The organism is Aminobacter aganoensis, from assembly GCF_014206975.1.
GTDB classification, from domain to species: Bacteria; Pseudomonadota; Alphaproteobacteria; order Rhizobiales; family Rhizobiaceae; genus Aminobacter; species Aminobacter aganoensis.
On sequence record NZ_JACHOU010000001.1, the window covers coordinates 1 to 111,769 of the forward strand.

108 protein-coding genes, 4 tRNA genes and 2 pseudogenes (1 of these 114 cut by a window edge) are annotated in these 111,769 nt (G+C 63.1%); 90 read left to right on the forward strand and 24 right to left on the reverse strand.

Annotated features, from left to right (window positions below):
* Nucleotides 1-122: pseudogene (locus tag GGR00_RS00005) on the reverse strand (S-(hydroxymethyl)glutathione dehydrogenase); the annotation flags it as partial.
* Between the two features lie 221 nt (nt 123-343).
* Between GGR00_RS00005 and dnaE the strand changes: the two are divergent.
* Nucleotides 344-3,874 carry a DNA polymerase III subunit alpha gene (gene dnaE / locus GGR00_RS00010; RefSeq protein ID WP_055973982.1) on the forward strand — a complete coding sequence of 1,177 codons (3,531 nt, stop codon included), beginning with the start codon at nt 344-346 and terminating at the stop codon, nt 3,872-3,874.
* 167 nt (nt 3,875-4,041) lie between these two features.
* Nucleotides 4,042-5,052 carry a methyltransferase gene (locus tag GGR00_RS00015; RefSeq protein ID WP_055973956.1) on the forward strand — a complete coding sequence of 337 codons (1,011 nt, stop codon included), beginning with the start codon at nt 4,042-4,044 and terminating at the stop codon, nt 5,050-5,052.
* 8 nt (nt 5,053-5,060) lie between these two features.
* Here GGR00_RS00015 and GGR00_RS00020 read toward each other — a convergent pair whose 3' ends face one another.
* A complete protein-coding gene (locus tag GGR00_RS00020) occupies nt 5,061-6,389 on the reverse strand; it encodes a DNA polymerase IV (RefSeq protein WP_184697016.1) in 1,329 nt (442 codons plus the stop codon).
* A 66-nt stretch (nt 6,390-6,455) separates the two neighbouring features.
* Here GGR00_RS00020 and GGR00_RS00025 point away from each other — a divergent pair, with 66 nt between their 5' ends.
* Nucleotides 6,456-7,031, forward strand: coding sequence for a GNAT family N-acetyltransferase (locus GGR00_RS00025; RefSeq protein WP_055973950.1), 576 nt, complete (start codon nt 6,456-6,458; stop codon nt 7,029-7,031).
* 5 nt (nt 7,032-7,036) lie between these two features.
* On the opposite strand, the gene GGR00_RS00030 is transcribed toward GGR00_RS00025, so the two are convergent.
* Nucleotides 7,037-7,579: a DUF924 family protein gene (locus tag GGR00_RS00030; RefSeq protein ID WP_082496503.1), complete on the reverse strand. Its 543-nt coding sequence runs from the start codon at nt 7,577-7,579 to the stop codon at nt 7,037-7,039.
* A gap of 5 nt (nt 7,580-7,584) precedes the next feature.
* The gene (locus GGR00_RS00035; RefSeq protein ID WP_055973945.1) at nt 7,585-9,441 is read right to left on the reverse strand and encodes a monovalent cation:proton antiporter-2 (CPA2) family protein; all 1,857 of its coding nucleotides are present in this window, start codon (nt 9,439-9,441) and stop codon (nt 7,585-7,587) included.
* 244 nt (nt 9,442-9,685) lie between these two features.
* On the opposite strand from GGR00_RS00035, the gene GGR00_RS00040 reads away from it, so the two are divergent.
* Nucleotides 9,686-9,958, forward strand: a complete 273-nt coding sequence (locus tag GGR00_RS00040) for a hypothetical protein (RefSeq protein WP_156381184.1) — start codon at nt 9,686-9,688, stop codon at nt 9,956-9,958.
* 66 nt (nt 9,959-10,024) lie between these two features.
* Here the strand turns inward: GGR00_RS00040 and GGR00_RS00045 are convergent, their stop codons facing one another.
* From GGR00_RS00045 to GGR00_RS00060, 4 genes are all read right to left on the reverse strand, one after another.
* Complete coding sequence (locus GGR00_RS00045) at nt 10,025-10,576, reverse strand: hypothetical protein (RefSeq protein ID WP_055973942.1); 552 nt, start codon at nt 10,574-10,576, stop codon at nt 10,025-10,027.
* Nucleotides 10,577-10,648: 72 nt separating this feature from the next.
* Nucleotides 10,649-11,728, reverse strand: a complete 1,080-nt coding sequence (locus tag GGR00_RS00050; RefSeq protein ID WP_055973939.1) for a YcjF family protein — start codon at nt 11,726-11,728, stop codon at nt 10,649-10,651.
* Nucleotides 11,725-13,197, reverse strand: coding sequence for a YcjX family GTP-binding protein (locus tag GGR00_RS00055; protein ID WP_055973936.1), 1,473 nt, complete (start codon nt 13,195-13,197; stop codon nt 11,725-11,727). The genes GGR00_RS00050 and GGR00_RS00055 overlap by 4 nt, the downstream gene beginning before the upstream one ends.
* Before the next feature lie 67 nt (nt 13,198-13,264).
* A complete protein-coding gene (locus GGR00_RS00060; protein ID WP_055973931.1) occupies nt 13,265-13,768 on the reverse strand; it encodes a SixA phosphatase family protein in 504 nt (167 codons plus the stop codon).
* 242 nt (nt 13,769-14,010) lie between these two features.
* Between GGR00_RS00060 and dksA the strand changes: the two genes are divergently transcribed.
* The gene (gene dksA, locus GGR00_RS00065; protein WP_055973928.1) at nt 14,011-14,427 is read left to right on the forward strand and encodes an RNA polymerase-binding protein DksA; all 417 of its coding nucleotides are present in this window, start codon (nt 14,011-14,013) and stop codon (nt 14,425-14,427) included.
* 67 nt (nt 14,428-14,494) lie between these two features.
* Here the strand turns inward: dksA and GGR00_RS00070 are convergent, their stop codons facing one another.
* The gene (locus tag GGR00_RS00070) at nt 14,495-15,223 is read right to left on the reverse strand and encodes a flagellar biosynthetic protein FliO (RefSeq protein WP_055973926.1); all 729 of its coding nucleotides are present in this window, start codon (nt 15,221-15,223) and stop codon (nt 14,495-14,497) included.
* Nucleotides 15,224-15,431: 208 nt separating this feature from the next.
* Between GGR00_RS00070 and cckA the strand changes: the two genes are divergently transcribed.
* From cckA to GGR00_RS00095, 5 genes are all read left to right on the forward strand, one after another.
* Nucleotides 15,432-18,026 (forward strand): cell cycle histidine kinase CckA, encoded by a 2,595-nt coding sequence (gene cckA / locus GGR00_RS00075; protein WP_055973923.1) that lies wholly within the window; start codon nt 15,432-15,434, stop codon nt 18,024-18,026.
* A 94-nt stretch (nt 18,027-18,120) separates the two neighbouring features.
* On the forward strand, nt 18,121-18,858 hold the full coding sequence (deoD, locus tag GGR00_RS00080) for a purine-nucleoside phosphorylase (RefSeq protein WP_055973919.1): 738 nt from the start codon (nt 18,121-18,123) through the stop codon (nt 18,856-18,858).
* A gap of 186 nt (nt 18,859-19,044) precedes the next feature.
* Nucleotides 19,045-19,221 (forward strand): hypothetical protein, encoded by a 177-nt coding sequence (locus tag GGR00_RS00085; RefSeq protein ID WP_184117330.1) that lies wholly within the window; start codon nt 19,045-19,047, stop codon nt 19,219-19,221.
* Between the two features lie 336 nt (nt 19,222-19,557).
* Nucleotides 19,558-20,916, forward strand: a complete 1,359-nt coding sequence (locus GGR00_RS00090) for a DEAD/DEAH box helicase (protein ID WP_055973916.1) — start codon at nt 19,558-19,560, stop codon at nt 20,914-20,916.
* A gap of 105 nt (nt 20,917-21,021) precedes the next feature.
* Entirely contained in the window at nt 21,022-22,251 is a 1,230-nt protein-coding gene (locus tag GGR00_RS00095) for an MFS transporter (RefSeq protein WP_055973914.1), read from the forward strand.
* On the opposite strand, the gene GGR00_RS00100 is transcribed toward GGR00_RS00095, so the two are convergent.
* Complete coding sequence (locus GGR00_RS00100) at nt 22,229-23,050, reverse strand: SDR family NAD(P)-dependent oxidoreductase (protein WP_055973911.1); 822 nt, start codon at nt 23,048-23,050, stop codon at nt 22,229-22,231. The genes GGR00_RS00095 and GGR00_RS00100 overlap by 23 nt on opposite strands.
* Before the next feature lie 217 nt (nt 23,051-23,267).
* Between GGR00_RS00100 and GGR00_RS00105 the strand changes: the two genes are divergently transcribed.
* From GGR00_RS00105 to GGR00_RS00130, 6 genes are all read left to right on the forward strand, one after another.
* Nucleotides 23,268-24,296, forward strand: a complete 1,029-nt coding sequence (locus GGR00_RS00105) for a cysteine synthase A (RefSeq protein ID WP_184697019.1) — start codon at nt 23,268-23,270, stop codon at nt 24,294-24,296.
* Nucleotides 24,296-25,039, forward strand: a complete 744-nt coding sequence (locus GGR00_RS00110) for an alanyl-tRNA editing protein (RefSeq protein ID WP_055973978.1) — start codon at nt 24,296-24,298, stop codon at nt 25,037-25,039. The genes GGR00_RS00105 and GGR00_RS00110 overlap by 1 nt, the downstream gene beginning before the upstream one ends.
* Before the next feature lie 15 nt (nt 25,040-25,054).
* Entirely contained in the window at nt 25,055-25,906 is an 852-nt protein-coding gene (sseA, locus tag GGR00_RS00115) for a 3-mercaptopyruvate sulfurtransferase (RefSeq protein ID WP_055973905.1), read from the forward strand.
* A gap of 2 nt (nt 25,907-25,908) precedes the next feature.
* Nucleotides 25,909-26,472 (forward strand): GNAT family N-acetyltransferase, encoded by a 564-nt coding sequence (locus GGR00_RS00120; protein WP_184698011.1) that lies wholly within the window; start codon nt 25,909-25,911, stop codon nt 26,470-26,472.
* A 108-nt stretch (nt 26,473-26,580) separates the two neighbouring features.
* Nucleotides 26,581-27,138, forward strand: coding sequence for an OmpA family protein (locus GGR00_RS00125; RefSeq protein ID WP_055973974.1), 558 nt, complete (start codon nt 26,581-26,583; stop codon nt 27,136-27,138).
* Nucleotides 27,139-27,284: 146 nt separating this feature from the next.
* Nucleotides 27,285-27,776 (forward strand): DUF1203 domain-containing protein, encoded by a 492-nt coding sequence (locus tag GGR00_RS00130; RefSeq protein WP_184697021.1) that lies wholly within the window; start codon nt 27,285-27,287, stop codon nt 27,774-27,776.
* Nucleotides 27,777-27,845: 69 nt separating this feature from the next.
* Here the strand turns inward: GGR00_RS00130 and GGR00_RS00135 are convergent, their stop codons facing one another.
* Together GGR00_RS00135 and ald are read right to left on the reverse strand one after the other, a co-directional pair.
* Nucleotides 27,846-29,117 (reverse strand): outer membrane protein, encoded by a 1,272-nt coding sequence (locus GGR00_RS00135; protein WP_343065497.1) that lies wholly within the window; start codon nt 29,115-29,117, stop codon nt 27,846-27,848.
* Nucleotides 29,118-29,320: 203 nt separating this feature from the next.
* Complete coding sequence (gene ald / locus GGR00_RS00140) at nt 29,321-30,436, reverse strand: alanine dehydrogenase (protein WP_184697024.1); 1,116 nt, start codon at nt 30,434-30,436, stop codon at nt 29,321-29,323.
* Between the two features lie 154 nt (nt 30,437-30,590).
* Between ald and GGR00_RS00145 the strand changes: the two genes are divergently transcribed.
* Nucleotides 30,591-31,064 (forward strand): Lrp/AsnC family transcriptional regulator, encoded by a 474-nt coding sequence (locus GGR00_RS00145; RefSeq protein ID WP_055973894.1) that lies wholly within the window; start codon nt 30,591-30,593, stop codon nt 31,062-31,064.
* A gap of 169 nt (nt 31,065-31,233) precedes the next feature.
* Entirely contained in the window at nt 31,234-33,210 is a 1,977-nt protein-coding gene (locus GGR00_RS00150) for a bifunctional 2',3'-cyclic-nucleotide 2'-phosphodiesterase/3'-nucleotidase (RefSeq protein WP_184697027.1), read from the forward strand.
* 109 nt (nt 33,211-33,319) lie between these two features.
* On the opposite strand, the gene GGR00_RS00155 is transcribed toward GGR00_RS00150, so the two are convergent.
* Nucleotides 33,320-34,576 (reverse strand): SAM-dependent methyltransferase, encoded by a 1,257-nt coding sequence (locus tag GGR00_RS00155; protein WP_184697029.1) that lies wholly within the window; start codon nt 34,574-34,576, stop codon nt 33,320-33,322.
* Between the two features lie 367 nt (nt 34,577-34,943).
* On the opposite strand from GGR00_RS00155, the gene GGR00_RS28485 reads away from it, so the two are divergent.
* Nucleotides 34,944-35,072, forward strand: coding sequence for a hypothetical protein (locus tag GGR00_RS28485; protein ID WP_280137945.1), 129 nt, complete (start codon nt 34,944-34,946; stop codon nt 35,070-35,072).
* Between the two features lie 133 nt (nt 35,073-35,205).
* Nucleotides 35,206-35,496: a Dabb family protein gene (locus tag GGR00_RS00160; protein WP_184697031.1), complete on the forward strand. Its 291-nt coding sequence runs from the start codon at nt 35,206-35,208 to the stop codon at nt 35,494-35,496.
* Nucleotides 35,497-35,545: 49 nt separating this feature from the next.
* Here GGR00_RS00160 and GGR00_RS00165 read toward each other — a convergent pair whose 3' ends face one another.
* Both GGR00_RS00165 and GGR00_RS00170 read right to left on the reverse strand, forming a co-directional pair.
* A complete protein-coding gene (locus tag GGR00_RS00165) occupies nt 35,546-35,986 on the reverse strand; it encodes a Ros/MucR family transcriptional regulator (RefSeq protein WP_055973879.1) in 441 nt (146 codons plus the stop codon).
* Between the two features lie 156 nt (nt 35,987-36,142).
* Nucleotides 36,143-39,118, reverse strand: a complete 2,976-nt coding sequence (locus tag GGR00_RS00170; protein WP_184697033.1) for a ribonuclease E/G — start codon at nt 39,116-39,118, stop codon at nt 36,143-36,145.
* A gap of 653 nt (nt 39,119-39,771) precedes the next feature.
* On the opposite strand from GGR00_RS00170, the gene GGR00_RS00175 reads away from it, so the two are divergent.
* The 6 genes from GGR00_RS00175 (at nt 39,772) to GGR00_RS00200 (ending at nt 47,126) form a co-directional block, all read left to right on the forward strand.
* Nucleotides 39,772-41,046: an N-acetylmuramoyl-L-alanine amidase gene (locus GGR00_RS00175; RefSeq protein WP_082496502.1), complete on the forward strand. Its 1,275-nt coding sequence runs from the start codon at nt 39,772-39,774 to the stop codon at nt 41,044-41,046.
* A 207-nt stretch (nt 41,047-41,253) separates the two neighbouring features.
* Complete coding sequence (locus GGR00_RS00180) at nt 41,254-43,707, forward strand: penicillin-binding protein 1A (protein WP_184697035.1); 2,454 nt, start codon at nt 41,254-41,256, stop codon at nt 43,705-43,707.
* Nucleotides 43,708-43,971: 264 nt separating this feature from the next.
* On the forward strand, nt 43,972-44,442 hold the full coding sequence (locus GGR00_RS00185) for a VOC family protein (RefSeq protein WP_055973969.1): 471 nt from the start codon (nt 43,972-43,974) through the stop codon (nt 44,440-44,442).
* 145 nt (nt 44,443-44,587) lie between these two features.
* Nucleotides 44,588-45,719 (forward strand): peptide chain release factor 2 gene (gene prfB / locus GGR00_RS00190; protein WP_156381182.1). Its coding sequence is split into 2 segments (ribosomal slippage): nt 44,588-44,653 and nt 44,655-45,719, totalling 1,131 coding nucleotides; the frame shifts between segments, so codons are not numbered across the junction.
* A 123-nt stretch (nt 45,720-45,842) separates the two neighbouring features.
* A complete protein-coding gene (locus tag GGR00_RS00195) occupies nt 45,843-46,181 on the forward strand; it encodes a cupin domain-containing protein (RefSeq protein WP_156381181.1) in 339 nt (112 codons plus the stop codon).
* A gap of 297 nt (nt 46,182-46,478) precedes the next feature.
* The gene (locus GGR00_RS00200) at nt 46,479-47,126 is read left to right on the forward strand and encodes a YiaD family glycine zipper/OmpA-like lipoprotein (RefSeq protein ID WP_055973856.1); all 648 of its coding nucleotides are present in this window, start codon (nt 46,479-46,481) and stop codon (nt 47,124-47,126) included.
* Nucleotides 47,127-47,208: 82 nt separating this feature from the next.
* Here GGR00_RS00200 and GGR00_RS00205 read toward each other — a convergent pair whose 3' ends face one another.
* From GGR00_RS00205 to GGR00_RS00215, 3 genes are all read right to left on the reverse strand, one after another.
* On the reverse strand, nt 47,209-48,747 hold the full coding sequence (locus GGR00_RS00205; protein ID WP_055973853.1) for a DEAD/DEAH box helicase: 1,539 nt from the start codon (nt 48,745-48,747) through the stop codon (nt 47,209-47,211).
* A 167-nt stretch (nt 48,748-48,914) separates the two neighbouring features.
* A complete protein-coding gene (locus GGR00_RS00210; protein WP_055973850.1) occupies nt 48,915-49,688 on the reverse strand; it encodes an NAD kinase in 774 nt (257 codons plus the stop codon).
* 109 nt (nt 49,689-49,797) lie between these two features.
* Entirely contained in the window at nt 49,798-49,965 is a 168-nt protein-coding gene (locus tag GGR00_RS00215; protein ID WP_184117331.1) for a hypothetical protein, read from the reverse strand.
* Nucleotides 49,966-50,125: 160 nt separating this feature from the next.
* On the opposite strand from GGR00_RS00215, the gene GGR00_RS00220 reads away from it, so the two are divergent.
* Nucleotides 50,126-50,201, forward strand: a tRNA-Thr gene (locus GGR00_RS00220).
* Between the two features lie 7 nt (nt 50,202-50,208).
* Here GGR00_RS00220 and GGR00_RS00225 read toward each other — a convergent pair.
* Complete coding sequence (locus tag GGR00_RS00225) at nt 50,209-50,703, reverse strand: YbaK/EbsC family protein (RefSeq protein WP_055973966.1); 495 nt, start codon at nt 50,701-50,703, stop codon at nt 50,209-50,211.
* Nucleotides 50,704-50,894: 191 nt separating this feature from the next.
* Here GGR00_RS00225 and GGR00_RS00230 point away from each other — a divergent pair, with 191 nt between their 5' ends.
* Nucleotides 50,895-51,218 carry a BA14K family protein gene (locus GGR00_RS00230; protein ID WP_055973962.1) on the forward strand — a complete coding sequence of 108 codons (324 nt, stop codon included), beginning with the start codon at nt 50,895-50,897 and terminating at the stop codon, nt 51,216-51,218.
* A gap of 59 nt (nt 51,219-51,277) precedes the next feature.
* Here the strand turns inward: GGR00_RS00230 and bhcR are convergent, their stop codons facing one another.
* Nucleotides 51,278-52,114, reverse strand: coding sequence for an HTH-type transcriptional regulator BhcR (gene bhcR, locus GGR00_RS00235; RefSeq protein WP_055973847.1), 837 nt, complete (start codon nt 52,112-52,114; stop codon nt 51,278-51,280).
* 198 nt (nt 52,115-52,312) lie between these two features.
* Here bhcR and gcl point away from each other — a divergent pair, with 198 nt between their 5' ends.
* From gcl to GGR00_RS00250, 3 genes are read left to right on the forward strand one after another with little or no spacing between them, the layout of a single operon-like run.
* Nucleotides 52,313-54,094, forward strand: coding sequence for a glyoxylate carboligase (gene gcl / locus GGR00_RS00240; RefSeq protein WP_184697038.1), 1,782 nt, complete (start codon nt 52,313-52,315; stop codon nt 54,092-54,094).
* Nucleotides 54,095-54,111: 17 nt separating this feature from the next.
* Nucleotides 54,112-54,909 carry a 2-oxo-tetronate isomerase gene (gene otnI / locus GGR00_RS00245; RefSeq protein WP_184697040.1) on the forward strand — a complete coding sequence of 266 codons (798 nt, stop codon included), beginning with the start codon at nt 54,112-54,114 and terminating at the stop codon, nt 54,907-54,909.
* A 31-nt stretch (nt 54,910-54,940) separates the two neighbouring features.
* Nucleotides 54,941-55,855: a 2-hydroxy-3-oxopropionate reductase gene (locus GGR00_RS00250; protein ID WP_184697043.1), complete on the forward strand. Its 915-nt coding sequence runs from the start codon at nt 54,941-54,943 to the stop codon at nt 55,853-55,855.
* Nucleotides 55,856-55,957: 102 nt separating this feature from the next.
* Here GGR00_RS00250 and GGR00_RS00255 read toward each other — a convergent pair whose 3' ends face one another.
* Both GGR00_RS00255 and rlmB read right to left on the reverse strand, forming a co-directional pair.
* A complete protein-coding gene (locus GGR00_RS00255) occupies nt 55,958-56,743 on the reverse strand; it encodes a F510_1955 family glycosylhydrolase (RefSeq protein WP_156381180.1) in 786 nt (261 codons plus the stop codon).
* 181 nt (nt 56,744-56,924) lie between these two features.
* On the reverse strand, nt 56,925-57,773 hold the full coding sequence (gene rlmB / locus GGR00_RS00260; protein WP_055973835.1) for a 23S rRNA (guanosine(2251)-2'-O)-methyltransferase RlmB: 849 nt from the start codon (nt 57,771-57,773) through the stop codon (nt 56,925-56,927).
* A gap of 198 nt (nt 57,774-57,971) precedes the next feature.
* Between rlmB and GGR00_RS00265 the strand changes: the two genes are divergently transcribed.
* From GGR00_RS00265 to GGR00_RS00325, 13 genes are all read left to right on the forward strand, one after another.
* A tRNA-Tyr gene (locus GGR00_RS00265) sits at nt 57,972-58,056 on the forward strand.
* 125 nt (nt 58,057-58,181) lie between these two features.
* Nucleotides 58,182-58,255, forward strand: a tRNA-Gly gene (locus tag GGR00_RS00270).
* 196 nt (nt 58,256-58,451) lie between these two features.
* Nucleotides 58,452-59,627: an elongation factor Tu gene (gene tuf, locus GGR00_RS00275; protein WP_184117332.1), complete on the forward strand. Its 1,176-nt coding sequence runs from the start codon at nt 58,452-58,454 to the stop codon at nt 59,625-59,627.
* 791 nt (nt 59,628-60,418) lie between these two features.
* Nucleotides 60,419-60,494 (forward strand) — tRNA-Trp (locus tag GGR00_RS00280).
* A 304-nt stretch (nt 60,495-60,798) separates the two neighbouring features.
* Nucleotides 60,799-60,999 carry a preprotein translocase subunit SecE gene (secE, locus tag GGR00_RS00285; protein WP_055973830.1) on the forward strand — a complete coding sequence of 67 codons (201 nt, stop codon included), beginning with the start codon at nt 60,799-60,801 and terminating at the stop codon, nt 60,997-60,999.
* Nucleotides 61,000-61,026: 27 nt separating this feature from the next.
* Nucleotides 61,027-61,554, forward strand: a complete 528-nt coding sequence (nusG, locus tag GGR00_RS00290) for a transcription termination/antitermination protein NusG (RefSeq protein WP_055973827.1) — start codon at nt 61,027-61,029, stop codon at nt 61,552-61,554.
* A 155-nt stretch (nt 61,555-61,709) separates the two neighbouring features.
* Entirely contained in the window at nt 61,710-62,138 is a 429-nt protein-coding gene (rplK, locus tag GGR00_RS00295; protein ID WP_055973823.1) for a 50S ribosomal protein L11, read from the forward strand.
* Nucleotides 62,139-62,142: 4 nt separating this feature from the next.
* On the forward strand, nt 62,143-62,841 hold the full coding sequence (rplA, locus tag GGR00_RS00300) for a 50S ribosomal protein L1 (RefSeq protein ID WP_184697046.1): 699 nt from the start codon (nt 62,143-62,145) through the stop codon (nt 62,839-62,841).
* A gap of 389 nt (nt 62,842-63,230) precedes the next feature.
* On the forward strand, nt 63,231-63,749 hold the full coding sequence (gene rplJ / locus GGR00_RS00305; protein WP_055973817.1) for a 50S ribosomal protein L10: 519 nt from the start codon (nt 63,231-63,233) through the stop codon (nt 63,747-63,749).
* 54 nt (nt 63,750-63,803) lie between these two features.
* On the forward strand, nt 63,804-64,175 hold the full coding sequence (gene rplL, locus GGR00_RS00310) for a 50S ribosomal protein L7/L12 (RefSeq protein WP_055973815.1): 372 nt from the start codon (nt 63,804-63,806) through the stop codon (nt 64,173-64,175).
* Nucleotides 64,176-64,378: 203 nt separating this feature from the next.
* A complete protein-coding gene (gene rpoB / locus GGR00_RS00315; RefSeq protein ID WP_055973812.1) occupies nt 64,379-68,515 on the forward strand; it encodes a DNA-directed RNA polymerase subunit beta in 4,137 nt (1,378 codons plus the stop codon).
* Between the two features lie 194 nt (nt 68,516-68,709).
* Nucleotides 68,710-72,906 (forward strand): DNA-directed RNA polymerase subunit beta', encoded by a 4,197-nt coding sequence (gene rpoC / locus GGR00_RS00320; protein ID WP_055973809.1) that lies wholly within the window; start codon nt 68,710-68,712, stop codon nt 72,904-72,906.
* Between the two features lie 163 nt (nt 72,907-73,069).
* The gene (locus GGR00_RS00325) at nt 73,070-74,491 is read left to right on the forward strand and encodes an APC family permease (protein WP_184697048.1); all 1,422 of its coding nucleotides are present in this window, start codon (nt 73,070-73,072) and stop codon (nt 74,489-74,491) included.
* A gap of 30 nt (nt 74,492-74,521) precedes the next feature.
* Here GGR00_RS00325 and GGR00_RS00330 read toward each other — a convergent pair whose 3' ends face one another.
* Nucleotides 74,522-74,803 (reverse strand): hypothetical protein, encoded by a 282-nt coding sequence (locus GGR00_RS00330; RefSeq protein ID WP_055973804.1) that lies wholly within the window; start codon nt 74,801-74,803, stop codon nt 74,522-74,524.
* A gap of 475 nt (nt 74,804-75,278) precedes the next feature.
* Here GGR00_RS00330 and rpsL point away from each other — a divergent pair, with 475 nt between their 5' ends.
* The 37 genes and pseudogenes from rpsL (at nt 75,279) to GGR00_RS00520 (ending at nt 99,813) form a co-directional block, all read left to right on the forward strand.
* Nucleotides 75,279-75,650 (forward strand): 30S ribosomal protein S12, encoded by a 372-nt coding sequence (rpsL, locus tag GGR00_RS00335; RefSeq protein ID WP_008837709.1) that lies wholly within the window; start codon nt 75,279-75,281, stop codon nt 75,648-75,650.
* A 62-nt stretch (nt 75,651-75,712) separates the two neighbouring features.
* Nucleotides 75,713-76,183 carry a 30S ribosomal protein S7 gene (rpsG, locus tag GGR00_RS00340; RefSeq protein ID WP_055973800.1) on the forward strand — a complete coding sequence of 157 codons (471 nt, stop codon included), beginning with the start codon at nt 75,713-75,715 and terminating at the stop codon, nt 76,181-76,183.
* Between the two features lie 32 nt (nt 76,184-76,215).
* Nucleotides 76,216-78,306 carry an elongation factor G gene (gene fusA / locus GGR00_RS00345; protein ID WP_055973795.1) on the forward strand — a complete coding sequence of 697 codons (2,091 nt, stop codon included), beginning with the start codon at nt 76,216-76,218 and terminating at the stop codon, nt 78,304-78,306.
* Nucleotides 78,307-78,373: 67 nt separating this feature from the next.
* Complete coding sequence (gene tuf / locus GGR00_RS00350) at nt 78,374-79,549, forward strand: elongation factor Tu (RefSeq protein WP_184117332.1); 1,176 nt, start codon at nt 78,374-78,376, stop codon at nt 79,547-79,549.
* A gap of 63 nt (nt 79,550-79,612) precedes the next feature.
* On the forward strand, nt 79,613-79,921 hold the full coding sequence (rpsJ, locus tag GGR00_RS00355) for a 30S ribosomal protein S10 (RefSeq protein ID WP_006205468.1): 309 nt from the start codon (nt 79,613-79,615) through the stop codon (nt 79,919-79,921).
* Between the two features lie 58 nt (nt 79,922-79,979).
* Nucleotides 79,980-80,690 carry a 50S ribosomal protein L3 gene (gene rplC / locus GGR00_RS00360; RefSeq protein ID WP_055976404.1) on the forward strand — a complete coding sequence of 237 codons (711 nt, stop codon included), beginning with the start codon at nt 79,980-79,982 and terminating at the stop codon, nt 80,688-80,690.
* Nucleotides 80,690-81,310 carry a 50S ribosomal protein L4 gene (rplD, locus tag GGR00_RS00365; RefSeq protein WP_055976408.1) on the forward strand — a complete coding sequence of 207 codons (621 nt, stop codon included), beginning with the start codon at nt 80,690-80,692 and terminating at the stop codon, nt 81,308-81,310. Before rplC ends, rplD begins: the two co-directional genes overlap by 1 nt.
* On the forward strand, nt 81,307-81,600 hold the full coding sequence (locus GGR00_RS00370; protein ID WP_184697051.1) for a 50S ribosomal protein L23: 294 nt from the start codon (nt 81,307-81,309) through the stop codon (nt 81,598-81,600). Before rplD ends, GGR00_RS00370 begins: the two co-directional genes overlap by 4 nt.
* Before the next feature lie 22 nt (nt 81,601-81,622).
* Nucleotides 81,623-82,456 (forward strand): 50S ribosomal protein L2, encoded by an 834-nt coding sequence (rplB, locus tag GGR00_RS00375; RefSeq protein ID WP_055976411.1) that lies wholly within the window; start codon nt 81,623-81,625, stop codon nt 82,454-82,456.
* Nucleotides 82,457-82,471: 15 nt separating this feature from the next.
* Nucleotides 82,472-82,750 (forward strand): 30S ribosomal protein S19, encoded by a 279-nt coding sequence (gene rpsS / locus GGR00_RS00380; RefSeq protein WP_055976414.1) that lies wholly within the window; start codon nt 82,472-82,474, stop codon nt 82,748-82,750.
* A 1-nt stretch (nt 82,751) separates the two neighbouring features.
* Nucleotides 82,752-83,141: a 50S ribosomal protein L22 gene (gene rplV / locus GGR00_RS00385; protein ID WP_055976417.1), complete on the forward strand. Its 390-nt coding sequence runs from the start codon at nt 82,752-82,754 to the stop codon at nt 83,139-83,141.
* Nucleotides 83,141-83,860, forward strand: coding sequence for a 30S ribosomal protein S3 (gene rpsC / locus GGR00_RS00390; protein WP_055976420.1), 720 nt, complete (start codon nt 83,141-83,143; stop codon nt 83,858-83,860). The genes rplV and rpsC overlap by 1 nt, the downstream gene beginning before the upstream one ends.
* Nucleotides 83,861-83,887: 27 nt before the next feature.
* Nucleotides 83,888-84,301 carry a 50S ribosomal protein L16 gene (gene rplP, locus GGR00_RS00395; protein ID WP_055976423.1) on the forward strand — a complete coding sequence of 138 codons (414 nt, stop codon included), beginning with the start codon at nt 83,888-83,890 and terminating at the stop codon, nt 84,299-84,301.
* Between the two features lie 14 nt (nt 84,302-84,315).
* Nucleotides 84,316-84,516, forward strand: a complete 201-nt coding sequence (gene rpmC, locus GGR00_RS00400) for a 50S ribosomal protein L29 (protein ID WP_018427849.1) — start codon at nt 84,316-84,318, stop codon at nt 84,514-84,516.
* Nucleotides 84,517-84,527: 11 nt separating this feature from the next.
* Nucleotides 84,528-84,767, forward strand: a complete 240-nt coding sequence (gene rpsQ, locus GGR00_RS00405) for a 30S ribosomal protein S17 (RefSeq protein WP_055976426.1) — start codon at nt 84,528-84,530, stop codon at nt 84,765-84,767.
* Nucleotides 84,768-84,835: 68 nt separating this feature from the next.
* A complete protein-coding gene (gene rplN / locus GGR00_RS00410; RefSeq protein WP_006205457.1) occupies nt 84,836-85,204 on the forward strand; it encodes a 50S ribosomal protein L14 in 369 nt (122 codons plus the stop codon).
* A gap of 12 nt (nt 85,205-85,216) precedes the next feature.
* Nucleotides 85,217-85,531, forward strand: coding sequence for a 50S ribosomal protein L24 (rplX, locus tag GGR00_RS00415; protein WP_055976430.1), 315 nt, complete (start codon nt 85,217-85,219; stop codon nt 85,529-85,531).
* Complete coding sequence (gene rplE / locus GGR00_RS00420; protein WP_055976433.1) at nt 85,524-86,081, forward strand: 50S ribosomal protein L5; 558 nt, start codon at nt 85,524-85,526, stop codon at nt 86,079-86,081. Before rplX ends, rplE begins: the two co-directional genes overlap by 8 nt.
* Nucleotides 86,082-86,108: 27 nt before the next feature.
* On the forward strand, nt 86,109-86,414 hold the full coding sequence (gene rpsN / locus GGR00_RS00425) for a 30S ribosomal protein S14 (RefSeq protein WP_055976436.1): 306 nt from the start codon (nt 86,109-86,111) through the stop codon (nt 86,412-86,414).
* A gap of 12 nt (nt 86,415-86,426) precedes the next feature.
* A complete protein-coding gene (gene rpsH, locus GGR00_RS00430; RefSeq protein WP_055976439.1) occupies nt 86,427-86,825 on the forward strand; it encodes a 30S ribosomal protein S8 in 399 nt (132 codons plus the stop codon).
* A gap of 38 nt (nt 86,826-86,863) precedes the next feature.
* Nucleotides 86,864-87,397, forward strand: a complete 534-nt coding sequence (gene rplF / locus GGR00_RS00435) for a 50S ribosomal protein L6 (RefSeq protein WP_055976442.1) — start codon at nt 86,864-86,866, stop codon at nt 87,395-87,397.
* A gap of 87 nt (nt 87,398-87,484) precedes the next feature.
* Entirely contained in the window at nt 87,485-87,844 is a 360-nt protein-coding gene (gene rplR, locus GGR00_RS00440; protein WP_055976445.1) for a 50S ribosomal protein L18, read from the forward strand.
* A 128-nt stretch (nt 87,845-87,972) separates the two neighbouring features.
* Complete coding sequence (gene rpsE, locus GGR00_RS00445; protein WP_055976448.1) at nt 87,973-88,542, forward strand: 30S ribosomal protein S5; 570 nt, start codon at nt 87,973-87,975, stop codon at nt 88,540-88,542.
* A 28-nt stretch (nt 88,543-88,570) separates the two neighbouring features.
* Nucleotides 88,571-88,768: a 50S ribosomal protein L30 gene (rpmD, locus tag GGR00_RS00450; protein ID WP_055977631.1), complete on the forward strand. Its 198-nt coding sequence runs from the start codon at nt 88,571-88,573 to the stop codon at nt 88,766-88,768.
* Nucleotides 88,769-88,789: 21 nt separating this feature from the next.
* Entirely contained in the window at nt 88,790-89,263 is a 474-nt protein-coding gene (gene rplO, locus GGR00_RS00455; protein ID WP_055976451.1) for a 50S ribosomal protein L15, read from the forward strand.
* A 134-nt stretch (nt 89,264-89,397) separates the two neighbouring features.
* Nucleotides 89,398-90,738: a preprotein translocase subunit SecY gene (gene secY, locus GGR00_RS00460; RefSeq protein WP_055976453.1), complete on the forward strand. Its 1,341-nt coding sequence runs from the start codon at nt 89,398-89,400 to the stop codon at nt 90,736-90,738.
* The gene (locus tag GGR00_RS00465; protein ID WP_055976456.1) at nt 90,735-91,325 is read left to right on the forward strand and encodes an adenylate kinase; all 591 of its coding nucleotides are present in this window, start codon (nt 90,735-90,737) and stop codon (nt 91,323-91,325) included. The genes secY and GGR00_RS00465 overlap by 4 nt, the downstream gene beginning before the upstream one ends.
* A gap of 188 nt (nt 91,326-91,513) precedes the next feature.
* Nucleotides 91,514-91,882, forward strand: coding sequence for a 30S ribosomal protein S13 (gene rpsM, locus GGR00_RS00470; RefSeq protein ID WP_055976458.1), 369 nt, complete (start codon nt 91,514-91,516; stop codon nt 91,880-91,882).
* A 130-nt stretch (nt 91,883-92,012) separates the two neighbouring features.
* The gene (gene rpsK / locus GGR00_RS00475) at nt 92,013-92,402 is read left to right on the forward strand and encodes a 30S ribosomal protein S11 (RefSeq protein WP_055976460.1); all 390 of its coding nucleotides are present in this window, start codon (nt 92,013-92,015) and stop codon (nt 92,400-92,402) included.
* A gap of 95 nt (nt 92,403-92,497) precedes the next feature.
* On the forward strand, nt 92,498-93,508 hold the full coding sequence (locus GGR00_RS00480) for a DNA-directed RNA polymerase subunit alpha (protein ID WP_055976463.1): 1,011 nt from the start codon (nt 92,498-92,500) through the stop codon (nt 93,506-93,508).
* 109 nt (nt 93,509-93,617) lie between these two features.
* A complete protein-coding gene (gene rplQ, locus GGR00_RS00485; RefSeq protein ID WP_184697054.1) occupies nt 93,618-94,046 on the forward strand; it encodes a 50S ribosomal protein L17 in 429 nt (142 codons plus the stop codon).
* Nucleotides 94,047-94,262: 216 nt separating this feature from the next.
* Nucleotides 94,263-95,744 carry a DegQ family serine endoprotease gene (locus GGR00_RS00490; RefSeq protein ID WP_055976470.1) on the forward strand — a complete coding sequence of 494 codons (1,482 nt, stop codon included), beginning with the start codon at nt 94,263-94,265 and terminating at the stop codon, nt 95,742-95,744.
* A 74-nt stretch (nt 95,745-95,818) separates the two neighbouring features.
* On the forward strand, nt 95,819-97,120 hold the full coding sequence (locus GGR00_RS00495; protein ID WP_055976473.1) for a replication-associated recombination protein A: 1,302 nt from the start codon (nt 95,819-95,821) through the stop codon (nt 97,118-97,120).
* A 134-nt stretch (nt 97,121-97,254) separates the two neighbouring features.
* A pseudogene (blh, locus tag GGR00_RS00505) lies at nt 97,255-98,586 on the forward strand (bifunctional sulfur transferase/dioxygenase Blh).
* A 4-nt stretch (nt 98,587-98,590) separates the two neighbouring features.
* On the forward strand, nt 98,591-98,941 hold the full coding sequence (locus GGR00_RS00510; RefSeq protein WP_184697063.1) for an ArsR/SmtB family transcription factor: 351 nt from the start codon (nt 98,591-98,593) through the stop codon (nt 98,939-98,941).
* A gap of 12 nt (nt 98,942-98,953) precedes the next feature.
* Nucleotides 98,954-99,382, forward strand: a complete 429-nt coding sequence (locus GGR00_RS00515) for a YeeE/YedE family protein (RefSeq protein WP_184697066.1) — start codon at nt 98,954-98,956, stop codon at nt 99,380-99,382.
* 2 nt (nt 99,383-99,384) lie between these two features.
* Nucleotides 99,385-99,813 (forward strand): DUF6691 family protein, encoded by a 429-nt coding sequence (locus GGR00_RS00520; protein ID WP_184697069.1) that lies wholly within the window; start codon nt 99,385-99,387, stop codon nt 99,811-99,813.
* A gap of 22 nt (nt 99,814-99,835) precedes the next feature.
* On the opposite strand, the gene GGR00_RS00525 is transcribed toward GGR00_RS00520, so the two are convergent.
* Nucleotides 99,836-100,456 (reverse strand): class I SAM-dependent methyltransferase, encoded by a 621-nt coding sequence (locus tag GGR00_RS00525; RefSeq protein WP_184697071.1) that lies wholly within the window; start codon nt 100,454-100,456, stop codon nt 99,836-99,838.
* Between the two features lie 270 nt (nt 100,457-100,726).
* Here GGR00_RS00525 and GGR00_RS00530 point away from each other — a divergent pair, with 270 nt between their 5' ends.
* The 9 genes from GGR00_RS00530 to GGR00_RS00570 all read left to right on the forward strand — a co-directional run.
* Entirely contained in the window at nt 100,727-101,755 is a 1,029-nt protein-coding gene (locus tag GGR00_RS00530) for a substrate-binding domain-containing protein (RefSeq protein WP_055977634.1), read from the forward strand.
* Nucleotides 101,756-101,835: 80 nt separating this feature from the next.
* Nucleotides 101,836-103,374 (forward strand): sugar ABC transporter ATP-binding protein, encoded by a 1,539-nt coding sequence (locus tag GGR00_RS00535; RefSeq protein ID WP_184697074.1) that lies wholly within the window; start codon nt 101,836-101,838, stop codon nt 103,372-103,374.
* 19 nt (nt 103,375-103,393) lie between these two features.
* Nucleotides 103,394-104,380 (forward strand): ABC transporter permease, encoded by a 987-nt coding sequence (locus GGR00_RS00540; RefSeq protein WP_055976500.1) that lies wholly within the window; start codon nt 103,394-103,396, stop codon nt 104,378-104,380.
* Between the two features lie 14 nt (nt 104,381-104,394).
* Entirely contained in the window at nt 104,395-105,375 is a 981-nt protein-coding gene (locus GGR00_RS00545; RefSeq protein ID WP_184697076.1) for a sugar-binding transcriptional regulator, read from the forward strand.
* On the forward strand, nt 105,372-106,361 hold the full coding sequence (locus GGR00_RS00550; protein WP_055976507.1) for an aldo/keto reductase: 990 nt from the start codon (nt 105,372-105,374) through the stop codon (nt 106,359-106,361). Before GGR00_RS00545 ends, GGR00_RS00550 begins: the two co-directional genes overlap by 4 nt.
* Nucleotides 106,362-106,382: 21 nt before the next feature.
* Nucleotides 106,383-108,110 carry a glycerol-3-phosphate dehydrogenase/oxidase gene (locus GGR00_RS00555; RefSeq protein ID WP_055976510.1) on the forward strand — a complete coding sequence of 576 codons (1,728 nt, stop codon included), beginning with the start codon at nt 106,383-106,385 and terminating at the stop codon, nt 108,108-108,110.
* Nucleotides 108,083-108,928, forward strand: a complete 846-nt coding sequence (locus GGR00_RS00560; RefSeq protein ID WP_055977636.1) for a class I fructose-bisphosphate aldolase — start codon at nt 108,083-108,085, stop codon at nt 108,926-108,928. Before GGR00_RS00555 ends, GGR00_RS00560 begins: the two co-directional genes overlap by 28 nt.
* A gap of 107 nt (nt 108,929-109,035) precedes the next feature.
* Entirely contained in the window at nt 109,036-110,550 is a 1,515-nt protein-coding gene (locus tag GGR00_RS00565; RefSeq protein WP_184697079.1) for an FGGY-family carbohydrate kinase, read from the forward strand.
* A protein-coding gene (locus GGR00_RS00570; RefSeq protein WP_055976514.1) for a GMC family oxidoreductase crosses the window boundary here: on the forward strand, nt 110,547-111,769 show its 5' portion. Its footprint extends 385 nt past the window's final position; the window shows 1,223 of its 1,608 coding nt (coding positions 1-1,223); it begins with the start codon at nt 110,547-110,549; its stop codon lies beyond the right edge, outside the window. Before GGR00_RS00565 ends, GGR00_RS00570 begins: the two co-directional genes overlap by 4 nt.

Below are 111,769 nucleotides of genomic sequence, written 5' to 3' on the forward strand. Positions count from 1 at the left end.
TGGCAGATGCCGGTCGCCTTGATCTCGACGAGCACCTCGCCCTCGCGCGGACCCTCCAGGTCCACCTCCATGATCTCGAGCGGCTTTCCGGCTCCGACGGCAACTGCGGCGCGGGTTTTCATGGCGATGTTCCTTCATGTATTTCGGGGGCAAAAATTCGGCGGCAGGGTTTCAGGTTTTGGCCGGGCGATCAACCGGGAAGGCGACATCGCAAGGTGCTAAAGCGGCTTCCCCGCATCGTCCTCCACAAGGCGTTTCCGGCGTGACCCCATGCGGGATGGACACGATGGCGCCCCTGGCCGAACATGCCGGCCGAAATCCTCCCTGCAAGGCAAACGATTCGATGTCGAGTGAACGGCCCCCGCGCGATCCACTGAAGCGTGAAGCGCTAAAAGCAGAAGCAAAGCCAGAGGCTTCGGCAAGGACGTTCATTCACCTGCGTGTTCATTCCGCCTATTCGTTGCTCGAAGGTGCGTTGCCGCTCGGCAAGGTCGTTGCACATGCCGTGAAGGACGCTGCGCCGGCGATTGCGGTTGCCGACAGCAACAATCTGTTCGGCGCGCTGGAATTCGCCCAGAAGGCGACCAAGGACGGCGTGCAGCCGCTGGTCGGCTGCCAGGTCGATGTCGACTTCGCCGAAAACATGGATGCCAGCCAGCGAGGGCCTGTTTTCAAGCAGGCGCTCGACCTGTTTCCCATCGTGCTGATCGCCGCCACCGAGGCGGGTTATGCCAACCTCGTGCGCATCGTCAGCCGCATGTATCTGGAAACGCCCAATGGCGAACCGGTGCATGCCAAGCTCGACTGGATCGAGGCACTTGCGGACGGCATCATCTGCCTGACCGGCGGGCCGCGCGGACCGGTAGGCAGCGCGATCAAGAGCGATCACCACGCCCTGGCCGAAGCCCGGCTTGTCGGAATGCAGGCGACGTTCGGCGACCGGCTTTATGTCGAGCTGGAACGCCTGGCCGGCTATGATCGCGGCATCGAGGCCGCAACAATCGACCTTGCCTACCGGCATCGCCTGCCGCTGGTTGCGACCAATGAGGCGTTTTTCCCGACCCGTGCCGACTATGAGGCCCACGACGCGCTGATCGCCATCGCCGAGGGTTCGGTGGTTGCCGAAGACAACAGGCGTCGACTGACCGCGGACAATTTCCTCAAATCCCAGAAGGAGATGTCGGAGCTTTTTGCCGATCTGCCTGAAGCGATTGACAACACGGTCGAGATCGCCCGGCGCTGTTCGTATTATCCCAAGAACCGCAATCCGATCCTGCCGCGCTTCACCGGCGGCGACATCGCCGATGCGGATGCGGCGGTGGCGGCCGAGGCTGCGGAGCTGACCCGGCAGGCCCATGATGGCCTTGCCATGCGGCTTGAATCCCGCGGCTTGGCAGAGGGTTACACGCCGGAGCAATACAAGGAGCGTCTCGAATACGAGCTCGGCATCATCGAGCGCATGAAATTCCCCGGCTACTTCCTGATCGTTGCCGACTTCATCAAATGGGCGAAGGTGCAGGGCATTCCGGTCGGCCCGGGCCGCGGTTCGGGCGCGGGTTCGCTCGTCGCCTATGCGCTCACCATCACCGACGTCGACCCGCTGCGGTTCTCGCTGCTGTTCGAGCGCTTCCTCAATCCCGACCGCGTCTCGATGCCCGACTTCGACATCGACTTCTGCCAGGATCGGCGCGAAGAGGTCATCCGCTACGTCCAGGCCAAATACGGCCGCGACCAGGTTGGCCAGATCATCACCTTCGGAACGCTGCAGGCGCGCGCCGTGCTGCGCGACGTCGGCCGCGTGCTGCAGATGCCCTACGGCCAGGTCGACAAGCTCTGCAAGATGGTGCCGCAGAACCCGGCCAACCCGGTGACGCTCGGCCAGGCCATCGAGGGCGAGCCCCGCTTTGCCGAGGAAGCCGAGCGCGAACCGATCGTCCAGACGCTGCTCGACATGGCGCAGAAGCTCGAAGGCCTCTACCGCCACGCCTCGACCCATGCCGCCGGCATCGTCATCGGCGACCGGCCGTTGTCCGAACTCGTGCCGATGTACCGCGACCCGCGCTCAGACATGCCGGTCACCCAGTTCAACATGAAATATGTCGAGCAGGCCGGGCTGGTGAAGTTCGACTTCCTTGGCCTGAAGACCCTGACGGTGCTGCAGAAGGCGCTGCAGTTCATCAGCCGCCGCGGCGTTGACATCGATCTCGCGCTCATCCCGCTGGATGATCCGCTGACCTATGCCATGCTGTCGCGCGGCGAAACCGTCGGCATCTTCCAGGTTGAAAGTGCCGGCATGCGCAAGGCGCTGATCGGCATGAAGCCCGACCGCGTCGAGGACATCATCGCGCTTGTGGCGCTCTATCGCCCGGGCCCGATGGAGAACATTCCGACCTACAACAACCGCAAGCACGGCGAGGAGGAAATCGCCTCGATCCATCCGATGATCGACCATCTGGTGAAGGAGACCCAAGGCGTCATCGTCTACCAGGAACAGGTCATGCAGATCGCGCAGGAATTGTCGGGCTACTCGCTCGGCGAAGCCGACCTTCTGCGCCGCGCCATGGGCAAGAAGATCCGCGCCGAGATGGACAAGCAGCGCGAGCGTTTCGTCACCGGTTCCATGGAAAAAGGGGTGTCCAAGCCCCAATCCAATGCCATCTTCGATCTGCTTGCCAAGTTCGCCGACTACGGCTTCAACAAGTCGCACGCCGCAGCCTACGCCATCGTTTCCTACCAGACGGCCTATCTGAAGGCGCATTATCCAGTCGAGTTCCTCGCGGCCTCGATGACCTACGATATGTCCAACACGGACAAGCTCAACGACTTCCGCCAGGACGCCATGCGTCTCGGCATCGACGTCGTGCCGCCATCGGTCATGACCAGCTTCCGCGATTTCGAGGTTGGCGAAAAGAAGATCTTCTATTCGCTCGCCGCCATCAAGGGCGTCGGCGAGGCGGCGGTCCAGCACATCGTCGCCAAGCGTACCGAGAAGCCGTTCGCCAGCCTCGCCGACTTCTGCGAGCGCATCGATCCCAAGATCGTCGGCAAGCGTGTTTTCGAAAGCCTGATCATGGCCGGTGCGTTCGATTGCTTCGGCTACGATCGCGCAGCCCTGATGGCCGGCATCGAGCGCATGATGGGCCTGGCCTCGCTGGCGCATGAAAACGCCACGCTTGGCCAATCCGACATCTTCGGCAGCGCCTTTTCGGGGCAGGCGCCGGTGCTGCACCTGCCGCAGGCCGAGCCGTGGCTGCCAGCCGACCGTTTGCATCGCGAATTCCAGGTCGTCGGCTTCTATCTGTCGGCGCATCCGCTCGACGAATACAAGGCGGCGCTCGAAAAGATGCGTGTCCAGAACTGGACCGACTTCGCCGCGGCCGTGAAGCGCGGCGCAACCGCCGGCCGCCTTGCAGGCACGGTGACAACCAAGCAGGAACGCAAGACCAAGACCGGCAACAAGATGGGCGTTGTCCAGTTCTCCGACGTCTCCGGCCAATACGAATCCGTGCTGTTTTCTGAAGCGCTGGCGCAATACCGGGACCTGCTCGAGCCTGGCAAGTCGGTGGTCATCACGGTCGCTGCCGAAGACCGCCCGGAGGGTGTCAGCCTGCGCATCCAGACCGTGCAGTCGCTGGAAGACGAGGCCAGTCGGGTGCAGAAGACGCTGCGCATCTTCGTGCGCGATGCAACGCCGCTCAACACCCTGTCCAACCACCTGACGGTGCGAGGCGAGGGCGAGGTCAGCTTCATCGTGCTCAAGGGCGAGGCGCAGGGCGAGATCGAGATCGAGTTGCGCGAGCGCTATCGCATCACGCCGTCCATCGCCTCCGCCATGCGGGCGGTGCCTGGCGTGGTCGAAGTCGAATTGGTCTAGGTGTCGCGCTTGGTACCGGCACGCCGAATTGCGGCGTGTTGCGGCGGACAATCCCAGCTGGTAATTTAGGTGGCGCTCACATGTAGTGCGTGCCGCTTCTGGGCATGCGCAATCCAGCTTCAATCGCTTTGATTTCAGGATCGCACCAGGCACTTGAAGGCTTCGTCATGGACGAGAAGGCCGCCGCATCAGAGCTCATGCAGATGGTGAATGGGTACCAGGTATCCCAGGCGATCTGCGTTGCGGCAACGCTTGGCGTTGCCGACCACCTGGCCAACGGGCCGCGCACAAGCGACGATCTCGCGGCAGCCACATCGTCACACCCGCAGTCGTTCTACCGGCTTCTGCGTGCGCTGGCGTCGGTTGGCGTGCTGCACGAAGGCGACGCGCGCCAGTTTTCACTCACCAGCCTTGGCGCAGGTCTGCGTTCCGATGCCGAGCACTCCGTCGGAGCGTGGGCGCGCATGGTCGGGCGAGCCTATTATCGCGATGCGTGGAGCGAACTGCTGCACAGCGTGCGCACCGGCGAGAATGCCTTCGCCCACGTCCATGGGACAGGCGTCTGGCAGTATCGCATCGAGCATCCAGAGGAATCCCTGATCTTCGACCGGGCGATGTCGTCCTTCGTGCCTGCCGTCGCCGCGGCCGTCCTGGCTGCATACGATTTCAGCAGGTTCGAGATCTTGATGGACGTCGGCGGCGGGCAGGGCGCGCTGCTGGCCGCCATATTGGCTCGCAACCCGTCGCAGCGGGGCATCCTGTTCGACCAGCCGCAGGTGGTGGAGGGCGCGGGGCCGGTGCTGCAGGCAGCGTCGGTGGCCGAACGCTGCCAGGTGATCGGCGGCGACTTCTTCCGCGCCGTGCCCGAGGGGGCCGACGCGCATGTGTTGAAATGGATCCTGCATGACTGGGACGACGAACGCTCGATAGCCATCCTGAAAAGCTGCCGCAGGGCGATCAGGCCTGGCGGCAGGCTGGTCGTGCTGGACGCGGTGCTGGCACCGCCCAACGAAGGCGCGCGCGCCAAGTTCGCCGACCTCAACATGCTGGCAGTGCCCGGCGGGCAGGAGCGGACCGAAGACGAGTTCGCAGGTCTCTTCGCTGCCTCCGGCTTCCGTTTGACGAACATCGTCGACGCCGGGCCGCGCATCAGCCTCATCGAGGGCAAGCCAATCTGAAGGGCAGCTCAGTCGTCCAGCGGTTCCGGCGGGCGGGTGTTGCGGCCCTTGCCGAATGTGTAGCCGGTCTCGACGGCTTGCCTGCCGAACTTGCCGCGCAGCACGTCGATGGCACCTTCCGCAAGTGCGCGCTTGCGTGACTGGACATCGACCAGGTCGGGCGGATCGGCGCGTCCGTCGTCCGACAGGTCGCTGACGCCGATGCCGAGCAGGCGGTATTTGGTGCCATCGGTTTCCCTGGCCAGCAATTGCATGCCGGTCTGGAAGATGCGGTCGGCGAGCCTTGTCGGATCTGCAAGCTGCCGGTTGCGGGTCTTGGTCTTGAAATCCTGCGTCTTGAGCTTCAGCACGACGGTCCGGCCCGCGATTCCCGCTTTCTTCAGCCGCGCCGACACCTTCTCCGACAAGGCGCGCAGGACCGGCACGAGGTCGGCCGACGTCCCGAGATCGGTGTCGAAAGTCGTCTCCGCCGAGACGCTCTTTGCCTCGTGCTCCGGCGACACCTGGCGGTCGTCCTGGCCGCGTGACAGGTGGTAGAGCCGGCTGCCCATGGTGCCGTAGCGCCGCATCAGGTCGCCGCGATCCATCCGCTGGAGCTGGCCGATGCTGCGGATGCCATCGTGTTCGAGCGTTGCCGCAAAGGCCTTGCCGACGCCCCAGATCATCGTCACGGGCTGTTGCGCCAGGAAACCCACTGCCTCTGCCTCGCCGATGACGGCAAAGCCGCGCGGCTTGCGGAAGTCGGAGGCGATCTTTGCCAGGAACTTGCAGTAGGACAGTCCTGCCGAGACTGTGATGCCGATCTCCTTTTCAACGGCGGCTGCGAATCGGGCCAGCACCAGGGCCGGCGGCAGTCCGTGCAAGCGCTCGGTGCCGTCGAGATCGAGAAACGCCTCGTCGATGGAGATCGGCTCGACCAGCGGCGTCAGCGCCTGCATCATCGCACGCACCTCGCGGCCGACACGGACGTATTTCTCCATGTCGGGCTTGACGACCACCGCTTCCGGACAGGCTTCGAGCGCCTTGAACATCGGCATCGCCGAGCGCACGCCATGGATGCGGGCGATGTAGCAGGCTGTCGAAACCACGCCGCGCTTGCCGCCGCCGATGATGACGGGTTTGTCCTTCAGGTCGGGGTTGTCGCGCTTTTCCACGGCGGCATAGAAGGCGTCGCAGTCGATGTGGGCGAGATGCAGCTTGTAGAGTTCGGCATGGCGCAACAGCCGAGGGCTGCCGCAGGCATGGCAACGCGGGCCCGTGCCGCGCTGAAGGCCAAGGCAGTCGCGGCAGAAACCGTGGCTGGGATCGTTGACAGGCATCGCCTTCACTGCGAACATAAAGAGAACGAAGGCGATTTTATGCCAGCCGCTGTGCCGCGACAAGGCTGCGCGACGGAGCTATCCATGACTGATGCCATCTTGCCGCTGACGCCTGATCTGTGGCCGCATTTCGAAGATCTGTTCGGCAAGCAGGGCGCTTGCTACGGCTGCTGGTGTACCTATTTCCGGTTGCCGCCGGCGGCCCGCCGCGCAAGCAATCGCGAGCGCAACAAGGACCACATCAGGGCGCGCATCGAGGTAGGGCCGCCGCCGGGCTTGCTTGCCTTGGAGGCCGGGCAGGCGACAGGCTGGATGCAGATCGGCCCGCGCGCCGACGTGCCCGAGTTCAACAATGCGGGCAGGGGTTCCGCTCCTCTCGATCCCGGTGATGCCGCTGACCCCGGCGTTTGGGCGATCTCGTGCTTTTTCATCCGCAACAAGGCGCGCGGCCGGGGGCTGACCCACCAAATGGTCGGTGCCGGCATCGACTTCGCGCGCCGGTGCGGTGCCCGGCGGCTGGAGGCATGCCCGATGGACCAGTCGAAGGATTCGCGCTCGGTCGGCCTTTTCGTCGGCTCGACAAGGGTGTTCGAGCAGGCAGGCTTTCGGCGGGCGGCCGAGCGCAAGCCCGGCCGACCGCTGATGCAACTGGAGCTCTGAGGCGCTCAGCCGGAAAAGCCGCCGCTTTCGAGGAACGCCAGTTCCTGCTCGCTCGACTCGCGCCCGAGGATGAAGTTGCGGTGCGGGAATCGGCCGAAACGCGCGACGATGTCGCGATGGCCAATGGCGTGCTTCAGGTAGTCGCCACCAAGGGCGGTCGAGCGTTCGAGCGGGATGTCGTGGTCGGCCAGCGTTTCCGAGTGCGAGAACGGCAGGTAGAAAAACACGCGGATCGGTCCTTCGGTGGCCATGTCATGGCCGTCGTCGATGACCTTGCGGGCGAAATATCGGGCAAGCGGATCGGTGGCATACATGTGGCCGCTGCCGCGGAAACAATTGCGCGGAAACTGGTCGAGCAGGATCATCAGCGCCAGCGCCCCTTCGGGGTCGCTGGCCCAATGGTCGCACTGGCGCTTGGCGGCAGCCATGTGCAGGTCGCCGAAACGGCTGCGGAACCGGTCGTCGAACATATCGTCCTTGCGAAACCAGCCTTCGGGGCCGGCTTCGCGCCAATAGGCGACGACTTCGGTTGCGCGCTGCCTGTCCATCATGATCAATTCCTTTCCGTCTGTTCGGCCGTCTTCCTGGCGATGACGCTTGCCGCTTCCTCGTTGAGTGCCTTGGCGGCACGGCGCGGTGGCGTCAGCGGCGTCGGCACCGGGCCCGGTATGTTGCCCTGCAGATAGTTTCCGCCGGACCGGATGTCACCGGCGAACTGCATCTCCAGTCGCGCCGCATCTCGATTGCGCACTTCTTCGATCACTTCGGCGACTTCGTCGGGATCCTCGCCGAGCTTTTCAAGCGTGGAGCCGCCGAACAGCAGCGCCGATTCGAATGTCTCGCGCAGCTGGAAATCGACGCCGGCGCGAATGAGCTCGATCGCCGTGCCGCGGTCGTAGGCTCGCGCCAGCACGGGTATCAGCGGGAATTCGGCCCTGAGGTGCCCGGCGATGCGGACAGCCACATCTGCCTTGTCGACGCAGATCAGCACCGCTCGGGCGCGTCCAGCACCAGCGGCATGCAGGATGTCGAGCCTGGTACCGTCCCCGTAATAGACCTTGAAGCCGAAATCGGCCGCCGCCTGGATCATTTCGACATCGTTGTCGATGATCGAGACATCGACGCCGCGCAGCAGGAGCGGCTGGCTGGCGATCTGGCCGAATCGCCCGAAGCCGATGACCAGTACCGTGCCGCTCAGTTCCGCCGCCACGTCGACGTCTTCGAGCGACTGCTCGTCCTTTGGCGTGAAGCGGCGCAGCACCATGATCGCCAGCGGCGTCAGCACCATGGAGATGATGATGATCGCTGTGAGGATGGCGTTGGATTCGCCGTCGATGATGCCGACGGCGAGGGCAGACGAATAGAGCACGAAGGCGAATTCGCCGCCTTGCGCCATGACCACCGCGCGCTCCAGGGCCTCGCGATGTCCGGAGCGCAGGCAGCGCGCCACGACGTAGATGCCGATGCCCTTCGCCAGCATGTAGACGACGACGTAGAAGGCGATCATCTGCCAGTTGGCCGCCACCACCAGCAGGTCGAGCGACATGCCGACTGCGATGAAGAACATGCCGAGCAGGATACCGCGGAAGGGCTCGACGTCGGCTTCGAGCTGGTGCCGGAAGGTCGATTCGGAAAGCAGCACGCCTGCGAGGAACGCGCCCATCGCCATGGAGAGGCCGCCAAGTTGCATCGCGAGTGCCGATCCAAGCACGACCAGCAGTGCGGCGGCGGTCATCACCTCGCGGGCACGCGAATCGGCAAGGACACGAAACAGCGGGTTGAGCAGGTAGCGGCCGGCCAGCACCAGGCCGGTGATGGAGGCGATGCCGATGCCGATGTCAGTCAGCCGGCTCGCCCAGCCGGCATCGGCCTCGCCGGCCGAAACCGGGGCGAGGAACGCGACGAGCGCCAGCAGCGGGACGATGGCGAGATCCTCCAACAGCAGGATCGACACCATGCGCTGGCCTTTGGGCGTCGACATCTCGCCGCGCTCTTCGAGCAGTTGCATGACGATCGCCGTGGAGGTCAGGACGAAGCCGGCACCGGCGACGAAGGATTGCGCAACGGAAAACCCTGTCGCCAGCCCGATCGATGTCAGCAGCAGGGCGCAAAGGCCGACCTGGAATGCGCCAAGGCCGAAGATCTCTCGGCGCAGGCCCCACAGCCGCGACGGCTGCATCTCGAGACCGATGATGAACAGGAACATCACCACGCCGAGCTCGGCGACATGCAGGATGGTCTCCGCCTCGGAGAACACGCCGATGCCGAACGGGCCGATGATGACGCCGGCAGTGAGGTAGCCTAGGATCGAGCCGAGGCCGATGCGCTTGAATATGGGGACTGCGACGACGCCCGCGGCCAGCAACGCCACAACCGGTATCAGATCGACGCCCGTAGTCTCTGCCGCCATGCGCTATGTCGATCCTTTGTTTGCGGAGCAAGCCGCTTGAGGGGAAGTTCAAGATAGGTGGTTCGTGCGCCGCCGAACAGCCCGGCTGATCGATCGAAATTTCCATGCGGGCGAGACGCACGCGCTGGCCCTACAACCTGCCATTGCGTGTGACATGTCATGACGTTAAGGGCGATGTCGTTTCGACCTGCGGGGGGTTGAACTGCCGCCGGCATTTCCTGCCGGCTACGAGGAGAGGACTGACATGAACAAAAAGATGCTGTTTGCCGTGCTCGGCGTTGCTGCGCTTGGCCTTTCGGCTTGCTCGAAGGCCGCGCCGGAGTGCACCGCCGAAGTCATGACCAAGAAGGCCCAGGAAGTGGGAACGGCGCTTCAGGAAGCGGTGACCAAGGATCCGGCCAAGGCTGCCGAACTTTCCGCCAAGGTGCAGGAAGTTGCGTCCAAGTACACCGGCGCCACCACCTCGGAAGAGGCCTGCAAGGCCTATGACGAGCTGCTGACCGTCATCAAGGGCTGATTCGCGGCGAGAATCAGAAAGGGCGGCGCCGGTGGCGCCGCCCTTTCTTCATTGAGGCAAGGGCTATCAGTTCTTGGCGATGGCGCCGACCGCGGTGTCATCGACACGCGACAGCTTCATGCCGATCACCGGCACCAGCTGCTTGTCGACACGCACCGAAACGGTGACATGCATCGAATTCTCGTCCGGCACGCGGGCCTGCATCACGCCGTTGAGCTGGTTGCGGTTCAGCGAAAGCACGACCTTCCTGCCGTCGACGACGTTGCCGGACACGATGTCGAGACCCTTGCCCGCGGAGCCGTCGAGGAAGGTCCCGCGATAAGTGCGTCCCTTCTGCTCGATGGTTGCCGACATTTTCTGGGTAAACACGCCGACGCGGCAGCCGCCATCGAGCGACATGCCGACCTTGCCGTCCGGCGTCGAGCCGGTGAAGCTGCAGGTGAACTTGGTACCCTTGTACTTGCCGGCGACGATTTCGCCGGGCCCGACCCATTCGCCCTGGACCGACTTGAAGAACTTCTTGTCGCGCTCGGGTGCCTTGGCGGGCTCGGCATGCGCCAAGCTTGAAAGCGACACCGCCATGACGGGCAGAACGGCGGACAAGAACAAGCGCTTCATGGGCACACCCGACAACAGGAAACTGGAACGACTGATTGCAGGGACCATGGCGAAAAATGGTTAATGCTTCGTCTATTTGGCCTTGTCGGCACCCTTGTCCCTGGTGGCGAATGAGGTCAATGCGGCGAGGAAATCGCCCATGCCGGGCCGCTTGACCGCGGCGAAGGGCAGGGGGCGCGCCGTCTCCATCGCAGCGATTCCGATACGCGCAGTCATCATGCCGTTGACCACGCCTTCGCCGAGCTTTGCCGACAGTTTTGCCGCAAGTCCGTGGCCCACGAGCTGCTGGACGAAACTGTCGCCGACGGCGATCGAGCCGGTGACGGCGAGGTGGGCGAGCGCACTGCGGGCCAGCCTGAAGAAGCCGAGCGTACCCGGGCGGCCGCCATAGAGCTCCGCCAGCCGGCGGATCAGCCGGCCGGCCTCGAACACGACATAGGCAATGTCGACCAGCGCGCGCGGGCTGACTGCCGTGACGAGCGACACGCGCTTGGCGGCATCCAGTATGAGGATCTTCGCCTGGGCATCGAGCGGCGTCAGGATTTCGGTCTCGGCCAGGCGTACCAGATCGGTGCCGTCGATGACTTCGCCGCGCAGATCCGCCAGCGCGCGCCTGCCCGCCGCCGTTTCGGGTTTCGACGCCAGCAGGCTCGACAGTTCGTCGACGACGCCGCGCGCGGCCTTTGGGTCGTTGCGCTCGATCGCATCCGTCGCCCGGTTGCGCAGCCGCTCGACCGAAGCGAGCCGGAAGACCGCGAGCACTTCGCGCACCAGAATGACGACAAGCGCAAACGCAGCGATGGTCGCGGCACCCACCGCCAGCCAGCCAAGCCAATCGGCGCGAGCGAACAGGTCGCGGATCAGCCGGTCCGTCCACAATCCGATGCCGAGCGATATCAGGATGCCCGCCGCCGTGAGGAAGATTGCGCCTAGTCGTGACCTGCGCCTGGGAGGCGTAGCTGGCGGCGGTTCGGCCGTGACAAGGTCCGCCTCGTCAAACACGTCGAATTCGGCTGGGGTGACGATGACCGACCCTGTGGCCAGCGCACGCGGTTTGCGCTCGGTCGCCTGAGGTGTCTTGGCCGCAGCGGTGTCCCGTACATCGGCTTCCGGCTCGATGCGGAACGCGGCAGGCTTGCGCGGCGTGCTCATGCGAGGTGGTCTCCGATCAGGAACTGCAAGGCGCGGTCGAGCCGGATATGGGGCAGCGACAGCGTCACGCCTTCGGTGGTCCGTTCCAGCCTGGGCGGACGGAAGCGTACGAAGCGGATCGTCGGGTCGTTGGCATCCTGGCGATGATTGGTGCCAAAATCCTGAAACACGACATCGGCTTTTTCCGGTAAGTCTCCGGGAAATATGGCTGTTTCGGAGTTTCCGTCGAATCGCTCTTTGCCAATCGCCTCGCCATCGATGGGCGTTCCGATGATGACGGGCAGGGTGTCGCGGCCTTGCTTGACCGTGCCTTCACGCGTGGCGCGCACCGCAGCCAATGCTAGGACGTCGACTTCGGCACCTGACAGGTTCGCCCGCGCCACGGCGCGATCGGTCAGCCGCCGCACGATCGATTGCAGCCGGTCGTGGCTCTCGTGGTGCAGGTGGTCGGCCTTGGTCGCGGCCACCAGGATGCGGTCGATGCGCCGTGAAAACAGGTCGGTCAGGAGGTTGCCCCGGCCTGGGCGAAAGCAGGCCAGGATTTCGGTCACCGCGCGCTCCAGGTCGGCAATGGCGCCAGGGCCGGCATTGAGCGCCTGCATGGCGTCGATCAGCACGATCTGCCGGTCGAGCCTTGCGATGTGTTCACGGAAAAACGGCTTCACCACATGTGTCTTGTAGGCCTCGTAGCGCCGTTCCATCATCGCATGCAGCGAGCCGGGACGGGCGCGCTGGCCAAGGCCTGGCAGCGGTGCAAAGGTCAGCGCCGGCGAGCCCTCGAGGTCGCCCGGCATCAGGAAACGCCCGGGCGGCAAGGTCGACAGCGCGCGCTCGTCGTCTTTGCATGCCTTGAGATAGGCGGAAAACGTCTCGGCAAGCTTCCGGGCAGTCATCTCGTCGGCGTCGGCTTCCGGCTTCACCGTGGCCGCAAGCTCGCGCCAGGCCTCGGACAGATCGGCCCTGACCGGCAGGCGTGCAAGCTCAAGGGCTTCCCGCGAAAAGTCGTCGTAACTCTTGCCGAGCAGTGGCAGGTCGAGCAGCCATTCGCCGGGATAGTCGACGAGGTCGATGGACAGTTTTCCGGCTGAAAACATGCGGTTCCAGCCGGAGGCTGACTCGAATTCTATGGTCAGCCGGAGTTCCGAGATGGCGCGCGTCGAGTCTGGCCAGATACGCTGATCGACAAGCGCCGCAACATGATCTTCGTACTGGAACCGCGGCACGGCGTCGTCGGGCTGCTCTTCGAGGAAGGCGCGCGCGATGCGGCCGGATTTCTGGGCCTCGAACAGTGGCAGCCGGCCGCCATGGATCAGGTTGTGCACGAAGGCCGTGATGAAGACCGTCTTGCCGGCGCGGGAAAGTCCGGTGACGCCGAGGCGCAGGGATGGCGAAAACAGCCCCGTCGCGCGTCCGGACAGCGTGTCCAGCGCGATGCGCGCCTCGTCGGTAAAGGTGGTCAGTGACGCCAATCGTCATCCCCCATGCGGTCGCGCCGGATATAGGTGCCACCCCCGGGATTTGAAATGGCGCCCGGCTTCAAAGATCGGCAGGCGTCAGGAATGCCTCAAGATAGCCACGGCCCAGTTCGGCGCCGGTCAACGCGCCTTCGAGCCGGATCACGGCGAGGCCGGAGGTCGGAAATCCGGTGTGCAGCGTATGCAGCGCGGCCTCCTCGCCGTCGCCCGATACGGCGATGGCGAGATCCTCCATCATCGGATTGTGCCCGATGACGAGGATCGAGCCGTGCCGGCCGTTTTCGCGGATCTTGTCGAGATAGCCGGAAGCATCGGCGCTGTAGAGCGCGTCGGTGAAGACCACGCGTCCGGTATCGGCATGGCCGGCCAGGCCCTCCAGCGTTTCCCGGGCGCGCCGGGCGTTGGAGCAGAGCGTGAGTTCGGGAACGTAGCCGCAGGCGCGCATCGCCGTTCCCGTCGCCTCGGCGTCGGCGACACCTGTGGCGTCGAGTGGTCGGTCGAAATCCCTGACGCCGGGCAGTGCCCAGCCCGCTTTGGCATGTCTGAGAAGGTAGAGCTTGCTCAAATGTTGCTCCCGGAGCCTCAAGCTCCTGACGAGCCTGCGCCAATTATCTCTTCAGGATGTAGCCAAGCGCCGGGCGCCTTGCAACCGGACGATGCCAGTCTGCGTTTCTTGGGGAGAGAGTTGCGCCGTTGCCACGCCGAATCGTCAGTTGTGTCTCGGCTTCAACTTTTCGCGGATTACGCTTGTGCGACCGTTTGCCCGCGAATATATAGGCGCCAAAACGGGGTTGTCGGGTGAGTCGAATGAACGATACCGTTACACTTGGCTATGTGCCCTCCGAAGAGGAGCCGTTCATGAACGAACGGCAGAAGTCTTACTTCAGGGCTAAGTTGGTTGCCTGGAAGAACGACATCCTCCGCGAAGCTCGCGAAACCCTCGAAATACTCCAGCAGGAAAACGCCAACCATCCGGATCTTGCCGATCGTGCATCGTCCGAGACGGATCGTGCCATTGAACTCAGGGCGCGTGACCGTCAACGCAAGTTGATCTCCAAGATCGACTCGGCGCTGCAGAGGATTGACGAGGGCACTTACGGCTATTGCGAGGAGACTGGCGAGCCGATCTCGCTGAAGCGACTGGACGCACGTCCGATCGCCACGCTGTCGATCGAAGCGCAGGAGCGCCACGAGCGCCGCGAAAAGGTCTATCGCGACGACTGATCGCGGGATGACAGGACAAGAAAAAGGCGGCTTCGGCCGCCTTTTTCTTGTTTTCATGACGGCAGGTTCATCGCTTCTGGCTGGTCAGTTCGCCGAGCAGCTTCGCCATCTCGTCGTCAAGCGACGGGTCGATGGCCTTGGCCGATTTGACCTGCGGCTTGTCGTCCAGCGAGACTTCCAACTCCTTCATCAGTGTCTCGTCGATTTCTTCACGGCGTATCGGGGCAACTGTCGGAGCAGGTGACGGCCGAACAGGAGTGGCGTAGGTCGCTGCCGATACGGCCGGCTTCGGCGCCGGAGTGGGCGCAGCCGGTGCAACCGGCGACAGCGGCAGCCTGGGCGGCGCTTGTTTGACGGGCGCTGCCGGCGCGGGCTGAGGCGGCCTGGCCGGTGCCTGTGCCGCTGGCCGCTGCGCCATTGGTTGCGCTGCTGCTTGGCGGGTCGGCTGAGCAGCTTCCTGCCCGCCTTCGGTGCCGGTCAGCGCCGGGCGGCGCGGCGCGGTCATGCGGATATCCGTTTCGACCACGACATCGGTCGGTCCGCCGATCAGCAGCAGGTGTTCGATGTCGTCGCGGCGCACCAGCACGAGCCGTCTCTGGCTGTCGACGGCGGTCGCGTCCATGACGGCGAGGCGCGTTTTCCTGTTCCTGCCGCCAGCAACGAAGGTGCCGAACGTCAGGCTGCGGATCAGCTTGACGATGACCAGCACGATGACAAGCAGCACCAGCGCCGCGAACGTCCACAGCACTGCCGCCGCATATCCGGGTCCCGCCACGCTATCCAGCCATTCGAACATATCTTTTCCCCGTCGCCGCGCCGGGCGACACTAACGCCATGCTGCCGCGCCCGGCAAGTTGCCATTCGCGTATTAGAGCCACGAACGAAGCTAAGCGCATGATCTTGCCCCGGGCTTGCACCGCCTTTTTGAGGCTGGGCCTTTTCCCGGTAAGGAGAATGTGATTCAACCGCTCCGGTACGAGGGAGCCGGAGAGACTCGCAGGGGCATGGTCAAGGAAACGCGCAACGACTTTTATCCGGTTCCGATCGTGGATCAGGCGGCGCGCCCCGATGCCATCACCCGGTTGATCATCTTCATCGTCGTGCTGACCGGCGCTGCCATCGTATTCGGCGTGTTCCGCGAGCGCCTGGGCGATCCGTTCCTGCTGGGCATGCTTGGCGTGCTTGCCATGATCGGCGTCGGCTACCTCTTCGCCACCGCCATCGGCTTCATCCAGATCGCCCCGCGCTCGCCTGCCGACGGCCTGTCCAAGGCCTTTGTCGATTCGATGTCGCAAGGTTTGGTGGTGACCGATGCCAAGGGTCGCGTGGTCTATGCCAACCGCGCCTATGCCGACATGACCGGAGCCACCACCGCATCGGACTTGAAGACGGTCGAAGGGCTGCTGTCGGATGTACCCGAGGCGTCGTCGACCATTTCCGAACTGGCCTCGGGCCTGCGCGACGGCCAGGCTGGCGACGGCGAATTTCGCCTTGGTCAATCCGTTCGCCCAGGTGCGGCACCTGGCGCGCGCTGGTATCGCGTGCGGGCGCGGGCCTTCAGCATTCCCGGCCAGCGCCAGCCGCTGAATGCCTGGCAGCTTGCCGATATCTCGCCCGAGCGGGCCGAGCAGGAGCGCTTCTTCCTCGATCTCCAGCAGGCCATCGATCACCTCGATCATGCGCCGGCGGGCTTTTTCTCGGCCGATCAGGATGGCCGCATTACCTATGTCAATGCGACTCTGGCCGATTGGCTCGGCATCGATCTGGCGAGCTTCACCCCCGGCGCCATCAGCCTCGACGAGGTCGTCGCTGGCGACGGCATGGCGCTTGTCCGCTCGGTCAAGGCCGATCCTGGGACGACGCGCAACGCGGTAATCGACCTGGATCTCGCGACGGTCAACGGCGAAGCCTTGCCGGTTCGTTTCATGCACCGCGTCTCGGCGAGCCGCGAGGGCATCAACGGCCCGACGCGCACCATCGTTCTCAACCGTACCCAGGGCGAGGATTCGTCCGCCCAGTTGCGCGCTTCGGAAGTCCGCTTCACCCGCTTCTTCAATTCGACGCCGATGGCCATCGCCGGTGTCGACCAGGCCGGGCGCATCCTGCGCACCAACGCGCCGTTCCTGTCGCTGTTCTCGTCGGTCGTCGACAGGGATGCGGTCGACCGGCGCGTCCGCCTCGATACGGTCATCCACGAACGCGACCGCGCCGCATTCGCCGCAGCGCTCGAGCGCGCGCACCAGCGCCAGGCCGACATCGCGCCGATCGACACCGTGCTGCCCGACAACGAGGAGCGCCACATGCGCTTCTACGTCAACGCTGTCGCCGACGGTTCTGATGCAGACGGCGCCGAAGAGGCGGCCATCGTCTATGCCGTCGAGACGACCGAGCAGAAAGCGCTCGAAAGCCAGATGGCCCAGAGCCAGAAGATGCAGGCGGTTGGCCAGCTCGCCGGCGGCATCGCCCACGATTTCAACAACGTGCTGACCGCCATCATCATGGCGTCGGACCTGCTGTTGACCAATCATCGTCCGTCGGACCCGTCCTTCCCGGACATCATGAACATCAAGCAGAACGCTAATCGCGCCGCCTCGCTGGTCAGGCAGCTTCTGGCATTCTCGCGCAAGCAGACGCTGCGTCCGGAATTGCTCAACCTCACCGACGTGCTTGCCGACCTTCGTACGCTGCTCGCCCGCCTGGTCGGCAACGGCATCAAGCTCAAGATCGATCACGGTCGCGACCTCTGGCCGATCCGGGCCGACATCGGCCAACTGGAGCAGGTGGTGGTCAACCTCGCGGTCAACGCGCGCGACGCCATGCCCGATGGCGGCGAGCTGATGGTGCGGACCAAGAACGTTCCGGTCGAAGACTGCAAGGCCTATGGCTATCGCGAACTGGTGCCGGCCGATTATGTGCTTGTCGAGGTCGAGGATACCGGCAGCGGCATAGCGCCCGAGGTTTTAAAGAAGATCTTCGAACCGTTCTTCACCACCAAGGAAGTCGGCAAGGGCACGGGCCTTGGCTTGTCGATGGTCTACGGCATCATCAAGCAGACCGGCGGTTTCATCTATTGCGACTCCGAGGTGGGCAAGGGCACGGTGTTCCGCGTCTTCCTGCCGCGGCATCTGGTCAAGGCGCAGCCGGCGGATGACGTGAAGCCGGAAACCACGACTGCTGCAGCGGCAAAGCCGCAGGACGCCGGAGCGGCCAACGTCGCCAAGGACCTGTCCGGTTCGGCCACGGTTCTGCTGGTCGAGGACGAGGATGCGGTGCGCATGGGCGGGGTGAGGGCGCTGACCTCACGTGGCTACACCGTTCACGAGGCGTCGTCGGGTGTCGAGGCGCTCGAGATATTCGACGAACTCAAGGGCCAGATCGACATCGTAGTGTCCGATGTCGTCATGCCCGAGATGGACGGCCCGACGCTGCTTGGCGAGTTGCGCAAGCGCCAGCCCGACATCAGGTTCATTTTCGTTTCCGGCTATGCCGAGGACGCTTTCGCCAAGAACCTGCCCGCCGATGCGCAGTTCGGATTCCTGCCCAAGCCGTTCTCGCTCAAGCAACTCGCGACAGTCGTCAAGGAAGTGCTTGAAAGCTAGCCTCTGCCTGTTCAATTCTGCCCGGACTTCTATGAGCTTTCCCGCATGTGGCGATCATGCCATCATGCCGGCAGGCGCGTGTCGGGGGTGAACAATGCAGACTACGCCGCACAATGAAGCAAGGCGCGGTGACTACGCTGAAACGGTGCTGTTGGCGGGCGATCCGCAGCGGTCGGAGTGGATCGCTGCTACTTTCCTTGACGGCGTCAGGTGCGTGAACCGGGTGCGGGGCGCCCTCGGCTACACCGGCAGGTTCCGTGGCGTTCCGATAAGCGTTCAGACGACCGGCATCGGTGCGCCATCGATGGCCATATATGCCCACGAGCTTCTCGACACCTACCGCGCCAGGACTTTGATCCGGGTCGGCACATGCGGCGGGTTGGCCGATCACGTCAAGCTGCGCAGCCTGGTCATCTCGCAGTCGTCGAGCAACGACGGCGCGGTCAATGGGCAGTTGTTCGGCTTCTACAACTACGCGCCGAGCGCCGACTTCGGTCTGCTGCAGCGCGCCGCCCAGCGCGCCATCGAACTGGGGCTGGATCATCATATCGGCCAGACTGCGTCGAGCGACGTCTTCTACCACCCCGACGTGCTTGGACGCTTTGCCGGGGTCCGAGCCCATGGCGCATTGGCGGTCGATATGGAGACCAGCCTGCTCTACACGGTCGCCGCCCGTTTCCGTGCCAAGGCACTGTCGATCTGTACCGTGGTGGACAGCCTCGTTACCGAAGAGCAGACGGAGACGTCCGAGCGGCAGGAGCTTTTCACCGACATGGTGCGGCTCGCACTCGAAGTTGCAGTCCCGGCGGAACCGGCCACGCCCCGGCGATAGCGCTGTCACCGGCTTGTGATAGCATGGTCTCGGCCTTGTGAGTCGGCCGCCTTTCCCGCGTCATCCCGGTCTGTGAATGGATCCGTCGGCGCGTCGGCAAGTTCCGCGCAAGCGATGTTCCATACCCTGATGGGAGTTCTGGTCTGAGTTCATTGCGTCAGGGCAATCGGACAAGGGGACAGCCCGATGGAACAGTTTGTCGAGGAAAGCATGAAGAGGCGTCTGACCGAACCGGTCGACATACTCACCGCAGTCAGCATCCTGAAATCGCACGGCTACTGGGGCGACGAACTGGTCCTTGCGATCACCAGGATATTCTACGTCGATCTTGACACTTACAACGAAGTGGTCGGCACCGCCTGAAGCAGAACAGGCGACCGGAAACAGGAACTGCGATGCTGCACCGCAGCATGGTGGGCTTGCTATTTCGAGCCAAATGATCCATATGCGGCGTCATAGGCGCTTGGGCCGGGCTTACGGCTTTCTCCCCAGAGAGACTGGTTGCGTCTGTTTTCTCCCTTTCCGGCAGACGGAAGGCGGCGGAATAGACCCGCGGCATGAGGCCGGCGGGCACGACAGCGCAGCCGAGCGGACACTCGTCCGCCGCCTTGTCGTTTCACATGAGATTCGGGCCGGCAGGTTGCGCCCTGCCGCCATTGTTGTTTGTGGCGGATAGCCGTCGCACGAAAGAAGAAGATATTGACGAATGAAATCAATGCGGAGCTGAACGGCTTCGCCAAACTCGGCATTACCGGCGCGCTCCTCAAGGCCACCCAGTTGGCCGGGTTCAACGAGCCCAAGCCGATTCAGATCGAGTCGATCCCGGCGCAGTTGGCCGGCCGCGACATCCTCGGCATCGCCCAGACCGGTTCCGGCAAGACCGCGGCGTTCTCGCTGCCGATCCTGTCCAAGATCATGGCTCTTGGCACCAAGCGCCGGCCCAAGACGGCGCGTGCGCTGATCCTGGCACCGACGCGCGAGCTCGCGGTGCAGATCGAAGACACCATCAAGATCCTCGCCAAGGGCGCGCATGTTTCGACCGCGCTGGTCCTCGGCGGCGTGTCGCGTTTCTCGCAGGTCAAGAAGATCGCTCCGGGCGTCGACGTGCTGATTGCCACGCCGGGCCGCCTGACCGATCTCGTCCGCGAAGGCGACCTCGTGCTGGCCGACACGCAGTGGCTGGTCCTCGACGAGGCCGACCGCATGCTCGACATGGGCTTCATCAACGACGTCAAGCGCATCGCCAAGGCGACCGCGCGCAACCGTCAGACCGCTCTGTTCTCGGCCACGATGCCGGCCGAAATCGCTGAACTGGCACAGGGCCTGCTCAAGGATCCAATCCGCGTCGAGGTTGCGCCGCAGAGCACGACCGCGGCTGAGATCCGCCAGAGCATCATCCTCGCCCGTACCAAGCAGAAGCGCCAGATCCTGGCCAAGATGCTGGCCGATGAGGCCATGACCTCGGTCCTGGTCTTCGCCCGCACCAAGCATGGCGCCGACCGTGTCGTGAAGGACCTGGATCGCGACGGCTTTCCGGCTGCCGTCATCCACGGCAACAAGTCGCAGAACGCGCGCCAGGCCGCGCTCAATGGCTTCCGCGCCGGCAAGGTCCGCATCCTCGTCGCCACCGATATCGCAGCACGCGGCATCGACGTTCCGGGGATCAGCCACGTCGTGAACTTCGACCTGCCTGACGAAGCCGAAAGCTACGTTCACCGCATCGGCCGTACCGGCCGTAACGGCGCCAACGGCGTCGCGGTCACGCTGGTCGATCCCTCGGAAAACTCCAAGCTGCGGCAGGTCGAGCGCATCATCCGCATGAAGCTGACCATCGATGCCGACCATCTTGGCGAGCCGGATCCGGCACGTCCGGCCGGCGAACCGCGTGGCTTTGTTCCGGCCAACGATCGTGGCGAGCGCGAGGAACGCCGGCCCAACGGCCAGCGTCCGCGTGGAAACAATAGCGGCAAGCCGAAGGGCGATCGTCCGAAGGCAAACGCGCCCAAGGGCGGCAAGCGCCGCTTCGGCGCTCGCAAGCCGAACACGCGCGCAGCATAGACTGTGCAGCAGATCGGGCCGGACTGGTCCATTTGCTGATGTGGCATGAATAGGTTAGGGCGGTCGGGGCGGCGCTTCGGCCGCCCTTTCGTTTGAGGGGGCTGCATGGCCGGGATAGCGACGCTCGCAATCGCCTATGTGCTGTCGCAGTTCTATCGCTCGTTCATGGCCGTGCTGACGCCGGCGCTTACCGCCGAACTTGGCGCCACCAAGGCACAACTGTCATTCGCCTCGGGTGCCTTTTTCATCGCCTTCGCCCTGGCACAGTTCGCCATCGGCGTTTCGCTCGATCGCTTTGGTCCCAGGCGCACGGCGTCGACGCTGCTCTTGTTCGGCGGCGGCGGTGGCGCCCTGGTTTTTGCTTCGGCCACGGCCCCCTGGATGGTCATTGCCGCGATGGCACTGATCGGCATCGGCTGCGCGCCGGTGCTGATGTCGTCGCTGTTCATCTTCGCCCGTACATTTTCGATCGCGCGCTTTGCCGTGCTTGCCTCCTGGATGGTGGCGTTCGGCACGGCCGGCAATGTCATCGGTGCCGCGCCGTTGGCCGAGGCCGCGGAGGCATTCGGCTGGCGACCGGTCATGGCTGGGCTGGGGGTCATCACCATGTTGGCCGCGCTTGCGGTGCTGGCGCTGGTGCGCGATCCGAAATCGCCTGACGGCATGGCCGGCGATGGCGCCGGCTTTGGCGGCTATATCGAGCTTCTCCGCATGCGGGTCCTGTGGCCGATCATCCCGCTCACGGCCATCAACTACGCGCCGACGACGGGTATCAGGGGGCTGTGGTCGGGACCTTACCTGGTCGATGTCTATGGCGCCGATGCGCTGTTGATCGGCCAGGTGACGTTTTTCATGGCCTTGGCCATGGTCGCTGGCGCCTTCGTCTATGGTCCGCTCGACACCATGTTCCGCACCCGCAAGTGGGTTGCGGTGGTTGGAAACACGATCGGCCTCGCAGCGATCCTCTATCTCGCGCTCAACGTCGTTTCCGATGTGACCACAGTTACGTTCGTCTTCGTCGTCATCGGCCTGACCGGCGGCAGCTACGGCCTGCTGATGGCGCACGCGCGCGCCTTCCTGCCGCCGCATCTGATCGGGCGCGGCGTGACGCTGATGAATTTCTTCTCCATTGGCGGCGTGGGCGCGATGCAATTCGCAACCGGCGCCGTGGTCACGGCAAGTGCCGTCCCGGGTGATCCGGCGGCGCCATACCAGGCGCTGTTCTGGTTCTACGTGCTGATGCTCGGGGCTGCGCTCGTCGTCTATCTCTGGGCGCGTGACGCCAAGCCTGAAGTGGCCACAGTGGCTGGGCTCAATCGTAGCTCGAACGTCTGAGATAGATGAGGGGCACGGTCTTCCATCGCGTCGAAGCCTGCAACGCCATCTCGCGACAGGGCCGCGGCAGCAGGAAAAGAAGTTTCATACCCCATGTCAGGCGCCGCGGGAACGTCACTTCGAAGCCGCTCTTTCGGATCGCCTTGCAAATCCGCTCGGCTGCAGCGTCGACCGCCATCATCGCCGGCATGGAGAACGCGCTTTTCTCCGTCAGCGGCGTGGCCACGAAGCCTGGGTTCATCACCTGCGTGCGGATGTTCATCTTGTCGAAGTCGAACTTCAGCGCCTCGGCGATGATGTTCACGGCCGCTTTCGTGGCGCCGTAGGCAGCGGTGGTTGGCCAGCCGAAATAGGCGCTGATCGAGCCCATGATGACGACGTGCCCGCGGCCGCGGTTGCGCATGCGCTCGACGACCGGCACCAGGCCGTTGACGACGCCGAAGACGTTGACTGCAAAGCTCTGGCGGAAGGCTTCCATCCTGAGATTGTCGCCGGTCACCGGCATGTAGGCGCCGGCGTTGAAGATGGCGAGCACGATCGGCCCCGCTTGTGCCTCGATCGCGGCCACTGCGGCGGCCATGCCAGCCTCGTCGGTCACGTCGGACGGAAACGACAGGACCTTGCCGGTCATGTCCCGGGTCTCTTCGATCAGCGTGTCGATGGGATCGTCGGGGCGCACGGTCACGGCAACCGTGTAGCCTTCCTTGGCGAGCTGGCGCGCGACCGAACGACCGATCCCGGTGCTGCCACCGGTGATCCATGCGACGCCATCCCGTGGGTCGGCCCGATATGTGCTCACCCCATTCCCCTCGAAACTTCCCTGCTGTTGCTCTAGCGAGGCTGCGCGTGGATGGGAAGACCGTTCTGCCTGGTGCTGCCCTTCCATCCCCGTTTGCTGTCATATTGCAGGGCTTGCGTCCCGCTGACGTCAAGATGCGATGGGCCAGAGAAATTCATCCCTTGAAAGCGCGGCTTCACATTTCTAGGGTTCGTCGGCGAATTAGGAAGGAATCTTCATGCGCTCGGTGATCGATGCCATTGGCAACACGCCTCTGATCCGGCTCAAGCGGGCCTCGGAAGAAACTGGTTGCGAAATCCTCGGCAAGGCCGAGTTCATGAACCCCGGCCAGTCGGTCAAGGATCGCGCCGGCCTGTTCATCATCCGTGACGCCGAGCAGCGCGGCATGCTCAGGCCCGGCGGGGTGATCGTCGAAGGCACAGCCGGCAACACCGGCATCGGCCTCACCGTCGTCGCCAAGGCACTCGGCTACCGCACGGTGATCGTCATTCCCGACACCCAGAGCCAGGAAAAGAAGGACGCGCTTCGCCTGCTTGGCGCCGAACTGATCGAGGTTCCCGCCGTCCCCTACAAGAACCCCAACAACTATGTGAAGGTTTCCGGTCGCCTTGCCGAACAATTGGCCAAGTCCGAACCCAATGGGGCCATCTGGGCCAACCAGTTCGACAATGTCGCCAACCGTGAAGGCCATATCCGCACGACCGCCGAAGAGATCTGGCAGCAGACCGGCGGCAAGGTCGACGGGTTCGTTTCGGCGGTCGGCACCGGAGGTACGCTGGCCGGCGTGGCACTCGGCCTCAAGGCCAAGCGCGACGCGGTCAGGATCGCGCTCGCCGATCCGCTGGGTGCGGCCCTGTACAGCTATTACACCTCCGGCGAACTCAAGGCGGATGGCAGTTCGATCACCGAAGGCATCGGCCAGGGGCGCATCACCGCCAATCTCGACGGCTTCTCCCCGGACTTCTCCTTCCAGATCCCCGACGAAGAGGCGCTGCCCATCGTTTTCAACCTCATCCAGGAAGAGGGCATCTGCGTCGGCGGTTCGACCGGCATCAATATCGCCGGTGCGATACGGCTGGCGCGGGAGCTCGGACCGGGCCACACCATCGTGACGGTGCTTGCGGATTTCGGCACGCGCTATCAGTCCAAGCTGTTCAATCCCGATTTCCTGCGGAGCAAGAACCTGCCCGTGCCCGACTGGATGGAGCGAGAGCCCAACATCGCGGTTCCGTTCGAGGTGGCATGATGGCATTTTCGACCCAGGCGGTCTTTCGCGACGATTCCTATCTGCGCGAGGCCGAGGCGACGGTGGTCGGCCTAAACGAGCGTGGCGGCATCATCCTCGACCGGACCATCTTCTATGCGACCTCGGGCGGCCAGCCCGGCGATACCGGCTTCCTGACGCGCGGTGATGGCAGCAGCATTTCGGTTGCTGCCACGATCACCGGGGAAAGCAAGGACGAGATCATCCACGTTCCGGGGCTGGAGCAGGCCGTGCCCGAGATCGGCGAGCGGCTGAAGCTTTCGATCGACTGGCCACGCCGGCATCTGTTGATGCGCATGCACGCGGCCTGCCATCTGCTGACCGTGGTCTGCCCCTATCCGATAACCGGGGCCTCGGTCAGCGAGGACGATTCGCGCGTCGATTTCGACATCCCCGATGCCGGCTTCACCAAGGAAGACGTCACGGCCCAGATGATGGAACTCGTGCGCGCCAACCATCCGATCTACACCCGCTGGATCTCAGACGACGAACTTGCGGCAAATCCGACGCTGGTGAAGTCGAAGAACGTGCGGCCACCTTCCGGCACCGGCAAGATCAGGCTGGTCTGCATCGGCGACAACGCCTCGATCGACAGCCAGCCGTGCGGCGGAACCCATGTCGCCGGCACGGCCGAGATCGGCGAGATCCATATCGGCAAGATCGAGAAGAAGGGGCGCGAGAACCGCCGCTTTCGCATCCGCTTCGGCGCGATGCCTTCCAACTGAACCGGAGAGGCTGCCATGAGCGACAAAAGCGCTTTCGTCATCGATGCGGATTGGCTGGAAAAGCGGCTGGGCACGCCCGGGCTGTCGATCGTCGACGCCTCCTGGTACATGCCGGCGCAGAAGCGCGATGCGCGGGCCGAATATGATGCCGCCCACATCCCGGGAGCGGTGTTCTTCGACCAGGATCTCGTGGTGGATCCGGATTCGACCTTGCCGCATACGCTGCCGTCGCCATCGCTTTTCGCGCGCTTCGCCGGTTCGATGGGCATTTCGGCCGACGACACCATCGTCGTTTACGACGGCCCCGGTTTCATGGCCGCGCCGCGCGTCTGGTGGATGTTCCGCATCATGGGCGTGTTCCAGGTCTACATCCTGGACGGCGGCTTCGAGCGCTGGAAGGCTGCAGGCCGGCCGGTGACCGCCGAGCCGACCAAGACCGCCCCGGGGGTCTTCCATGTCGACTACGACCCGTCAAAGGTCGTTTCGCTCGCCGAAATGCGCAAGGTCGTCGACACAGGCAGCGCCCAGATCGCCGACGCGCGGTCCGCGGGGCGTTTCGAGGGCACCGACCCCGAGCCGCGGGCCGGCCTGCGCTCGGGCCATATGCCGGGCGCCCGCAGCGTGCCTTCCGGGATGCTTTCGGAAAATGGCGAATTGCTGCCGCTCGACCGCCTGAAGGCGACGCTCGAAGCGGCAGGCATCGACCTGTCCAAGCCGGTGGTCACGTCCTGCGGTTCCGGTGTCACGGCAGCCGTCATCGCACTTGCGCTGCAGTCGCTCGGCCATGGCGACGTCAGGCTTTATGACGGCTCGTGGACCGAGTGGGGTGGCATGTCCGACACGCCCGTGGTCACGGGAAAAGCATGAACATGGCTGCGGACCGGAGCGAGAACATCGAGGTTACGGTGACATTCCTGGAGATGCACGTGCCGCCGGCCTACACGCCGCCGCTGCCGGTCAATCGCCAGATCGCTCTGCTCAGGACCCGCAACATACCGTTGCACTACTACCGCTATCTCGCCGATCGCGTCGGCCGCAAATGGCATTGGGTCAACATCCTTCGGCTCGATGACGAAGAGCTTGCCGCCGGGCTGCATCGCGAGGACCGCGACATCCGCGTTCTCTATCTCGATGGCGCGCCGGCCGGCTTCCTCGATCTCAAGCCGCATTTGCCCGACGAGGTCGAACTCGCCTATTTCGGCTTGATGAACCATGCCATGGGGCAGGGCATCGGCCGTTGGTTCCTTGGTGCCGCGATCGCCGCCGCATGGTCGTATCGCCCGAACAAGGTAACGGTGCAGACCTGCACGCTTGATCATCCGGCAGCCCTTCCGCTTTACCAGAAGATGGGTTTTTCGCCGGTCGCGCAGAAGCCGGAGATGGTCCGGACAATGACCTTTGCCGAACGTTCGGCCAGTGTCATGCGGCCCTGATCGCGCCCAACCCCGGCTGAACCGTTCATTCATCTCTTCTTCAGCTTGGCTCTGGCATTTTCCGGCTCATCGGATGGACCACATGGTCGACGTGCAAGGAGAATGAAGATGTTGAACCGCCGTACGCTTGCTGCCGCGCTGATCGCCGTGCTTGCCGCGCCTTCACTCGCTGCCGCGCAGGCGACGACGCCTTCGGCGTCGCAGATCGAGCGCCAGCTTCAGGCGGCGCCGACGACGAAGCTCAGGCCCAACCAGCGCGTGACGGTGCGCGAATTCAAGCGCCGGCCGGACCTGCGCCGCATGGCCCCGTCGATCGACATCCAGTCGATCAACTTCGCCTTCGGTTCGGCCGAGGTCCCGTACTCGCAATACGGTAAGGTGGAGAACATCGCCAATGCTCTTGAGCGCATCCTGCGCCGCGACCCCGGCGCCCGCGTGCTGATCGAGGGACACACCGATGCCGTGGGTTCGTTCGCCTCCAACCAGACGCTGTCCGAGCGCCGCGCCGCATCGCTCAAGCAGACGCTGGTGCGCGAGTTCGGCATTCCGCGCTATGCGCTGGAGACGGTGGGCTATGGCGAGGAGTTCCTTCTGGTGCCGACCCAGAACGAGAACTGGCGCAACCGCCGCGTCACGCTGCGCCGCTACGACGCCTTCATCCGCTAGCACCTGCCTGGATATTTCGATGAGCCCGGTTTGCAAGAGCCGGGCTTTTTCGTTCTTGGACAGGCGCCACACTGGCAGCGCAAATCGGGTGGGCGAGGCCGTTTCGGCATCATAGGTTACGGCAATGTTCAACGAGGTTCGCTGCCATGACCATCCGCTTCCAGGCTCTTCCCACCGATGCCGTGCGCGCGCTTCAGCGCGGTGCGCCCGATGCCTACGGCATGCAACCCGAGCACAGGATTTCGGACGGTGTCGGTGTGCCGTGCCGCCATTGCCTCGGCAATGTGGGCGAGGGCGAGGCCTACCTCGTCTTTGCCTATCGGCCGTTCCCCGAATTGCAGCCCTATGCCGAAACCGGCCCGATCTTCCTGCATGCCGCGGAATGTCCGCGTGCGGAAGAGACGGACCAACTGCCGGAGCTTTTCACCAGGACGCGTGACTATATCCTGCGCGGTTATGGCGCCGACGACCGCATCGTCTACGGCACGGGCGCGGTGACGCCCACGCCCGGTATCGTCGGGAGAGCCGCAGAATTGCTGGCGCGGCCCGACGTCGCCTATGTCCACATGCGTTCGGCGAAGAACAATTGCTACCAGTGCCGGATCGAAGGAGACGCAGCAGCTCCGATCGAGCCATGACGTGCGGCTGAAAACGAAAAAGCCCGCCGCATTGCTGCGACGGGCTTCGGATCTTGATCAGGTATGCGCTTAGTTGAACTTGTACTTCGCGCCGACGCGGACGGTGTGGAAGGCTGGAACCGTCTCGTAGGCGCCACCCGTGCCGTAGTCTTGGCCTTCAAATCTGGAGTAGCGATACTCCAGATTCACCGCAATGTTGCTGGACACCGCGGTTTCCAGGCCGCCACCGACCGAGAAGCCGTCGACGCTCCAATCGAAGCTGTCACTCAGGCCGCTGCCGGTCATCTCTTCCTTGACATGCTGCCAGCTGTAGCCACCCAACACGTAGGCGAGGGTCGTTTCATTCAGCTTGGCACCGACGCGTGCAAGCACGTCGAAACCGTAGTCTGCCTTGCCTTTATAGCTGCCGGACGGATCTTCTCCCAAAACTGTGGTCATGCCGGAATAGCGGCCGCCGATCTGGATACCTGCGACCCAGGTGTCGTTGAGTTCGTGGTCGTAGCCGACGCTGAGTTCGCCGAAGATCCCGTCGCCGCCAATGCCGTTGAGCTGACCGCCGCCAACGTTGATCTCGTCGGTGATGGCACCAGCCCCGAGCGCGCCGCCTACGTAGAAGCCGGTCCAGCTGTAGGCAGGTGCCGAGAAGGTCGCGCCACCATTTTGGGCGCCGAGGCGATAGTTGGCGCCGATGTGGAAGGTATGGGTGGACGTTTCGGTGTCAGGGCCTCCAACCCCGATGAACGGCTCGGTGCCATAGTTGGCGTAGCGGTACTCGCTCTTCAGTGTCCAGTTGGTGGCGATCACCGTTTCGACACCCAGGCCGAGAACATATCCGTCGCGGTCGCTGTCTAGGTCGAAGCCTGCAGGGCCAGGGAAGTCCACGTCAGTATGCTGCCAGCTGTAGCCGCCAAGCGCATATCCCAGCGTGGTCGGAGTCAGCAGATAGCCAAGCCGTGCGGCGACGTCGAAGCCATAGTTGTTGGTAATCTTACCTTCAGGTCCGCCAACCTCCATCGAGAGGCCGATGTTGCCGAAACGTGCATCAGCAAAGGCACCTATCAGCACGCGATCCGAAAGCATGTAGTCGTAGCCGACTGTGACTTCGCCGAAGATACCGCCGGCGCCAAGGTCGGTCGATCGCATCGGTGGGCTCGAAATCTCGAACGCGTGCTTAACTGCCCCGACACCACCGCCGAAGCCGACATAGATACCGCTCCAGTTGAAACCCGCCGTCGAAGCTTCCGCCGACACTGCATCCGCAGCAGACGATGCCGAGCTGATTGCGGCCGCCGAGGCGGCGCCCAGCAGGAGTGCTGCGAACGTTTTTCCAAAATGCATCATTACTACCCCACTACCAATAACCGGGTATGTGGCATGTCAGGGCAGTCTGCGCTGCAGCTAAATTGTCACACTAAGAGTTTAGCGTAGGGTGGATCCGAGAATTCGCGCTGAATAGTCACAGTCGAGTAAAAGCAATCGAGTTCAAGAAGCTGATCGAGCCCGCTGCATCTCTGCAGCGGGCTCGACGGGCTATTCCTGGCGAATCATGCAGCCAGCGCGGATTTTGCTTCCGTCACCTCGTAGCCGAGCGCTTCCGCCACGGCGCGGTTGGTGATCCGTCCGCGATGGATGTTCAGCCCGTTGCGCAGATGCGGCTCGTCGGCCAGTGCCTTGAGCCCGCGGTTGGCGAGCGCAAGTCCATAATGCAGCGTGGCGTTGTTGAGCGCGTGGGCCGAGGTCACCGGCACCGCGCCCGGCATGTTGGCGACGCAGTAATGGATGATGCCGTCGACTTCGTAGGTCGGGTCGGCATGGGTGGTCGCGTGCGAGGTCTCGAAGCAGCCGCCCTGATCGATGGCGACGTCGACGAGGACAGCGCCCTTCTTCATCCCCGACAGCATTTCGCGGCTGACCAGCTTCGGCGCGGCGGCACCGGGAATGAGCACGGCACCGATGATGAGGTCGGCCGAAAAACACTCTTCCTCGAGCGCCTCGACTGTCGAATAGCGCGTATGGACGCGCCCGCCAAAAATGTCGTCGAGCTGGCGCAGGCGCGGGATCGACCGGTCGATGATGGAAACGTCGGCGCCGAGGCCTGCGGCCATGCGTGCGGCGTGCAGGCCAACGACGCCTCCGCCGATGACGGCGACCTTGCCCGGCAGCACGCCCGGAACGCCGCCGAGCAGGACGCCGCGGCCGCCATGAGCCTTCTGCAGTGCCGTCGCTCCCGCCTGGATCGCCAGCCGCCCGGCCACTTCCGACATCGGCGCCAGCAGCGGCAGGCCGCCGCGCTCGTCGGTGACGGTTTCATAGGCAACCGCCGTGACACCGGAGGCCATCAGGCCCTTGGTCTGGTCCGGATCCGGCGCGAGGTGGAGATAGGTGTAGAGGATCTGGCTGTCGCGCAGTTGCACCCATTCATGCGGCTGCGGCTCCTTGACCTTGACGATCATGTCGGAGCGCGTGAACACCTCCTCGGCGGTCTTGGCGATGTGGGCGCCCGCCGCGCGGTAGGCGTTGTCGTCGGCGCCGATGCCTGCGCCCGCGCCGGTCTCGACCAGCACTTCGTGGCCATGGGCGACGTATTCACGAACCGAACCGGGGGTCAGCCCGACGCGGTACTCGTGGTTCTTGATTTCCTTGGGGCAACCTACGCGCATTTTGTGCTCCTCCGCAGCCGTTTCGGCCATTGCTTCTTATTGACGAAGTCAATCACGAATCGTTCCGCATATGTTTGCGAAATAGGTTGCGCGTAAAGGTTGAGATCGATTATTCTTGCACAAATAGGCATCGTGATCGAAGGAAATTCGAAGAATGCCGCTGGACAGGATCGATATCGCCATTCTGGATGCTTTGCAGAAGGATGGGCGCCTGCCCAACGCGGCGCTGGCCGAGAAGGTCGGCCTGTCGCAATCCGCCTGTTCCCGCCGCCTCGACAACCTTGAGAAATCGGGCGTCATCGCCGGCTATCACGCGCGTCTTTCCAACGCCGCCCTCGGCCACCAGATGACCGTGATCGTGCACATTTCTCTGTCCGGGCAGTTCGAAAAGACGCTGTCGGATTTCGAGGTGGCGGTGAAGCGCTGTCCCAACATCCTGTCCTGTCACTTGATGTCGGGTGAGTATGACTACATCCTGCGCATCGCCGCCCGCGACCTGCCGGACTACGAGCGCATCCACAAGGAGTGGCTGTCGGCGATGCCGCATGTCACCAAGATCAACTCGTCCTTCGCCCTGCGCGAGATCGTCGACCGCACCGTCATGGGCATCAGGCCCGACCTGGCCTGACCGGGTGGAGAGGCAGGCTGCACCGTCGGCAGGGGCTGGTCCAACCCATTGATCACGGCCTGTCGCGGCACTGTCACGCGACTCGGCTGGACTCAGGCGAATTTTGGCGCAAGATTTGATCTTTCGGACGCCGGCTAAATACTGTCAGTTCATTTCCTGGAGAATGAAAATGTCCAACATGCTTCACCCCATATCTCGCCGTTCCTTTTTGGCGAGTTCGGCCGCTGCAAGCGCGCTTGTGATGCTGCATCCGTTCTCGGCGCGCGCTGAGGCCAACCAGGCGCACTTGCGCATCATGGAAACCACAGATCTGCACGTGCACGTGTTTCCCTACGATTATTACGCCGACAAGCCGAACGACACGATGGGTGTCGCCCGCACCGCGTCCATTATCGACGCCATCCGCGCCGAGGCCAGCAACTCGATCCTGGTCGACAATGGCGATTTCCTGCAGGGCAATCCGATGGGCGACTACATGGCCTATCAGCGCGGCATGAAGGATGGCGACGTCCATCCCATCATCAAGGCGATGAATACGCTGGGCTACGATTGCTCGACGCTGGGCAACCACGAGTTCAACTACGGCCTCGACTACATGTTCAAGGTTCTGGCGGGGGCGAATTTCCCCGTCGTCTGCGCCAACCTGACAAAGGGCCAGCTCGCCGGCGATGCCGCCAAGGACGAGCTTTTCCTCAAGCCTTACGTGATCCTCGACAAGAAGGTGAAGGACGGTGCCGGCACCGAACATCCGATCCGCATCGGCCTGATCGGCTTCGTGCCACCACAGGTGATGACCTGGGATTCCCGGCATCTCAACGGCAAGGCGATGACCCGCGACATCTTCAAGGCGGCCGAGGCCTGGGTGCCGCAGATGAAGGAGGAGGGGGCCGAGATCATCGTCGCACTGTCGCACTCCGGCATGGGCACGCCGCAAGCTGCGGAAAACCTCGAAAACGCCTCGATCCTGCTCGCCGGCGTCGATGGCATCGACGCCATCGTTACCGGCCACAGCCATCTCGATTTTCCCGGGCCGAAGTTCGACGGCGTCGAGGGTCTCGACAATGCCAAGGGAACGATCAACGGCAAGCCCGGTGTCATGGGCGGCTTCTGGGGCTCGCATCTCGGCCTGATCGACCTGCTGCTCGAGCGCGACGGCAACGTCTGGAAGGTCGTGAGTTCCACCAGCGAGGCGCGCCCCATCGCCAAGCGCGTCGACAAGAAGATGGTGCCGACCGTCGAGAGCAAGGCGGAAGTGGAGGCCGCGGCCAAGGAAGAGCATGAAGCGACGCTCGCTTACGTGCGCACGCCCGTCGGCAAGACGTCGGCACCGCTCTATTCCTATTTCGCCCTCGTCGCCGACGATCCCTCGGTACAGATCGTGAGCCAGGCGCAGATCTGGTACATCAAGGACATGCTGAAGCAGACCGAGCACAGGGATCTGCCTGTGCTGTCGGCGGCAGCACCCTTCAAGTCGGGCGGGCGAGGCGGGCCGGACTACTACACCGACGTGCCGGTGGGCGACGTGGCGATCAAGAACGTCGCCGACCTCTATCTCTACCCCAACACCGTGCAGGCGGTGGCGATCACCGGGGCGCAGGTCAAGGAATGGCTGGAGATGTCGGCCGGCATCTTCAACCAGGTCACGCCAGGCAAGGCCGACCAGGCTTTGATCAATCCCGACTTTCCTTCCTACAATTTCGATGTCATCGATGGCGTGACCTACAGGATCGACCTGGCGCAGCCGCCGAAATACGATCCCAAGGGCGCTGTGCTGAATGCTGCTTCGAACCGCATCGTCGACTTGATGTTCGAGGGCAAGCCGATCGATCGGGCAGCAAGATTCGTCGTCGCGTCGAACAACTATCGGGCCGGCGGTGGCGGCAACTTCCCCGAGATCAATGCCTCGAAGCTGGTGTTCGAGGCGCCAGATACCAACCGCGACGTCATCGTCCGCTACATCGTCGACCAGGGCACGATCAACCCGTCGGCCGATTCCAACTGGTCGTTCGCGCCTGTCCAGGGGGCGTCTGTGATTTTCGAGACCGGGCCGAAGGCCAAGGATCACCTCACCGAGGTCAGGGCCGTCAAGATCGAGCCGGCGGGCGAGGGCGCGGAAGGCTTTGCCAAGTACCGCATCACGCTTTGACATCTGGCGGATCGGAAGGGCGGCCGGAGCGATCCGGCTGTCCGCTTAGGTTCGACGTCGGCATGTCTGAGCGTGCGAACCTGTATTGCTGCCGCGATCTGCAAAGCAATCACGCCTTGTAGACCACCTGCCTGACGTCGATGTATTCGGCGCGGAAGCCTGCTTCGCAATAATGCAGGTAAAATTCCCATAGCTTCTTGAAGCGATCGTCGAACCCGAGCGGCACGATGCGCTCCCAGGACGACCAGAAGCGGCTGCGCCATTCGGCAAGGGTCCGCGCATAGTCCTGTGGAAAGACCCGCTCGCGCAGGTAGTCTAGCCCGTGATCGGCACCCAGGGATTTCAGCAGCGTCGGCGTCGGCAGCATGCCGCCGGGAAAGACGTAGCGCTGGATGAAATCCGGCCGCTTGCGGTAGAGCGGATAGGCGGCCTCGTTGATGGTGATGATCTGCAGCCCCGCCGTGCCGCCCGAGGGCAGGCACTGCTTCATCTTGGCGAAGAAGGCAGGCCAGTATTTTTCGCCGACCGCCTCGAACATCTCGATCGAGGCGATGCGGTCGTAGCGGCCGGTCTCGTCCCGATAATCCTGCAACTTGAGCTCGACCTGGTCGGAAAGCCCGGCGTTGTGGATGCGTTTCTGGGCGAAGTCGAACTGCTCGCGGCTGATCGTCAGGCCGGTCACCTTGCAGCCGATCTCGCGCGCCGCGAACTCGGCGAATCCGCCCCAGCCGCAACCGATCTCGAGCACGTGGTCGTTGGGGCCGATGCCGGTGTCGCGCGCCAGCGCCCGGTATTTCTCGGTCTGCGCTCCCGCCAGGTCGTTGGCGCCGGTCGCATAGAGCCCGGAGGAGTAGGTCATGCTGGGGTCGAGCCACTGGCTGTAGAAGGCGTTGCCAAGGTCGTAGTGGGCGGAAATGTTGCGCTTCGAGCCGGTACGGGTGTTGTCGTTGAGCCAGTGGCGAATGCGCTGGACAGTCGTGAGCAGCCAGTTGGTGCCGCCGGCAACACCTTCGCCGGCTTCCGTGTTGATCACGAACAGTTCGAGGAAGCTGGTGACATCAGGGCTGTCCCAATCGCCGTCCATGTAGGATTCGGCGACGCCGATCGTGCCCCCGCTGAACGCCCGTGCCGGCAGGTTCCAGTTGTGCAGCACGATCTCGGCTTCGGGCCCTGGCGCCTTGCCGCCAACCAGTACGCTACGGCCGTCGGGCATCCTCACGGTGAGTGTGCCGCGCGGCAAATGCAATGCGGCTGACAGTGCCATGCGCACTCGCGCTGGCAGGCCGCGGGCGACATCCCTGATATTGCCTTCGTGGAGCCGCGTTACTCCATGCGCGATTGATTCGTCCGATATCCTCTGGGCCATCTCGACGTCCCAAGCTCTGGTGCCCGTGCCGGCTTCCCCGGGCTCGTGTTCCAGGCATGTCCATCGGGCTCGATTGCCGGACGGATGGCGCGTTGCCGGTCGCACCCTCCGGACGGCATGCGGTAGACTTGACTTGCTTCCGCCAAGAACTTCGCGCGCCACGGTGAATTCCCGAAGTGATCTTCACCGCCAAAATCGCGAACTTCAAGTGACATCTGGCAAGCGCTGATGTGCCAGGGGGAAGATGCGGTCGACGAGGCAGGCTGGCGTCAGAAACATGCGCATTAGTGTGGCCTAATGCTTCACGGGAGATCGATGGCGAACTATCATCGATCCTGGGCTCGCTGAGCCTCGGGGAGGGCACACGATGCGCTATGTGATCGTGATAATGTGCGGCACCTTGTTCCTGGTCTGGGATGTTCTCTACAATCAGGGCGACGCGATCGGCAGGACGGTCACCGAGGTCCACCGCGTGGTGCGGATGGTCACCGGCTAGGTTTCGACGCACCAAGGGGCCATGCGGCTCTGCTCCGTCTGCGTTGTTTTGCTGTCCGCAGCACTTTGCCCGATTGACGCCGGTCGAAAGCCGACCCAAAAGGCGCCAGCAAAGCAGCAGAAGGAATTGTCGCTTGATCCGGCACATCGTGTTCTTCAGTGCGCGGCAGAAACAGGACGTCGAGATGATCCGTGAGGAATTGTCGGCGCTTGGCGGAATTCCGCATTCCACCGTTTTTGAAGTGACGGTCAATACGAAGGTCGATCCGCTATCGGACGAGATCGACATCGTCGTCTACGCAGAGTTCGTCGACCAGGCCGCCCTTGCAGCCTACAAGGCGCATCCGCTCTACGACAGGACCACGCAACGCGTGCGCCCGATGCGCGAACTGCGCTATTCCGCGGATGTGGTAGCAGCCGCGTAATCGTCGCGCTCCGGTGCAACCCGGAGCGCGCGTCTCAGATTTCGGAAAATCAAGCCTTCTTGGCGCGGGCGCGTGTCTTGGCCGGAACCGCGGCTGCCTTGCGGCCAAGACCAAGCGTCTTTGCCAGCGCCGAACGGGCGGCGGCGTAGTTCGGCGCAACCATGGGATAGTCGGCAGGCAAGCCCCACTTGGCGCGATATTCCTCCGGCGTCAGTCCGAAATGGACCGCCAGGTGGCGCTTCAGCGACTTGAACTTCTTCCCGTCCTCCAGGCAGATGATGTAGTCGGGGAGGATCGAACGCTTGGGGTTCACGGCAGGCTGCTGCACCTCGACCGGTGCTTCGACTGGCTGGTTGAGTGCCAGGATCGAGGCGTTGACGCTGGCGATCAGTTCCGGCAAGCCGGTGGCAGGCACCTTGTTGTTCTCTACATAAGCGCTGACGATATGCGCAGTCAGTCCTAAAATGTCGATCTTGCTGTCACTCGTCATCGGCCGTCTCTCCGGGCAGTATTAAAGCAAAGTATGAGTCTATTCGAATGCCGGGGTGTATATCGGTGCAAACAGTGCCGGACGGCAAGCAAAATAATCTAAATAAATAGTGAACCCGACCAGCAATGTGCTGGCCGGGGTCTTTATATTAGCCGATCAAAAGAAACCCTTGCGCTGCCACCAGCCGCCTTTTTTCGGCTTGGCTTCGTTCGAAGCCTCGTCGTCGGCGTCAACTGCCGAAGTAACCACGGGGGCCGCAGGCGCCTTCGCCGCACGCGCTGCGGGTGCCTTGGCAACCGCTTCTTGCGCGGCCGGAGCGGCAACCGCCTCCGGTTCAGCCAGCGCAGCAGCCACTTCCTGCTCGGCTGGGGAGGCTACCACTTCTTGCTCGGCCGGAGCGGCGGCTGCCTTGCGGCGCGGCGCACGGGGCTTCGCTGGCTTCTTCGCCGGCTTGGCTGCGGGTTCGGAAACTGCCGCATCGACGATAACCTCTTCAGCAACGACCGCTTCGGCGACAGCTTCAGCAGCCGGCGCTTCTGCCGCCTCGGCGTCAGCCTTCTTGGCCTTGGCCGAACGGCGTGGCGCCCTTTTCGGCTTGGCTTCGACGACTGCTTCCGGTTCCGCAGCCACGGCTTCCACTGCTGCTGCTTCGACGGCCTCAGCGTCGCTCACGCCTGGTTCTGCGACGGCATCTTCGGATGCGGTCTGCTCGTCGCCTTCCGCCGCCGAAAGCTCGTCGTCTTCCTTGCGGTTGCGCTTGCCGCCACGCTTGCCGCGCCGGCGCTTCTTGGCTGCCGCCTCGTCGTTCGCAGCGTCGGCGTTGGCTGCTTCAGGAGCGGCGACGTCCGCAGTGGTCTCGATCTCGGCATCCGAGTCGGTTTCCTCGTCCTCGGAGCCGACGGCTTCCGAGGCGACGGCGGCTGCATCCTGCGATGCGCCATGCTCGCGGTCACGGCCGCCGCGACGGCGCCGGCGCTTGCGCCGCTTGCGGTCGTGCTGCTCGCCTTCGCCAGATGGCTGCGGCGCACGGGCAGGCTGCGCCTCGGCGGACACGGTTGCCTCTTCTTCCTCCTCGACGACGATCTCGTCTTCGACCTCTTCCGGCTCTTCATAGGCCGGCGCGATCACAGGCAGGCTGAAGCTTGCCGGTTTCTCGGCAATGGCGCCGCGGAAGATGGCATGGTTCTGCGAACCGACGTTGTCGTCGGCCTCGAGCGTGATCGTCACGCCGAAGCGGGCTTCGAGGTCCACCAGCGTCGAGCGCTTGTGGTTGAGCACGTACAGCGCGGTCGCTGCCGGTGTCTTGACGGTGATGTGGCTGCGCGAATCCTTGAGCAGGAATTCTTCTATGGCGCGGACGACCTGGAGAGCCACCGAGGAGTCGGAACGCACATGGCCGGTGCCGCCGCAATGCGGGCACGGCTTCATCGTCGATTCCAGCACGCTGGCGCGGATGCGCTGGCGCGACATCTCCATCAGGCCGAAATGCGAGATCCGGCCGACCTGGATGCGGGCGCGGTCGTTCTTGAGGCAATCCTTGAGCTTCTTCTCGACCGCACGGTTGTTGCGGTTCTCCTCCATGTCGATGAAGTCGATGACGATCAGGCCGGCAAGGTCGCGCAGCCTGAGCTGGCGCGCCACTTCCTCGGCGGCTTCAAGGTTGGTGTGAAGCGCCGTCTCCTCGATCGAGTGCTCCTTGGTGGAGCGCCCGGAATTGACGTCGATGGCAACCAGCGCCTCGGTCTGGTTGATGATGATATAACCGCCAGACTTCAGCGTCACCTGCGGCTGGACCATCCGCTCGAGCTGCGATTCGATGCCGCTGCGCACGAAGATCGGCGTGATGTCGCGGTAGGGCTGGACCACCTTGGCATGGCTAGGCATCAGCATGCGCATGAAGTCCTTGGCCTCTCGGTAGCCGTCTTCGCCGGCAACGAGAACCTCGTCGATGTCCTTGTTGTAGAGGTCGCGCACCGATCGCTTGATCAGGCTGCCTTCCTCATAGACCAGTGCGGGGGCCGTCGACTGCAACGTCAGGCTGCGGACGTTTTCCCACAGCCGCATCAGATATTCGTAGTCGCGCTTGATCTCGGCCTTGGTGCGGCTCTCGCCTGCGGTGCGCAGGATGACGCCCATTCCCTTCGGTACTTCGAGATCGGCAACGACCTCCTTCAGGCGCTTGCGGTCCTGGGCGTTGGTGATCTTGCGCGAGATGCCGCCGCCGCGGGCGGTGTTCGGCATCAGCACGGAATAGCGGCCGGCGAGCGACAGATACGTCGTCAGCGCAGCGCCCTTGTTGCCGCGCTCTTCCTTGACCACCTGCACCAGCAGGATCTGGCGGCGCTTGATGACTTCCTGGATCTTGTAGTGGCGGCGAACCGGCTTGCGGCGGTTGCGCACCTCTTCGAGCGCATCTTCCGCGCCGACCGACTCGATCTCGTGATCGTCGTGGTGGGCCGAGTGCACTTCCTCGATCACGCCGCCGTTTTCGTTTTCGGTGACGGTCGGCTCGGGCAACTCGGAGACGACGTCGGCGTCGACCGATGCGGCGATCGATGTCGGCTCGCGCTCGTCCGAGGTGGTCTCGTCGTCGGCTGCCGTTTCGGGCGCGTCACCGTTCGTCTCCGATTCGCCTGCAGCGGTCGAATCGCCTTCATCGTCGGACGCCGCAGCCATCGGCTCGCCATCGTCCTCCGAATGGGAGCCCTCGTCGTCGCTAGCCCCATCGGGCTTCTGCTCGTCGCCGTTGCGGCCACGGTTCTTGCCACCACGGCGGCGCCGGCGTCCGCGGTTGCGGTCTTGGCGGTCCTCGCCGTTGTCGTCGTCGTCTTCCTCGTCCTCGGCTTCTTCGGCCTCGGCACGCAGCAGCGCCTGACGGTCGGCAACCGGGATCTGATAATAGTCGGGATGGATTTCACTGAAGGCGAGGAAGCCGTGACGGTTCCCGCCATATTCGACGAAGGCAGCCTGAAGGGACGGTTCAACCCGCGTTACGCGGGCGAGGTAGATGTTTCCTTTGAGCTGCTTTTTGTCCTGTGATTCGAAATCAAACTCTTCAATGCGGTTACCGCGAACTACGACAACCCGTGTTTCCTCCGGGTGGGAGGCGTCTATCAGCATCTTGTTGGGCATTATTTGTCCTCCCGGCAGCCGTCAGCCGCGGCTTGCGGGAACTCGTCCGCCGCCGTGAGTTTGCTGATGAGGGGGTGCCGGATAATTTTGCGCCCGCCGGTCGCAGCCCAAACGTCATGGCGGAACCGCCCGCAGCCGTGATGGCGCGGTTACCTGCGGACCTGTCCATGATTGCGTCTGTGGCCAATGCGTGACCTTGCGAACCTTGTTTCAAACCTAAGCCCGGGAATCCGGACCAGCTACTTTGCTCTTACAGAGCCGGCGCGGAATGAGTGTCCGGCCGTTTTTCTCACGCAGTCGCTACCCCGCCACGGGCCGCGCCTGCGAATCTCGTCGCGATCACTGAAATCGTTTCTCTTTTTCGAGTTGAGCCATCGCTCGTCGCGTGGTTCCCTAGCGGAAGGCGCTGAGGGCGCGGGCCCAGGATTGCAGTGATCCAATGTCGCTTTTATGATTTGGCGAGGTTGAGCGCAACCCTGATTTCCGACGCCGGCAAAGGCAGGTGCGACAGCCGGCAGGGGAGCATTTCCGCAAAGACTCGGTTAACCTTCTCTGGTTACCAGTCGTTAATCGAAGGGGCAGCGTATTTTGTCCTGCGACTGACCTCGGCGTGCAGCCTGTGCGCGCCTGCTTTTGGAGCGGCAAGACGAGAGATGGGGCCTGCGGCAGTGACTGGCAAGAGCTTCCCGATCGGGGGCAGTCAGCCCTGGGGCGCAATGTGGCGTCCGCTGCTTTTGCTGCTGGCGCTGCTTTCGGCTGTCCTTGGCCTTCAATCCCACCCGGCTTTTGCCGGCGATGCGATAAAGACGCTCGACTACAAGATGGCAGGCGATGCTACCCATATGCGCATCGTCATGAATTTCGACCGCGAGCCGGAGCCGAAATGGTTCCTGCTGCGCGGGCCGCACCGTCTGGTTGTCGATCTTCCCGACACGGCGCTCACCTTGGACGCCAAGGACCTCAAGCCACGTGGCCTGATCAAGGGCGTACGCTATGGCACATCGGGCGAGGGCGCTTCGCGTCTCATCGTGACGTCGAAGGGGCCGTTCAACGTCGAAAAGGTCGATATCCTCAAGAATGAAGATGGCTCGGGCTACCGCATGGTCGCCGATGTCGCCGCAGCCTCCGAGCGGGAGTTCGACGCGGCACTTGCCATCCAGGCCGAGACGACGGGCTCGACGGTGTCCACGCCCAAGAGCGACCGCATCGGCAAGATCGCCCATCGCGGCGACCGGCCGTTCACGATCGTCCTCGACCCCGGGCATGGCGGCATCGACGGCGGTGCCGAAGGCCTGAACGGTACGGTCGAGAAATCGGTCACGCTCGCCTTCGCCAAGGAGTTGAAAGCCAAGCTGGCCGCCAACGGCAGCTACAAGGTCGTGCTGACGCGGGAGGACGACGATTTCCTGCGGCTCGATGATCGCGTTCGCATCGCTCGCCAGGCCGAGGCGGACCTGTTCATTTCGATCCACGCCGACACCATCCGCCTGAAAGGCATTCGCGGCGCGACGGTCTATACCGTCTCCGACAAGGCGTCCGACGCCGACGCCCAGGCGCTCGCCGACCGCGAAAATCTCTCCGATCAACTCGCCGGCGTCGATGTCGCGGAAGAAAATCACGAGGTCTCTGACATTCTCGTCGATCTCATCCGGCGCGAGACGCATGGCTTTTCGACGCGTTTCGCCCGCTCGCTGGTCGGCGAGTTGTCGCCGACGGTCGGCATGATCAACAACCCGCATCGTTCGGCTGGCTTCCGGGTACTCAAGGCGCCCGACGTGCCGTCGGTGCTGGTCGAGCTCGGCTATCTCTCGAATCCCGAGGACGAGGAGCAGCTTCGCAGTGCGGACTGGCGCGAGAAGGCCGCAACCAGCATTTCAAAGGCTGTCGCTGCCTTCGTTGCCGAGCGGGCCGGCGGCACTGGCGGCTGATGCCTCACAATCCGGCGTTGCGGACGAGCAACTGCCCGGGCAATTTGTGGTCCTTCCGGCCAAAATCTTTGGCGCTTGCCGGCTATTGCCGTATTTTGCCCACAACCGCACGACATGGGTGGCCGATTACGGATCGGGACAGTACCTGCGGCTTGCGGTGATGGCGGGTTGGTTTAGGGAATCCCCGAACCTTGTACTGGAGCGGGCATGATTCGTCTTATCGGCTATTTCTTCGGCATCGGCACGACGCTTGCGCTTGTCGTTGCGGCGGGCGTGGCGATCTATCTCGGCCAGGTCAACAAGGAGCTGCCGGACTACGAGGTGCTCGCCAAGTATGAGCCGCCGGTGACGACGCGCATCCACGCCTCCGATGGCGCGCTGATGGGCGAATTCGCGCGCGAGCGCCGGCTATATCTGCCCATTCAGGCCGTACCCGATCGCGTCAAGGCGGCGTTCCTGTCGGCCGAAGACAAGAATTTCTACAACCACCCCGGCATCGACGTGACCGGCCTTGGCCGCGCGGTGCTGACCAATTTCCAGAATTTGGGCTCCGGCCGCCGCCAGGTCGGCGCCTCGACGATTACCCAGCAGGTCGCCAAGAACTTCCTGTTGAGTTCCGACCAGACCTACGAGCGCAAGATCAAGGAAATGATCCTGGCCTTCCGCATCGAGCAGGCCTACTCGAAGGATCGCATTCTCGAGCTCTATCTCAACGAGATCTTCTTCGGTCTCGGGGCCTACGGCATCGCCGGCGCCGCGCTGACTTATTACGACAAGTCGGTCAACGAGCTGACGGTCGCCGAAGCGGCCTATCTCGCCTCCCTGCCCAAGGGCCCGTCAAACTATCATCCCTTCAGGTACACCGACCGCGCGATCGAGCGCCGCAACTGGGTCATCGACCAGATGGTCGTCAATGGTTACGTGTCGCGCGAAGAGGGCGAAAAGGCCAAGGCTTCGTCGCTCGGCGTCACGCCGCGCCGCGTTGGTACCTATGTCTTCGCCGGCGAGTACTTCACCGAGGAAGTACGCCGTGAGCTGATCTCCCGCTATGGCCAGGATGCGCTCTATGAGGGCGGCCTGTCGGTGCGCACCACGCTTGATCCGAAGCTTCAGGCGATGGCACGCAAGGCCATGCAGTCGGGCCTGGAAAAGTACGATCGCCTGCGCGGCTACCGTGGCCCGGTCAAGAGCATCGACGTTGCCAGCGACTGGGGCACGGCGCTGGGCGAGGTCAAGGGTCTCGACGACGTCCCCGAATGGCGCCTTGCGGTCGTGCTTGATAGCTCGAAGGCAGGGCTCGACATCGGTCTGCAGCCCAAGCGCGAGATTTCCGGCGCACTCTCCAAGGACCGCGAGCGCAGCACCGTGACGGCGGAGGACATGAGCTTCGCCATGCGCCATGTCGTCGACGGCAAGCGCGTGAAGGCGAATTCTCCCGCCGACGTGCTCAAGGCCGGCGATGTCGTCTATGTCGAAAAGAACGAAGGCAGCGACAGCTATGCGCTGCGTCAGGTGCCCGACGTTTCGGGCGGCCTTGTCGCCATGGACCCGCATACCGGCCGCGTGCTGGCCATGGTCGGTGGCTTCTCCTTCGCGCAGTCCGAGTTCAACCGGGCGACCCAGGCGATGCGCCAGCCCGGTTCTGCGTTCAAGCCGTTCGTCTATGCGGCAGCACTGGACAATGGCTACACCCCGGCATCGGTGATCATGGATGGCCCGATCACCATCCAGACCGGTAGCACGAGCTGGACGCCGAAGAATTATGACGGCAAGGCGGCGGGTCCGTCGACGCTTCGCGCCGGCATCGAGCGCTCGCGCAACCTGATGACCGTGCGCCTGGCCAACGACATGGGCATGAAGACGGTCGCCGAATATGCCGAGCGCTTTGGCGTCTATGACAAGATGCTGCCGGTGCTGGCAATGTCGCTGGGTTCCGGCGAAACTACCGTCATGCGCATGGTCTCTGCCTACGCCGTGATGGCCAATGGCGGCCGGCAGATCAAGCCGTCGCTGATCGACCGCATCCAGGATCGCTACGGCAAGACCGTGTTCAAGCACGATGAGCGCGGCTGCGAGGGTTGCGTCGCCCCCGATTGGGCCAACCAGCCCGAACCGGAACTGGTCGACAATTCCGAGCAGGTTCTCGACCCGATGACCGCCTACCAGATCACCTCGATGATGGAAGGCGTCGTCTTGCGCGGTACCGCGACGACCCTGCTGGAGCTGGGCCGCCCGATGGCCGGCAAGACCGGTACGACCAATGACGAGAAGGACGCTTGGTTCGTCGGCTATACGCCGAACCTCGTTGTCGGGCTCTATCTCGGCTTCGACAAGCCGCAGACGCTCGGCAAGGGCACCACCGGCGGCGGCCTTGCGGCTCCTATCTTCAAGGAGTTCATGAAGGTGGCGCTCGAGGGCACGCCGAAGGTCGATTTCGTGGTTCCCGAGGGCATGACCCTGATTTCCATCGATCGCAAGACCGGCATGCAGGCAGCCCAGGGCGCGCCCGGCACCATCATGGAAGCCTTCAAGCCCGGCACCGGGCCGGCCGACAGCTACTGGGTCATCGGCATGGGCGAGGATGGCAGCAACGGCTATGGCGAAGCGCTGTCGCCACAGGCCAGCAAGGCCATCAGCGAGGGCGGTGGCGGCCTCTACTAGCCCGCACGGCAACCGGCGAAAGCCGGCCCCCAGGCAAGCTTTCAGGATGCGCGCGGCTTTGGCCGCGCGCATTTTTCGTTTGCGCGCAGGACAGCGTTACTTGCCGATACCCTATTAGATATATATCCTTAAAGTTATATAATTGACAGGCGAGGCATGGTCTCCCCCGCATGTAGGAAGCTTGCCCGTTCGAACGTCCTTGAAACGGAAACGTCAAGGCGATCCGGGTTCAGGAAAGTCCGGATTCTGAAAAGGGAGAGAATGATGCAGAAGATCACGCCGTTCCTTTGGTTCGACAACCAGGCAGAAGAGGCGATCAATTTCTACACGTCGGTTTTCAGGAACTCCAGCATAGGCAAGGTGGCTCGCTATGGCGAAGCCGGGCCCGGGCCGGCCGGCAGTGTCATGGTTGCGGAGTTCGAGCTTGAAGGGATGCGCTTCACCGCCCTCAACGGCGGCCCCATGTTCAAGTTCACCGAGGCGCTATCGATGGTTGTCGATTGCAAGGACCAGGCCGAAGTGGACCATTTCTGGTATGGCTTGTCGGAAGGAGGCCAGCCTGGCCAGTGTGGCTGGCTCAAGGACAAGTTCGGCTTGTCATGGCAGGTAGTGCCAGAAGCCTTGCCGCGCCTGCTTGGAGATCCCGATCCCGCCAGGGCGGGCAGGGTGATGCAGGCAATGTTGCAGATGACCAGGATCGAGGTCGACAAGCTTGAAAAGGCCCACGCGGGATAGGCGTGGGCGCCTGCAGTCCCGATTGTGATGGGCGGAAGCAGCGGCGGCCGCCCATTTCCCTTTACAGGTGGCAGCCCCGACCCTATGTTCCGCGCCGATTCAAGGGTCTTTTCAGGCCGCCAGCAACAAGAAGAAGCACACTGCCATGCGCGCGGAAACGCAGAACATCGTCGACGAAATCAGGCAGGCCATAAGCCTGCTGAGGAGGCATCTTTGACTGGGATCAGGCGGTAAAGCGGCTTGATTACCTGAACATGAGGGCGGAGGACGCCGCTCTCTGGAACGACCCCCAGGAAGCGCAGAAGCTGATGCGCGAGCGCCAGTCGCTCGACGACAGCATCAGGTCCATCAAGGGCCTGAGCCAGGCGCTCGACGACAATATCGGCCTGATCGAGATGGGCGAGGAAGAAGGCGACGCTGACATCATCAGCGAGGCCGAAACCGCTATCCGTTCGCTTTCGGGCGAAATCCGGGCCCGTCAGATCGAGTCGCTGCTGTCGGGCGAAGCCGACCAGAACGACACCTATCTCGAAATCCATGCCGGCGCCGGCGGCACCGAAAGCCAGGACTGGGCGAACATGCTGCTGCGCATGTACACGCGCTGGGCTGAGCGCCGCCGCTTCAAGGTCGAGGTTCTGGAAGTCCATGACGGCGAAGAAGCCGGCATCAAGTCGGCCACGCTGCTCATCAAGGGCCACAATGCCTATGGTTGGCTGAAGACGGAATCGGGTGTCCATCGCCTGGTCCGCATCTCGCCCTACGACAGCAATGCGCGGCGCCATACTTCGTTCTCCAGCGTCTGGGTCTACCCGGTTGTCGATGATTCGATCGAGATCGATGTTTCTGAATCCGACGTCCGCATCGACACCTACCGGTCCTCGGGAGCCGGCGGCCAGCACGTCAACACCACCGACTCCGCGGTGCGCATCACGCACATCGCCACTGGCATCGCGGTTGCCTGCCAGGCCGAGCGCTCGCAGCACAAGAACAAGGCCAAGGCCTGGGAAATGCTGCGCTCGCGTCTCTACGAGGAAGAGCTGAAGAAGCGCGAAGCCGTCGCCAACGCGACAGAATCCGCCAAGACCGACATCGGCTGGGGTCACCAGATCCGTTCCTATGTTCTCCAGCCGTACCAGCTGGTGAAGGATCTGCGCACCGGCGTCGAAAGCACCAGCCCTTCGGACGTTCTGGATGGCGATCTCGACGACTTCATGGAAGCCTCGCTGTCGCAGCGCATTGAAGGCGGTGCAGGACAGCCCGTCGCCGACCTCGACTGATCGGTCAGATCACGCCCGGCCGCGCAGTGTGGCCGGGCGCCGATGCCCGGAACATTCCGGCTAACATTTCGTTAAGCATGCGGGCGCAGGCTTTCGCTGGGGGGTATCTCAGGGGAAGACGCCATGTTGTGCCCAGGAAAGCCCCGTCCGCGCCGATATGTGCCTGCTGTCTTGGCGCTAGCGCTGATCTCGCTCAGCACTCCTCCAGTCTCATCGCATGACGCACCCAAAGGCTGGACCTATCCTTTCGCCTGCTGCTCCGGTTACGACTGCCGCGAGGTGCCCAAGAAGGCCATCAGCGAGCGTCCGCAAGGCTATGTCATCGAAGGCACCGGCGAGGTCGTCACCTACCAGGACGCGCGCATCCACGATTCGCCGGATGGCCAATACCATTGGTGCTCGGTCGCAGGTGCCGATGACAGCCGGACCATATGCCTGTTCGTCCCGCCTAGGTCCTACTGAGTGGGCCGCCGACAACGATCGTGAAACATGATTTCTGCGCCTGATGCGGTTGCGGCGAGCCTGATTTCGATACTCAGGTCAGCGTAAGCTTGCGCCTGTTCGACTGTTTCGATTCCGATAAGGTCGATGTCGTGGTCATCGAGGGCAAGAACCTGTGGTGACCTGGCGATAGTCTGCGACTTTGCGCCTCGGTTGTTTGCCGCTGTTCCGTTTTTCGCCGTATTTCATGCTACAAGGCCGATGAAGGGCTTTGCGCGAAGCACTGTTGAGCTTCGCGGTACGGAGAGGGACATCCTTATGAAGAAGACAGTGATTTTCGTGCTGGCTGGCAGCATGTTTGTCGGCGCCTGCACGACCGACCCCTATACGGGTGACCAGAAGGTGTCGAACGCGGCTGCGGGCGCGGGTCTTGGCGCGCTGGCCGGCGCCGGCCTCGGCATGCTGGCTGGTGGCAATGATCGTCGCAATGCGCTGATTGGCGCCGGTGTCGGCGCACTCGCCGGCGGCCTCGCCGGTGGTTACATGGACAGGCAGGAATCGGAGCTTCGCGCTCAACTCCAGGGCACCGGCGTCAGCGTTACCCGCGCCGGCGACCAGATCATCCTGAACATGCCGTCGAACATCACCTTCGCTACGGATCAGGATGACGTGAAGGCGGGATTCTACGGCACGCTCAACTCGGTTGCCCTGGTGCTCAAGAAGTTCAACCAGACTACCGTCGACGTGTTCGGCCACACCGACTCGACCGGTGGCGACCAGCACAATTTCGACCTGTCGCAGCGTCGGGCGCTGTCCGTTGCCAATTACCTCGGCGCACAGGGCGTCGATTCGCGCCGTTTTGCCGTTACCGGCTTCGGCGCGACGCGTCCGATTGCATCGAACGCCACATCCGACGGCCGCGCGCAGAACCGCCGCGTCGAAATCCAGCTGTCGCCGCTCACCTGAGTGGCGATTGCCGCGAAGCAAAAAAAACGGCCCCGAAAGGGGCCGTTTTCGTTTGAGCTCTATTGATTGAAGCTTTCGGCGATCAGACGTTGGTCGCGATCAGCATGAAGGCCGGCATGTCGTCGCCGAAGCCGACCGTGCGGTCGTCGTCTTCCTCGCGCTCGCGGTTGCCCCGGCGGTTGCCGCGATCGTCGCGGCGCTGCTTGTCGTGCTCTGCGCGCGGCTTGCGCTCGGCATTTCCGTTCCGGATCGCTTCCTTGCGCTCGCGGCGCTCGTCGATGTCGGACACGACATTGTCGACAGGAGCTTCAGTGGCAACTGCTGCCTGGACAGCGGGCGCTTCTTCGCGGGGCTTGCGGTCGCGGTCGCGGCCATGGCGCTGTTCCTTGCCGCCGCGGCGCGAATTGCTGCGGCCGTGGCGCGGAGCCTCGTCGTCGCCTTCGCTGGCAACGACAGTCGACAGGTCGCCGTCATGCCATTCGATCTTCTGGCCGATCAGCTTTTCGATCGCGTCGACATATTTGGTGTCGGAACGAGTCGCGATTGTGAACGACTTGCCCGAACGCCCTGCACGGCCGGTGCGGCCGATGCGGTGGACGTAGTCCTCGGCGTGGATCGGCACGTCGTAATTGAACACGTGGCTGACATCGGGAATGTCGAGGCCGCGTGCGGCGACGTCGGAGGCAACCAGCAGGCGCAGCTTGCCGTCGCGGAAATTGGAAAGCATGGTCATGCGCGCGCGCTGGTCCATGTCGCCATGCAGCGCACCGGCGTCGAAGTCGTGCTTGACCAGCGAGCGGAACAGCTCCGAAACGTCGACCTTGCGGTTGCAGAAGATGATCGCGTTCTTGATCTCGTCGCCTTCGGCATTGATCAGGCGGCGCAGGGTTTCGCGCTTGTCCCAGGGCTTGGGGCCGGACTTGGCGAGACGCTGGGTGACGGTGGATGCTGTGGTCGCTGCCTTGGCCACCTCGATGCGCACCGGCGCATGCAGGAACTGTTCGGTCAGCTTGGTGATCTCGGGCGGCATCGTCGCCGAGAAGAACAGCGTCTGGCGCGTGAACGGGATCAGCTTGCAGATGCGCTCGATGTCGGGAATGAAGCCCATGTCGAGCATGCGATCCGCCTCGTCGATGACGAGGATCTCGACTGCCGATAGCAGCAGCTTGCCGCGTTCGAAATGGTCGAGCAGGCGGCCCGGCGTGGCGATCAGGACATCGGCGCCGCGCTCGAGCTTCTTTTCCTGTTCGTCGAACGATACGCCGCCGATCAGCAGCGCGATGTTGAGGCGATGGTTCTTGCCGTACTTGACGAAGTTCTCTTCGACCTGGGCGGCAAGTTCGCGCGTCGGCTCGAGGATCAGCGTACGCGGCATGCGCGCCCGGGCGCGGCCCTTTTCAAGGCGCGTCAGCATCGGCAGCACGAAGGATGCCGTCTTGCCGGTGCCCGTTTGGGCGATGCCGAGCACGTCCTTGCCCTGCAAGGCGTGCGGGATCGCGCCCGCCTGGATCGGCGTGGGCTGCGTGTAGCCGGCGTCGGTGACTGCGGAAAGGACCTTCGGCGAGAGGCCGAGGTCTGCGAAGGTCAACGCTTCTGGAGCGGTCTGAGTGTCTTCGGACAAGTGTGTTGGCTGTCTTTGCTCGTTCAAGGGCGCGGCGTATTCGCCACGACAGGCGCAACTCGCCTGCAATATGCCGCAACGCGATAGGCGTAAGTGTGCGATTTGTCAACTCAAACTGGCACGCAACCAGCGTTTGCAGCCCTTTGCTTCCGGCTGTGGCCCAATGCTCAGTATTTGAACTGCTCAGCCAGGATGCGCTCGCTCCAGGAATGGCCGGCATCGAACAGCAAGGTCGCGGTGTGCGATGCGGATTCCTTGACCTCGACAGAAACCACGGATTTGACTTCCGTATGGTCGGCAACCGCGTTCACTGGACGCTTCCGCTCTTCCAGTATTTCGAAGCGCACGACGGCGGTCTTGGGCAACAGCGCGCCGCGCCAGCGCCGCGGCCTGAACGGGCTGACCGGCGTCAGCGCCAGGAGTGGCGCGTCGAGCGGCAGGATCGGGCCATGTGCGGACAGGTTGTAGGCGGTCGAGCCGGCGGGTGTCGCAACCATCACGCCGTCGCAGATCAGGTCCTCGAGCCGCACCTTGCCGTCGACCGATATACGCAACCGCGCCGCCTGGTACGACTGGCGCAGCAGCGAGACCTCGTTGATGGCAAGCGCGTCCATCGTCGCGCCGTCTTCGTCGACGGTCTGCATTTCGAGCGGACGGATGGTTTCGGCGACCGCGGAGGCCAGGCGTTCGGGCAGGTCGTCTTCGCCATATTCGTTCATCAGGAAGCCGACCGTGCCCCGGTTCATGCCGTAGACGCGCTTGCCGGTGCTCATCGTCTCGCGCAGCGTCTGCAACAGGAAACCGTCGCCGCCCAGCGCCACCACGATGTCGGCCTGGCCGAAAGGCATCTGGCCATAGCGACGCGAAAGCCGCTTTGCCGCGGCATCCGCCTCGGGCGTGCCCGAGGATGCGAACGAAAATGTCAGCGACTTGGCGTCCATATGCTCCCTGCAGGCGGTCCGAACGCCGATGCCGGCCGCCGGCAACGGGTTAGCATGCAGGGTGCGCGAAGCAAAGGGAGGGCGACCTGTTGGGCGAAATCGCTCAGCTTCAGCCCATGCCGGTGACGTGGCGCAGGTAAAAGGCAAGCGCGATGAAGCCGACGATCGCTGCGATGCCGGTCCAGTCGAACTGCGCCGCCCTGGCCTGGCGGAAAAGCATGAGCAGCAAAAGCCAGGCGATCGCGACCGCTGCGGCTATGATGACAAACCTGATCATCCATCATCTCCAGCGCCGGGGGACAATGCCCCACGTCAATCATGTAGTGAGGACAGGTCGCCGGTTTTAGGCCCATCTGCGCGTTGCGGACTGGGGATGCGTCGCAGCCCGACCGGAATTGTCTTTACTGGGGCGCAGAATATGCTAACCGGGGCAAATTGCCCTTGTAGCTCAGCTGGTAGAGCAGCGGTTTTGTAAACCGAAGGTCGCGGGTTCGATTCCTGCCGGGGGCACCAGCCCAATCTATTCCGCAGCTTCCGTTCCCTGCCTGTCGACGGCGTCCTGGCAGATGTCGCACCATTCCGCGCCGACAAGCTGTGCCATGCGCTCGACGCCGATGCGGACGGCCGCGTTGATTGCACCCGCTGCCGGCACCACTTTGTCAAAGGCGCGCAGCGAGACGTCGCAGTAGACGGGCACGGGTGTGGCCAGTCCGAACGGGCAGACCCCGCCCACGGGATGGCCGGTGAGTTCTGCGACCTGCTCGTGGTCGAGCATGCGCGGCTTGCCGCCGAATGCGTCGCGGGACTTGCGGTTGTCGATGCGCGCATCGCCCCGTGCCACCACCAGCAACACGCGCTCGCCGACACGCAGGCATATGGTCTTGGCGATTTGCGCCGGCTCAACCCCATGTGCCTCGGCGGCCAATGCCACCGTCGCCGAGCTGGTCGGCGTCTCGATGACCTCGATGTCGGGGGCATGTTCGGCGAAGAAGGCTTTGACTGACTGCAGGCTCATGTCTTTTCCGGCGATGGTCATTGCATTGAGCCTTTGACTTCGTCCGATGACGCACCGCTGTCAAGCACAGCCATTTGGCCCAAGGCGAAGCAGAAAAAAATCTTCGGGTTCGTGAACCTTTTGCCCGTCCGCAGCCACTGACTGGCATGAGGCGGATGGAACGCCTCCCAGAACAACCGAAGGAGAGCACCATGTCGTTCAAGAGCAAGATGATTTCGGGTCTTATCGCCGCTGCCGTCGTCGCAACCGGCCTCGCCAGCACTGTCCAGCAGTCTTCCGCCGGCGGTCTGACCAGGGCCGAGGCCGCAGCACTCGCCGGCGCCGGCGGCTTCATTGCCGGCGCAATCATTGCCGGCGGCCATCGTCCGGCGCCCGCGCCCTATTATGATGCCTATTACCCGGTCGATCCCTATGGCAGCCATGTCCAGCGCTGCCTGGCGCGCTACCGCAGCTACGATCCGCGTACCGACACCTATGTCGGCTATGATGGCCGGCTGCGCTACTGCCGCCTGTAGTCCGGACTGCATGAACCGAAGGCAGCGGGAGAGGGGCAACCCTTCTCCCGCTTGTGTTTTCAGAGGCCTGGCACGGTGCCATCGGGAGATCCCCCGATCATCCTGGTCAGTTCGGCCGCGGCGTCGCGCACGATCGGGCCGATCTCGCCGAGACGTTCGGGCGTCACGCGCACCGTAGGTCCGGAAACCGAAACGCCGCCAATGGGTTCGCCGAATTCGTTGAACACCGCGGCGGCAATGCAGCGCATGCCCGGATAACGCTCCTCATCGTCAACCGACCAGCCGCGCGTACGGATCTGGTCGAGATCGCGGGCAAGTAATGCCGGTTCCGAGAGCGTCCTTTCCGTATAGGCGTCGAGGCCTGCCTTACGCACGATGGCATTCACCCGGTCGCGGTCGAGATGGGCAAGAACGGCCTTGCCGATGCCCGAGGCATGGAACGGGCTGCGGGTGCCGGGCCGGAAGAAGGCGCGGATCGCCTGGTGCGTCTCGACCTGGCTGACGAACACGACACAATCGTCTTCGGCGACACCGAGATTGGCCGTTTCGCCGGTTTTCTCCATCAGTTCCTGCATGACGGTGCGGGCGCGGTCGACGAGCTTGCGCCGACGCAGGAATGCCGAGCCCATGCGGTAGGTTTCGACCCCGATCGACCACAACTGGCCATCGCTTTCGAACTCGACCATGCCGTGGTTCTGCAATGTCGTCAGCATGCGGTAGGCGGTTGCCGCGGCAAGGTCCGAGGCGGCTGAGATCTCGCTCAGCGAAAGCCCGTCGCCATGGGCGACGATGGCCAGGATGCGCAGTGCCCGATCCAGCGATTGCACCGAACCCGCGTCAGGGGCGGGCTGGAAAGCCCGAGGCCGCCCGCGTTGCCGTTTTTCCATCGTTGCCATGATGCTTGCTCCGAAACGCTTCTAAAAAACTTTTTCATCCAAGATGGCGCGCTTTACAACGAAAAATGAAAAACTGTTTAAAATCAGATAATAGACACGTGTGTTTCAAAATGAAAAAATATTTTGAAAAAATTGCAAAATACGATCCGCAATGACAGGATCAGCCAACAATCAGTTTCGATCGTTGGAGGTAAGACCATGGCCCGGATGCGCGCTGTCGATGCAGCGGTCCTCGTTCTCGAGAAGGAAGGCATCTCTTGTGCCTTCGGCGTGCCGGGCGCCGCCATCAATCCGCTCTATTCGGCCCTGAAGGCGCGCGGTTCGATCCGCCATGTGCTTGCCCGCCACGTCGAAGGCGCATCGCACATGGCCGAAGGCTATACCCGCACCAAGGCCGGCAATATCGGCCTGTGTATCGGCACGTCCGGTCCTGCCGGCACCGACATGATCACCGGCCTCTATTCGGCGTCCGCCGACTCGATCCCGATCCTCTGCATCACCGGCCAGGCGCCGCGGGCACGCCTCACCAAGGAAGATTTCCAGGCTGTTGACATTGCCGCGATCGCGGGCCCGGTCACCAAATGGGCCGTCACCGTCATGGAGCCGTACCTGGTGCCGATGACGCTGCAGAAGGCATTCCACCTGATGCGCAGCGGTCGGCCGGGGCCGGTCCTGGTCGACCTGCCCGTCGACGTTCAACTGGCCGAGATCGAATTCGATATCGACGCTTATGAGCCGCTCGCGGTCCACAAGCCGGCGATGACGCGCGCCCAGGCCGAGAAGGCTTTGGCGATGCTCAACGAGGCGGAAAAGCCGCTGATCGTTGCCGGTGGCGGCATCATCAACGCCGACGCATCGGACCTGCTCATTGAGTTCGCCGAGATCTCGGGTGTTCCCGTCGTTCCAACATTGATGGGCTGGGGCGCGATCCCTGACGATCATCGCCTGATGGCCGGCATGTGCGGCCTCCAGACGTCGCACCGCTACGGCAACGCGACCATGTTGGCCGCGGACTTCGTTCTCGGCATCGGCAATCGCTGGGCCAACCGCCACACCGGTTCGGTCGACAAGTACACGGCCGGCCGCAAGTTCATCCACATCGACATCGAGCCGACCCAGATCGGCCGTGTCTTTGCGCCCGACCTGGGCGTCACGTCGGATGCCGGCGCGGCCCTGAAGATGCTGCTCGACGTCGCCACCGAATGGAAGACCTCCGGTAAGCTGCGCGATTGGTCCGGCTGGGCCAGGGAGTGCCAGGACCGCAAGAAGACGATGAAGCGCAAGACCCACTTCGAGCAGGTGCCGCTCAAGCCGCAGCGCGTCTACGAGGAGATGAACAAGGCCTTCGGCCGCGACACTACCTATGTCACCACCATCGGCCTGTCGCAGATTGCCGGTGCCCAGTTCCTGCACGTCTACAAGCCGCGCAACTGGATCAATTGCGGCCAGGCCGGACCGCTCGGCTGGACGTTGCCGGCAGCGTTGGGCGTTCGCGCCGCCGATCCGGATCGCGACATCGTTGCCTTGTCGGGTGACTACGACTTCCAGTTCATGATCGAGGAACTGGCGGTCGGTGCCCAGCACAAGCTGCCTTACATCCACGTCGTCGTGAACAACGCCTATCTCGGCCTGATCCGCCAGGCGCAGCGCGGCTTCACCATGGATTTCGAAGTCAGCCTGTCGTTCGAAAACATCAACCGCTCCGGCGATCCCGAAGCAGGCTATGGTGTCGATCACGTCGCCGTTGCCGAAGCCATGGGCTGCAAGGCGGTCCGGGTTCGCAAGCCGGAAGAATTTGCTTCGGCCTTCAAGCAGGCCAAGCAGTTGATGAAGGAACACCAGGTGCCCGTCGTCCTCGAGTTCATTCTCGAACGTGTCACCAACATCTCCATGGGCGTCGAGATCGACAACATCGTCGAGTTCGAAGACCTTGCCGAGAGCAACGAAGACGCACCGACCGCGATCATGCTGCTCGATTGATATCCGAGGGAAGACTAATGCCTAAGTTCTCAGCCAACCTTTCGATGCTCTTTGGCGAGCATGACTTTCTCGACCGTTTCGATGCCGCGGCGCGTGCCGGCTTCCAGGGTGTCGAATACATCGCACCCTACGATCACACTCCCGATGTCGTGGCCGCGCGCCTCAAGAAGAACGGCCTCACCCAGGCCTTGTTCAACCTGCCGCCGGGCGACTGGGCGGCAGGCGAGCGCGGCATCGCCGTGCTGCCGGACCGGATCCATGAATTCCGCCAGGGCGTGGCCAAGGCGATCACCTATGCCCACGCCCTGGGCTGCGAACAGGTAAATTGCCTCGCCGGCATCGCGCCCGCCGGCAACGCCCGTGACGTGCTGGAGAATGTCTTCGTCGAGAATCTCGCCTTTGCGGCGGAGAAGCTCAAGGCGGCAGGAATCCGCTTGCTGATCGAGCCGATCAACACCAGGGACATACCGGGCTTTTTCCTGACCAACACCAGGCAGGCGCTCGGCATCATCGACAGGGTCGGTTCCGACAACCTCTACCTGCAGTACGACATCTACCACATGCAGATCATGGAGGGTGATCTCGCCCGCACCATCGAGGCCAATCTCGACCGGATCGCCCATGTGCAACTCGCCGACAATCCCGGGCGTCATGAGCCGGGGACGGGCGAGATCAACTACCCGTTCCTCTACGAACATCTCGACCGCATCGGCTACGCCGGCTGGGTCGGAGCCGAATACAAGCCCAAGGCCGGGACGGTCGAAGGCCTGGGCTGGTTCGAGCGCTTGGCCAACAAGGGCAGCGCTGCCGCCTGACCGCCCACACTGGAATTGAAGGAATATGGAAATGGAAAAGATCGGATTTGTCGGGCTGGGCATCATGGGCGCGCCAATGGCGGGTCACCTGCTGGACGCAGGCTTCGAAGTGCTCGCCAGCGATCATCGTGGCGCGCTGCCGGCCGAATTGGTTGGCAAGGGGCTGAAGTCGGTCGCCGGGCATCAGGCCCTTGCCAAGGCTGCCGACATCATCATCCTGATGGTGCCCGACACGCCGCAGGTCGCAGATGTTCTGTTTGGGGAAAACAGCGTTTCATCAGGGCTTTCCAGGGGAAAGCTCGTGATCGACATGAGCTCTATCTCGCCGATCGAGACCAAGGAGTTCGCCAAGAAGATCAACGCTCTGGGCTGTGATTATCTCGACGCGCCCGTGTCCGGCGGCGAGGTCGGCGCCAAGGCTGCGTCGCTGACGATCATGGTCGGCGGCGAGGAGAAGCCGTTTGAGCGTGCCCGCCCGGTGTTCGAGAAGATGGGCAGGAACATCACCCTCGTTGGACCGAACGGCGTCGGCCAGACGACCAAGGTCGCCAACCAGATCGTCGTTGCATTGACCATCGAGGCGGTGGCCGAAGCGCTGGTGTTCGCCTCCAAGGCAGGTGCGGATCCCGCCAAGGTGCGTCAGGCGCTGATGGGCGGCCTAGCCGCCTCGCGCATCCTCGAGGTGCATGGCGAGCGGATGTACAAGCGCACCTTTGCGCCCGGTTTCCGTATCGAACTGCACCAGAAGGACCTCAATCTCGCGCTGCAGGGCGCCAAGGCGCTCGGCGTGTCGTTGCCCAACACCTCGATGACGCAGGAGCTGTTCAATTCCTGCGCCGCCAATGGCGGGGCGAAGGAGGATCACTCGGCGCTGGTTCGCGCGCTGGAGCGCATGGCCAATTTCGAGGTCGGCGCCGAAGCCGAGGCGAAAGGCAAGGCGGCATAGATCGGGAGAGGCGCGGCGGAAGTTCCCAACGCCGCAGTTTTCTCGTCGCTGTCGATGAGCGGGCTCCTGCGACATCGCAGGGGCCCGTTCAACGTTCGTGCGTCACTTGCCGCCCAGCGCCGTCCAGCTTGCGCCGGCATCGCTGGAAACGACGATGGCGCGCGTGCCCGTCACCGCGACCATGCGCGTCGGCGCCTGCTGGTCCACGGCGAGGTGAAGGATGTAGCCTGCCGGATCGGGCCCTTCGCCCATCGTCTCGAATTTCGGCGCCGTCTCGGTGGCCCGCACCACCCCGCGACCTGGAACAAAGGCATAGATCGTGCCGTCCGGGGTCAGGTCCACCGTGGTGACAGGCACGCCGGACAGGATGGGCTGCCAGGTTCCGGCGCCGTCGCGGCTCACCATCAGCCCGTCTTCGGTTGCGGCATAGACGACATCGGGGCTTGCCGGCGAAACAGTCAGGTCGATCAGCTTCGCTGGTGCCTCGCCCGCAACCGTCCAGGTCTTGCCGCCGTCGCGGCTGGCCTGGATCGCGCCGTATGAGCCATAGAGCACATCGGGATTTGTCGGGCTCACTGCCAACTGGTGGAAATCGACGGGGCCATCCACTCCCGGCGCTATCTGCTGCCAGCTCTTTCCCGAATCCGTCGATTTGATGAAGCCGAGATTGCCGCCGGCCTGCGGATGCCCGCTGGCGAACATGATCTCGGAATCCGTGGGATGGGGAACAAATCCCATGAAATCGTCACGACTGTCGGAAACTGGGATTACCATGCCGTCGGGCGCAGCCTTCATCAGGCCGTGATGGGTGGCGATCAGCACGCTGGAAGGGTCGGCACGGTCGAAGGCAAGTCCATGGATATGGGTCTTGCCGGCGAGGTCAGCCATGCTGATTCCCTGGGCGATTGCCGGGGAGACAGCGCCGAGAGCGATGCCGGCTGACAAGAGGGTGAAAAATTTGAGGCGACGCGCCATGACAAGACTCCGTTGTGCCCGGAGGCTACGGCTTCCGCCCGGTGGAAGGTCAAGGGCCGCGCTGCTTGCGTAGCCGGTCAGCCAGCCGAATGTGTCAGCCGAGGAATTTCCGCGCGGCGTAGAGCGACACTGCCGCCGCGTTCGACACGTTGAGCGAATGGATCGCACCCGGCATGTCGAGGCGCGCCAGTGCCGTCACGGTCTCGCGCGTCTTCTGCCGCAGGCCCTTGCCCTCGGCGCCGAGCACCAGTGCCAGCTTGTCCCCGGCAAAGCTCTTTTCGAGCTCCGCCGGGCCTTCCGAATCAAGCCCGATGGTCTGGAAGCCGGCCTCGTGCAATTCGCCCAGCGCGTCGGCCAGGTTGCGCACCTCGATCAGGTCGATGTGCTCGAGCGCGCCGGATGCCGATTTGGCGAGCACGCCGCTTTCGTGCGGGCTGTGGCGCTGCGTGGTGATCAATGCCCCTGCGCCGAATGCCACGGCCGAGCGCATGATGGCGCCGACATTGTGCGGGTCGGTTACCTGGTCGAGCACTAGGATCAGTGGCGAATCGCCCAGCGCCGACAGCGCCTTCGATTTCAGCGGTTCGGCCTCGATCAGCACGCCCTGGTGGACGGCGTCGGTGCCGGTGATCTTGTCGATCTCCTTCGGCTCCACCACTTCGGTGGCAAAGGGCAGGGCACCGAGATCGGCAATCTCCAGCCTTTCGGCGGCGTTGCGGGTGATCAGCATGCGCCGGATCTTGCGGCGTGGATTGTCGAGCGCCGCACGCACCGTGTGCAGGCCATAGAGCCGCACAAGCCCGTCGGGAGCGTTCTCGCCGGGCGGCAGCGGACGCTTGGGCCTGAATGCAGGTGCGCCACCTGCCTTCTGGTCGCGAAAGGTGCGGCGCAGCTTGGCGTAGTGGCTGTCCTTGGGTGTTCCGGGCTTTTTTGTATCGTTCATGCGCCTGCTATAGCGGCACGGCCTGGCTTTGGATACGGCCCGTTAGTCGGCGCTTCGAATATTCCGCATGAAATCGCGCGCTGTCGGTTGACAGGCCAAATCCTTGTCGCCATAAGCCCACGCAGATTTCGGGGCGAGGGCGCTTTGCCCAGAACCGGGATCGAAAAATGCCTCGTAGCATGGCTCCGGCAAGCAGTTGGAGGAGTGCCCGAGTGGTTAAAGGGGACGGACTGTAAATCCGTTAGCTCAGCTTACGTTGGTTCGAATCCAACCTCCTCCACCACTGCCGGCCCGGAAGCCATTAAGCGCATGGCCTCGAAAGGTGAGTTCATCTTTCGGCAAGGAACATGCGCGAAGGTGAATGCCAGAGCGTCCTTCGCTCCTGAACAGGCGCGCGGCGCTCAGGGCGCGGGTATAGCTCAATGGTAGAGCAGCAGCCTTCCAAGCTGAATACGCGGGTTCGATTCCCGCTACCCGCTCCAGAGCATCTCCGCCAGGCGAGAAGCCTTTTATTTCTATCCGCTTGTTCCCATATGTGCGTCCTGCACTGAAAGAGTACCGTCGCTTTTGGGCCTGACCTTGGCGTTTGGGCAAAAGGCGCTTGTCTTTTTCGGCCTTTATCGGTAATCGCCCCGCATCCGACCGGAACCAAGGTCCCGATGCCCAAGGAAAGAGACAATGGCTAAAGGTAAATTCGAGCGTAACAAACCTCACGTGAACATTGGCACGATTGGTCACGTCGACCACGGCAAGACGTCGCTGACGGCGGCGATCACGAAGTTTTTCGGCGAGTTCAAGGCCTACGACCAGATCGACGCAGCGCCTGAAGAGAAGGCCCGCGGCATCACCATTTCGACGGCGCACGTCGAATACGAGACGCCGGCCCGCCACTACGCTCACGTCGACTGCCCCGGCCACGCCGACTATGTGAAGAACATGATCACCGGTGCCGCCCAGATGGACGGCGCGATCCTGGTGGTTTCGGCTGCCGACGGCCCGATGCCGCAGACCCGCGAGCACATCCTGCTCGCCCGTCAGGTCGGCGTTCCCGCCCTGGTGGTGTTCCTCAACAAGGTCGACCTGGTCGACGACGCCGAGCTGCTCGAACTGGTCGAGCTCGAGGTGCGCGAGCTGCTGTCGAAGTACGAGTTCCCCGGCGACGACATCCCGATGGTCAAGGGCTCGGCCGTTGCTGCGCTCAACGATTCGGACAAGAAGATCGGCGAAGACGCGATCCGCGAGCTGATGGCGGCTGTCGATGCCTACATCCCGACGCCTGAGCGTCCGATCGACCGTCCGTTCCTGATGCCGATCGAAGACGTGTTCTCGATCTCGGGCCGCGGCACGGTCGTCACCGGCCGCGTCGAGCGCGGCATCGTCAAGGTCGGCGAGGAAGTCGAGATCGTCGGCATCAAGGCGACCTCGAAGACGACGGTCACCGGCGTCGAGATGTTCCGCAAGCTGCTCGACCAGGGCCAGGCGGGCGACAACATCGGCGCGCTGATCCGTGGCGTTGGCCGTGAAGACGTCGAGCGCGGCCAGGTGCTGTGCAAGCCGGGTTCGGTCAAGCCGCACAAGAAGTTCGTGGCTGAAGCCTACATCCTGACCAAGGAAGAGGGTGGCCGTCACACGCCGTTCTTCACCAACTACCGTCCGCAGTTCTATTTCCGCACGACGGACGTGACCGGCATCGTGTCGCTGCCGGAAGGCACCGAGATGGTCATGCCCGGCGACAACATCACCGTCGACGTCGAGCTGATCGTGCCGATCGCCATGGAAGAGAAGCTCCGCTTCGCCATCCGTGAAGGCGGCCGCACCGTCGGCGCCGGCATCGTCGCTTCGATCAAAGAATAATCGACGTCTCACCGTCGAATGCATGAAGGGCGGCCTCCGGGCCGCCCTTTTTGTTTGGCCGGTACTGATTGCAGCCGTGTCCGTTGCGGCGAATATGCAAGTGCTCAATTCGTATCGTTGGGGACGGTACAGCAGACGCCAAGTCTTGCTTGTGGCATTGATCATCATCCTTCCTTTCAAATTCTTGTTGGCAGCTGCAGCAGAACCGGTGGGCGAAATCGATCTGCCGATGAAGATTGTCCGCAGCAGCAATCCGACCTGTGAACCGGTATGCCGGCAATGGACATGTGCACGCGGGGCGCTCGTCCCTGGCACGCCGAAGGCCTTCGCGCGGTTCCTGAGGACGATTGGAACAAGGCGCCTGCCTGTCGTCATTCGCTCGCCTGACGGTGACGCTGGCAGGTGGTATCAAGCGACCGGTCCGTCCAGCGATCTATGTCGGCGTTCACCCGATCACGACCACCTAAACCAAGGAAAAAGTTCGCTACCGGGAAAAGTACCGGATGGTGAAGGGTAAGAAGCGGGTGATCGAAAAGAAGGTCGACAGCTGCAAGTAGACGAAGCTGCGTGCATCCGCCGCCTGCTCCCGCGGCCTTGGCGGCAATCCCGCGATCGCCGGCATGACATCGAAAGCACTTGGCGGATGCTACATCGCGCAGGTGAGGGCGCTTGCGCTGCGCCTCGTGCAATTCCGGCTGTGAATGTTCGAAGCATCGCGCATTGCGCTCTTTACAGACGGCGTGGAAATCCTTAGGAAGCCGGTGCTGCGCAGCTGATGCGCGGCGACAAGTACGGGCATAGCTCAGTTGGTAGAGCGGCGGTCTCCAAAACCGCAGGTCGTAGGTTCGAGCCCTGCTGCCCGTGCCAGTCTTGCCAGAATTCGCTAATTCAGGCATAAAGACTTCTATAGCCGGAACGGGACGACTGGATGGTCTCGACGCGGCGCTCAAACATGGTACGGGTTCCTGCCACTTGCGTGGAAAGAGAATCGGCTCTATGTAGGCGAAACAGACACGCGGCGCGTGGAGCTGGGGATCCGGCTTTACGCGTCCGAATTGCATGGGCGGAATGTTTGCGCTGATTCGCGCGGATTGCCTGCCGTGCAGCGGCATCTCCCGGTCACGGGATCATCCAGAAGTCCGGTCAACGGACGTTGAAAGCAGAGCGGCACATGGCGAAAACCACGAACCCCTTCACCTTTCTGCAGCAGGTAAGGTCGGAAACGGCGAAGGTTACGTGGCCCTCACGTCGCGAGACGATGATCTCCACTGTCATGGTGCTCGGATTTGCCGTTATCGCGATGATTTTCTTTTTTGCCGCAGACCAGCTGATGGCATTCGCTGTCGAGCAGATCCTGGGCATTGGCCGCTAAGGCTGCGAATACGGAGAATTCCCTGAAATGACCGCGCGCTGGTACATCGTCCACGCCTATTCGAACTTCGAAAAGAAGGTCGCCGAGGACATTGAGCACAAGGCCAAGCAGAAGGGCCTGAGCGACCAGATCGAGCAGATCGTCGTTCCGACCGAAAAGGTTGTCGAGGTTCGCCGCGGCCGCAAGGTCGATGCCGAGCGCAAGTTCTTCCCCGGCTATGTGCTCCTGAAGGCCCATCTCAGCGACGCCGTTTTCAGCCTTGTGAAGAACACCCCGAAGGTCACTGGTTTCCTTGGCGATTCGAAGCCGGTGCCGATCACCGAGGCCGAGGCCCAGCGCATCCTGAACCAGGTCCAGGAGGGCGTCGAGCGTCCCAAGCCTTCGGTCACCTTCGAGATCGGCGAGGCGGTGCGCGTTTCCGACGGTCCGTTCGCCTCGTTCAACGGTTTCGTCCAGGAAGTGGACGAGGAGCGTGCGCGCCTCAAGGTGGAAGTTTCGATCTTCGGGCGCGCCGTGCCTGTCGATCTCGAATTCGGTCAGGTCGAAAAGGGCTGATCGAGGCGCCCGCCGCCGGTTCCGGTGGTGGGCAGTGCCGGGCGCATGCCTGGCGCAAGCATGGTGGGAGATGAGGCGGCTTAGCCGGTCGTCTTCTTCGCACCACCGAACTGCAACCGCCGGCTTGGCCGGCATGAAACAAAGGCAGGAAAGAGATGGCTAAGAAAGTTGCGGGCCAGCTCAAGCTTCAGGTTTCCGCGGGTTCGGCGACGCCGTCGCCCCCGATCGGACCGGCGCTTGGTCAGCGTGGCATCAACATCATGGAGTTCTGCAAGGCGTTCAACGCGCAGACCCAGGAGCTCGAGAAGGGGTCGCCGATCCCGGTCGTGATCACCTATTACCAGGACAAGTCGTTCACCTTCGTCATGAAGACGCCGCCGGTGGCCTACTTCCTGAAGAAGGCAGCCAACCTCAAGTCGGGCTCGAAGGAGCCGGGCAAGATCAAGGCTGGCGAGATCAGCAGCGCCAAGGTGCGCGAGATCGCCGAAGTCAAGATGAAGGACCTGAACGCGAACGACATCGAAGCCGCCATCAAGATGGTCGAAGGCTCGGCTCGTTCGATGGGCCTGGAAGTGGTGGGCTGAGATCATGGCTAAGATTGCAAAGCGCGTTTCCAAGTCCCGCGAAGGCATCGATGCGAACAAGGCTTATGGCCTTGGCGAAGCACTCGAGCTTCTGAAGGCCCGTTCGTCGGTCAAGTTCGACGAGACCATCGAAGTCGCCATGAACCTCGGCGTCGACCCGCGCCACGCCGACCAGATGGTCCGCGGCGTCGTCAACCTGCCGAACGGCACGGGCCGCACGGTTCGCGTCGCTGTGTTCGCACGCGATGCGAAGGCTGACGAAGCCCGCGCAGCCGGTGCCGACATCGTCGGTGCGGAAGACCTCGTCGACATCGTCCAGAAGGGCCAGATCGACTTCGACCGCTGCATCGCCACCCCCGACATGATGCCGCTGGTCGGCCGTCTCGGTAAGGTGCTCGGCCCGCGCGGCATGATGCCGAACCCGAAGGTCGGCACCGTGACCACCGACGTCGCAGCAGCCGTCAAGGCTTCGAAGGGCGGCGCTGTTGAGTTCCGCGTCGAGAAGGCCGGCATCATCCACGCCGGCGTCGGCAAGATCTCGTTCGACGTCAAGGCGCTGGAAGAAAACGTCCGCGCCCTCGCGGATGCGGTCAACAAGGCCAAGCCGACCGGTGCCAAGGGCGTCTACGTCAAGAAGGTGTCCCTCACCTCGACGATGGGCCCAGGCCTCAAGCTCGACCTCGCGACGCTCGCAGCGTCCTGATAAGTTGATATTGGATCGGCCGTTAAAGGCTTGATCCTGAAAAAGAATTCCGGGCTTCCGAGCCCGGATTTTCGGAAGTTGGAAACAGCTTTCGAAAATCCTGTCCGAGATTGCAGGCGGTCCAGGTGACCCTTGGTCCTTAATTCGAATGGGCCTGCATGAGACGGGTGAAGACCAGACAAAGGAGCTTCGGCTCCAATGAAAGGTTCGAACCGTGTTTGCCTTTTGTCTGCGCATCGCGCCGGGCCGCAAGCCCGTCAGGTGTGGCGAAAGGGGGCAGGATCCTCGAGCGCCGTTCGGGTGATCTGGAATTTCTGGATTGGCCGCCCGGCAAAAGGCAACCCGACCGCTCACCCCGCAAATGGGAGGCGGTCAACTGGAGATAGGCAGTGGACAGAGCGGAAAAACGCGAACTCGTCACGGGCCTGAATGACGCGTTCTCGAACGCAGGTTCAGTCGTCGTGGCCCACTATGCCGGTATCACCGTCGCGCAAATGAACGATCTTCGCGTGAAGATGCGTCAGGCCGGCGGCACCGTCAAAGTCGCGAAGAACCGTCTCGCCAAAATCGCTCTTCAGGGCACGGAATCCGAAAGCATCATCGATCTGTTCAAGGGACAGACGCTTGTTGCCTATTCGGAGGATCCGATTGCAGCGCCGAAGGTCGCGTCCGACTTCGCCAAGACCAATGACAAGCTTGTCATCCTTGGTGGTTCGATGGGCACGACCTCGCTCAACGCCGACGGAGTCAAGGCTTTGGCCGCGCTTCCGTCGCTCGACGAGCTGCGTGCAAAGCTGGTTGGCATGATCGCCACCCCGGCTACCCGGATCGCCCAGATCGTCAATGCGCCGGCGGCTTCGGTCGCGCGCGTCATTGGCGCTTATGCCCGGAAGGACGAGGCGGCATGAGGCCGTTCCTCGCTATCATCAACACACGTTCGAACTGATTGAAGGAATAGTAAAATGGCTGATCTCGCAAAGATCGTTGACGACCTGTCGGCCCTGACCGTCCTCGAGGCGGCTGAGCTGTCGAAGCTCCTCGAAGAGAAGTGGGGCGTTTCGGCTGCTGCTCCGGTTGCAGTCGCTGCTGCTGGCGGCGCTGCTGCTGCTCCGGCTGAAGAGAAGACCGAGTTCGATGTCATCCTGGCAGCTGCCGGCGACAAGAAGATCGAAGTCATCAAGGAAGTCCGCGCCATCACCGGCCTGGGCCTCAAGGAAGCCAAGGACCTCGTCGAAGGCGCTCCGAAGCCGATCAAGGAAGGCGTCTCGAAGGCTGACGCCGAGAAGCTCAAGGCTCAGCTGGAAGCAGCTGGCGCCAAGGTCGAGCTTAAGTAAGCTCACGGTTTCGGTGGGCGGCCACGTTGCCGCCCACCGGCTCCCGTGACCCGGGGGATTGTCGGGAACCTATTTCCTGAGGGCCGCAAGCGGCTTTCAGGAAACGGGTTTTCTCCCGTTTTGGATAGGCCGCCGCCGAGGCGGCGCGCATGCAAGGTGAGCCTTAGCGACGCTCACCCCAAGAAAGGCAGCAAGGAGCGACGATGGCCCAGACCCAGACTTTCAATGGCCGCAGACGCGTACGCAAATTCTTCGGAAAGATCCCTGAAGTTGCGGAGATGCCGAACCTGATCGAGGTTCAGAAGGCATCTTATGACCAGTTCCTGATGGTGGACGAGCCCAAGGGCGGTCGTCCCGACGAAGGGCTGCAGGCCGTTTTCAAGTCGGTCTTCCCGATCTCCGACTTCTCCGGCGCTTCGATGCTGGAGTTCGTCAAGTACGAGTTCGAAGCACCGAAGTTTGACGTCGACGAGTGCCGTCAGCGCGACCTGACGTTTGCTGCGCCGCTGAAGGTGACGCTGCGCCTCATCGTGTTCGATATCGACGAGGATACCGGCGCGAAGTCGATCAAGGACATCAAGGAGCAGGACGTCTACATGGGCGACATGCCGCTCATGACGTCCAACGGCACCTTCATCGTCAACGGCACCGAGCGCGTCATCGTTTCGCAGATGCACCGCTCGCCCGGCGTCTTCTTCGATCACGACAAGGGCAAGTCGCACTCGTCGGGCAAGCTGCTGTTCGCCGCCCGCGTCATTCCCTATCGCGGTTCCTGGCTCGACATCGAGTTCGATTCCAAGGACATCGTCCACGCCCGTATCGACCGCCGCCGCAAGATCCCGGTGTCGTCGCTGCTGATGGCGCTCGGCATGGATGGCGAAGAGATCCTGTCGACCTTCTACAACAAGATCACCTACAAGAAGTCGGGCGACCATTGGCGCATCCCGTTCTCGGTCGAGCGCTTCAAGGGTCTGAAGGCTGTCGGCGATCTGGTTGACGCCGACACTGGCGAGATCGTCGTCGAAGGCGGCAAGAAGATCACCGCACGCCAGGCTAAGCAGCTTGCCGAGAAGGGCCTCAAGGCCATCAAGGCGACCGAAGACGACCTGTTCGGCAGCTATCTTGCCGAGGACATCGTCAACTACGCCACCGGCGAGATCTTCCTCGAAGCCGGCGACGAGATCGACGAGAAGACGCTCAAGGTCCTGCTTTCGACCGGCGAAGAGGAAATCAACATCCTCGACATCGACCACATCAACGTCGGTGGCTACATCCGCAATACGCTGGCGGTCGACAAGAACGAGAGCCGCCAGGACGCGCTGTTCGACATCTATCGCGTCATGCGCCCGGGCGAGCCGCCCACCATCGACACTGCCGAAGCGATGTTCAACTCGCTGTTCTTCGACAGCGAGCGCTACGACCTGTCGGCAGTCGGTCGCGTCAAGATGAACATGCGTCTCGAACTCGACGCCGAAGACACCGTTCGTGTCCTGCGCAAGGAAGACATCCTTGCCGTGGTCAGGACGCTTGTCGAGCTGCGCGACGGTAAGGGCGAGATCGACGACATCGACAATCTCGGCAACCGCCGCGTCCGTTCGGTCGGCGAGTTGATGGAGAACCAGTACCGCGTCGGTCTGCTGCGCATGGAGCGCGCGATCAAGGAGCGCATGTCGTCGATCGAGATCGACACCGTCATGCCGCAGGACCTGATCAACGCCAAGCCGGCCGCGGCCGCCGTGCGCGAGTTCTTCGGTTCTTCGCAGCTGTCGCAGTTCATGGACCAGACCAACCCGCTGTCGGAGATCACCCACAAGCGTCGTCTTTCGGCGCTTGGACCTGGTGGTCTGACCCGCGAGCGCGCTGGCTTCGAAGTCCGCGACGTGCATCCGACGCACTATGGCCGTATCTGCCCGATTGAGACGCCGGAAGGCCCGAACATCGGTCTGATCAACTCGCTCGCCACCTTTGCCCGCGTCAACAAGTACGGCTTCATCGAGAGCCCGTACCGCAAGATCGTCGACGGCAAGTTGACCAACGAGGTCGTCTATCTCTCGGCTATGGAAGAGGCCAAGCACTTCGTCGCCCAGGCCAACGCCGAGCTCGACAAGAACGGCCACTTCGTCGACGAGTTCGTCATTTGCCGTAACGCCGGCGAAGTGATGATGGCGCCGCGCGAAAACGTCGACCTTATGGACGTTTCGCCGAAGCAGATGGTGTCGGTCGCTGCCGCGCTGATCCCGTTCCTGGAAAACGACGACGCCAACCGCGCTCTGATGGGCTCGAACATGCAGCGTCAGGCCGTGCCGCTGGTGCGCGCCGAGGCTCCGTTCGTTGGTACCGGCATGGAGCCGATCGTCGCCCGTGACTCCGGCGCTGCCATCGGCGCCCGCCGCGGCGGCATCGTCGACCAGGTCGACGCGACCCGTATCGTTGTCCGTGCGACGGAAGATCTCGATCCGGGCAAGTCCGGTGTCGACATCTACCGCCTGATGAAGTTCCAGCGTTCGAACCAGAACACCTGCATCAACCAGCGTCCGCTGGTTCGCATGGGCGACCGGGTCAACAAGGGCGACATCATTGCCGACGGTCCGTCGACCGAGCTCGGCGATCTGGCGCTCGGCCGCAACGTGCTCGTCGCGTTCATGCCTTGGAATGGCTACAACTACGAGGACTCGATCCTGCTCTCCGAGCGCATCGTGGCCGACGACGTCTTCACCTCGATCCATATCGAGGAGTTCGAGGTCATGGCGCGCGATACGAAGCTCGGGCCTGAGGAAATCACCCGCGACATTCCGAACGTCTCGGAAGAAGCGCTGAAGAACCTCGACGAAGCCGGTATCGTCTACATCGGCGCGGAAGTTCAGCCGGGCGACATCCTGGTCGGCAAGATCACGCCGAAGGGTGAAAGCCCGATGACGCCGGAAGAAAAGCTTCTGCGCGCCATCTTCGGTGAAAAGGCGTCCGATGTCCGTGACACCTCCATGCGCATGCCGCCCGGAACCTACGGCACCATCGTCGAAGTTCGTGTCTTCAACCGCCACGGCGTGGAGAAGGACGAACGCGCCATGGCGATCGAGCGCGAGGAAATCGAGCGTCTCGCCAAGGACCGTGACGACGAGCAGGCGATCCTCGACCGCAACGTCTACAGCCGCCTGAGCGACATGCTCATCGGCAAGGACGCGATTGCCGGACCGAAGGGCTTCAAGAAGGGCTCGACGCTCGCCAAGGAGACGCTGGACGACTATCCGCGTTCGCAGTGGTGGCAGTTCGCCGTCGAAGACGAGAAGATGCAGGGTGAGCTCGAAGCTCTGCGCGGCCAATACGACGACTCCAAGAAGCAGCTCGAACAGCGCTTCATGGATAAGGTCGAGAAGGTGCAGCGCGGCGACGAGATGCCGCCCGGCGTCATGAAGATGGTCAAGGTCTTCGTCGCGGTGAAGCGCAAGATGCAGCCCGGCGACAAGATGGCCGGCCGTCACGGCAACAAGGGTGTCGTGTCGCGCATCGTTCCGGTCGAGGACATGCCGTTCCTCGAAGACGGAACGCATGCCGACATCGTGCTGAACCCGCTCGGCGTGCCGTCGCGCATGAACGTCGGACAGATCCTCGAAACCCATCTCGGCTGGGCTTGCGCCGGCATGGGCAGGAAGATCGGCGAGATGATCGATGCGTATAAGGCTGCCGGCGACATCAAGCCGCTGCGCGAGACCATCGAGAGCATCATTCCGGCCAATGACCGGAACGAGCCGGTTCGCAACTACGACGACGAGAGTGTCGTTCGCCTTGGCGAGCAGATGCGTCGCGGCGTCTCGATCGCGACCCCGGTGTTCGACGGTGCGCACGAGGCTGACATCAACGAGATGCTGGAGCAGGCGGGCCTGCACACGTCCGGTCAGTCGCAGCTGTATGACGGACGTACGGGCGAGCCGTTCGACCGCAAGGTGACGATGGGCTACATCTACATGCTCAAGCTTCACCACCTGGTCGACGACAAGATCCACGCTCGTTCGATCGGACCGTACTCGCTCGTTACCCAGCAGCCGCTGGGCGGCAAGGCGCAGTTCGGCGGTCAGCGCTTCGGCGAAATGGAGGTCTGGGCACTCGAAGCCTATGGCGCCGCCTACACGCTGCAGGAAATGCTGACGGTGAAGTCGGACGACGTGGCCGGCCGTACCAAGGTCTACGAGGCGATCGTGCGCGGCGACGACACGTTCGAAGCGGGCATCCCCGAGAGCTTCAACGTTCTCGTCAAGGAAATGCGCTCGCTGGGCCTCAATGTCGAATTGGAGAACACCAAGATCGACGAGACCGCGCATCGCCTGCCTGACGCGGCAGAGTAAGCACCAAAGGCGCGCCGCGGGATTTTTCCCGCGGCGTCGCCGCAGAGCATGATCCCCAAGGGTGGGTGCCGGTTTCGGTCGAGATCATGCTCATTTGTTGAGAATTCTTCGGCTATGGGCCGACACAGCTGGCGGGCGCTCTGGTCCGCACACGATGACAAGGGGCTTTCGAGGGCCCCGAAAAGGAGAACGGCATGAACCAAGAGGTCATGAATCTCTTCAACCCTCAGGCGCCTGCGCAGGTGTTCGATTCCATCCGGATTTCGCTCGCCAGCCCTGAGAAGATTCTGTCCTGGTCGTTCGGCGAGATCAAGAAGCCGGAGACGATCAACTATCGTACCTTCAAGCCGGAGCGCGACGGCCTGTTCTGCGCGCGCATCTTCGGCCCGATCAAGGACTACGAATGCTTGTGCGGCAAGTACAAGCGCATGAAGTACAAGGGCGTCATCTGCGAAAAGTGCGGCGTGGAAGTCACGCTGTCGCGCGTTCGCCGCGAGCGCATGGGCCACATCGAGCTCGCCGCACCCGTCGCCCACATCTGGTTCCTGAAGTCGCTGCCGAGCCGTATCGGCACGCTGCTCGACATGACGCTCAAGGATATCGAGCGTGTCCTGTACTTCGAGAACTATATCGTCACCGAGCCCGGCCTGACCGCGCTGAAGGAGCACCAGCTCCTGAGCGAGGAAGAGTACATGCTCGCTGTTGACGAGTATGGCGAGGACAGCTTCACCGCCATGATCGGTGCCGAAGCCATCCACGACCTGCTTGCCAGCATGGACCTGGAGAAGATCGCAGGCGACCTGCGCTCGGAACTCGCCACGACGACGTCGGAACTCAAGCAGAAGAAGTATCTCAAGCGCCTCAAGGTGGTTGAGAACTTCATGGAGTCCGGAAACCGTCCCGAGTGGATGATCATGAAGGTCGTGCCGGTGATCCCGCCGGACCTGCGCCCGCTGGTCCCGCTGGATGGCGGCCGCTTTGCGACCTCCGATCTGAACGATCTCTATCGTCGCGTCATCAACCGCAACAACCGCTTGAAGCGTCTGATCGAGCTCCGCGCGCCGGGGATCATCATCCGCAACGAAAAGCGCATGCTGCAGGAAGCCGTCGACGCATTGTTCGACAACGGCCGCCGCGGCCGCGTCATCACCGGCGCCAACAAGCGCCCGCTGAAGTCGCTGTCCGACATGCTCAAGGGCAAGCAGGGTCGCTTCCGCCAGAACCTGCTCGGCAAGCGCGTCGACTATTCCGGCCGTTCGGTCATCGTGACCGGTCCGGAGCTCAAGCTGCACCAGTGCGGCCTGCCGAAGAAGATGGCGCTCGAGCTGTTCAAGCCGTTCATCTATGCCCGCCTCGACGCCAAGGGTTACTCCTCGACCGTCAAGCAGGCCAAGAAGCTGGTCGAGAAGGAAAAGCCGGAAGTCTGGGATATCCTCGATGAGGTCATCCGCGAGCATCCGGTCCTGCTCAACCGCGCGCCGACGCTGCACCGCCTGGGCATCCAGGCCTTCGAACCCACCCTGATCGAAGGCAAGGCCATCCAGCTGCACCCGCTCGTCTGTACGGCCTTCAACGCCGACTTCGACGGCGACCAGATGGCTGTCCACGTTCCGCTGTCGCTCGAGGCTCAGCTCGAAGCACGCGTGCTGATGATGTCGACCAACAACATCCTGCACCCGGCTTCCGGCGCGCCGATCATCGTGCCGTCGCAGGACATGGTTCTCGGTCTCTACTACCTCTCGATCGTCAACCAGAACGAGCCGGGCGAGGGCATGGTGTTTGCCGACATGGGCGAACTTCAGCACGCGCTTGAGACCAAGGCAGTCACCCTGCACGCCAAGATCAAGGGTCGTTTCCGCACGGTCGACGCCGAAGGCAACGTCGTGTCCAAGATTCACGACACGACCCCGGGCCGCATGATCATCGGCGAACTGCTGCCGAAGAACGTCAACGTGCCGTACGACACCGCAAACCAGGAGATGACCAAGAAGAACATCTCCAAGATGATCGACACCGTCTACCGCCACTGCGGTCAGAAAGAGACGGTCATCTTCTGCGATCGCATCATGGCTCTCGGCTTCGCTCACGCCTGCCGCGCCGGCATCTCGTTCGGCAAGGACGACATGCTTATTCCTGACACGAAGCACGGCCTAGTCGAACAGACCGAAGCGCTCGCCAAGGAATACGAGCAGCAGTACAACGACGGCCTGATCACCCAGGGCGAGAAGTACAACAAGGTCGTCGACGCCTGGGCCAAGTGCTCGGAAAAGGTCGCCGACGAAATGATGGCCCGCATCAAGGCGGTGGAGTTCGAGGACAACGGCCGTCAGAAGCCGATGAACTCGATCTACATGATGTCGCACTCCGGCGCGCGCGGTTCGCCCACCCAGATGCGTCAGCTCGCCGGCATGCGCGGCCTGATGGCCAAGCCGTCGGGTGAAATCATCGAGACGCCGATCATCTCGAACTTCAAGGAAGGCTTGACCGTTCTTGAATACTTCAACTCGACCCACGGCGCCCGCAAGGGTCTCGCGGATACCGCTCTTAAGACGGCAAACTCCGGCTACCTGACCCGTCGTCTCGTCGACGTGGCGCAGGATTGCATCGTCAACTCGGTTGATTGCGGCACTGAAAAGGGCCTCACCATGCAGCCGATCGTCGATGCCGGCCAGGTGGTTGCTTCGCTCGGCATGCGTATCCTCGGCCGCACCTCGCTCGACGACATCAACCATCCGGTGACTGGCGACCTGCTGGTCAAGGGCGGCACGCTGATGGACGAGCGCGACATCGAGGTGATCGAGAAGGCTGGCGTGCAGTCGGTTCGCATCCGCTCGGCCCTGACCTGCGAAGTCAAGGTCGGCGTCTGCGCGGTCTGCTATGGTCGCGACCTAGCACGCGGTACCCCTGTCAACCAGGGCGAAGCTGTCGGCGTCATCGCCGCGCAGTCGATCGGCGAGCCGGGCACGCAGCTCACCATGCGTACCTTCCACATGGGCGGTACCGCTCAGGTGGTCGACAGCTCGTTCCTCGAAGCTTCGTATGAAGGCAAGGTCGAGATCCGCAACCGCAACGTCGTCCGCAATTCCGACGGCAATCTCGTGGTGATGGGCCGCAACATGGCGATCCTGATCCTCGACGAAGCCGGCAAGGAGCGGGCCACGCACCGCGTCACCTATGGTTCGCGTATCTTCGTGGACGATGGCGACAAGGTGAAGCGCGGCCAGCGTATCGCCGAGTGGGATCCCTATACCCGTCCGATCCTCACCGAAATCGAGGGCCGCGTGGCCTTCGAGGATCTGGTCGACGGCATTTCCGTTCAGGAAACGGCCGACGAATCGACCGGCATCACCAAGCGTGAGGTCATCGACTGGCGTTCGACCCCGCGCGGTTCGGATCTCAAGCCTGCGATGGTGATCCAGGACTCCAAGGGCAAGGTCGGCAAGCTGTCGAAGGGCGGCGATGCTCGCTTCCTGCTCTCCGTCGAGGCCATTCTCTCGGTCGAACCGGGTGCCCAGGTCCGCCCCGGCGACGTGCTGGCGCGTATCCCGATGGAAAGCGCGAAGACCAAGGACATCACCGGCGGTCTGCCGCGTGTGGCCGAGCTCTTCGAAGCCCGTCGTCCGAAGGATCACGCCATCATCGCCGAGATCGATGGTACGGTTCGCTTCGGCCGCGACTACAAGAACAAGCGCCGCATCATCATCGAGCCGCATGACTCGACGCTTGAGCCGGTCGAATACCTGATCCCGAAGGGCAAGCCGTTCCATCTCCAGGACGGCGATGCCATCGAGAAGGGCGACTACATCCTCGACGGCAATCCGGCGCCGCACGACATCCTGGCGATCAAGGGCGTGGAAGCGCTTGCTTCCTACCTCGTCAATGAAATCCAGGAAGTCTACCGGTTGCAGGGCGTGTCGATCAACGACAAGCACATCGAGGTCATCGTCCGTCAGATGCTGCAGAAGGTCGAGATCACCGCACAGGGCGACTCGATCTACATCCCGGGCGATCATGTCGACGTCATCGAGTTCGACGAGGTCAACGATCGCCTGATCGAGGAAGGCAAGAAGCCTGCCGAAGGTCAGCCGGTTCTGCTCGGTATCACCAAGGCATCGCTGCAGACGCCGTCCTTCATCTCGGCCGCTTCCTTCCAGGAGACGACCAGGGTGCTGACCGAGGCTGCCGTCGCCGGCAAGACCGACATGCTGCAGGGTCTCAAGGAAAACGTCATCGTCGGCCGCCTCATCCCGGCCGGTACGGGCGGTATGATGAGCCAGATCAGGCGCATCGCCACCTCGCGTGACGAACTGATCCTCGACGAACGCCGCAAGCTTTCGGGCGCGGAAGTCGCCGAGCCGATCCTGACCGACATGGTCAACGCCGCTCAGTAGGAGCGCCGTCCGACAGGACTAGGAAAGGGGGCTGCGGCCCCCTTTTTCGTTGCCACGGCAAAGGCTTCCCGGAACTGGGCAGCCACGCCCGGGCATTTGACATCCCGCGCCCACGAAAATAGCCTCCTCCTTGCAGTGCCTTCAGCCCTGAAAGGAGTGCCCGATGACCGACGTCCCAGGCAACGCGACAGGACAGGCGGTATCGGTGGAGCCAAGTCTCCATCGGGTCATGGGGCCCTGGCTTCTTCTTCTCTTCATCGTCGGCGACATCCTGGGCACCGGCATCTACGCCCTGACCGGACAAGTGGCGAAGCAGGTCGGCGGCGTGGTCTGGCTGCCGTTTCTGGTTGCCTTTGTCGTCGCCCTCATCACGGCCTTCAGCTATCTCGAGCTGGTGACCAAGTACCCGAAGGCGGCAGGGGCCGCCCTTTACGCCCACAAGGCGTTCGGCATCCATTTCATCACCTTTATCGTCGCATTCGCGGTGATGTGCTCAGGCATCACCTCGGCCTCGACGGCCTCGCGTGCCTTTGCCGCCAACCTGTCGGGCGCCTTCGACCTCGGCCTCACCGGGACCTACGGCATCACGCTCATCGGCCTGGCATTCATGGCGGTCGTTGCCGCCGTGAACTTTCGCGGCGTCGGCGAAAGCGTCAAAGCCAATGTCGTGCTGACATGTGTCGAGTTCACCGGCCTGATGATCATCATCGTCATCGGCCTTTGGGCGATCGGAGCAGGCGAAGGCGACGTCTCCCGCATTACGCAGTTTCACGCCGCTCCCGACCGCAGCGCCTTCTGGTCGGTGATCGCCGCGACCACGCTCGCCTTCTTCGCCATGGTCGGTTTCGAGGACTCGGTCAACATGGCCGAGGAATGCAAGGACCCGACCCGGATCTTCCCGAAAGTCCTGCTGACCGGATTGCTGATCACCGGGGTGATCTATGTGCTGGTATCCATCTCGGCGATCACGCTGGTGCCACCGGAACAGCTGGGCGAGGGCGAGACCCCGCTGCTCAAGGTGGTCCAGGCCGGCGCGCCGAATTTTCCGGTCGAGATCTTCGGCTTCATCACCATGTTTGCGGTTGCCAACAGCGCCTTGATCAACATGCTGATGGCGAGCCGGCTCGTCTATGGCATGAGCCGCGAGCATGTGCTGCCGCAGGTGCTCGGCAAGGTCCATGCGACGCGCCGCACTCCTTACATAGCGATCGGGTTCACCACCTTGCTCGCCTTCGCGCTGATCACCTTCGTCGGGGAGGTTCCGGCTCTCGGCGGCACCACGGCGCTGCTATTGTTGTGCGTCTTCACAGTCGTCAACATCGCCGTACTGGTGTTGCGCAAGGACAGGGTCGGACACGATCATTTCCGGACGCCGACGCTGCTTCCGATCCTGGGAGCGGTGGCTTGCGCGTTCTTCGCCGGACCGTGGACCGGGCGGGACCCAGTTCAATACAAGATCGCCGGCGTCCTGATCGGTATCGGCGTGGTCTTGTGGTTCGTGACGGTAATGGTCAACCGCGCCACCGGCCAAAGGCCCACCGAACCTGAAATGGCAGACATCGGCGGGGCAGGGCCGGTCAACTGACCGGGCGCGTATCAGGCGCATGCGCTGCGCTCAGAGCGGTTCGTTGAAGGTGACGATCGAGACTTCGCCTTCGAGCGCGCCTTGATATGCCGAAATATGCGGCTCGTCGTCCGGCTCGCCCTGCATGTCGCCGATCTGGTCGAGCTCGGCTTCGGCGTAACCTTCCTTCGCCAATGCCTCGAGCGCGGAGCGCACGGCGGAATCATCGTCGGGAGCAACCAGCATGATGTGCACGCCCTCGGGCTTAGAGCCCTTCTTGCGCCAGACTCGGCCCGTGATGATGGTCACCGGCTTTTCGTCGTTGTCGTTCATCGGTGATTCCCTGGTTTTGGATTCGTAAGTTGGGGATTCGCCCCCGGTTTTGGCGATTTTCGCACGAAGACATGGTGCACGACAGGCCAAAGCGCGTTACAAACCGGCAAATAGCCCATGTTGCAGCGCAATAAAGTTGCTCTGCACCTGCTGAGCCCCCCGAAGCCCCGGTTTCGTTAAGGTTTTTGGCGGGACGGGCTTGACGGTTAGCGGTCATGCGAGTAGATACCGCGTCGTCTGAGCCGATGTGAGGTTGGCTTTTCCGAGGCGTCTCGTCTTGGAGTTCACCTCAAACAGGGTTCGTTTTTACGAGCGAGAAGACATTTCCGGCGTGCATGAAGCGGTTTCGCTTCCTCTGCCTTTGTTCGGGCAAGACCGTAAGTCGCGGTTTGTGGCCCGAATTCGCGTATGGATTTTGCGCTTGAAGCCGCCCCGAACGGGCTTGAGACACGGAATTGAGAGACAAGAGGGTTTAATGCCTACCGTCAACCAGCTGATCCGCAAGCCGCGCATTGCGCCGGTGAAGCGCAACAAGGTTCCGGCCATGCAGGCCAACCCGCAGAAGCGGGGCGTTTGCACGCGCGTCTACACGACGACGCCGAAGAAGCCGAACTCGGCTCTGCGCAAGGTCGCAAAGATCCGCCTGACCAATGGTTTTGAAGTGATCGGCTACATCCCCGGCGAAGGCCACAATCTTCAGGAGCACTCCGTGGTCATGATCCGCGGCGGCCGCGTGAAGGACCTTCCGGGCGTGCGCTATCACATCATCCGCGGCGTGCTCGACACGCAGGGTGTGAAGAACCGCAAGCAGCGCCGTTCCAAGTACGGTGCGAAGCGTCCGAAGTAAGGTTTTCCGGCTTCGACGCTTTTGCTTTTGCGTCGTGGCCACGAGATTGAGAGACAAGAGCTATGTCCCGTCGTCACAGTGCAGATAAGCGCGAAGTCAACCCGGATCCCAAGTTCGGCGATCTGGTCGTCACCAAGTTCATGAACGCCGTCATGTATGACGGCAAGAAGTCGATCGCCGAAACGATCGTCTACGGTGCACTCGACCAGGTGCAGGCCAAGACCAAGCAGGAGCCGGTGACGGTGTTCCACCAGGCGCTCGACAATGTCGCGCCGCACGTGGAAGTGCGTTCGCGTCGCGTCGGCGGCGCCACCTACCAGGTCCCGGTCGATGTGCGCCCCGAGCGTCGTCAGGCACTCGCCATTCGTTGGCTGATCACTGCCGCTCGCAACCGCAACGAGACCACCATGGTCGATCGTCTCTCCGGCGAACTGATGGACGCGGCCAACAACCGCGGCACCGCCGTGAAGAAGCGTGAAGACACCCACAAGATGGCGGAAGCCAACCGCGCCTTCGCGCATTACCGCTGGTAACAGCGCGAACGAACGACTGAGAGGCACCTCCCATGGCCCGCGAATACAAGATCGAAGACTACCGCAATTTCGGTATCATGGCGCATATCGACGCCGGCAAGACCACGACGACCGAGCGCATCCTTTATTACACGGGCAAGTCGCACAAGATCGGCGAAGTCCATGACGGCGCTGCCACCATGGACTGGATGGAACAGGAGCAGGAGCGCGGCATCACGATCACGTCCGCTGCCACCACGACCTTCTGGAAGGGTCGCGACGGCAAGCAGCGCCGCTTCAACATCATCGACACCCCCGGCCACGTCGACTTCACCATTGAAGTCGAGCGTTCGCTGCGCGTTCTCGACGGCGCCATCGCGCTGCTCGATGCCAACGCCGGTGTAGAGCCGCAGACCGAGACCGTGTGGCGCCAGGCGGACAAGTACAACGTGCCGCGCATGATCTTCTGCAACAAGATGGACAAGATCGGCGCGGACTTCTACCGCTCCTACGAGATGATCAAGTCGCGCCTCGGTGCGACGGCCGTTGCCGTCCAGCTGCCGATCGGCGCCGAGGCCGAGTTCAAGGGCGTCGTCGACCTGATCGAGATGAACGCGCTGGTGTGGCGCGACGAGAGCCTGGGCGCTGCCTGGGATGTCGTCGAGATCCCGGCCGATCTCAAGGACAAGGCCGAGGAATTCCGCGAGAAGATGATCGAGACCGCCGTCGAAATGGACGAGACGGCTCTCGAGAACTACCTCGAAGGCAAGATGCCGTCGAACGACGAACTGCGCGCGCTGATCCGCAAGGGCACCATAGCCGTCAAGTTCTTCCCGATGTTCTGCGGCTCGGCCTTCAAGAACAAGGGCGTCCAGCCGCTGCTCGACGGCGTTGGTGACTTCCTGCCGTCGCCGCTCGACGTGCCTGCCATCAAGGGCATCGATCCGAAGACGGAAGGCGAGATGGAGCGTCATTCGTCGGATGAAGAGCCGCTGTCGATGCTGGCCTTCAAGATCATGAACGATCCGTTCGTCGGCTCGCTCACCTTCTGCCGCATCTACTCGGGCAAGGTGACCAAGGGCGCTTCGCTCGAAAACACCGTCAAGGGCAAGAAGGAGCGTCTCGGCCGTATGCTGCAGATGCACTCGAACTCGCGCTCCGACATCGAAGAGGCTTTCGCCGGCGACATCGTCGCTCTGGCTGGCCTCAAGGAAACGACCACCGGCGACACGCTCTGCGATCCGCTGCACCCGGTCATTCTCGAGCGCATGGAATTCCCCGAGCCGGTCATCCAGATCGCCATCGAGCCGAAGACCAAGGGCGACCAGGAAAAGATGGGCCTCGCGCTCAACCGCCTGGCTGCCGAGGATCCTTCGTTCCGCGTCAAGTCGGACGAAGAGTCGGGCCAGACCATCATCGCCGGCATGGGCGAGCTTCACCTGGACATCATCGTCGACCGCATGCGTCGCGAGTTCAAGGTCGAGGCCAACGTCGGTGCGCCGCAGGTTGCCTATCGCGAGACGATCAGCCGCACGCACGAGCAGGACTACACCCACAAGAAGCAGTCGGGTGGTACGGGCCAGTTCGCTCGCGTCAAGATCGTGTTCGAGCCGAACCCGGATGGCGAAGATTTCATCTTCGAATCGAAGATCGTCGGTGGTGCGGTTCCGAAGGAATACATCCCGGGCGTCGACAAGGGTCTCCGCAGCGTCCTGTCGTCGGGTCCGTTCGCGGGCTTCCCGATGATCGGCGTCAAGGCGACGCTCATCGACGGCGCCTACCACGACGTCGACTCCTCGGTTCTGGCCTTCGAAATCGCCGGTCGCGCCTGCCTTCGCGAAGCCGCTCCGAAGCTGGGTGTCCAACTGCTCGAGCCGATCATGAAGGTCGAAGTCGTGACGCCGGAAGACTACGTCGGCAACGTCATCGGCGACTTGAACAGCCGTCGTGGCCAGATCCAGGGCCAGGAAAGCCGCGGTATCGCCGTCGTCGTCAACGCGATGGTCCCGCTGGCCAACATGTTCAAGTACGTGGACAGCCTGCGCTCGATGTCGCAGGGCCGCGCCCAGTACACGATGCAGTTCGACCACTACGAGCCGGTTCCGACCGCGGTCGCTCAGGAAGTTCAAAAGAAATACGCGTAATTCCAAGGAATTGCAGCGTTTTATTAATTCAACGCCCTTATCGGGCTAGCAGGAATGGAGACCTCACATGGCAAAAGGTAAATTCGAGCGTAATAAGCCTCATGTGAACATTGGCACGATTGGTCACGTCGACCACGGCAAGACGTCGCTGACGGCGGCGATCACGAAGTTTTTCGGCGAGTTCAAGGCCTACGACCAGATCGACGCAGCGCCTGAAGAGAAGGCCCGCGGCATCACCATTTCGACGGCGCACGTCGAATACGAGACGCCGGCCCGCCACTACGCTCACGTCGACTGCCCCGGCCACGCCGACTATGTGAAGAACATGATCACCGGTGCCGCCCAGATGGACGGCGCGATCCTGGTGGTTTCGGCTGCCGACGGCCCGATGCCGCAGACCCGCGAGCACATCCTGCTCGCCCGTCAGGTCGGCGTTCCCGCCCTGGTGGTGTTCCTCAACAAGGTCGACCTGGTCGACGACGCCGAGCTGCTCGAACTGGTCGAGCTCGAGGTGCGCGAGCTGCTGTCGAAGTACGAGTTCCCCGGCGACGACATCCCGATGGTCAAGGGCTCGGCCGTTGCTGCGCTCAACGATTCGGACAAGAAGATCGGCGAAGACGCGATCCGCGAGCTGATGGCGGCTGTCGATGCCTACATCCCGACGCCTGAGCGTCCGATCGACCGTCCGTTCCTGATGCCGATCGAAGACGTGTTCTCGATCTCGGGCCGCGGCACGGTCGTCACCGGCCGCGTCGAGCGCGGCATCGTCAAGGTCGGCGAGGAAGTCGAGATCGTCGGCATCAAGGCGACCTCGAAGACGACGGTCACCGGCGTCGAGATGTTCCGCAAGCTGCTCGACCAGGGCCAGGCGGGCGACAACATCGGCGCGCTGATCCGTGGCGTTGGCCGTGAAGACGTCGAGCGCGGCCAGGTGCTGTGCAAGCCGGGTTCGGTCAAGCCGCACAAGAAGTTCGTGGCTGAAGCCTACATCCTGACCAAGGAAGAGGGTGGCCGTCACACGCCGTTCTTCACCAACTACCGTCCGCAGTTCTATTTCCGCACGACGGACGTGACCGGCATCGTGTCGCTGCCGGAAGGCACCGAGATGGTCATGCCCGGCGACAACATCACCGTCGACGTCGAGCTGATCGTGCCGATCGCCATGGAAGAGAAGCTCCGCTTCGCCATCCGTGAAGGCGGCCGCACCGTCGGCGCCGGCATCGTCGCTTCGATCAAAGAATAATCCGAATAACGATCTGTCGCGGGCGGGAATACGCCCGCGCCGCGCCAGAACAAGGAAGTGACCATGAACGGACAGAATATCCGCATCCGCCTCAAGGCGTTTGACCACCGGGTTCTCGACGCTTCGACCCGCGAGATCGTGTCGACCGCAAAGCGCACCGGCGCCAACGTTCGCGGCCCGATCCCGCTGCCGACGCGGATCGAGAAGTTCACGGTGAACCGCTCGCCGCACGTCGACAAGAAGAGCCGCGAGCAGTTCGAGATGCGCACGCACAAGCGTCTGCTGGACATCGTCGATCCGACCCCGCAGACCGTCGATGCTCTGATGAAGCTCGACCTCGCCGCAGGTGTCGACGTCGAAATCAAGCTCTAAGAGCTAACATGAGCCGCGCGAGCAGATCCAAACGGCTCCTCTGAAGGAAAACGAACCGATGCGTTCAGGTGTAATTGCACAGAAGGTGGGAATGACCCGCGTCTATAATGACGCTGGCGAGCACGTTCCCGTCACCGTTCTCCGCATGGAGAACTGCCAGGTCGTGGCGCAGCGCACGCAGGAGAAGAATGGCTACACCGCCGTTCAGCTCGGCGTCGGCCTCGCCAAGGTGAAGAATACGTCGAAGGCGATGCGCGGTCATTTCGCTGCCGCCTCCGTCGAGCCGAAGTCGAAGGTCGCCGAATTCCGCGTCTCCGCCGACAACATGCTCGATGTCGGCTCCGAGATCACCGTCGAGCACTTCGTCCCCGGCCAGAAGGTCGACGTGACGGGCACCTCGACCGGTAAGGGTTTCCAGGGCGTCATCAAGCGGCACAACTTCGGTGGTGGCCGCGCGACCCACGGTAACTCGGTGTCGCACCGTACCCACGGCTCGACTGGCCAGCGCCAGGATCCGGGCAAGGTGTTCAAGGGCAAGAAGATGGCCGGCCACATGGGCGACGTCCGCGTCACGACCCAGAACGTCGAAGTCGTCTCGACCGACGCCGACCGCGGCCTGATCCTGATCCGCGGTGCGGTTCCGGGCACGAAGGGTGCATGGATCCTGGTTCGCGACGCCGCCAAGATTGCGCTGCCTGAGAATGCGCCGAAGCCGGCCGCGATCCGCGCCGTCAGCAAACAGGCTCCGGCCAACGAGGGAGCGGAATAATGGACCTCAAGATTACAACCCTCGCAGGCAAGGATGCCGGCAAGGTTGAGCTCTCGGAAGAGATCTTCGGCCTCGACCCGCGCGAAGACGTGCTCCAGCGCGTCGTGCGCTGGCAGCTCGCCAAGAAGCAGCAGGGCACGCACAAGGCCAAGGGCCGCGCGGAAATCGCGCGCACCGGCGCCAAGATGTACAAGCAGAAGGGTACGGGCCGCGCTCGTCACCATTCGGCACGCGCTCCGCAGTTCCGCGGCGGCGGCAAGGCCCACGGCCCGGTCGTCCGCAGCCACGAGCACGACCTTCCCAAGAAGGTCCGCGCTCTCGGCCTGAAGCACGCTCTGTCGGCCAAGGCCAAGGCATCGAACCTGATCATCGTCGACGAGCTGACCCTCGCCGAAGGCAAGACCAAGGCACTGATCGCGAACTTCGCGACGCTGGGCCTGACCAACGCCCTGGTGATCGGCGGCGCCGAGCTTGACCTCAACTTCAAGCGCGCAGCGACCAACATCCCGAACATCGATGTCCTGCCGATCCAGGGCATCAACGTTTACGACATTCTGCGCCGCGGCACGCTGGTCCTCTCGAAGGCCGCCGTCGAGGCTCTCGAGGAGCGCTTCAAATGACGGATCTCCGCCACTACGACGTGATCGTCAGCCCGGCGATCACCGAAAAGTCGACCATGGCATCTGAGCAGAACCAGGTCGTCTTCAACGTCGCCAAGAAGGCGAGCAAGCCTGAGATCAAGGCTGCCGTCGAAGCGCTGTTCGGCGTGAAGGTGACTGCTGTGAACACCCTGGTCCGCAAGGGCAAGGTGAAGCGCTTCCGCGGCACGATCGGCCGCCAGAGTGACGTCAAGAAGGCGGTAGTGACGCTGGCCGATGGTCAGTCGATCGACGTCGCGATGGGTCTCTGAGCTAGGCTGAGAGGACAGGACAATGGCACTTAAGAAATTCAAGCCAGTAACGCCGAGCACGCGCCAGCTGGTCATCGTCGACCGCTCGGGCCTGCACAAGGGCAAGCCCGTCAAGGGTCTGACCGAAGGCCTGACCAAGTCGGGCGGCCGCAACAACTACGGTCGCATCACGGCTCGCTTCATCGGCGGCGGTCACAAGCGTTCGTACCGCATCATCGACTTCAAGCGTCGCAAGTTCGACGTCGTCGGCACGGTCGAGCGTCTCGAGTACGATCCGAACCGCACCGCCTTTATCGCGCTGATCAAGTACGACGACGGCGAGCTGAGCTACATCATTGCGCCGCAGCGTCTGCAGGCTGGTGACAAGATCATCGCCGGCGAGCAGGTCGACGTGAAGCCGGGCAACGCGATGCCGCTCGCATCGATGCCGGTCGGCACGATCGTCCACAACATCGAGCTGAAGCCCGGCAAGGGCGGCCAGGTCGCCCGTTCGGCTGGTGCTTACGCCCAGCTCGTCGGCCGCGACCAGGGCATGGCGATCCTTCGCCTCAACTCGGGTGAACAGCGCGTCGTCAGCGGTCTCTGCATCGCCACCGTCGGTGCCGTGTCCAACCCGGACCACGGCAACATCAACGACGGCAAGGCTGGTCGCACGGTCTGGCGTGGCAAGCGTCCGCACAACCGCGGCGTGACCATGAACCCGGTCGACCACCCGCACGGCGGTGGTGAAGGCCGCACCTCGGGCGGACGCCATCCGGTGACCCCGTGGGGCAAGCCCACCAAGGGCAAGAAGACGCGGTCCAACAAGGCGACCGACAAGTTCATCCTGCGCTCGCGCCATCAGCGCAAGAGCTAAGAAGAGGTAACGCCAGTGACTCGTTCAGTCTGGAAAGGCCCGTTCATTGACGGCTATCTGCTCAAGAAGGCAGAGAAGGTTCGTGAAGGCGGTCGCAATGAGGTGATCAAGATGTGGAGCCGTCGCTCCACCGTCCTGCCGCAGTTCGTCGGCCTCACCTTCGGTGTCTACAACGGCCAGAAGCACGTCCCGGTCTCGGTCAACGAGGACATGGTCGGCCACAAGTTCGGTGAGTTCGCTCCCACCAGGACCTACTACGGTCACGGCGCGGACAAGAAGGCAAAGAGGAAGTAACATGGGCAAGGCCAAAGCTCCGCGCAGGCTTGCTGACAACGAGGCACGTGCGGTCCTCCGCACGATCCGGGTCAGCCCGCAGAAGCTCAACCTCGTTGCCGCGCTGATCCGCGGCAAGAAGGTAGCGACCGCGCTTTCGGATCTGGAATTTTCGCGCAAGCGCATCGCCGGTACGGTCAAGAAGACCCTCGAATCGGCTATCGCCAACGCGGAAAACAATCACGACCTCGATGTCGACGCGCTGGTGGTGGCGGAAGCCTTTGTCGGCAAGTCGATCGTCATGAAGCGTTTCCACGCTCGTGGCCGCGGCCGCGCCAGCCGCATCGAGAAGCCGTTTTCGCACCTCACGATCGTCGTTCGTGAAGTCGAAGAGAAAGGGGAGGCCGCATAATGGGCCAGAAAATCAATCCGATCGGTCTCCGCCTCGGCATCAACCGCACCTGGGACTCGCGGTGGTACGCAAACACCGGCGAATACGGCCAGCTGCTTCATGAAGACATCAAGATCCGCAAGTATCTTGAGGCCGAGCTGAAACAGGCCGCGATCTCCAAGGTCGTGATCGAGCGTCCGCACAAGAAGTGCCGCGTGACCATTCACGCCGCCCGTCCGGGCCTGATCATCGGCAAGAAGGGCGCCGACATCGAGAAGCTCCGCAAGAAGCTGACCGAGATGACGAAGTCCGAGACGCACCTCAACATCGTCGAGGTTCGCAAGCCCGAGACCGACGCGACCCTGGTCGCCCAGTCGATCGCTCAGCAGCTCGAGCGCCGTATCGCCTTCCGCCGCGCCATGAAGCGCGCCGTGCAGTCGGCCATGCGCCTCGGTGCCGAAGGCATCCGCATCAACTGCTCGGGCCGTCTCGGCGGCGCTGAAATCGCTCGTATGGAGTGGTACCGCGAAGGTCGCGTTCCGCTGCACACCCTGCGCGCCGACGTCGACTACGGCACGGCCGAAGCCCAGACCGCCTATGGCATCTGCGGCGTCAAGGTGTGGGTGTTCAAGGGCGAGATCCTCGAGCACGATCCGATGGCTTCCGAGCGTCGCGCAACCGAAGGCGATCATTCGCATGCTGGCGAGCGCCCTGAGCGCCGCCGTCGCGAAAACGCCTGACACGCATAGGAATTTGGAGTTAGAACGATGCTGCAGCCAAAGCGCACAAAGTTCCGTAAGCAGTTCAAGGGCCGCATCCACGGTACCGCGAAGGGTGGCACCAACCTGGATTTCGGCGGCTTCGGACTGAAGGCGCTTGAGCCAAACCGCGTCACCGCGCGTGAGATCGAGGCGGCCCGCCGCGCGATCACCCGCGAAATGAAACGTCAGGGCCGCGTCTGGATCCGTATTTTCCCGGACGTTCCCGTCACGTCGAAGCCGACCGAAGTCCGCATGGGTAAGGGCAAGGGCGCCGTCGACTACTGGGCATGCCGCATCAAGCCGGGCCGCGTGATGTTCGAGATCGATGGTGTTTCCGAGGAAGTTGCGCGTGAAGCGCTGCGTCTCGGCGCCGCCAAGCTCTCGGTCAGGACGCGTTTCGTTCAGCGCATCGCAGAATAAGGAAGGGCTGAATCATGAAAGCCTCGGACATCAGGACGAAGACCCAGGACCAGCTCACCGACGAGCTCGCCAGCCTCAAGAAGGAGCAGTTCAACCTGCGCTTCCAGAAGGCGACCGGTCAGCTGGAAAAGACGGCGCGCGTGAAACAGGTCCGTAAGGATATCGCGCGTATCAAGACCATCGCCGCCGAAAAGTCGGCCGGCAAGAAGGCTTAAGGACGAAAACCATGCCAAAGCGCATCCTGCAGGGTACGGTCGTCAGCGACAAGAACGAAAAGACGGTCGTCGTCAAGGTCGAGCGTCGCTTCACGCACCCGGTGATGAAGAAGACCGTGCGTATGTCGAAGAACTACAAGGCGCACGACGAAAACAACGCCCACAAGGTAGGCGACCAGGTCTCTATCCAGGAATCGAAGCCGATTTCCAAGGATAAGCGCTGGGTCGTCATTACCCCGGACCAGGCGTAACAACGAATTTTGGACAAGCCGGGGAGGGCGGTAGCCCGTCCCGTTAGAAAAGAAGAAGGCGGCCAGTCATGATTCAGATGCAAACAAACCTCGACGTCGCGGACAATTCCGGCGCTCGTCGTGTCATGTGCATCAAGGTGCTGGGCGGCTCGAAGCGGAAGTACGCCTCCGTTGGCGACATCATCGTGGTGTCGATCAAGGAAGCCATTCCGCGCGGCCGCGTTAAGAAGGGTGACGTGATGAAGGCGGTCGTGGTTCGCACGGCCAAGGACATCCGTCGTCCGGACGGCAGCGTGATCCGTTTCGACAAGAACGCGGCCGTTCTTGTCGACAACAAGAAAGAACCGATCGGCACGCGTATCTTCGGGCCGGTTCCGCGCGAACTCCGCGCCAAGAACCACATGAAGATCATCTCGCTCGCGCCCGAAGTGCTGTAAGGAGCCGGAACAATGCAGAAGATCCGTAAAGGCGACAAGGTTGTCGTTCTGGCCGGCAAGGACAAGGGCCGCACCGGCGAGGTGCTGTCTGTCCAGCCGAAGGAAGACAAGGCCATTGTCCGCGGCGTGAACATGATCCGCCGCCACCAGAAGCAGTCCCAGACCCAAGAGGGCGGGATCATCACCAAGGAAGCGCCGATCCACCTGTCGAACCTCGCGCTCACCGACCCCAAGGACGGCAAGCCGACCCGCGTCGGTTTCCAGGTCCAGAAGGACGGCACGAAGGTGCGCGTCGCCAAGCGCTCGGGAGAAGTCATCAATGGCTAACGCAACCAACGAGCCACGCCTGAAGACGGTCTACAAAGAGACTATCCGTTCGGCGATGCAGGAACAGTTCAAGTACGACAACGTCATGCAGATCCCGCGCATCGACAAGATCGTGCTCAACATGGGTGTCGGCGAAGCGACCGCGGATTCGAAGAAGCCGACCGTTGCCGCCGAGGACCTGGCGATGATCGCCGGCCAGAAGCCGGTTGTGACCCGCGCCCGCAAGTCGATCGCCGGCTTCAAGGTGCGTGAGCAGATGCCGATCGGCGCCAAGGTCACGCTCCGCCAGGAGCGCATGTACGAGTTCCTTGACCGCCTCGTGAACATCGCTCTCCCGCGCGTTCGCGACTTCCGCGGCCTGAACCCGAAAAGCTTTGACGGCCGTGGCAATTACGCTATGGGCATCAAGGAACACATCGTGTTCCCCGAGATCAATTACGACAAGGTCGATCAGATCTGGGGTATGGACATCATCGTTTGCACGACCGCCAAGACGGACGACGAAGCCCGGGCACTGCTCAAGGCTTTCAACTTCCCCTTCCGGCAGTAACGGCAGCGAGCAAAGGAAAAATCTGAAATGGCAAAGACCAGCTCAGTCGAGAAGAACAACCGGCGCCGCAAGCTTGTGGACCAGTACGCTGCCAAGCGTAAGGCCCTCAAGGACGTCATCATGGATCAGTCCAAGCCGATCGAGGAACGCTTCCGCGCGCAGCTCAAGCTCGCCGCGCTGCCGCGCAACTCGGCCAAGATCCGTATCCGCAATCGCTGCGAAGTCACCGGTCGTCCCCGTGCCTACTATCGCAAGCTTAAGATGTCGCGTATCGCGCTTCGTGATCTGGGCTCGACGGGAGCAATCCCGGGCCTGGTCAAGTCGAGCTGGTAAGGAGCATTTGACATGTCTTTGAGTGATCCTCTCGGCGATATGCTGACCCGCATCCGCAATGCCTATGGCCGCAAGAAGTCGACGGTGTCGACGCCTGCGTCCAGGCTGCGCGCCCGTGTTCTCGACGTGCTGAAGTCGGAAGGCTACATCCGCGACTACAGCCAGACCGATTTCGAAAACGGCAAGTCCGAGATCGAAATCGAGTTGAAGTACTTCGACGGCCAGCCGGTGATCCGCGAAATCGCGCGTGTCTCCAAGCCGGGCCGCCGTGTCTACGTCTCGTCCAAGTCGATTCCGCCGGTCGCCAACGGCCTGGGCATCTCGATCCTTTCGACCCCGAAGGGCGTGATGGCCGACCACGAAGCGCGCGAACAGAACGTCGGCGGGGAAATCCTCTGCCAGATCTTCTGATCTGCGTAGGCTGAAACAAGAAAGGCGAGGACAAGACAATGTCTCGTATTGGCAAGAAACCCGTTCAGCTTCCGCAGGGCGTATCCGCGACCGTCAACGGCCAGACCGTGACGGCGAAGGGCCCCAAGGGCGAGCTGAAGTTCGTGGTCAACGACGAAGTTCTGGTCAAGATGGAAGAAGGCGAGATCGCCGTTCAGCCGCGCGACCAGTCCAAGGACGCCCGCTCCAAGTGGGGCATGTCGCGGACCCAGATCGTCAACATCCTGACCGGTGTGAAGGACGGCTTCGAAAAGAGGCTTGAGATCACCGGCGTCGGCTATCGTGCCGCGCTCCAGGGAAAGAACCTGCAGCTGGCCCTTGGCTTCAGCCATGACGTCGTTTATCAGACGCCGGAAGGCATCACCATTTCGGTGCCGAAGCCTACTGAGATCGTCGTGACCGGTATCGACAAGCAGCAGGTTGGCCAGGTCGCCGCCGAGATCCGCGAATACCGCGGTCCGGAGCCCTACAAGGGCAAGGGCGTCCGCTATGCAGGCGAGAAGATCGTCCGCAAAGAAGGCAAGAAGAAGTAATAACAACGCCGCGGTGCGCGGTCGCGGGAAGCATTTCGGCTTACCGCAGATGGCCGCGCCCGTTTCAGAAGGCAAGGAACCAGTACTATGGCTTCGAAAGAAACCACTCTGCGTCGTTCGGCGCGCATCCGCCGCCAGATCAAGAAGGTCGCCAACGGCCGTCCGCGCCTGTCGGTTCACCGCACGTCGAAGAACATCTACGTCCAGGTCATCGACGATGCCAATGGCCGTACGCTCGCTGCCGCTTCGACCCTCGAGAAGGATCTCAAGGGCTCGCTGAAGACCGGCGCCGACACGGCCGCCGCGACTGCGGTCGGCAAGCTGATCGCCGAGCGCGCCTCGAAGGCTGGCGTCAAGGACGTCGTTTTCGACCGTGGCGCCTACATCTATCACGGCCGCATCAAGGCGCTTGCCGAAGCTGCCCGCGAAGGTGGCCTGAACTTCTGATACAGGTACCGGCGTAGCGCGTGGCGCTGCGCCGCATCACTGACCAGTTGAAATAAATCCGGCGACGCTATAGACGCCGGATTTGGTTTTTAACCCCCGTGCTTCCGGAAAAAAACAAGGATAGGAATATGGCACAAGAACGTAGGGAAGGCGGTCGCGAGCGTAGCCGTGACCGTGAAGAGCGCGACAGCGAATTCGTCGACAAGCTCGTACACATCAACCGCGTTGCCAAGGTCGTCAAGGGCGGCCGGCGTTTCGGTTTTGCAGCACTCGTCGTCGTCGGCGACCAGAAGGGCCGCGTCGGCTTTGGTCACGGCAAGGCGCGCGAAGTGCCGGAAGCGATCCGCAAGGCAACCGAATCGGCCAAGCGCGACATGATCTTCGTGCCGCTCCGCTCGGGCCGCACGCTGCACCACGACGTTGAAGGTCGTTGGGGCGCTGGTCGTGTCCTGCTCCGCTCTGCCAAGCAGGGTACCGGTATCATCGCAGGCGGCCCGATGCGCGCTGTCTTCGAGACGCTCGGCATGCACGACGTCGTCGCCAAGTCGATGGGTTCGTCGAACCCCTACAACATGGTTCGTGCGACCTTCGATGCGCTGAAGAACCAGATGCATCCGAAGGATGTGGCTGCACAGCGCGGCATCAAGTACTCGACGCTTCAGGCCCGCCGCGGCACCGCCGTTGCGGCTGAAGAATAGTCGCTCGAGCTGACCAGGGACAATGACCATGGCCAAGAAAGCAACCAAGACCGTCACCGTCGAGCAGATCGGTAGCCCGATCCGCCGGCCGAAGGAGCAGCGTGCCACGCTGATCGGCCTCGGCCTCAACAAGATGCATCGCAAGAGCACCCTGGAGGATACTCCTTCGGTGCGCGGCATGATCGCAGCTGTCCAGCACCTCGTCCGCGTCGTGGACGAGGCGTAGGCCGATCGCAGGAGATAGAACATGAAACTCAACGATCTGCGTGACAACACCGGCGCGACGCACTCCAAGAAGCGCCTTGGCCGTGGCATCGGCTCCGGCTCCGGCAAGACCGGCGGCCGCGGTGTCAAGGGTCAGAAGGCCCGTTCGGGCGTCGCGATCAACGGCTTCGAGGGTGGCCAGATGCCGCTCTATCGTCGCCTGCCGAAGCGCGGCTTCACCAACATCTTCGCCAAGAGCTTCGTCACCGTTTCGCTGGCCCGTATCCAGGCCGCGATCGACGCCAAGAAGCTCGATGCCAAGGAGACTGTGACGGCGGAGGTCCTCGTCAAGGCCGGCGTGATTCGCCGCGTCAAGGACGGCGTCCGCATCCTCAGCGACGGTGAACTCAAGGCCAAGGTGGCCTTTGACGTTGCCGGCGCTTCCAAGCCGGCGATCGAGAAGATCGAAAAGGCCGGAGGATCGGTGAAGCTGCCGGAAGTGGCAGCAGCCGAGTAAAAGGCTTTGCAAAGTAAGCGGCGGTAGAGATACCGCCGCTTGCATGTTTGCCGTCCGGAGCCTATCTCGTGGCTTCGGTGACACGCGCCGCGCCCATCTGCGGCATTGCGGCGTGACCAAGCGGAGTACCCTGAATGGCATCGGCTGCTGAACAACTGGCATCCAATCTGAATTTCGCAGCCTTCGCCAAGGCCGAAGATCTCAAGAAACGAATTTGGTTCACCCTCGGCGCGCTGCTGGTTTACCGCCTCGGTACCTATATTCCGCTGCCCGGCATCAACCCCGATGCATTCGCGCAGGCTTTCACCCAGCAGAGCCGCGGCGTTCTCGGTATTTTCAACATGTTTGCCGGTGGTGCAGTCGAGCGCATGGCGCTGTTTGCACTTGGCATCATGCCCTACATCTCCGCCTCCATCATCATGCAGCTCATGACGTCGGTCATTCCGTCGCTCGAAGCGCTGAAGAAGGAAGGCGAGCAGGGCCGTAAGGTCATCAACCAGTACACCCGCTATGGCACCGTGCTCCTGGCGCTCGTTCAGGCCTACGGCATTTCGGTCGGGCTGGAGAGCGGCAACGGCATCGTCACGGATCCGGGCATGTTCTTCCGCGCCTCGACAGTCATCACGCTCGTCGGCGGCACGATGTTCCTGATGTGGCTCGGCGAGCAGATCACCGCGCGCGGCATCGGCAACGGCATTTCGCTCATCATCTTCGCCGGCATCGTCGCCGGTCTGCCCAGCGCCATCAGCGGCACGCTGGAACTCGGCCGCACTGGTGCGCTTTCCACGGGTCTGATTCTCGCGATCATCGTGCTGGCGATCGTCGTCATCGCCCTGATCGTGTTCTTCGAGCGTGCCCAGCGCCGCCTTCTGATCCAGTATCCGAAGCGTCAGGTCGGCAACCGCATGTTCCAGGGCGATACGTCGCACCTGCCGCTGAAGCTCAACACCGCCGGCGTCATTCCTCCGATCTTCGCGTCGTCGCTGCTGCTCCTGCCGGCGACCGTCGCGGGCTTCTCGAACACCGCCACGCTGCCAGGCTGGGTGAGCACGATCATGGCCGCGCTTGGCCACGGCCAGCCGCTCTACATGGCGCTCTACGCGGCGATGATCATCTTCTTCGCCTTCTTCTACACGGCTATCGTCTTCAATCCGAAGGACACTGCCGATCAGCTGAAGAAGCATTCGGGCTTCATTCCCGGCTATCGCCCCGGCGAGCGCACCGCGGAATACATCGATTACGTGCTGACCCGCGTCACGGTCATCGGTGCAGCCTATCTCGTCGCTATCTGCTTGCTGCCGGAGTTCCTGATCTCGGCGACGGGCGTTCCATTCTACCTTGGTGGTACTTCGCTTCTGATCGTGGTCAATGTAACCCTTGATACGGTGGCGCAGATTCAGGGTCACCTGATCGCCCATCAATATGAAGGGCTGATCAAGAAGTCGAAGCTCCGTGGAGGTAAGAGGGGAAGATGAGGCTGATATTGCTTGGACCGCCGGGAGCGGGCAAGGGGACGCAAGCTCAGAGGCTGGTCGAGAAGCACGGCATTCCTCAACTGTCCACCGGCGACATGCTGCGTGCAGCGGTCAAGGCGGAAACGGAAGTCGGCAAGCGCGCCAAGGCCGTGATGGACGCCGGCGAACTGGTCTCCGACGAGATCGTCAACGCCATCGTCGCCGAACGTATTGATCAGGACGACTGCGCCGGAGGGTTCATCCTCGACGGTTATCCGCGGACGCTGGCACAGGCCGATGCCGTTGCCGACATGCTCGCCGAGCGTGGCATGCACCTCGATACGGTGATCGAGCTCGTCGTCGACGACAAGGCGCTTGTCGGCCGCATCCTGAAGCGCGCCGAGGAAGCCAAGGCGGCTGGCCAGCCGGTGCGCAAGGACGACAATGCCGAGATCTTCGACGAGCGGCTTCGCGAGTACTACAAGAAGACCGCTCCGCTGATCGGCTATTACTACGCCAACGATCTGCTTCAGCAGGTCGACGGCATGGCGCCGATGGACGAAGTGACGGCACAGATCGAAGCGGTTCTGGCGACTGTCGCCAGCTAATCGCTGCACGCGGACTTGACGGACGGGCCGATCCGGAGTATGGCGGCCCGTCTTCCATTCAGGCATGATGATGTTTGCCCGTAAGGGCGCAAGGTCATATTGAAACGGAAAACCCGCAAGGGCCGGCCTCCACCGGACGCGGGGCAACTTGAAGCGCCGGCATGGTCCGGCCCAAATGGAGTGAAAAGATGGCTCGTATAGCCGGCGTTAATATTCCGACCAACAAGCGCGTTGTGATCGCGCTTCAGTACATTCACGGCATTGGCAAGAAGTTCGCCCAGGAGATCGTCGAGAAGGTCGGCATCCCGGCTGAGCGCCGCGTCAACCAGCTGACCGACGCCGAAGTGCTGTCGATCCGCGAAACGATCGACCGCGACTACCAGGTCGAAGGCGATCTGCGCCGCGAAGTTTCGATCAACATCAAGCGTCTGATGGATCTCGGCTGCTACCGCGGCCTGCGCCATCGTCGTTCGCTGCCGGTCCGCGGTCAGCGCACGCACACCAATGCCCGCACCCGCAAGGGTCCTGCCAAGGCAATCGCCGGCAAGAAGAAGTAATTTCGTTCCCGGCGGGTTTCGGCCCGCCGGTTTCGCCTTTTTTGGGCGGGTGTTCGGCCTGACACTTTAAATGCAGGCTGGTGTAGCCGCTGGTATTACGGCGGTGAAGAGATCAACTGAAAGGACTACCATGGCTAAGGAAGCCGCTCGCGTTCGCCGTCGCGAACGCAAGAACATCTCGTCGGGCGTTGCCCACGTGAATTCGACCTTCAACAACACCATGATCACCATCTCCGATGCACAGGGCAACACGATTGCCTGGTCGTCGGCTGGTGCCCAGGGCTTCAAGGGCTCGCGCAAGTCGACCCCGTTCGCTGCCCAGATGGCTGCTGAAGATTGCGCCAAGAAGGCCCAGGAACACGGCATGCGCATGCTCGAGGTCGAGGTCTGCGGTCCGGGTTCGGGTCGTGAATCGGCTCTGCGTGCGCTCCAGGCTGCGGGTTTCACCATCACATCGATCCGCGATGTGACGCCGATCCCGCACAATGGCTGCCGCCCGCGCAAGAAGCGCCGCGTCTAATATTTCACTCCGCGCGAGCGCCTTGTGCGCTCGTTTGCGGTTTCCAGGTCGCCCGTCACGATTGGATGGTGGCGGGGCTACGGAAGGAAGCGAATATGATCCAGAAAAACTGGCAGGAACTGATCAAGCCGAACAAGATCGAGTTCTCGTCCAAGAAGAAGACGCTGACCACGCTCGTCGCCGAGCCGCTTGAGCGTGGCTTCGGCCTGACGCTCGGCAATGCGCTCCGTCGCGTGCTGCTGTCGTCGCTTCGCGGCGCTGCCGTGACCGCGGTGCAGATCGACGGCGTGCTGCATGAGTTCTCTTCGATCGGCGGCGTTCGTGAAGACGTCACCGACATCGTGCTCAACATCAAGGAAATCGCCATCCGCATGGAAGGCGACGGCCCGAAGCGCATGGTCGTTCGCAAGCAGGGCCCCGGTGCCGTGCTCGCCGGCGACATCCAGACGGTCGGCGACGTCGAGATCCTGAACCCCGATCACGTCATCTGCACGCTCGACGAGGGCGCGGAGATCCGTATGGAGTTCACCGTCGACACCGGCAAGGGCTACGTCCCGGCTGAGCGCAACCGCGCAGAAGACGCTCCGATCGGTCTTATCCCGGTCGACAGCCTCTACTCGCCGGTCAAGAAGGTTTCTTACAAGGTCGAGAACACCCGCGAGGGACAGGTTCTGGACTACGACAAGCTGACCATGACCATCGAGACCGACGGTTCGATCACCGGCGAGGACGCAGTGGCTTTCGCTGCTCGCATCCTGCAGGACCAGCTTGCCCTGTTCGTCAACTTCGACGAGCCGCAGAAGGAAGTTGCAGCCGAGGCCGTCACCGAGCTCGCCTTCAACCCGGCGCTGCTCAAGAAGGTCGACGAGTTGGAGCTTTCGGTCCGTTCGGCCAACTGCCTCAAGAACGACAACATCGTTTACATCGGCGACCTGATCCAGAAGACGGAAGCAGAAATGCTGCGTACGCCGAACTTTGGCCGCAAGTCGCTCAACGAGATCAAGGAAGTTCTGGCCGCAATGGGCCTGCACCTCGGTATGGAAGTGCAGGACTGGCCGCCGGAAAACATCGAAGACCTCGCCAAGCGATACGAAGATCAGTACTGAGACGACCTAGTCGAGCATGGTTCCGAGGACCGGATATTCCGGTCCGACGGCCTTGCGGAAAACCATCAGAGGCCGTGGCCTCTTGAACAACTGAAGAAGGAAAAGAGCCATGCGTCACGGTTTCAAAGGCCGTCGCTTCGCCCGCAGCGTAAGCCACCGCAAGTCCATGTTCGCCAACCTCTCGGTCTCGCTGATCGAGCACGAGCAGATCGTGACCACGCTCGAAAAGGCGAAGGACCTGCGTCCGATCGTCGAGAAGCTGGTGACGCTCGGCAAGCGTGGCGACCTGCATGCCCGCCGCCAGGTGATCGCCCAGATCGGCAACGAGAACGTCGTGAAGCGTCTGTTCGACGTCGTCGCGCCGCGTTATGCCACCCGCAACGGCGGCTACCTGCGCATCATGAAGGCCGGCTTCCGCCGCGGCGACAACGCCGCGATGGCTGTCATCGAGTTCGTCGATCGCGACACTTCGGCCAAGGGCGCCGGCGACCGCGCCCGCCTGGAAGCCGAAGCTGTCAACGAAGCTGAAGCTGCATAAGCGTTCCGCATCGTTTTATGAACCGAAGGGGCCCTCGTGGCCCCTTTTGTTTTGGGCGGGTGGTCTGGCCTGCTTTCCCGGCCACGGCGGAGTTTCAGCTCTTCTTCCGCAACTGGGGCCAACCAAGCGGAAATAACCGCTTTTCGCGCCGGTCCAGCCTTTCAATTTGCACAATCGTCGCGACAATGGCGCCAACTATGCGTTGGAGGATTCGCCATGCGTGCGAAACGATATTTGTCGCTTGCGCTGTGCGCCTGGATGGCGCTGGCCGGCGGCGCCGTGGCCCAGGAGGCGACGACCACCGAGGATCCTGGCCTGTCGGATGTGCTGACGGATCTGCTGAATGGCGGCAAGGGCGGCGGGGCCGCGACCCCCGGTCCCGATCGCCGTGTGCCATTTGGCCGCGAGGAGATGCAGCTTTCCTTTGCGCCCTTGGTCAAGGATACGGCGGCCGCGGTGGTCAATGTCTACGCCTCGAAGCAGGTGAAGGTCCGCTCGCCCTTCGAGGGTGACCCGTTCTTCGAGCAGTTTTTCGGCCGCTCCGGGCCGCGCAACCGGTCGTCGCTGGGCTCGGGCGTTCTGGTCGACCCCAGCGGCATCGTCGTCACCAACAACCATGTCGTCCAGGACGCTGACCAGGTGAAGGTTGCGCTTTCCGACGGCCGCGAATTCACCAGCAAGGTGCTGCTCAAGGACGAGACGCTCGACCTGGCGGTGCTCAAGATCGATTCCGACAAGCCGTTCCCGACCATCGCCATCGGCGATTCCGACGCGCTGCAGGTCGGCGACCTCGTGCTCGCCATCGGCAATCCGTTCGGCGTCGGTCAGACCACGACCAGCGGCATCGTCTCGGCGCTCGCGCGCACGCATATCGGCGTGTCGGACTCCGGCTTCTTCATCCAGACCGATGCTGCCATCAACCCGGGCAATTCGGGCGGCGCGCTGATCAACATGGGTGGCCAGCTCGTCGGCATCAACACGGCGATCTTCAGCCGCAGCGGCGGCTCGATCGGCATTGGCTTCGCCATCCCCTCCAACATGGTGCGCGCCTTCACCGAGGCGGCCAAGGGTGGGGCCGAGTTCTTCGAGCGGCCTTTCATTGGCGCTTCCTTTGAGCCGGTGACGCCCCAGATCGCGGAGTCGCTCGGCATGGATCATCCGGCAGGCGCACTGATCTCCTCGGTCGATGCCAATGGCCCGGCGGCGCGCGCCGGCTTGAAGCCAGGAGATGTCGTTCTGGCGTTCAACGGCGCTGCCATCGAACATATGGAAGGGCTCGATTACCGCCTGGCGACGCAGCCGGTCGGCGGCAAGGCCACCCTGTCTGTGCTGACCAAGGGCGAGGAGAAATCCGTCGAAGTTGCGCTCGAGCGCGCGCCTGAAGGCACCAGTTCGAATGAGGTTCTGCTGCGTGGCCGCAGCCCGTTTGCTGGCGCCAAGGTGGCCGAGTTGTCGCCGCGTCTGGCCCAGCGCCTGCGTGTCGCCACCGACACCAAGGGCGTGGCGATCGTCGGCATCGACGGCGGCTCGCCGGCAGCCGGTTTCGGCTTCCAGCCAGGTGACATCGTCCGCGAGGTCAACGGCGAGACCGTCGATACGGCGGCCAAGCTGAAACAGCTTGCCGAAGAAGACACGCGCTGGTGGCGCTTCACCGTCGAGCGCGATGGCCGCATCATGCGGCAGATGCTGCGCTACTGATTGTTGCAGGATCGTGCGTGGACAAGGGGCTGCCGCATGCGACGCGGCAGCCGGATCGCCGGGAGGCTGACGTCTTGAGTTCCCTTTTCGACGAGGCCGTGCCCCGGCCGCTGGCCGAAACGCTGCGTCCGCAACGCATCGGCGAGGTCATCGGCCAGGACCATCTGCTTGGTCCCGACGGCCCCATCGGTCGCATGATCAAGTCTCGAAAGGTATCCTCCTTCATCCTTTGGGGACCGCCCGGCGTCGGCAAGACGACCATCGCCCGGCTGGTCGCCAAGGAAGTCGGCCTCGACTTCGTGCAGCTCTCGGCGGTGCTGTCCGGTGTCGCCGACCTGCGCAAGGTCATCGATGCCGCCAAGCAGCTGCGGAGCGGAGCAGGGCGGCAGACCGTGGTCTTCGTCGACGAGCTGCATCGCTTCAACCGCACGACCCAGGATGCCCTGCTGCCGCATGTCGAGGACGGCACGATCGTGTTGATCGGCGCGACGACCGAAAACCCGAGCTTCAGCCTGGTGGCGGCCCTGCTGTCACGCGCCAAGGTCTACACGCTCAAGCGCTTCGAAAAGGAAGACCTCGCCATTCTGGCCGAGCGTGCCGAAGCGCATTCCGGCAAGAAGCTGCCGCTCGATCCGTCCGCACGCGACACGCTGCTGACGATGGCGGACGGCGACGGGCGTTACCTGATCGGCCTCTGCGAGGAGTTGCTGGCGCTGCCCGACGGCACGATGCTGGACGTGGCCGCCCTTGCCGAAGCCGTCCAGAAGCGGGCACCGGTCTACGACAAGGGGCAGGAGGAGCACTACAACCTGCTGAGCTGCTTCCATAAGAGTCTGCGCGGCAGCGACGTGCAGGCAGCCCTTTATTGGGCTGCGCGCATGGTCGTCGGCGGCGAGGACCCCGGAACGATTTTTCGCCGGCTGGCCTGTGCCGCTTCGGAAGACGTCGGCATGGCAGACCCGCAGGCGATGCCGCAGGTCGTGGCTGCCTGGACCGCTTTCGAGCGGGTAGGCTGGCCGGAAGGCCGGCTGTTCATGGCGCAGGCGATCACCTATGTCGCCACCGCACCCAAGTCGAACGCTTCCTACATGGGCTTCAACCAGGCCATCGCCCTGGCCCAGCAGACCGGGTCGCTGGCGCCGCCGAAGCACATCCTGAATGCGCCGACCAAGCTGATGAAGGAGCTCGGCTACCACGAAGGCTACCGGTACGACCACGACTATCCCGACGCCTTCTCGGGCCAGGAGTTCATGCCCGACCAGCTCGCCGGTGCCAACCGGCCGGATTTCTACACGCCGAACGAACGTGGCTTCGAGCGCGATATCAAGAAGCGCCTCGACTACTGGAACAAGCGGCGCCACGACCGCGAGGATTAGGCCGGCATTCGTCTGCCTGATGGTTACGGAATTATTATTGCAAAAAAATGCAATTATGCATATCTGGTCGTAGAAGGCCGCGCGAGACCCCATTGGGCAGGCGGCAGTCCGTGGCGATTTCGAGAGGATGTGCGATGATCAAGGTAACCGACAAACTCTGGGTCTCGGGCCAGCCAACCGACGCCGACGTGATCGCGGCCGGTGAGGCCGGCATCCGCAAGGTCATCAACAACCGTCCCGAGCATGAGGATCCGACCCAGCCGAGCATGGCCGAAGCTGCCGAGCGCGCAGCGCGGGCGGGCATGGACTTCGTCAACATCCCGGTCGCGCCGGGGCGCTACACGCTGGAGGCTGTGCGCGCCTTCCAGAAGGCCGTGGCCGAGGCGCAGGGACCAGTTTTCGCTCATTGCAAGGGCGGCACGCGCTCGGCCACCCTGTGGGCGATCGGCGAAGTGCTCGACAACAGGATGTCGGTTGACGAACTCGACGCGGTCGGCCAGCGGCTCGGCATCAATTTTGCCGGCGCCAAGGATTGGCTGCGCAGCAATTCCTGACTTTCGAACCGGATCACGGTGGGGCTTGCCATGACTCTGAAACCCGAAGTGACCGCATTTTACGATCCTCGGACTTTCTCGGTGCAGTATGTCGTCGCCGATCCGGCCTCGAAGAGGTGCGCGATCATCGATCCCGTGCTCGATTTCGACGAGAAATCGGGCTCGACGGCGACAACGAATGCCGACCGCATCCTCGACTTCATCGAGGAACAGGGGCTGACCGTCGAGTGGATCCTCGACACCCACCCGCATGCCGACCATTTCTCCGCGGCTCGCTATCTCAAGTCGAAGACGGGTGCGCCGACGGCCATTGGCGCGCGCATCGTCGACGTCCAGAAGCTCTGGAAGGCCATCTACAACTGGCCCGAGCTGAGCGAGGACGGCTCGCAATGGGACAGGCTTTTCGCTGAGGGCGAGACTTTCTCCATTGGCGAACTGAAAGGGCGTGTGCTGTTTTCGCCGGGGCACACCTTGGCCTCGATCACCTATGTGGTCGGCGATGCCGCTTTCATCCACGACACGTTGTTCATGCCAGACAGCGGCACAGCCCGTGCCGATTTCCCCGGTGGCAGCGCCAAGCGGCTCTGGCAGTCGATCCAGGAAATCCTGACGCTGCCCGACGACACGCGCCTGTTCACCGGGCACGACTACCAGCCGGGCGGGCGCCAGCCGCAATGGGAAAGCACCGTCGCCGAGCAGAAGGCGCGCAATACGCACATCTCGAAGCTTTTGACCGAGGCGGATTTCGTCGCCGTACGGGAGGCGCGCGACAGGACGCTGCCGATGCCGAAGCTCATCCTGCATGCGCTGCAGATCAACATCAATGGCGGACGCTTGCCGGAGCCCGAAGCCAACGGCAAGCGTTACCTGAAGTTCCCGCTCGACGCCCTGCAGGGCGCAAACTGGGGGTAGCGACATGGCCGAGGGACCGCAGCCGGTTTCCGATTTGCTCGACCGGGCAGGAGAGGCATCGGAATTCCTGAAGAAGCTCGCCAATCCGAACCGGCTGATGATCGCCTGCGCGCTCGTCGAAGGCGAGCGCTCGGTGCGTGAACTGGAAGATGGCCTCGGTATCAGGCAACCCGGCCTGTCGCAACAACTCGCCGAGTTGCGCGATGCCGGCCTGATCGTCGGCCGCAAGCAATCGAAATCCGTTTTCTACCGCCTCGCAGACGAGCGGGTGAGGGCTGTCGTCTCGCTGCTCTACACGTTGTTTTGCGATCCGAACGGCGACGGCAAGCTACGCCAGGCGGCACAGGCCCGATGACAAGGCAAAGACATGACTGAGTTTACCCCCATCGCCTCCACCGTCGGCGGCGTCCTGATCGGGCTTTCGGCTGTCCTGCTGATGGCCTGGGAAGGGCGCATTGCCGGCATCAGCGGCATTGCCGCGCGCCTGTTGCCACCCTATCTCGACGGCGCCTTCCGTTCTCGACTCGGCTTTGTTATCGGTCTGGTCGCCGGACCGCTGGCCTATGCCGCCGTGAGCGGCACGGACGTGGTCCAGACCGTCTCCTCGAACCTGCCGCTGATGGCGCTTGCCGGTCTGCTCGTCGGCTTCGGCTCGGTCTACGGCAATGGCTGCACCAGCGGCCACGGCGTTTGCGGTCTGTCGCGTCTTTCGCTGCGCTCGCTCGTGGCGACGCTCACCTTCATGGCCACGGCCTTCGCCACCGTCTTTGCCGTTCGGCACGTGCTGGGGGTCTGATCATGTCCTTCGCAGTCAATCTCGCGCTCGGCCTGCTCTTCGGTATTGGCCTTGTGGTTTCGGGAATGTCGGATCCGGCCAAGGTGCTGAACTTCCTCGACCTGCCCGGCACCTGGGATCCATCGTTGGCCTTCGTCATGGGCGGCGCCGTCGTCACCGCCTTCCTTGGCTATCGCCTTGTCTTGAGGCAGCCCAAGCCGCTGGCGAGCGCGTCGTTTCATGTGCCGACGAACACATCCATCGACAGCAAGCTGCTTGTAGGGGCGGCAATCTTCGGCATCGGTTGGGGTCTTGGCGGGTTCTGTCCAGGTCCGGCGCTGACTGCCGTGAGCATGGGCGCTGTCGGCACCTATGCCTTCGTGCCGATGATGTTTCTCGGCATGTGGCTGGCACGAATGATGGCGGCACGCAGGGTTGCGGCGTCCGCCTGATTTCGTTTCCGGCCAGCGCCTGTCAGGTCCGCTTGCGGAAGGTGCCGAACTGGAATTGCTGCACGCTGCCCCATGGCGTCCTGTGCTCGTGGCGACGGCTGTCGAGCAATACGAAGTCGTCGCCCAGAAGCTTGCCGATGCTGTCGGCATCGTGCCGGACGATCGGCAGGCCGCTGCATTTCTCGGGCCCGTCCGGGGCAAAGGTGCCGATGATCGCATGGCCGCCGGCCACGAGCGCACCATTGAGGGCTGACACATAGGCCGCCTGGTCGGCCGGATCGGTCAGGAAGTGGAAAGCGGCGCGGTCGTGCCAGACGTCGTAACGTCGCTCCGGCCGCCACGCAGTCACGTCCGAGCATATCCAGTGGACGTTTTGCGCCGCAGCACCAAGCCGCTCCTTGTCCGCATCGAGCGCGGCCTGTGAGATATCCAGCACCGAGATGTCGCCGAACCCCTGGCCGAGCAATGCGTCGACCAGATGCGAAGCGCCGCCGCCGATGTCGATGATCGCCGATGACGGCTTGGCGCCGGCGAGCCCGAGCAACGTCAGCGACGGTTCGGGCGTCTGTTGAAACCAACTGACGTCGGTTTCCGCCTTGGTGCCGTAGATGTTGTCCCAGTGGGATGTGCGTGCGTCGGTCAAGGAATGATGCTCCACTCTGTTGGAGCAGCCTAACGCTGGAACGGGGCAGTGGCCAAGCTCCCTGGCGTGTGGTGATGGCTGAAATAGTCTTGACCTCGGTCAATGCATGAAATATATTTCATATAGTGAATTTTATTGACATCACGCCGCAAGGCTGCAATTCTTACTGTCACCGGGCTTCGGGAGGAAGTTCGGACAATCAATCCATATGGCACAGCACTTCAGGTGTTGGCGAAGGTCATTGATCTGGCTTCGGCCAAGGGAGGGAACTTGCGTAGATTTCTGAGCACTTTCGCGGCCGCGGCCGCACTCTCGACCATTCTCGGCGCGGGCCATGCCCAGGCGGCCGAAAACCCGTTCAAATGCGCGCCCGGTGAAAAATACGTCATGAACGTCATGGTGTCGGGCGTCGAATACTGGTTCCCGGTCTACGAGATGTTCAAGCAGGCCGGCCAGCAGTTCGGCTGCGAGACGGCCTATACCGGCACGCCGGAATATGACGTCAACAAGCAGATCGCCACCTTCGACCAGGCGCTGGCCCAGAAGCCGGCCGGCATCTTGGTGCACCCGATGAACTCCGATCCGTTCATCGAGCCGATCAATCGTGCCATCGAGCAGGGCACGGCCGTCGTCACCTTCGCCGCCGACTCGCCCAATTCCAAGCGCGTCTCCTTCATCACCTCGGACAACCTGGCCGAAGGCACCTATGCCGCCGATGCGGTTGCCAAGGCGATGGACGGCAAGGGCGAATACGCCGTGCTCGAAAACCCCGGCCAGGACAACCACGACAAGCGCGTCAACGCCTTCGTCGCCCGCATGGAAGCCAAGTGGCCCGACATGAAGCTGGTCGGCCGCGCTGCCTCGAACCAGGATCCGACCAAGGCCTATCAGGCCGTTCTCAGCCTCGCACAGGCGCACCCCGACCTCGGCGCCGTGTTCATGCCTGAAGCCAATTCGGCCATCGGCGCGGCCCAGGCGGCCAAGGAAGGCGGCGGCAAGATCAAGGTCATGCTCGCCGACGTCAACGCCAAGATCCTCGACATGATCAAGGCCGGCGAGATCTACGGCTCGGTCAACCCCAACCAGGGCATGCAGGGCTACATGGGCTTCATGCTGCTGTGGCTGGCCAAGCATCCCGAACTGATCGATCCGATGAACGACACCAAGCGTTCGGGTGCCAACGGCATGAGCGTGCCCTTCGTCGACAACGGCTTCTCCATCGTGACAGCCGAAAACGCCGACGACTTCTACTGGGACAAGTATCTCAAGCGCCGCGGCACCAAGGGCATCGAGGAATAGATTTCCCCGTCCTTTCATGCCTTGCTGACAGACCGCCGGGGCGTCCTGCCCCGGCATCGCAGACCCGCAAAGGTTGACCGATGTCGACGCCCATTCTCGAGATATCAGGAGTTTCGAAGTCGTTCGGCGCCATCAAGGCGCTGACCGGCATCGATTTCTCGCTCGCCCCCGGCGAGGTGCACGCGCTCTGCGGCGAGAACGGCGCCGGCAAGTCGACGCTGATGAACATCATTGCCGGCGTGCTCCAGCCCGACGAGGGCGATATCCGCATATCAGGCGAGCGCGCCGTGATTGCCAATCCAGCCGCAGCCCAGCGGCTTGGCATCGCGCTGGTGCACCAGGAGATCGCGCTCTGCCCCGATGCGACGGTGGCCGAGAACATCTTCATGCCGGCGATCAACACCCGCCGCGCGCCACTGATGAATTTCCGCACCCTGCAGGCCGAGGCGCAAAAGGTGATGGACCTTCTGGCGCCCATCCCGGTGCGCACCAAGGTCGGTGACCTCTCCATTTCCAACCAGCAACTCGTCGAGATCGCCAAGGCGCTGACGCTCGACTGCCGTGTGCTGATCCTCGACGAGCCTACGGCGGCACTGACCGAGCCGGAGGCGCAGCGCCTGTTCGCTATCGTCCGCGAACTCAGGTCGCGCGGCATCTCCATCATCTACATCAGCCACCGCATGGCCGAGATATTCTCGCTGTGCGACCGGGTGACTGTATTCCGCGATGGCCGCTACGTCGCCACCGACGAGATTGCGGCGACTTCGCCCGACGAGATCGTGCGCAAGATGGTCGGCCGCGAGATCGCCCAGCTTTATCCCGACAAGCTCGCAGCGGACGAAGCGCCTGGCCAGCCACTGCTGAAGGTTTCCAACCTGTCGGACGGCAGCCGCTGCTTCGACGTCGGCCTGGAGCTCCGTGCTGGCGAGATCCTCGGCATCGGCGGCCTGATCGGCTCGGGCCGCAGCGAGATGGCGCAGACGCTGTGCGGCCTCAGGCCGTCGGCTTCAGGCGACGTCGAAATCGACGGCAAGCCTGTTCGGATTTCCGCATATGCCGACGCGGTGAAGGCCGGCCTGGTCTATCTCTCCGAGGACCGCAAGGGCTCGGGTGTCTTCCTCGACATGTCGATCGCGGCCAACGTTTCGGCACTCGACCTCGGCAAGCTCACGGGAAAGCTCGGTCTGCTCGACCGTCGTGCCGAAACCGCCCAGGCGACGGAACTGGCGAAGCGGCTTGGCGTGCGCATGGCGGGCGTGGGTGCGGCCGTCTCGACGCTCAGCGGCGGCAACCAGCAGAAAGTGGCTATCGCCAAGCAGCTGTCGGTCGGCCCCAGGGTGATGATCATGGACGAGCCGACGCGCGGCATCGATGTCGGCGCCAAGGCCGAGATCCATCGCCTGCTGCGCGACCTTGCCAGGCGCGGCGTCGGCATCGTCGTCATCTCCTCCGAAATGCCTGAACTCATCGGCCTGTGCGACCGCGTGCTGGTGGTCCGAGAGGGCAGGGTAGCGGGCGAACTCGTGGCCGACGAACTCAGCGAGGAAGCCATCATCATGCTCGCCTCCGGCGTTTCAAACTCACAGAACACCAAGCAGCAGGCTCAAAATGTCGCCTAGGGAAGCGGAAGCACCGATCATGACGGCTCAGATCAAGACCGAAGGGCAGGGCGCGCGCTGGAACCTGGCGCGGCTGGGCTCGATGCGCGAGGCGGGGCTGATCGTCATCATCCTGGCGCTGTGCATCGCCATGTCGTTCGCCTCGCCGCACTTCCTGACATGGGGCAACTTCCGCGCCATGCTGATGAGTTTCTCCATCGAGGGCATCGTCGTCGTCGGCATGACCATCCTGTTGATCGTCGGCGGCATAGACCTGTCGGTCGGCTCGGTCGTCGCCTTTTCGATGGTCGTGTCCGGCGCCCTGTTCCTGGCCGGGCTCGACCCGTGGACCGCAAGCCTCATCGGCATCGCCGTCAGCGCGCTGATCGGTGCGGTCATGGGTTTCTTCGTCACCGTGGTCGGGCTCAACCACTTCATCACCTCGCTGGCGGCGATGGTGATCGTGCGCGGCCTGTGCCTGATCGTCACCAAGGGCACGCCGCTGTCGCTGTTCACCCTGCCGCCGGCCTTCAAGGCGATCGGCCAGGGCAGCTTCCAGGGCGTCCCTTATGTCATCATCATCTTCGTGGTGGTGGTTGCGGTCTTCGACTTCCTGCTGCGGCGGGCGACCGCGTTCCGCAAGGTGTTCTACACCGGCTCCAACGAAAAGGCGGCCCAGTATTCGGGCATCCGCACCAAGCAGGTGAAATTCTGGGTGACGGTGCTGAGTTCGACGCTCGCAGGCTTTGCCGGTGTCATCTACATGTCTCGCTTTGGTGCTGCGACGCCTACCTTCGGCGCCGGAATGGAACTCAACATCATCGCCGCAGCCGTCATCGGCGGGGCATCGCTCAATGGCGGCTCGGGTACCATCTTCGGCGCCATCCTCGGCATGGCGCTGCTGTCGGTGGTCACCAGCTCGCTGATCCTGCTCGACATCTCGGTCTACTGGCAGGACATGATCAAGGGCTGCATCCTGCTCGCCGCCGTCTCCATCGACCACCTGCTTCACCGCAGGAAGGCATGAAGGGGAGACGGACAATGGCCAACGGCAGCTCACGCGACGAAATCTCCGGCGCCCGCCAGATGCACCAGGCGCTCGTGCTCCACTACATGGAAGGCAAGACCCAGGCGGAGATCGCCCATGAACTCGGCATCTCTCACGCCACCGTCAACCGCCTGATCAAGCGCGGCCACCAGATGGGTCTGGTCGAGATCAGGATCAAATCGCCGATCGAGCATCTGGTCGACATCGAGGCAAGGCTGGTGGCGCTGGGCGGGCTCAAGCGCGCCGTGGTCGTTCCTTCGCTCGGCGACAATCCGCAGACGGCGTTGCAACGTGTTGGCGAAGCCGCAGCGACGCTGCTGCAGGATACGATCAAGGATGGCGACACCATCTCCATCACCGGCGGCAAGGGCGTTTCGGCCGTGGTCGCCGGGTTGAACGGTGGCCGCCAGGTCAAGGTCGAGGTCATCCCGGCGACCGGGTTGGTACAGGGCAAGCACTATACCGACGTCAACCACGTGGCGTCGCTGCTGGCCGACAAGCTCGGCGGCCGCGCCTATCAGGTGCACGCGCCGCTGTTTGCCGACAGCCCCGAGCAGCGCAACATGCTGATGGGGGTCAGCTCCGTCTCCGACGTGTTCCGCAAGGCGCGCGAGGCCAATGTCGCGGTGGTCGGCATAGGCTCGATCCTGACCGACGATTCCAGCTATTACGACCTGCATCCCATGTCGAGCACGGACCGGCAGGCCATCGAACGCTCAGGCGCGGCGGGCGAGCTTCTCGCCCATCTCGTCGATGCCGACGGCAAGGTCTGCGACTACAGCCTCAACCGTTGCCTGGTGTCGCTGACGCTCGAAGAATTTGCCACCATCCCGCGCACCATCGGCATCGCCAGCGGCACAAGCAAGGTCGCCCCCATCCTCAGCGCCATGCGCGGCCACCACCTCGAAACCATCGTTACCGACGAAGCCACGGCCTTGCAGGTCCTGGAACTCGCCGAAGGAAAAAGACCATGAGCCAGCTTGTTCGCAACATCGGTCGCTCGGGCATCGCCGCATCTGGCGTCGGTCTCGGCACCTGGGCCATCGGTGGCTGGATGTGGGGCGGGACCGACGAGGAGGCCTCGATTGCCGCGATCCAGGCCTCCATCGACGCCGGCGTGTCGCTGATCGACACCGCGCCCGCCTACGGCCTTGGGCGCAGCGAGGAGATTGTCGGCAAGGCCATCCGCGGCCGGCGCGACAAGGTGGTGATCGCCACCAAATGCGGGCTCAACTGGCATTCCGGCAAGGGCAACCATTTTTTCGATCAGGACGGGCTGTCTGTTCATCGCTATCTCGGCGCCGACGGCATCGCCCATGAAGTGGAGCAGAGCCTGCGCCGTCTCGGCACCGACCGCATCGACCTCTACATCACCCATTGGCAGGACCCGACGACGCCGGTCGCCGAGACGATGGACACGCTCCTGCGGCTCAAGCAGCAAGGCAAGATCGGCGCCATCGGCGCGAGCAATGTCGATCCAGATGAGATGAAGGCTTATATCGCCGCTGGCCAGCTCGACGCGATCCAGGAGCGTTACTCGATGATCGATCGCGAGATCGAGGGCACGCTTTTGCCGATCACGCGGGCCAACGATGTCGCCACTCTCAGCTATTCGTCGCTGGCGCTCGGCCTGCTCTCAGGCGCCATCGACCCGTCTAGGCGGTTCGAGGGCGACGATCAGCGCAAGGACAATCCGCGCTTCTCGGAAGCCAACAGGCAGAAGGTGGCGGAACTCAAGGCTGCGATCATGCCTGTCATCGACCGCCACAAGGCGAGCATGGCGCAGGTGGTGATCGCCTGGACGCTGGCCCAGCCCGGCATCACCTTCGCCCTGTGCGGCGCCCGCAACCCGGCGCAGGCGCTCGACAATGCGCGGGCCGGCCAGATCAGGCTCGATGCCGACGATCTGGCAGCCCTCGACAACGCCATTTCCAGGCATCTCGTCGCCATGGACGCCTGACCGAAGGAAGCCATCCTCACCATGAATCGCAGCGAAACCATAGCCGGCCTCAAGGGCCGGAACGGCCCCGCCGTGCTCGTGATCGGGGGCGGCATCAACGGCATCAGCGTCTTCCGCGAGCTGGCGCTGCAGGGCGTCGATGTGCTCCTGGCCGAAAAGGGCGACTATTGCTCGGGGGCGAGTGCGGCCCTGTCGCGCATGGTGCATGGCGGCCTGCGCTATCTCGAGAACGGCGAGTTCAAGCTGGTGCGGGAGTCGTTGCTGGAGCGCGACAGGCTGCTGAAAAATGCCCCGCATTTCGTGGCACCTCTGCCAACGACAGTGCCGATCTTCGACGTATTGTCCGGCATCACCAACAGTGCCTTCCGCTTCCTCGGCCTGACCCGCCGGCCGGGCCGGCGGGGTGCGGTGGTCATCAAGGCCGGCCTTGCCGTCTATGACATGCTGACCGCCAGCCGTAGGCTGATGCCCAAGCACATTTTCCGCAGCCGGGCCGAGACACTGAAGACCTGGCCCGCAATCAATTCCGATATCCGCAATTCGGCGACCTACTACGACGCCTGGGTCAGCCGGCCCGAACGGCTGGGTGTCGAGATGCTGAACGACGCGCTGGCGGCCAATCCCGCGGCGCGGGCGCTGAACCATGCGCAAGTCAGCGGCGACGCCGACGGCGTGGTGCTGACCGATACGCTGACCGGCGAGACGGTCCGGCTCCATCCGAAGCTGATCGTCAACGCGACAGGCGGTTGGATCGACCTGACCAATGCGGGCCTAGGCGCTTCGATGCCCAAAATGATGGGCGGCACCAAGGGCTCGCATCTGATCGTCGCCAACAGCGAACTGCACGACGCGCTCTCAGGCCACATGATCTATTACGAGAACGAGGACGGGCGCATCTGTATCCTGTTTCCCTATCTCGGCAACGTGCTGGTGGGTTCGACCGACATCCGTGTCGACGATCCCGACCAGGTGCGCTGCGAGACCGACGAGCGCGACTACATCCTGCAGTCGCTGGCCTTCGTTTTTCCACATATTCGCATCGCGCCCGAGGAAATCGTCTTCCAGTTCGCCGGCGTGCGTCCGCTTCCGGCCAGCGACGACAGCTTCACCGGCCGCATCCCGCGCGACCATTTCTGCGAGGCGGTGCCGGGCAACGGCGCGTTGCCCGAAATGTTGTGCATGATCGGCGGCAAGTGGACCACCTTCCGCTCCTTCGGCGCGTTGGCGGCCGACATGGCGCTGCAACGGCTTGGCATGAAGCGGGTCAGCAACACCGAGGATATGGCGATCGGCGGCGGCCGTGATTTTCCTGCCGATGCTGAACGCTGGATCGCCAAGAAAGCGGCACTTTCGGGACTGGCAATGCCGCGTATGCGCGAGCTGTTCGAGCGCTATGGCACCGACGCTGCGACAGTCGCCGGCGGTCTCGGCGATGACGAGATGCTTTCAGGCTGCAGCTATTCGGTTGGCGAGCTCCGGCAGCTGATTGCGCGCGAGCATGTCGAAAAACTCGACGATCTGCTTCTTCGGCGCACCACCATCGGCGTGACCGGCAAGCTCACGTCAGACCTCATCGCCGAGGCCATCGACATCCTCGCGGCGGCCAAGGGCTGGGATGCCGCCCGCCGCGCCCGTGAGCGCGACGATTTCCTCGCCCTGCTGGAAAGCCGGCACGGGCTCGACGCCACCAAGCTCTCAGCAAGATCCGAAAGGAGCGCAGAATGCGCATCAGCCCTAAAGTCCGCATGAACCGCCTGTTCGCCAACGGGCGTTGCCTCGACGTCGCCATCGACCATGGCGTCTGCAACGAACCGTCCTTCCTCGACGGATTGGAAGATGTCGCCGGCGTAGTCGACCAGCTGGTCGCGGCCCGCCCCGATGCGATCCAGATGAATTTCGGTCAGGCCGACCTGTTGCAGGAGCGTCCCGGCAAGGACAAGCCGGCGCTGGTCATGCGCATTGACATGGGCAATCCCTACAACAAGACCCGTCATCGCCACATGTGGGCGCTGCTGCAGAACGAGCACGAGCCGCTGATCGGCGCGCTGGCGATGGATGCGGCCTGCGTGGTGGTCAACCTGTTCATGCTGCCCGACGAGCCGGACCTGTTCCGCCAGTGCGTGCAGAACATTGCGCGCGTCCGCGCCGACTGCGACAAATACTGCATGCCGCTGATGATCGAACCACTGGCGATGCTGCCCAACTCCGAACGCGGAGGCTACATGGTCGATGGCGATGCCGAGAAGATCGTGACGCTGACGCGGCTTGCGCGCGAGATGGGCGCCGACATCGTCAAGGCCGATCCGACCACCGAGGCAGCCGAATTCCACCGCGTCGTCGAGGCCGCGCGCTGTCCGGTTCTTGTGCGCGGCGGCGGCAAGGAGGATCTGCGGGTCGTGTTCGACAAGTCGGCGGCGCTGATGGCGCAGGGCGCCCACGGCATGGTCTATGGCCGCAACATCTACCAGCACGCCAATCCGCGTGCGGTTGTCGCCGGCCTGATGGCGATTATCCATCAGGGTGCCGATGGCGCTACCGCATGGGATCGCTACAGCAGCGTAAGCTAGGCCGAGGACTCGCGAGCCGGGAAAGGGCTTGCGCGCATTCGAGAGACAAACGGAGCCTGGTCCCCATCGATGGAGGCGGATCGGCTCGAAGGCCTTGGGAGGGACTCATGGCAGGATACATTCTCGGCCTCGATGCCGGTAACACCGTCATCAAGGCCGTGCTGTTCGACCTCGAAGGCCGCGAACTGGCACTGGCCGCCAAGGACGGCAAGTCGTGCATGTCCAAGCCCGGTCACGTCGAGCGCGATCTGGGCGAGTTGTGGCGCAATGCCGTCGAGGTCATCGGTCAGTGCATCACGCGTGCCGGTGTCGATGCGCGCAAGATCCTGGCCGTCGGCTGCGCCGGCCACGGCAACGGGCTCTATGCGTTGGACAGCGACGGCGAACCGCTTGTCGGCATTCAGTCCCTCGACACCCGCGCCGCAACGCTCGTCTCGGAATGGCAAAGGCAGGGTGTCGGCGAGCGCACCTATCCCTATTGCCTGCAGAAGCCCTGGGCGGCGCAGACGCCGACCCTGCTGGCCTGGCTGAAGCGCCACGATCCCATGCTCTACGGGCGCATCGGCACCGTGTTCCTGTGCAAGGATTTCGTCGTCAACCGGCTGACCGATGCACGCTCGACAGACGCCACGGACATGTCGGGTTGCGGCCTGCTGGCCATGCCCGGGCGTCGTTATGACGGCCGGCTACTCGCCGCCTACGGCCTCGGGGAATGTGAGCCGATACTTCCGCCGGTGCTGGAATCGGCCGAGATCGCCGGTCGCATTTCGCCTGAGGTTGCACGCCTGACCGGTTTGGCGGACGGCACGCCCGTCATCGCCGGGCTGTTCGACGTGGTTGCCAGCGCGATCGGCTCGGGCGTCACCCGCACGGGGGCTGCATCGATCATCGCCGGCACCTGGAGCATCAACCAGGTGATCACCGACGAGCCGATCCGCGACCCCTCGATCTTCATGCTGTCGACCTACGATCCCGCGCGGTACCTGGTGATCGAGTCCAGCGCGACATCGGCCGCCAATCTCGAATGGATCGTGCGCGAATTCTTCGAGCACGAACACGAATCCGGCCGCTCGCCCTTCGAACTCTGCGGTGAGCTGGTCGCCTCGGTCGATCCCACCGGTGATGTGCCGATCTACCAACCCTATCTCTATGGCGCGCAGGTCAATGGCCAGGCCCGCGCCGGCTTCTACGGCATCGCCGGCTGGCACAGCCGAGCCCATCTGCTGCGGGCGCTGTTCGAAGGCGTGGTGTTCGAGCATCGGCGTCACGTCGAAACGCTACGCGCCGCAGGTGCGGTGATCGACGAGGCGGTGCTGTCGGGCGGCGGCTCGCGCAGCGCCATCTGGCCGCAGATCTTCGCCGACGTGCTGGGCCTGCCGGTGACCGTTGCGCGCAGCCGCGAGACGGGTGCGCTCGGTGCTGCCATCGCCGCCGCCACTGGCGTTGGCGTGTTCAGGGACTTCGCCGAGGGCGCGGCAGCCATGACGGCTGTGGCGCGCCACTATCAGCCCAATGGCGGGGTGGCGCTGGCCTATGGACGGCGCTACCGGCTTTATGGCGAGATCAACAAGGCGATGACGCCTCTGTGGCAGAGCATGGCGAGCGAACAGGTTGAGGTATGACGGCGGCAAACGACTTCGGCACATATGATTTCGTCGTGGTCGGAGCCGGCTCGGCCGGCTGCGTGCTCGCCAACCGCCTGTCTGCCAATCCGAAAAACCGCGTGCTGCTGCTCGAGGCCGGCGGCAGCGATCGCTATCACTGGGTCAACATCCCGATCGGTTATCTCTACTGCATGGGCAATCCGCGCACCGACTGGTTGATGAAGACAGAGGCCGAACCGGGCCTCAATGGCCGTGCCCTCAACTATCCCAGGGGCAAGGTTCTGGGCGGCTGCTCGTCGATAAACGGCATGATCTACATGCGCGGCCAGGCCGCCGACTATGACGGCTGGCGCCAGGCCGGCAATGTCGGCTGGGGCTGGGACGACGTCTTGCCCTATTTCCTGAAGTCCGAGGACTATCACGGTCCAGCGTCCGCCGGTCACGGCAAGGGCGGCGAATGGCGAGTCGAGCGCCAGCGCCTGTCCTGGCCGATCCTCGACGCCTTCCGCGATGCCGCCGAGGAGATCGGCGTTCCGCGCACCGACGATTTCAACCGGGGCACCAATGAGGGCTCCGGCTATTTCGAGGTCAACCAGAAGAAGGGCGTGCGCTGGAACACCTCCAAGGCCTTCCTGCGGCCGATCCTCAACCGGCCAAACCTGCGCGTCGTCACTGGCGCCGAGACCGAGCGGCTGGTGCTCGACGGGCGTCAGGTGCGCGGCGTCGTCTTCCGCCTGGACGGCAAGCTGTTTGAGGCCAAGGCCGGCGAGACGATCCTGGCGGCCGGCGCCATCAACTCGCCCAAGATCATGGAGCTGTCGGGCATCGGCCGGCCCGATGTGCTGTCGGAGCTCGGCATTGATGTCGCGCACCGGCTCGATGGCGTGGGCGAGGGGCTGCAGGACCATCTGCAGATCCGCACCGTCTTCAAGGTCCGGAACGCCTCGACACTGAACCAGCGTTACCACAATCTCTTCAGCCGCGCGGGCATGGGCATCGAATATGCGCTCAAGCGCTCCGGCCCGCTGTCGATGGCGCCGAGCCAGCTCGGCATCTTCGCCCGCAGCGACCCGCGGCTTGAGACGCCCGACCTCGAATATCACGTCCAGCCGCTCAGCACCGATCGACTGGGGGAACCGCTGCACCGCTTCCCGGCGGTGACGGTTTCCGTCTGCAACCTCAGGCCCGAAAGCCGCGGCACGGTGCATGCCGTTTCCGCCGATCCGCGCTCACCGGC

Excerpts from the sequence above, each read along its gene's own strand:
- dnaE (WP_055973982.1), top strand. The coding sequence starts at position 344 with ATGTCGAGTGAACGGCCCCCGCGCGATCCACTGAAGCGTGAAGCGCTA.
- GGR00_RS00015 (WP_055973956.1), top strand. The coding sequence starts at position 4,042 with ATGGACGAGAAGGCCGCCGCATCAGAGCTCATGCAGATGGTGAATGGG.
- GGR00_RS00020 (WP_184697016.1), bottom strand. The coding sequence starts at position 6,389 with ATGTTCGCAGTGAAGGCGATGCCTGTCAACGATCCCAGCCACGGTTTC.
- GGR00_RS00025 (WP_055973950.1), top strand. The coding sequence starts at position 6,456 with ATGACTGATGCCATCTTGCCGCTGACGCCTGATCTGTGGCCGCATTTC.
- GGR00_RS00030 (WP_082496503.1), bottom strand. The coding sequence starts at position 7,579 with ATGGACAGGCAGCGCGCAACCGAAGTCGTCGCCTATTGGCGCGAAGCC.
- GGR00_RS00035 (WP_055973945.1), bottom strand. The coding sequence starts at position 9,441 with ATGGCGGCAGAGACTACGGGCGTCGATCTGATACCGGTTGTGGCGTTG.
- GGR00_RS00040 (WP_156381184.1), top strand. The coding sequence starts at position 9,686 with ATGAACAAAAAGATGCTGTTTGCCGTGCTCGGCGTTGCTGCGCTTGGC.
- GGR00_RS00045 (WP_055973942.1), bottom strand. The coding sequence starts at position 10,576 with ATGAAGCGCTTGTTCTTGTCCGCCGTTCTGCCCGTCATGGCGGTGTCG.
- GGR00_RS00050 (WP_055973939.1), bottom strand. The coding sequence starts at position 11,728 with ATGAGCACGCCGCGCAAGCCTGCCGCGTTCCGCATCGAGCCGGAAGCC.
- dksA (WP_055973928.1), top strand. The coding sequence starts at position 14,011 with ATGAACGATACCGTTACACTTGGCTATGTGCCCTCCGAAGAGGAGCCG.
- GGR00_RS00070 (WP_055973926.1), bottom strand. The coding sequence starts at position 15,223 with ATGTTCGAATGGCTGGATAGCGTGGCGGGACCCGGATATGCGGCGGCA.
- cckA (WP_055973923.1), top strand. The coding sequence starts at position 15,432 with ATGGTCAAGGAAACGCGCAACGACTTTTATCCGGTTCCGATCGTGGAT.
- deoD (WP_055973919.1), top strand. The coding sequence starts at position 18,121 with ATGCAGACTACGCCGCACAATGAAGCAAGGCGCGGTGACTACGCTGAA.
- GGR00_RS00085 (WP_184117330.1), top strand. The coding sequence starts at position 19,045 with ATGGAACAGTTTGTCGAGGAAAGCATGAAGAGGCGTCTGACCGAACCG.
- GGR00_RS00095 (WP_055973914.1), top strand. The coding sequence starts at position 21,022 with ATGGCCGGGATAGCGACGCTCGCAATCGCCTATGTGCTGTCGCAGTTC.
- GGR00_RS00105 (WP_184697019.1), top strand. The coding sequence starts at position 23,268 with ATGCGCTCGGTGATCGATGCCATTGGCAACACGCCTCTGATCCGGCTC.
- GGR00_RS00110 (WP_055973978.1), top strand. The coding sequence starts at position 24,296 with ATGGCATTTTCGACCCAGGCGGTCTTTCGCGACGATTCCTATCTGCGC.
- sseA (WP_055973905.1), top strand. The coding sequence starts at position 25,055 with ATGAGCGACAAAAGCGCTTTCGTCATCGATGCGGATTGGCTGGAAAAG.
- GGR00_RS00120 (WP_184698011.1), top strand. The coding sequence starts at position 25,909 with ATGGCTGCGGACCGGAGCGAGAACATCGAGGTTACGGTGACATTCCTG.
- GGR00_RS00125 (WP_055973974.1), top strand. The coding sequence starts at position 26,581 with ATGTTGAACCGCCGTACGCTTGCTGCCGCGCTGATCGCCGTGCTTGCC.
- GGR00_RS00130 (WP_184697021.1), top strand. The coding sequence starts at position 27,285 with ATGACCATCCGCTTCCAGGCTCTTCCCACCGATGCCGTGCGCGCGCTT.
- GGR00_RS00135 (WP_343065497.1), bottom strand. The coding sequence starts at position 29,117 with ATGATGCATTTTGGAAAAACGTTCGCAGCACTCCTGCTGGGCGCCGCC.
- ald (WP_184697024.1), bottom strand. The coding sequence starts at position 30,436 with ATGCGCGTAGGTTGCCCCAAGGAAATCAAGAACCACGAGTACCGCGTC.
- GGR00_RS00145 (WP_055973894.1), top strand. The coding sequence starts at position 30,591 with ATGCCGCTGGACAGGATCGATATCGCCATTCTGGATGCTTTGCAGAAG.
- GGR00_RS00150 (WP_184697027.1), top strand. The coding sequence starts at position 31,234 with ATGTCCAACATGCTTCACCCCATATCTCGCCGTTCCTTTTTGGCGAGT.
- GGR00_RS00155 (WP_184697029.1), bottom strand. The coding sequence starts at position 34,576 with ATGGCCCAGAGGATATCGGACGAATCAATCGCGCATGGAGTAACGCGG.
- GGR00_RS28485 (WP_280137945.1), top strand. The coding sequence starts at position 34,944 with ATGCGCTATGTGATCGTGATAATGTGCGGCACCTTGTTCCTGGTCTGG.
- GGR00_RS00165 (WP_055973879.1), bottom strand. The coding sequence starts at position 35,986 with ATGACGAGTGACAGCAAGATCGACATTTTAGGACTGACTGCGCATATC.
- GGR00_RS00170 (WP_184697033.1), bottom strand. The coding sequence starts at position 39,118 with ATGCCCAACAAGATGCTGATAGACGCCTCCCACCCGGAGGAAACACGG.
- GGR00_RS00175 (WP_082496502.1), top strand. The coding sequence starts at position 39,772 with ATGGGGCCTGCGGCAGTGACTGGCAAGAGCTTCCCGATCGGGGGCAGT.
- GGR00_RS00180 (WP_184697035.1), top strand. The coding sequence starts at position 41,254 with ATGATTCGTCTTATCGGCTATTTCTTCGGCATCGGCACGACGCTTGCG.
- GGR00_RS00185 (WP_055973969.1), top strand. The coding sequence starts at position 43,972 with ATGCAGAAGATCACGCCGTTCCTTTGGTTCGACAACCAGGCAGAAGAG.
- GGR00_RS00195 (WP_156381181.1), top strand. The coding sequence starts at position 45,843 with ATGTTGTGCCCAGGAAAGCCCCGTCCGCGCCGATATGTGCCTGCTGTC.
- GGR00_RS00200 (WP_055973856.1), top strand. The coding sequence starts at position 46,479 with ATGAAGAAGACAGTGATTTTCGTGCTGGCTGGCAGCATGTTTGTCGGC.
- GGR00_RS00210 (WP_055973850.1), bottom strand. The coding sequence starts at position 49,688 with ATGGACGCCAAGTCGCTGACATTTTCGTTCGCATCCTCGGGCACGCCC.
- GGR00_RS00215 (WP_184117331.1), bottom strand. The coding sequence starts at position 49,965 with ATGATCAGGTTTGTCATCATAGCCGCAGCGGTCGCGATCGCCTGGCTT.
- GGR00_RS00225 (WP_055973966.1), bottom strand. The coding sequence starts at position 50,703 with ATGAGCCTGCAGTCAGTCAAAGCCTTCTTCGCCGAACATGCCCCCGAC.
- GGR00_RS00230 (WP_055973962.1), top strand. The coding sequence starts at position 50,895 with ATGTCGTTCAAGAGCAAGATGATTTCGGGTCTTATCGCCGCTGCCGTC.
- bhcR (WP_055973847.1), bottom strand. The coding sequence starts at position 52,114 with ATGGCAACGATGGAAAAACGGCAACGCGGGCGGCCTCGGGCTTTCCAG.
- gcl (WP_184697038.1), top strand. The coding sequence starts at position 52,313 with ATGGCCCGGATGCGCGCTGTCGATGCAGCGGTCCTCGTTCTCGAGAAG.
- otnI (WP_184697040.1), top strand. The coding sequence starts at position 54,112 with ATGCCTAAGTTCTCAGCCAACCTTTCGATGCTCTTTGGCGAGCATGAC.
- GGR00_RS00250 (WP_184697043.1), top strand. The coding sequence starts at position 54,941 with ATGGAAAAGATCGGATTTGTCGGGCTGGGCATCATGGGCGCGCCAATG.
- GGR00_RS00255 (WP_156381180.1), bottom strand. The coding sequence starts at position 56,743 with ATGGCTGACCTCGCCGGCAAGACCCATATCCATGGACTTGCCTTCGAC.
- rlmB (WP_055973835.1), bottom strand. The coding sequence starts at position 57,773 with ATGAACGATACAAAAAAGCCCGGAACACCCAAGGACAGCCACTACGCC.
- tuf (WP_184117332.1), top strand. The coding sequence starts at position 58,452 with ATGGCTAAAGGTAAATTCGAGCGTAACAAACCTCACGTGAACATTGGC.
- secE (WP_055973830.1), top strand. The coding sequence starts at position 60,799 with ATGGCGAAAACCACGAACCCCTTCACCTTTCTGCAGCAGGTAAGGTCG.
- nusG (WP_055973827.1), top strand. The coding sequence starts at position 61,027 with ATGACCGCGCGCTGGTACATCGTCCACGCCTATTCGAACTTCGAAAAG.
- rplK (WP_055973823.1), top strand. The coding sequence starts at position 61,710 with ATGGCTAAGAAAGTTGCGGGCCAGCTCAAGCTTCAGGTTTCCGCGGGT.
- rplA (WP_184697046.1), top strand. The coding sequence starts at position 62,143 with ATGGCTAAGATTGCAAAGCGCGTTTCCAAGTCCCGCGAAGGCATCGAT.
- rplL (WP_055973815.1), top strand. The coding sequence starts at position 63,804 with ATGGCTGATCTCGCAAAGATCGTTGACGACCTGTCGGCCCTGACCGTC.
- rpoB (WP_055973812.1), top strand. The coding sequence starts at position 64,379 with ATGGCCCAGACCCAGACTTTCAATGGCCGCAGACGCGTACGCAAATTC.
- rpoC (WP_055973809.1), top strand. The coding sequence starts at position 68,710 with ATGAACCAAGAGGTCATGAATCTCTTCAACCCTCAGGCGCCTGCGCAG.
- GGR00_RS00325 (WP_184697048.1), top strand. The coding sequence starts at position 73,070 with ATGACCGACGTCCCAGGCAACGCGACAGGACAGGCGGTATCGGTGGAG.
- GGR00_RS00330 (WP_055973804.1), bottom strand. The coding sequence starts at position 74,803 with ATGAACGACAACGACGAAAAGCCGGTGACCATCATCACGGGCCGAGTC.
- rpsL (WP_008837709.1), top strand. The coding sequence starts at position 75,279 with ATGCCTACCGTCAACCAGCTGATCCGCAAGCCGCGCATTGCGCCGGTG.
- rpsG (WP_055973800.1), top strand. The coding sequence starts at position 75,713 with ATGTCCCGTCGTCACAGTGCAGATAAGCGCGAAGTCAACCCGGATCCC.
- fusA (WP_055973795.1), top strand. The coding sequence starts at position 76,216 with ATGGCCCGCGAATACAAGATCGAAGACTACCGCAATTTCGGTATCATG.
- tuf (WP_184117332.1), top strand. The coding sequence starts at position 78,374 with ATGGCAAAAGGTAAATTCGAGCGTAATAAGCCTCATGTGAACATTGGC.
- rpsJ (WP_006205468.1), top strand. The coding sequence starts at position 79,613 with ATGAACGGACAGAATATCCGCATCCGCCTCAAGGCGTTTGACCACCGG.
- rplC (WP_055976404.1), top strand. The coding sequence starts at position 79,980 with ATGCGTTCAGGTGTAATTGCACAGAAGGTGGGAATGACCCGCGTCTAT.
- rplD (WP_055976408.1), top strand. The coding sequence starts at position 80,690 with ATGGACCTCAAGATTACAACCCTCGCAGGCAAGGATGCCGGCAAGGTT.
- GGR00_RS00370 (WP_184697051.1), top strand. The coding sequence starts at position 81,307 with ATGACGGATCTCCGCCACTACGACGTGATCGTCAGCCCGGCGATCACC.
- rplB (WP_055976411.1), top strand. The coding sequence starts at position 81,623 with ATGGCACTTAAGAAATTCAAGCCAGTAACGCCGAGCACGCGCCAGCTG.
- rplV (WP_055976417.1), top strand. The coding sequence starts at position 82,752 with ATGGGCAAGGCCAAAGCTCCGCGCAGGCTTGCTGACAACGAGGCACGT.
- rpsC (WP_055976420.1), top strand. The coding sequence starts at position 83,141 with ATGGGCCAGAAAATCAATCCGATCGGTCTCCGCCTCGGCATCAACCGC.
- rplP (WP_055976423.1), top strand. The coding sequence starts at position 83,888 with ATGCTGCAGCCAAAGCGCACAAAGTTCCGTAAGCAGTTCAAGGGCCGC.
- rpmC (WP_018427849.1), top strand. The coding sequence starts at position 84,316 with ATGAAAGCCTCGGACATCAGGACGAAGACCCAGGACCAGCTCACCGAC.
- rpsQ (WP_055976426.1), top strand. The coding sequence starts at position 84,528 with ATGCCAAAGCGCATCCTGCAGGGTACGGTCGTCAGCGACAAGAACGAA.
- rplN (WP_006205457.1), top strand. The coding sequence starts at position 84,836 with ATGATTCAGATGCAAACAAACCTCGACGTCGCGGACAATTCCGGCGCT.
- rplX (WP_055976430.1), top strand. The coding sequence starts at position 85,217 with ATGCAGAAGATCCGTAAAGGCGACAAGGTTGTCGTTCTGGCCGGCAAG.
- rplE (WP_055976433.1), top strand. The coding sequence starts at position 85,524 with ATGGCTAACGCAACCAACGAGCCACGCCTGAAGACGGTCTACAAAGAG.
- rpsN (WP_055976436.1), top strand. The coding sequence starts at position 86,109 with ATGGCAAAGACCAGCTCAGTCGAGAAGAACAACCGGCGCCGCAAGCTT.
- rpsH (WP_055976439.1), top strand. The coding sequence starts at position 86,427 with ATGTCTTTGAGTGATCCTCTCGGCGATATGCTGACCCGCATCCGCAAT.
- rplF (WP_055976442.1), top strand. The coding sequence starts at position 86,864 with ATGTCTCGTATTGGCAAGAAACCCGTTCAGCTTCCGCAGGGCGTATCC.
- rplR (WP_055976445.1), top strand. The coding sequence starts at position 87,485 with ATGGCTTCGAAAGAAACCACTCTGCGTCGTTCGGCGCGCATCCGCCGC.
- rpsE (WP_055976448.1), top strand. The coding sequence starts at position 87,973 with ATGGCACAAGAACGTAGGGAAGGCGGTCGCGAGCGTAGCCGTGACCGT.
- rpmD (WP_055977631.1), top strand. The coding sequence starts at position 88,571 with ATGGCCAAGAAAGCAACCAAGACCGTCACCGTCGAGCAGATCGGTAGC.
- rplO (WP_055976451.1), top strand. The coding sequence starts at position 88,790 with ATGAAACTCAACGATCTGCGTGACAACACCGGCGCGACGCACTCCAAG.
- secY (WP_055976453.1), top strand. The coding sequence starts at position 89,398 with ATGGCATCGGCTGCTGAACAACTGGCATCCAATCTGAATTTCGCAGCC.
- GGR00_RS00465 (WP_055976456.1), top strand. The coding sequence starts at position 90,735 with ATGAGGCTGATATTGCTTGGACCGCCGGGAGCGGGCAAGGGGACGCAA.
- rpsM (WP_055976458.1), top strand. The coding sequence starts at position 91,514 with ATGGCTCGTATAGCCGGCGTTAATATTCCGACCAACAAGCGCGTTGTG.
- rpsK (WP_055976460.1), top strand. The coding sequence starts at position 92,013 with ATGGCTAAGGAAGCCGCTCGCGTTCGCCGTCGCGAACGCAAGAACATC.
- GGR00_RS00480 (WP_055976463.1), top strand. The coding sequence starts at position 92,498 with ATGATCCAGAAAAACTGGCAGGAACTGATCAAGCCGAACAAGATCGAG.
- rplQ (WP_184697054.1), top strand. The coding sequence starts at position 93,618 with ATGCGTCACGGTTTCAAAGGCCGTCGCTTCGCCCGCAGCGTAAGCCAC.
- GGR00_RS00490 (WP_055976470.1), top strand. The coding sequence starts at position 94,263 with ATGCGTGCGAAACGATATTTGTCGCTTGCGCTGTGCGCCTGGATGGCG.
- GGR00_RS00510 (WP_184697063.1), top strand. The coding sequence starts at position 98,591 with ATGGCCGAGGGACCGCAGCCGGTTTCCGATTTGCTCGACCGGGCAGGA.
- GGR00_RS00515 (WP_184697066.1), top strand. The coding sequence starts at position 98,954 with ATGACTGAGTTTACCCCCATCGCCTCCACCGTCGGCGGCGTCCTGATC.
- GGR00_RS00520 (WP_184697069.1), top strand. The coding sequence starts at position 99,385 with ATGTCCTTCGCAGTCAATCTCGCGCTCGGCCTGCTCTTCGGTATTGGC.
- GGR00_RS00535 (WP_184697074.1), top strand. The coding sequence starts at position 101,836 with ATGTCGACGCCCATTCTCGAGATATCAGGAGTTTCGAAGTCGTTCGGC.
- GGR00_RS00540 (WP_055976500.1), top strand. The coding sequence starts at position 103,394 with ATGACGGCTCAGATCAAGACCGAAGGGCAGGGCGCGCGCTGGAACCTG.
- GGR00_RS00545 (WP_184697076.1), top strand. The coding sequence starts at position 104,395 with ATGGCCAACGGCAGCTCACGCGACGAAATCTCCGGCGCCCGCCAGATG.
- GGR00_RS00550 (WP_055976507.1), top strand. The coding sequence starts at position 105,372 with ATGAGCCAGCTTGTTCGCAACATCGGTCGCTCGGGCATCGCCGCATCT.
- GGR00_RS00555 (WP_055976510.1), top strand. The coding sequence starts at position 106,383 with ATGAATCGCAGCGAAACCATAGCCGGCCTCAAGGGCCGGAACGGCCCC.
- GGR00_RS00560 (WP_055977636.1), top strand. The coding sequence starts at position 108,083 with ATGCGCATCAGCCCTAAAGTCCGCATGAACCGCCTGTTCGCCAACGGG.
- GGR00_RS00565 (WP_184697079.1), top strand. The coding sequence starts at position 109,036 with ATGGCAGGATACATTCTCGGCCTCGATGCCGGTAACACCGTCATCAAG.